Here is a 115343-nt window from a genome sequence, read left to right as displayed (position 1 = left end):
GCGCCTTCATCGAGGCCGAGGTCGTCCCCGTCTACGACGAGTGGTTTGCGGCGGGCCAGGCGCCTCGCGACTTCTACTACAAGCTCGGTGAGCTGGGCGTCTTCGGCATCAGCGTGCCCGAGGAGTTCGGCGGCGCGGGCATGGACACCCACAAGTTCGAGGCCGTCCTCTACGAGGAGACCGCCCGCGCGGGCGTCCAGTTCGGCGGTTCCGGCGTGCACGTGCTGCTCGCCCTGCCCTACCTCAAGATGCTGGCCACCGACGAGCAGAAGAAGCGCTACCTGCCGAAGTTCGTCACCGGCGAGGAGATGTGGGCCATCGCGATGACCGAGCCGGGCACCGGCTCCGACCTCGCGGGCATGAAGACCACCGCCAAGCTGAGCGAGGACGGCACGCACTACGTCCTCAACGGCGCCAAGACCTTCATCACCGGCGGCGTCCACGCCGACAAGGTGATCGTCTGCGCCCGCACCGCCGCCCCGACGGCCGAGGACCGCCGCCACGGCATATCCCTGTTCGCCGTCGACACCAAGTCCGAGGGCTACTCCGTCGGCCGCAAGCTCGACAAGCTCGGCCTGAAGACCTCCGACACCGCCGAGCTGGCGTTCGTCGACGTCAAGGTCCCCGTCGAGGACCTGCTCGGCGAGGAGAACAAGGGCTTCTACTACCTCGGCCACAACCTCGCCTCCGAGCGCTGGGGCATCGCCTTCGGCGCCTACGCGCAGGCCAAGGCCGCCGTCCGGTTCGCCAAGCAGTACGTGCAGGAGCGCACCGTCTTCGGCAAGCCGGTCGCCCACTTCCAGAACACCAAGTTCGAGCTGGCCGCCTGCCAGGCCGAGGTGGACGCCGCCGAGGCCGTCGCCGACCGCGCCACCGAGGCCCTGGACGCCGGCGAGCTCACCCCCGCCGAGGCCGCCAGCGCCAAGCTGTTCTGCACCGAGGTCGCCCACCGCGTCATCGACCGCTGCCTCCAGCTGCACGGCGGCTACGGCTACATGAACGAGTACCCGATCGCCCGCCTGTACGCGGACAACCGCGTCAACCGCATCTACGGCGGCACCAGCGAGATCATGAAGACGATCATCGCCAAGGACATGGGGCTGTAAGGCCCCGGAAATCCCTGCCGTATACAACTGACCTCATGAGTCAGGCACTACAGGATCTCCTCGATCTGCTCGACCTCGAGCAGATCGAGGAGAACATCTTCCGCGGCCACTCCCGCAGCGCCGTCGTCCCCCGCGTCTTCGGCGGACAGGTCGCGGCACAGGCGCTGGTCGCCGCCGGGCGGACCGTCCCCGAGGACCGGCCCGCCCACTCCCTGCACGCGTACTTCCTGCGCCCCGGCGACCCCGGCGCCCCGATCGTCTACACCGTCGACCGGATCCGCGACGGCCGCTCCTTCACCACCCGGCGGGTGGTCGCGGTCCAGCACGGAAAGCCGATCTTCCACCTCTCGGCGTCCTTCCAGACGTACGAGGAGGGCCTGGACCACCAGGACCCGATGCCGCCGTCGCCCGACCCGGCCACGCTGCCCACGTCGCAGGAACGCCTGCGCGGCTACGCCCACCTCGCGCCCGAGGTCGTGGAGCGTTTCCTTCAGGCCCGTGCCGCCGTCGACCTGCGCTACGTCGACGAGCCGCCCTACGGCCGCTTCGGCGAGCCCCGCGAACCCCACTCCCAGGTGTGGTTCCGCACCAACGGCAAGCTCGCGGACGACCCCCTGCTGCACGTCGTCCTCGCCACGTACGTCTCCGACATGACGCTCCTCGACTCCGTCCTCCTCGCCCACGGCCGCGGCGGCTGGGCCGTCGGCGACGTCGTCGGCGCGTCCCTGGACCACGCGATGTGGTTCCACCGCCCGTTCCGCGCCGACGAGTGGCTGCTGTACGACCAGCAGTCCCCCTCGGCCCACGGCGGCCGGGGCCTCGGCCAGGCCCGCATCTACACCCAGGACGGCCGCCTCGCGGTCTCGGTCATCCAGGAGGGCGTGGTCCGCGTCCCGCGCCCCTGAGCCGGCTCCGGATGTTCTCCGCGCGCACCCGAGGCGCGGAAGGGGCGCCCCGCACGTGTCCCGCGCACGGGCCGGACGGCTGTCCGCGTCCCGGCGGACCGTTTCACGCGGTCGGTATCCGTGCTGGTCAGCGCCTGTTCCAGCGTCCCAGCGTCCCATGATGGGCGTTCGGTGTGGCGGGTGGGACGGATCACGGCACAAGCTGCGGTCATCCCCAGCGACCCGCTGGACGATCCACCTCGTCACACCACGGAGACCGTCATGCGTTCACGCCTCGCCACCCGCTCCGCCCGCCTCGCCCTGGCCGCCGTCGCCGCGCTCGCCCTCGGCGGCGCCGCCACCGCCACGGCCACCGCCGACAGCTCCACCACCCAGCCCTGCGCGACCAGCGACCTGAGCTTCAAGGTCACGTCCAAGACGCAGGCGGGCGGTTACTACCTGATCACCGCCAAGGCCAAGCCCGGCATCGTCTGCCACCTGGAGGGCGTGTCCCCCTCCGCCTCCTTCGGCTCCTCCCCCGACACCGAGGTCTCGCCCGCCGAGCAGAGCGTCAGCGACGACGTCGTCCTCGGCGGCTCCACCGCCGCCTACGCCGGCATCAACCCCAAGACCACTAACGACAACAACGGTGTGCAGTTCGACCGGCTCCACCTCTCGGTCGCCGGCGACGAGGAGAACTCCGTCACGCTCCGCCTCCCCGACACCGCCACGGTCGACCGGCCCATCGCCACCAACTGGCACGCCGACCCCGCCGACGCCGTCCCGTTCACCGGCTGACCCGGCGTCCACCGACTGCCCGCGTCGGCCGGGGGTGTTCCCCCGCCCCCGGCCGACGCGGGCGTTCTCACTGCGCCAGGCCGGCCTCCGCCAGCAGGTACGCCGTCATCGGGTCGTAGTGGCGGGGGCTGACCACGTGGTCGTCGAGGGGGACCGTGACCTGGACGGTGCCCTCCGCCTCGGCGAGGAACAGCGCCGGGTCGTTGCAGTCGGCGTAGCCGACGCTGTCCACGCCGTACTGCCCCGCGGCACCCGCCCAGCCGTGATCGGCGACGACCAGGTCCGGCAGCGGGCGGCCCTCGCGCTCCAGGGCGGTCAGGATGGCCTTCATCGGCTCACCGGAGTGGGTGTGCCACAGCGTCGCGCCGTGCTCCAGCATCGCCACGTCCGCGAACTGCATCACGTAGCCCTCGTCCGTGGTCAGTCCGTCCGGGATGACCACGATCTCGCAGCCGGCGGCCCGCAGCGCGGCGGCCGTCGCCCGGTGCACGTCCAGCAGCCCGCCCGGGTGACCGGTCGCGAACAGCACCCGCTGCTGCCCGTCCGCCGCCTTGCGCAGCCGCCCGGCCATGCGCTCCAGCCCGGCCACGGTCAGCTCCGGGTCGATGGTGTCCTGCCCGTACCGGTACTCGGGGTCGTCGTTGACGCCGACCCGCTCCGCCATCACCGCGAGCACGTCCTGCTCGTCGGTCCAGCGGTCGCCGAGCTCCAGACCGAGCCAGAAGTGGCGGTCACCGTTGGCCAGTTTGCGGTAGTGGGAGAGGTTGTTCTCGCGCGGCGTGGCGACATCGCCCGCGATGCGTGTGGCGACCAGGTGCTCGACGAGTTCGGCGCGGCTGGGTGTCCCGGGTATCGGCATGCCCCCCATTGTGGAGCAGCGCCCTGCGGGCGTCTCCGGCGTATCGCCTCCTGGGATGCGCGTCATGTACTCAGTCGACTCCGTACGGCTACTCAGGCCCTCACGTCCGCCGCAGCGCGAACCACAGTTCCATCCGTACGTCCGGGTCGTCCAGGTCCGCCTCCAGCAGCGCCGCGCACCGCGCGATCCGCTGCCGCACGGTGTTGCGGTGCACGGAGAGCGCCACCGCCGTACGGTCCCAACTGCCGTGCAGGGAGAGCCAGGTGCGCAGGGTGTCCGTGAGGGCGGGAGCGGCCGCTATCGGCGCGAGCAGCGACCGGGCGTGGGCGTCCGCGTCGTGCGGCGGGACGAGGTCGGTGAGGGCGGGGCGGTCGCCGTGCCGGAGCAGCGGGGCGCGGGTGGCGCGGGCCCGGGCCAGGGCGCGGGCGGCCTGGGTGTCGGCGTCCGGCCAGTCGGGCGGGGCGGCGGCCGCGCTGACGCCGAGGGTCCAGCCCGGCAGCGGCTCCACGGGCCGGCCGGCCGGCACCAGGATCCGTACGGCCTCGTCCGCCGGGTCCACCAGGGCCGAACCGAGTGCGGAGCCGAGTGCGGCGGCGGACACGGGGTCCGGTGCCGTCCGGCCGTCCGGCCGTGCGTGGACGACGTGCCACCGTTCTCCGCCGAGGAGCGGCGCCACGTCCTCGGGCGGACTGCCCAGCAGCAGCCGTACGAGGGCGGAGGAGTGGGCCGCACCGGTGCCGCTCCGCTGTTGGCCGGTGAGGAGGGTGAGCAGGGCGGCTGCGACGGAGGCGATGGTGTGGTCGCCGGGGGTGCGTCGCGGTGAGGCCACGCCGAGTACGTATCCGTGTCCGGGGGCGAGGGCGTAGGCGGCGAGGTGGGTGCCGTTGGCGGTGTCGCTGGCGGAGGCGGGGGTGGGGGCGGGTGCCATGTGCCGGCGTTCGCCGGGTGCCTCCCCCACTCTCGGCTGCGCTCGAACGGGGGGACCCCCATCGCCCACCCGTGCCGCCCCAGCGGCGCGACTGCCCGTGGCTGCGTCGGCGCGGCTGCCCGCAGTCACGTCGGTGCGGCTGTCCGCAGGTGCGTCGGCTGTGTGGGGGCGCACCACCTTGGCCAGGTCGGACAGGGACTGTCTTGTTTCGGGGGGTGGGGTGGTGCCCGAGGCGGCGAGTTCGGTGGTGTCCGGGGCGAACAGGACGGCCCAGCCCCCGATCCGCTGGGCCAGTTGGTGGAGCACCGGCCGCACCGGGTCCGGGCGGGCCGCCGCGGTGGCGAGGCTCTGCTGGGCCTCCGTGACCCGGCGCAGCTCCGCCAGGCGGGCCTGCGCCATCAACTGCCAGACCGCCCGCGCCACCCCCGAGAACGTGGTCCGCGGCGGCACCTCCAGCAACGGCAGCCCGTGCATCTCGCAGGCCTCCACCAGCGCCCCCGGCACCGCGTCGTGGACCGGCGCCAGACCGAAACCGAGCGCCGCCCCGCCCGCCGCCACGATCCTGGAGACGTAGGCGTCGAAGTACCCCGCGCCCGCCCCCTCCGGGATGTGCACCCCCGCCGACAGCAGCAGCTCCCCGCCCAGCAGATACGGGTACGGGTCCGCCATCTCCGAGGCGTGCGCCCAGTGCACGACGGTGCCGGGGTCGTCGGGCCCCGCGATCCGGCGCAGACCGAGGTCCGCGCGGGCCAGCAGGGCCTCCAGGGGCACGGGCGGCGTGGGCGGGACGATGAGGTCCGGCATGGTGGACGTTTCCTCCATCCCGTTCGGCGGATATGGAGGAAACGTACACTTCGCAGTCGCCTTTCGGCCACCTAGGGTCGAGGTGACCGGCAGTGCGCGAAGAAGGACCCGCACGGCAGTCGGCCATCCGGGTCCCCGCCGCCCAGTAGAGTCGTCAGGGCGGGCAGTGCATACGCGACAAAGCGCAGGAAAGAAGGCAGTACTCCATGAGCAGCAACGAGACGCCCCGCGGCCCCGTCGACTCGTCCCGCATCCCGCGGTACGCCGGTCCCGCGACCTTCGCCCGGCTGCCCCGTCTCGACGAGGTCGGCCGCGCCGACGTCGCCGTGGTGGGCGTGCCGTTCGACTCGGGCGTCTCCTACCGGCCGGGCGCCCGCTTCGGCGGCAACGCCATCCGTGAGGCCTCCCGGCTGCTGCGCCCCTACAACCCCGCGCAGGACGCCTCCCCCTTCGCCCTCGCCCAGGTCGCGGACGGCGGTGACATCGCCGTGAACCCCTTCAACATCAACGAGGCCGTGGAGACGGTCGAGGCCGCCGCCGACGACCTCCTCGGCACCGGCGCCCGCCTGATGACCCTGGGCGGCGACCACACCATCGCCCTGCCGCTGCTCCGCTCCGTCGCCAGGAAGCACGGCCCCGTGGCCCTGCTCCACTTCGACGCCCACCTCGACACCTGGGACACCTACTTCGGCGCCGAGTACACCCACGGCACCCCCTTCCGCCGCGCGGTCGAGGAGGGCATCCTCGACACCTCCGCCCTCTCCCACGTCGGTATCCGCGGCCCGCTCTACGGCAAGCAGGACCTCACCGACGACGAGAAGATGGGCTTCGGCATCGTCACCTCCGCGGACGTCTACCGCCGGGGCGCCGACGAGGTGGCCGACCAGCTGCGCCAGCGCATCGGCGACCGCCCGTTGTACATCTCCATCGACATCGACTGCCTCGACCCGGCCCACGCCCCCGGCACCGGCACCCCCGAGGCCGGCGGCATGACCTCCCGCGAGCTCCTCGAGATCCTGCGCGGGCTGGCGTCCTGCAACCTGGTCTCGGCCGACGTCGTCGAGGTGGCCCCCGCGTACGATCACGCCGAGATCACCTCGGTGGCCGCGTCCCACACGGCGTACGAGCTGACCACGATCATGTCCCGCCAGATTGCAGAGGCCCGCGCGCAGTGACCCACGACCACGACCTGGTGCTCCGCCCGACCGCCGCCCAGACGGAGGCCGCGCTGAATCCTCCTCCCGGCCGCAACGGCGGGGACCTGGTCGTGGAGACCCTGGCCGGGCTCGGCGCGACCACCGTCTTCGGCCTGCCCGGCCAGCACGCCCTCGGCGTGTTCGACGCCCTGCGCCGCTCCGACCTGCGCTACATCGGCCTGCGCGTGGAGAACAACGCCGGTTTCGCGGCGGACGCCTACGGCCGGATCACCGGTGAGGCGGCCCCGCTGCTGCTGTCCACGGGCCCGGGCGCCCTCACCTCCCTGGCCGCGCTCCAGGAGGCGGCGGCGGCCTCGGCGCCGGTGCTGGCGATCTGCAGTCAGGTCCCGACGGCCGGCCTGGGCGGTGGCCGCCACGGCTACCTGCACGAACTCCCCGACCAGTCGGCCTCGTTCCGCGGCGTGGTCAAGTCCGTCCACACGGCCCGTACGCAGTCCCAGATCCCGTCCGCGATCGCGGAGGCCTGGAAGTCGGCGCTGACCGTCCCGCACGGCCCCGTGTGGGTGGAGATCCCGCAGGACGTACTGCTCGCGGAGACGGACCTGCCCGTGGTGACGGCGGTGGACGCCACCCCCGACGAGCTGCCCCCGCGCCCCGAGCTGACCGCCCTCGCCGCCCACTTGCTGGCGAACGCCGCCCGTCCCGCGATCATCGCCGGCGGGGGAGTGGTCCGCTCGGACGCCTCCGGCAAGCTGAAGCAGCTCGCCGAACGGCTCCGGGCGCCCGTGGTCACGACCCCCGGCGGCAAGGGCGCCTTCCCCTGGACGCACCCGTTGTCGCTGCAGTCCTGGCTGGAGGACCGCCACACCACCGACTTCCTGGAGGACGCGGACGTCCTGCTGGTCGTCGGCTCCGGTCTCGGCGAACTCTCCTCGAACTACCACACGTTCGAGCCGCGCGGCCGGGTCGTCCAGATCGAGGCGGACCTCGGCAAACTGGAGTCCAACCACCCGGGCCTCGGCATCCACGCCGACGCCCGCCTCGCCCTCCAGGCGCTCCTGGAGACGGTGGAACCGCGCGAGGACGCGACCGCGCCCGAGCGTGTACGGGGAGTGCTGGAACGTGTCCGTGAACGCCTCGCGTCCCAGGAAATCGCCCTGGAACAGCGGGTGCTGACGGCGGTCCGTCGCGCCCTGCCCACGAATTCGCCGTCCTTCTGGGACATGACGATCCTGGCCTACTGGGCCTGGTCCGCGTTCGACGCCATGGGCCCCAACCGCCTGCACTCCGCGCAGGGCGCCGGCGGTCTCGGCTACGGCTTCCCGGCCGCCCTCGGCGCGGCGGTCGCCGACCCCACCCGCCCGGTGCTGGCGGTCTCGGGGGACGGTGGCGCCCTGTACTCCGTCGCCGAGTTGGCCACGGCCCGCCAGTACGACCTCGACGTCACCTGGCTGATCGTCGACGACGGCGGCTACGGCATCCTGCGCGAGTACATGACCGACGCCTTCGGCGAACCCACGGCGACGGAACTCATCCGCCCCGACTACGTGGCCCTGGCGGAGTCCTTCGGTGTCCCCGGCCTGCTGACCAGCCCCGAAACCCTGGAACAGGACCTCGCGAAGGCCCTGGCGACACCGGGTCCGGCGGTGGTCGTACTCCCCGCCGTGCTGCGGATGTTCGCCCCGACCCACCTGAAGTGACCCTCACCCGGAGTGACCGGTGAGGTCCCGCCCCGGGTTCGGACGTGCGTCGAGTTCCTGCGTCCACCACGGGCACAGGGCCACGTGGTCGCCCTCTTGCACGCTGGTGGCGCCCGTCGGCCGCCCCTTCCGCACCGGCCGGTCGCCAAGGGTCCGGCACCCGGTCGTTGCGACGGCGCCTCCACGAGGAGGGTTCCTGTGTCCGCGCCCGCTCCTCGTGAGAGGCTGACCGGTATGGAGGACCGGTTCGAGACCCCGGGACTGCGGGCGTTCCTGGAATCACTGACCGAGGGGCAGGTCCTCTCCGGCACCGTCGCCGCGATCGAACGGTTCGGTGTGTTCGTGGCGCTGGACGAGGGCCCCGACCATCCGGTCTTCCCCGGCGTAGGGTTCATCACGGTCCCCGAACTGTCCTGGCGGAGCCTCGATTCGGTCGCGGAGGCCGTCGAGACCGGTCAGCGTGTCTCCTGCGTGTTCCTTCAGTTCGACACGTGGAACATGGAGGCCAGGCTGTCCCTGCGGGGCATGCGGCCGGACCCCTTCCAGGCGTTCGCCGACCGCAACCCGACGGGCCGGGTCCTCCGGGGAAGGGTCACTCGGCTGGTGCCGTTCGGTGTCTTCGTCGAGGTCGCCGACGGCATCGAGGGGCTGGTCCGTCCGCGGGACCTTCCCGGGTCGCCCGGGGACGCCGCGTCGGACACGGTCCGGGTCGGCGACGAGCTCACGGTCGTCGTCACCGGGACCGACCGGCAGAGGCGCACGCTGACCCTCACGTGCGGTCGCCCGCCGTCCGTCACCGACGGGTGGCCCACGGGTTGAGCACCGGCACCGGATCGTTCGAGGGCCCGGGAGTCCGTACGGTCCCGGGACCGGGAGCATCGACGGCTCCGACCTCGCGTGGGCGCTGTCGGAGCTGACGGCGCTCCCGGGGCGGGTCCGGTGGTCAGCAGCCGCCCGGGCTGACCCCGTCGATGCGTCCGCCGAAGTCGCCGAGGTAGCGGGAGCGCCAGTCGCCGTCGAAGACGTCCCGCTTCTCGGCCGGCTGCCAGTTCACGAGGCAGGCCCGGGCACCGGCGACGAACGAGCCGACGTGGTCGTGGAAGCGGGACGGCGTGTCGCGGTAGCCGCTGCGCGTGTGCCACTCCCAGTAGTCGCCGTCGAAGCCCTCGTTGCTCCAGAAGCACACCGCCCCGTCGGGACAGGACGGGGGCTCGTCCGAGGCGGCGGACGCCGTGTGGGCGGGCAGCAGGAGGGCGGTCAGGGCGAGGGCGGCGGCGAGGGACCAGGAACGAGTCTTCACGGCACTCTCCAGTAAGGCGTCGTCGAAGCGTGGGATCGCCCCGGTGTCCGTGCCGGGGTGATCCCATGTTCACGGTGGCGCAGGGTCGATCGACCCCGCGCCACCGTCCACATCACCTGATGGGGCGAACCGGAGGCTCCGCGGAGGCGCTTCCCACCGAGGGGCGGGCGCCACACGTGCGGGGTGCACGAGGTGCGGTGTTCTGTGGAGTGGTGCGTCGTTGCACGGGTGCTGTAGATGCGGGTGCTGTAGATGCGGGGGCTGGTGTTTTGCGGGGGTGATGCGCTGTTGCGTGGGTGCCCCAGGTGTGGGGTGTGCGGGGTGCGGTGTTCTGCGGAGTGGTGCGTCGTTGCGCGGGTGCTGTACGCGCGTGTGTACGGGCTCGGGGGCCGGCGTCCCGCGTCGCGTCATCGGGCCGGTTCTCCTGGGGGCGTCGGGGGAGGGGCTCGTCCACGGCCGTGCCGCGCGACTTCGCCGGCCCCGACCGGTCGGCCGCCGGCAGCCCGGGACAAGCGCCCGAGCCCCTGCCCTCCTGACTGCCGGCAGGCCGTACCGGGCTTCACCGCGGGTGGGCAGCCCAGGGGGCGAGCAGGTCGCGGAGCAGTTCGCCGAAGGCGTTGTCGAGTGTGTCCTCCCGGGCCCGGTCCCCGACTGCTTCGGGGCAGAGGGCGGCGGGCCGGGCGATCCACAGGATCTTCCAGGGCCGGGAGCCGAGTTCGGGATCGCCCCAGACACCACCGTGCGAGTAAAGGGGATGCAGCACGTCGCTGATGCGCTCGGTCGCGGTCTGCATCAGCGGTCCCTCGGCCGCCGTGTACGCCGTCGAGAAGGCTTCGGGGGAGGTACGCGCGACGGCGGCCGTGGTCGGGTGACGGCGAACGACCCGTACGACCTCCGTCAGATGCGCGGTGATTCCCGGGACGGTGCCGTCACTGGGGGAGGTGCGATCCGCCGTGTCGAAGGCCTGCGCCAGCTCCGTCCGCAACGCACGCAGGTGCAGGGCCGAGGCGGACTTCCAGTTGGCGTAGAGGAAATTGCGCGTGATTCCACAGGTGCGGGCGACGGCGGTGAGGGACACGTCCAGGCCGTCGGTGCGCATGAGGGTGCGCACGGTTCTGATCACGTGCCCTGTGCTGTGGGGGTTGTGGTCGTAGGCGAATCGGGAGCTCATGGAGGACACCTTGGAGAAAAGCGTGAGCACAGGGCAGGTCAACGCCAGTTGGCCACTCAAATGAGCGACGAGAATACGGCGGGGGCCCAAGTGTTCACGTTTTTCGGATGGGTGGGTCAGTTCCTGAGCGCGGCGATGAACGACATCCACCCGGTCACGGAGAAAACCACCGCCGGCCCGTCCATCACCTTCGAGTCCCGAACCGCCACACCGGATGAGTGGTCATCGGCCACTTCCAGGCAACTGCCTGCTTCGTTTCCGCTGTACGACGACTTGCGCCAACCGCTGAGCATGGTGGCGTCGGCTATGGTCCGGTCAGTCATCGTGTCCGTAGTCCTTCGCTGTGGTCTTCATGACGGCGAGCGACTCGCGTAGCGGGAGTGCGTCGCTCAGTGCGAGATGGTAAGCGCCCTGCAGCTGTTCGACGACGGCCGGAGCGTCATGAATCTTGGCCACCCGCACACCCTCCGAGTAAGCCACCGGGGGTTGGTCCTCGAACCACATCAGGCTCAACATGCCCTGCATGACGGGATAGGCGCCCGTTGCGCGAGGCATCACATGAACGCGGATCCGACCTCGCTCGACCATTCGTACAAGGTGCATGAGCTGCTCTGCCATGACATCGGGGCTGCCCACCAGGCGATGCAGCAGACCTTCGTCCAACAAGGCCCAAAAGGCGGGCGTCGTGGGATTGTCGAGGATCTTCGCCCGCTCAAGGCGTGTGACAAGGCGCTTGTCACGCTCCTCGTCACCCAGGGGAGGGAACGTCGTGCCAAGGACGGCTCGCGCGTATCTCTCTGTCTGTAGGACCCCTGGTACGAACGTCACCGCGGACTCCCGGATCATCACCGCCTGCTGTTCGAGCAGTCGCGCGGCCTCGAAGTAGTCGGCGACTGCGGCGTGCTGTTCCGGCAGGAAGCTGCTCAGGACGTTTCCCGTGTTCAGCGCCGCGTCCAGGCGGCGCGCGTCCTCCTTCGACGGCACCCGGCGACCCGCCTCGATGTGGGCGATGTGCGAACGCGTCATGATCACCGTGTCGGCCAACTGCTGCTGGGTCAGACCCGCGGACTCGCGCTGCTCCTTGAGCCAATCCCCGTAGACGCTGCTCATGGCGTCAACCTCCTTGTGACGAAGGCCTTGTCACCGGTTCCCCTCTGGCGAGCCTAGCCGCACTCGTCTCACTCTGTGAGTGGATGACTACACAAGGCGATACCCCGTGGCCGTCGGGCCGGTCCCGGGGCGTGCTCATCAACGAGTCCGAGGAGTCGACGACATGAACGACCGTCTCACCCGTCTTGCCGGCCCCCTGCTGCGGCTTCTGCTGCCCGGCAAGGGCAGGCACCGCATCGCCTCCGCGCCCGTCCCGCGGCGGATCGCGCCGGGCGTCGAGGTGCGGGCCGCCGGAAGGGCCGGTCCTCGACACCTCCGCGGCGAGGACAACGCCCTCGTCCGCCCTTACGTCCTCGCCCACGAGGACCGGGAAGAGGCGCGGCGACAGTGGACCCGGCGCCGCGCGCTGTGGCTCGCCGTACACGGCGTGGACATCGGGCCGCGGACGACCGGCGCCGGGCCGCGGACGACCGACGCCGGACCACGGACGGTCGGTGCCGGGGCGCGGGCGACCGACGCCGGACCACGGACGGTCGGTGCCGGGCCGCGGGCGATCCACGGCGTGGCGGTGACGGCATGACGTACCAGGACCCCGAACCGCGCCTCCTGCCCTGGACGGGGTCGGACGGAAAGCCCTGTTATCTCGTCACCGACGGAACCGGGTACCTCTCGCGCCACGCCGACGCCGTCGAGCGGACGCAACTCGCCATGGCCGACGAGCTGCTCGGTCACGCGGCGGACCTGCTGGCCGACCGCCGCGTGACCGCGGACCAGCTCCGGTTCCTGCTCGCGCGCATGTGCGAGTCGCTCACCGACGTGCGTCGGATCGCCGGGAGCCGGGGCGCCCGCCTGGCGGCTACCAGATCGACTCGACCCACTCCGGGTGGTCGATGAACGGGTTGCGGTTGTGCTGGTACGAGGCGTAGATGACCTCGTTGCGGCGCTCCTCGAACGCGCTCGGCGGGTCCTCCTGGTGCCACTGCTTCAGGACCGAGAGGCGGCCGTGGTACGGATTGCTGCCGTTGGTGACGGAGTCGTTGGGCTCCAGGTCGGGCCAGCCGTCGGTGCCCTCGTAGCGGACGGCCATGTAGAGGATCATGCGGGCCACGTCGCCCTTGACCGCGTCGCGCGGCTCGAAGGAGTTGGAGTCGGTCAGGCTGCCGCCGCTGTTGGTGAACGAGCTGCCGCCGTTGTCGAAGTCCTTGTTGCCGCGGATGGAGTTGACCTGGACGTCCTCGGGGCGCAGGTGGTGCAGGTCGGTGCCGGGACCGGTGGAGGTGCCGAAGTCGCCGTGGGACTTGGCCCACACGTGCTCGCGGTTCCAGTCGCCCGTGTCGCCGCCGTTGAGGGACTTGCTGCGGGAGAGGCCCGAGTACAGCAGGACCACGTTGCTGCTGTTGTTCGGGTCCTGGTCGGTGACCTTCAGCGCCTCCCAGACGGCCGAGTACGAGATCTTCGTCTGGTCGCTGATGATCGTGTGCAGGGAGTCCTTCAGTGCCGTGCCGGACTTGCCGATCGCGGCGGCGTAGTACGTGTCGTCGTACGCGGTGGTCGCGGCGCCGGCGGCCGGTGCGGTCAGGGCGGGGACGGTGAGCCCGACCAGGACGGCCGAGGTGGCCAGGGCGAGGCTCTTCCAGCGGCGGCGTATGTGTGTCACGGGCATGGGGGACGTCCGTTCTACGCGAGTTGATTGAGCGGCCGAACGGAAGGGTGACATGGACATGTATGCGCGGGGGTGAAGAAGAGGTGTCGGTCGTGTGTCGGTAAGCGGTGACCGGCCGTCACCCGGCCGTCCTACGGTGGCGGCATGCGCCTGAGAACCCTCCTCGCCACCACCACCGCCGCTCTCGCCGCCGCGACCTGCCTGACCGCCGCCGGACCCGCCGACGCCCAGCAGCACGGGACGCGCCACGCCTGCTCCACGTCCGTCTCCATCGACCGCTTCTCCGACGCGCTCGACAAGACGACGCACGACGGCACCTACGTCGGCAACCTCTCCGCCCTCGCCACGGACCGGCACCGCACGGTCGCCGCCCTCTCCGACCGGTCCGCCCTGTTCCGGCTGGACGCGCGGACCCTGCGGCCCGAGGACGTGATGCCGCTCGCCGACGAGAACGGGGCCGCGCTCGACTCCGAGGGACTGGTCGTCGACCGGGACGGCACGTATCTCGTCTCCTCCGAGACCGAGCCCACCGTGCGCCGCTACTCCCGGGACGGGAAGATCCTCGACCGGCTGCCGGTGCCCGAGGAGCTCGGCACCCGCGCCCGTGCCAACGGCAGCTTCGAGGGCCTGACCCTCCTCCCCGGCGGCCGCACGCTGGTCGCGTCGATGGAGTACGCCCTCACCGGCGACCCCGACGACCAGGTCCGCCTCCAGACCTGGCGGCGCACCGCCCACGGTGGCTTCCGGCCCGGTGCCCAGTACACGTACACGACCGACCGGGGGCTCGGGGTCACCGAGGTCACCGCCACCCCCGACGGACGGCTGCTCGTCCTGGAGCGCGGCTTCACCTCCGGCGTCGGCAACACCGTCCGGCTCTACCTGGCCGACCGGCACGGCAGCACGTACGACAAGACCCTGCTCGCCGACCTCGCCGACTGTCCCTCCCTCGGCGCCACCGCCAGGCAGCCCCAGCCCAACCCGCTCCTCGACAACATCGAGGGCATGGTGGTCACGGGCCGCGACCACGGCCGGCTGAAGGTGCTCCTGGTCAGCGACGACAACCAGAACGCGAGCCAGACCACCCGCCTCTACGCTCTGCGCGTACGCCTCTGAATGTTGCGGAGGGATGAAATCCGCCGCTGACCGCGTTGGTGCCTTCCGGCAGATCAGGACGATCGGAGGGCACCCGCGTGACACCGCAACGGGGATGGGCACGGCGACTGGCCGGATACGCGTGGCGGCATCCGGGGGACGTGGTCCTCGCGCTGGGCTCCTCCCTCGGCGGCATGGCCGTGATGGCGCTGGTCCCGCTGATCACCAAGGTGATCATCGACGACGTGATCGGCGACAGGACCAGGTCCATGACCACCTGGGCCGGTCTGCTCGTCGGGGCCGCGCTCGCCGTCTACGTCCTCACCTACGTCCGCCGCTACTACGGCGGCCGGCTCGCCCTGGACGTCCAGCACGACCTGCGCACCGAGATGTACGGGACGATCACCCGGCTCGACGGCAGACGCCAGGACGAGCTGTCCACCGGGCAGGTCGTCGGACGCGCCACCAGCGACCTCCAGCTGATCCAGAGCCTGCTCTTCATGCTGCCGATGACCATCGGCAACCTCCTGCTGTTCCTGATCTCCCTGGTGATCATGGCGTGGCTGTCGCTGCCGCTCACCGCCGTCGCCCTCGCCGTCGCCCCCGCCCTGTGGTGGATCGCCAAGCGCAGCCGCACCCGGCTGCACCCCTCCACCTGGTACGCGCAGGCGCAGGCGGGAGCCGTGGCCGGAGTGGTCGACGGCGCGGTCAGCGGCGTACGCGTGGTGAAGGGCTTCGGGCAGGAGGAGCAGGAGACCGGCAAGCTGCGCGAGGTCGGACGGCGGCTGTTCGCGGGGCGGCTGCGCACCATCAAACTGAACTCCCGGTACACCCCGGCCCTCCAGGCCGTCCCCGCCCTCGGCCAGGTGGCGATGCTGGCGCTCGGCGGCTGGCTCGCGGTGCGCGGGCACATCACGCTGGGCACCTTCGTCGCCTTCTCCACCTACCTCGCCCAGCTCGTCGGGCCGGTCCGGATGCTCGCGATGGTCCTCACCGTCGGCCAGCAGGCCCGCGCCGGCACCGAACGCGTCCTGGAGCTGATCGACACCGAGCCGTCCCTGACCGACGGCACCAAGGAGCTGCCCGCCGACGCGCCCGCGACCGTCGAGTTCGACGGCGTCTCCTTCGGCTACGACCCCGGCCGGCCGGTCCTGGACGGCCTCTCCTTCGAGATCCGGCCCGGGGAGACCCTCGCCGTCGTCGGCGCCTCCGGCTCCGGCAAGTCCACCGTCTCCCTGCTCCTGCCGCGCTTCTACGACGTCACGCACGGCGCCGTCCTCGTCGGCGGCCACGACGTGCGCGAGCTGACCACCGAGTCCCTGCGGGCCGCGATCGGACTGGTCCCGGAGGATTCGTTCCTCTTCTCCGACACCGTGCGCGCCAACATCGCGTACGGCCGCCCGGACGCCACCGACGAGCAGATCACCGCCGCCGCCCGCGCGGCCCAGGCGGACCGGTTCATCGACGAGCTGCCCGACGGCTACGACACCACCGTCGGCGAGCACGGCCTGACCCTCTCCGGCGGCCAGCGCCAGCGCGTCGCCCTCGCCCGCGCGATCCTCACCGACCCGCGCCTGCTGGTTCTGGACGACGCGACCTCCGCCGTGGACGCCCGCGTCGAGCACGAGATCCACGAGGCGCTGAAGGGGGTCATGGAGGGCCGGACGACCCTGCTGATCGCCCACCGCCGCTCCACCCTCAACCTCGCCGACCGCATCGCCGTCCTCGACGGCGGCCGGCTCGCCGACATCGGCACCCACGACGAGCTCCAGCGGCGCTCCGCCCTCTACCGCAGGCTGCTCACCGACCCCGACGAGCTCGGCGCCGTCTCCCCGGGCCACACCCCGCCCGCCGGACCGCGGGAGGAGGACACCTCGGTCCGCGCGGAGCTGGACGCCGAGTTCGACGCCGAGCGCGGGGTCACCCCACGGCTGTGGACCGGCGACCGCGAGCCCAAGGACACCGCCCTGGCCGGCGCCCCGGCCACCCCGGAACTCCTCGCCCAGGTCGAGGCGCTGCCCCCGGCCGACGACGTCCCCGACGTCGACGAGGCCCAGGCCGTCCGGCCGGAGGACTCCTACGGCCTGCGCCGTCTCCTGCGCGGCTTCCGCACCCCCCTCCTCATCAGCCTCGGCCTGGTCGCCGTGGACGCCGGCATGGGCCTGCTGCTGCCGGTGCTGATCCGGCACGGCATCGACCAGGGCGTCACGCAGACCGCCCTCGGCGCGGTCTGGGCGGCCTCCCTGCTCGCCCTGCTCACCGTGGCCGTCCAGTGGGCGGCGCAGATCGGTGAGATCCGGATGACCGGACGCACCGGCGAACGCGTCCTGTACGCGCTGCGGCTGAAGATCTTCGCCCAGCTCCAGCGGCTCGGCCTCGACTACTACGAGCGCGAGCTGACCGGCCGGATCATGACCCGGATGACGACGGACGTCGACGCGCTGTCCACGTTCCTGCAGACGGGCCTGGTCACGGCGTTCGTCTCGGTGGTCACCTTCTTCGGCATCATGGTCGCCCTGCTGGTCCTCGACGTCGGGCTCGCCCTGGTCGTCTTCGCGACCCTGCCCCCGCTGGTCGTCGGCACGTACTTCTTCCGCCGGGCCAGCGTGAAGGCGTACGAGCTGGCGCGGGAGCGGGTGTCGGTGGTCAACGCCGATCTGCAGGAGTCGGTGGCGGGGCTGCGGATCGTGCAGGCGTTCCGCCGCGAGCGTGACGGCGGGCGCCGGTTCGCCGAACGCAGCGCCGACTACCGCGAGGCGCGGATCCGGGGCCAGTGGCTGATCTCGGTGTACTTCCCGTTCGTGCAGCTGCTGTCCTCGGTCGCAGCCGTGGCGGTGCTGGTCGTGGGCGGGGGCCGGGTCGACGACGGGACGCTGGCGATCGGCTCGCTGGTGGCGTACCTGCTCTACATCGACCTGTTCTTCGCGCCCGTGCAGCAGCTCTCCCAGGTCTTCGACGGCTACCAGCAGGCGTCCGTCTCACTGGGCCGCATCCAGGAACTGCTGCGCGAGCCGGCCTCCACGGACGCCGCCGAGAAGCCGCTCGACGTGCCGTCACTGCGCGGGGAGATCGCCTTCGAGGGCGTGCACTTCGCGTACGGGGACGGAGAGGAGGCGCTCGACGGCATCGACCTCACCATCCCCGCCGGGCAGACCGTCGCCTTCGTCGGCGAGACCGGCGCCGGGAAGTCCACGCTGGTCAAGCTGGTCGCCCGGTTCTACGACCCGACGGACGGGCGGGTCACCGTCGACGGCACGGACCTGAGGGACCTGGACCTCACCGCGTACCGGCACCGGCTCGGGGTCGTACCGCAGGAGGCATACCTCTTCCCCGGCACCGTCCGCGACGCCATCGCCTACGGCCGCCCGGACGCCACCGACGCCGAGGTGGAGGCGGCGGCCCGCGCGGTCGGCGCGCACGAGACGATCGCCACGCTGGACGGCGGTTACCTCCACGAGGTCGCCGAGCGGGGCCGCAACCTGTCCGCCGGGCAGCGCCAGCTGATCGCGCTGGCGCGTGCCGAACTGGTCGACCCGGACGTGCTGCTGCTCGACGAGGCGACGGCCGCGCTCGACCTGGCCACCGAGGCGCAGGTCAACCAGGCCACCGACCGGCTCGCGGGACGCCGTACGACGCTCGTCGTCGCCCACCGCCTCACCACCGCCGCCCGCGCCGACCGGGTGGTCGTGATGGACCACGGCCGGGTCGTGGAGGACGGCACGCACGAGGAACTGCTCCGGCTCGGCGGCGCGTACGCCCGGCTGTGGCGGACGTTCGTGGGGGAGGACGTGCCGGCGCCGGCGTGAACGGCGGCCCCGACGGCCCCGTGTGCAACCATCCGGCGTACGTCATGCGTCCGTACACGCGTACGCCGACTGGCGCGGCAGGTGCGGTACGGGGAGGACGACTGTGGGCAGTGGAGCGATACGTCGGCGACTCGCGCCGGTCCTTGCGGTGCTGACCGTCTCGGGGCTGCTCGTCGTCGCCGCGCCGGCCGACGCGCACGCCGCCGCGTACTGCGCCGGGCGCAAGGTGCGCACGCTGCCGTTCTCCACCGGCTCGGTGGCCGTCTACAAGCGGGGCGGCTACGTCTGCGCCGTCACCCTCGCCAAGAACCCCGGCACCAGACGGAAGATGTCGGTGAGCGTGCGGGCGCGCGGAGGCCGCCCGGTCGTCGACGAGGGCAGGTTCAAGCACCACGCCGGACCGGTGACCGTGCACGCCGGCCGCCGCTGCGTGTGGGTGAAGGGCAGGGTCGGCGGCGGGTCCGTCAGCTCCGGCTGGATCCTGTGCTGACCGGCGCCCGACCGAGGGTTAACCCTATGTCCCCTGGTGCTGCGGGGAGTTGGTCCAGTAGCTTCCGGCGCACATCTGTCTCACAGGGGAGTGCGCATGCGCAAGGCGCTCAGATGGCTGCTGGCGCTCACGGTGCTCATAGGCACCATGAGTACGGCCGGGGCGGCCACCGCCGCCGAGCCGGAGGCCACCGGCACCACTGACATCAAGGAGAGACTGCTCTCCGTACCGGGCATGAGCCTGATCGAGGAGAAGCCGTACACCGGGTACCGCTTCTTCGTCCTCGACTACACCCAGCCGGTCGACCACCGCAGGCCCGCCGAGGGCACGTTCCAGCAGCGGATCACCGTGCTGCACAAGGACACCGCGCGGCCGACCGTCTTCTACACCAGCGGCTACAGCGTCTCCACGACGCCCCGCCGCGCCGAGCCGACCCAGATCGTGGACGGCAACCAGGTCTCCCTGGAGTACCGCTTCTTCACCCCGTCCCGGCCCGAACCGGCCGACTGGTCGAAGCTGGACATCTGGCAGGCCGCCAGCGACCAGCACCGCGTCTTCACGGCGCTGAAGAAGATCTACTCGGAGAACTGGATCTCCACCGGCGGCTCCAAGGGCGGCATGACCGCCACCTACTACGAGCGCTTCTACCCGCGTGACATGGACGGCGTGGTCGCCTACGTCGCCCCCAACGACGTGGTGAACAAGGAGGACTCGGCCTACGACCGCTTCTTCGCGGGCGTCGGCACGAAGGAGTGCCGCGACCGGCTGAACGCGGTGCAGCGCGAGGCGCTGGTGCGCCGGGAGCCGCTGGAGAAGAGGTACGAGGCGTACGCCGCCGAGAACGGCTACACCTTCGACACCATCGGCAGCCTGGACCGGGCGTACGAGGCCGTCGTCCTCGACTACGTGTGGGGCTTCTGGCAGTACAGCACCCTCGCCGACTGCGGGGACATCCCGGCGGACGCGAAGAACGCCACCGACGACGAGATCTGGACCTCGATCGACACGATCTCCGGGTTCTCGTTCTACACGGACCAGGGCCTGAGCCCGTACACGCCGTACTACTACCAGGCCGGCACGCAGCTGGGCGCGCCGACCATCCGCTTCCCGCACATCGAGAAGAAGTACATCCGCTACGGCTACCAGCCGCCGCGCAACTTCGTGCCCCGCTCGATCGACATGGAGTTCGAGCCGCGGGCCATGCGGGACGTCGACTCCTGGGTCCGCCACCACGCGCGGCACATGCTGTTCGTGTACGGCGAGAACGACCCGTGGGGCGCCGAGCCGTTCCGGGTCGGGCACGGCGCGCGTGACGCGTACGTGTTCACCGCGCCCGGCATGAACCACGGCGCGAACGTGGCCGGACTCGTCGCCGAGGAGAAGGCGCTGGCCACGGCCCGCATCCTCGACTGGGCGGACGTCGCGCCGGACGCGGTCCAGGAGAACCCGGCGGCGGCGAAGCCGCTGGCGAAGTTCGACGCCGAGCTCGACAAGCGGGACGTCGAACGGCAGCGGACGCTGCGGCCGTAGGGCCCGCGCGGGACTACACCGGGCGGGCGCAGCCCACCGGGGTGGTCCCGCCGAGCCGGACGTAGAGGGCCGTGGACTCCGGGCACTTCGACCGGGTGTCCACGGCCTTCGTCACCTCGAACTCCGGTCTCCGCTCGCCGCTGCCGTCACACGCCGTCTCGCGGACCTTGCCGTCGCCCAGGTCGTAGACGCAGTCGCCGACGATGGTGCGCGGCCCGCCCCCGCCGCCGGGGTCCCCGGGGTGCGGCGGCTGGAGGTGGCGCATACAGGCGTAACCGCGCGGCACCGAGCCGTCGCCGTCCTCGTCGGAGGAGGGGCGCTGCTCGCTGATGTGCAGCACGAAGTCGGTGGTGGCCGGGCAGCGCGGCCCGTCGCGCACGGTCCCGTCGTGGCGGGCGACGACCCGGGCCGCCGCCCGTTCGCTCCCGCAGGACACCTCGGTGAAGCTGGTCCGGCCGAAGGAGCTGCATTCGTCGACCGCGAGGAACACCGCCCCGTAGCCGGACGGCAGGACCGCCGTCGGCGTCGCCGTGTGCCGCCCGCCCGGCCGGCCGTCCTCCCCGGCGCCGCCGTCCGGCGCGCCCCGGCAGCCGGCGAGCAGTACCGCGGCCGCCGCCGCGAGCGCGGCGCGCGTCCCCCACCCATGTCCCACGTGCATCGTCATCCCCCCGGACACCCCCGTCCAGCGTGACCCGGTCCGCCGGGTCACGCCAGACATACGGGGTGGTTTGCGCACCTTGGGTGTGGTGCGTCGGGTGTGTGACGTACGGGCGCTACGTCCGACGGGGGAGGGGCGGTGCCCGTGTGCGGCGGCTAGTAGGTCAGCCCGTGCCCGACGGGGTACAGCACCGTCGCCGGGTCGTCCGCCCGCTGCACCGGCACCGGCAGCGTCCCGCGCGGGTCCACCGCGCCCGCGATCACCCGTGCGGCCGCCCGCAGTTCGACGTCGGTCCAGGAGTACGTCGCCAGACACGCCGCCACGCCGGGCAGGTGGGCCACGTCGTAGGGGTTGCGGATCGCGACCGCGACCACCGGCCTCCCGGTCGCCAGCAACTGCTCGACCAGCGTCCTCTGGCTGCTGGCCGGGCCGACGTTGTACGTCCCGACGATCACCGCGTCCGCGTCCCGGGCCGCCGCGACCGCCTTGGCGACGGTGGCGGCGGACGGTGCCGTGCCGGTGGACAGGGCGGTGGCCGTGAAGCCCAGCCCGGTCAGGGCGTCCGCGAGCACCCCGGTCGGCGGCCCCGTCGTACCGGACGGGGAGGCGGGATCGGCGCCCACCACCAGCAGTTTTGGCTGCCGGCGCCGGGACAGCGGCAGCAGGCCGCCCTCGTTGACCAGCAGGGTGGTGGTGCGCTCGGCGATCCGGTCGGCGGCGGCCAGGTGGGCGCGGGTGCCGACGGTGCGGTCGACCCCGGCGTGCGAGACGTACGGGTCCTCGAACAGGCCCAGCCTCGCCTTCAGTCGCAGCACCCGCAGGATCGACTCGTCGAGCCGGGACTCGGTCAGCTCCCCGTTGCGCACGGCGTTCAGGACCGCGTTCCAGGCGACGTCCAGGGAGGGCGGGTTGAGCAGCTGGTCCACGCCCGCCTTCAGCGCCAGCACCGGCACCCGGTCGTCGCCGTACTTCGTGCGGACGCCCTCCATGCCGAGGGAGTCGGTCACCACGACCCCGTCGTAGCCCAGCTCCTCGCGCAGGATGCCGGTGAGGATGGGGCGGGAGAGGGTGGCCGGGTCCTCGGCGGCGTCGAGCGCCGGGACGACGATGTGCGCGGTCATGACGGAGTCGATGCCCGCGCCGATCGCGGCCCGGAACGGCGGCGCGTCCAGCCGCTCCCACTCCTCGCGGGTGTGGTGGATGTACGGCAGCTCGGCGTGGCTGTCGGTGATCGTGTCACCGTGTCCGGGGAAGTGCTTGGCCGTCGAGGCGACGCGGGACGACTCGTAGCCCTCGACCTCCGCCGCGACGAGCTCCGCGACGGCCCGCGGGTCGGCGCCGAAGGAGCGGACGCCGATGACGGGGTTGGCCGGGTCGACGTTGACGTCGGCCACCGGGGAGTAGTTCTGGCGGATGCCCAGGGCGCGCAGTTCGCGGCCCGCGATCCGGCCGAGGGCGCGGGCGTCGGAACGGGAGCCGCCCGCGCCGATGGCCATCGCACCGGGGAGCAGGGTGGCGGGCTCGCCCACGCGGGCCACGATGCCGTGCTCCTGGTCGGTGGAGATGAGCACGGGCAGCCCGCGCTCCAGGCCGAGGGACGCCTCCTGGATGCCGTTGGACAGGTCGGCGATCTGGTGTGGGGAGCGGGTGTTGTGCGCCCAGGCGAAGTAGATGATCCCGCCGACCCGGTACCTGGCGAGCAGTTCGGCGGCCGTGCGGACGCCGATCTCCTCGAGGTTGGCGTCGATGTCGGCCTGGTCCGGGTCGGTGGCGGAGTGGCCGTAGACCCGCATCACGAACAGCTGGCCGACCTTCTCCTGAAGCGTCATGCGGGAGATGAGGGCGCGCAGCCTCTTGTCGTCGTGCGCGGACGGGCCGGCGGCCGCGTGGACGGTGCCGCCGGCCGCGAGGGCGGTGGTGACGCCCGCCGTCGCGGCGAGGACGGCGCGTCTGGACGGACGTGCGGTGCTTCCCGTGCTTCCGGTGCTGCTGTCGGGCACGTGCGCTCCTTTGGAAGGTGATCCGCGGGGACCGGGGATCCGCTTGAAGGAAACTGCCGGGAGGTCACCAATATCCGGGAAGTTTCTGCCAGTCAAGGGCGTGCGCGGCAACCGGGAGGGGCCGTCACCGGCGCAACGGGAGGGGGCGCGCCGATGACGGCGTACTGCCGGCCGCGGCACGGCGGAGAGGGTTGGTCAGCTATCGCAGCCAGCAGCGAGGGCCGACACCGCACCACGGAGACTCGTCCGGCAGCCTGCACATGGGACGGACGGAGGCGGGGACGGGTTCCCCGCCCGGGGCGTGTCCCCCGAAGTCGGGACCGGGGGGGCCGGACGGGGTCAACGGGGCGAGTGGGGCGAGTGGGGCGCGTGTGCCGACACCTCGGGCCAGTGCGCGCCCAGCGCGCGGACGGTCTCCGCGATCGCCGGACGGCGGGCCGCCCCGGTGCGCCACAGCGCGTACAGCCGCCGTACGGGCACGGGGTCGAGCGGCACCTCCACCACCCCGGCGGGCAGCGGGCCGCGCCCCAGCCGGGGGATCAGCGCGATGCCGAGCCCGGCGGCGACCAGGGCGACCAGGGTCGGGTTCTCGTCGGCCTGGTGGACGATCTCCGGCTCGTGCCCGGCCGTGCGCAGGGTGCGCACCAGCCACTCGTGGCAGACCCGCCCCGGCGGCTGGCAGATCCACCGCTCACCGCCCAGCTCCTCCCGCCGCACCGCCGTGCGCCCCGCGAACCGATGCCCCTCGGGCACCAGCAGATCGCACGGGTCGTCCCCGATGACCGCTTGCTCCACGCCCGCCGGAGCGGGCAGCGGCGCGATGTCCCAGTCGTGCGCGACGACGAGGTCGACCGCGCCCTTGGCGACCAGGTCCACCGAGAGATGGGGGTCGATCTCGGTGAGCCGGGTGTCGAGCGCGGGGTGCCGGCGCGCCAGGTCGGCCAGCACGGGCGGCATCAGCCCGCGGGCCGCCGACGCGAACGCGGCGACGGTCAGCCGCCCGGCCGGCACCCCGCGCCGCTCCTCCAGCTCGGTCTCCGCCCGCTCCACGATGGCGATCAGCTCCCGGGCGGCGCGCACCAGTTGGTGCGCCTCGTCGGTCAGCCGCACACCCCGGCCCTCCCGCTCCAGCAGCACGGTCCGCGTCTCCCGCTCCAGCTTGGCGATCTGCTGGGAGACGGCGGACGAGGTGTATCCGAGCGCCACGGCGGCGGCGCCGACGGTGCCGTGGACGGAGACGGCGTGCAGGGCGCGCAGCCGCTGGAGGTCGAGCATGACGGCGGCTCCCGATCGGTTAGCGATGCTTCATCCAACCATGCGGGAATCATCGCTGGTGCTGAAGTGTGGCGGGCGGGGTGGCGCCGGCCCCGGTGACCCCGCGGCGGCGGCCGTGGCGGTGCCGGCGGTGAAACCCGTTCGACGGACGGAGGCGCGTGCGGAAGACTCCCCGGTCGGCCGATGAGGGGAGCACACATGGGTTTCGTCCTGGAAGGACCGGTCCTCAAGGGCACGTCGGTGCGCCTGGAACCGCTGGAGCACCGGCACGCCGCCGACCTGGCCCTGGCGGCGGAGGAGGACCGGGACACGTACGCGTACACGTGGGTGCCCGGGGCCGACGAGGTCGGCGCGTACATCGACGCGCAGCTCGCCCGCGCGGCGACCGGCCGGCTCGCCCCCTACGCGCAGATCTCCCTCGCCACGGGACGCGCGGTGGGCGCCACGGCGTACTGGGAACCCCGCTCCTGGCTGGGCGAGGACCGGCTCGACGCGATCGAGGTCGGCTTCACCTGGCTGGCCCGCTCCGCCCAGGGCACGGGCGTCAACGCCGAGTCCAAACTCCTGCTGTTCGGGCACGCCTTCGAGGAGTGGGGCGTGGCCCGCGTCGACCTGAAGACCGACGCCCGCAACACCCGCTCCCGCACCGCGATCGAACGCACCGGCGCCCGCTTCGAGGGCGTCCTGCGCAACTGGTCCCGCTCCTGGGCACCGGGCGAGGAGGGCCGCCTGCGCGACTCGGCGATCTACTCGATCACGGCGGAGGAGTGGCCGGAGGTCCGCCGCCGACTGGAACAGAGGGTGGCGGCCCGGACGCCGGGAAGCGAAGCCCCTTAGAGGCGCGGGGCTGTGACATGTGCGGCTCCGCCGCGTGGGCGCGGACAACCACGACGCACCCGCACCCGCCGCACAAGGCCTCCGCCCCGAGCTCTCGCGCGCTCCCGGAGGGGTCAGGGCGCAGGGGACCCCTCACGCAACTCCGGCGTACTCACGCCGACGTACAGCACCGCGACCACGCACAGCAGCCCGCCCGTCACCAGCGCCGCCGCCCCGGACGTCGCGCCGGCCACCAGCCCCGCGCGCATGTTGCCGAGGTGCGGGCCGGCCTGTCCGACGATCTGCTCGGCGGCCGTGACCCGGCCCAGCAGGGCGTCGGGCGTACGGGTCTGCACGATCGTGGTGCGGGAGAGCACCGACAGGGCGTCGGCCCCACCGGCCACGACCAGCAGCCCCAGACCGACCCAGGGGCTGCTCATGACACCGAACGAGGCCAGCGCGGCCCCCCACACGCCGGCCCCGAACAGCATCACGAGGCCGGGACGGCCCAGGTGGGTCACCGCCCCGGACAGCGCGGACGCCAGCACGCCGCCGATCGCGATCGCCGACAGGAACAGGCCCAGCGTGTGCGGATCACCGCCGAACCGTTCGTCGTTGATCAGCGGGAACAGGCTGGCCGGCATCGACAGGACGGTGGCGGCGAGGTCGGTGACGAGCGCGCCGCGCACCACCCGGTGGCCGGCCAGGAAGCGCAGCCCGTCCAGCACCCCGTGCAGTCCGGCGCGGGACGGCTCGCCCTCGGGCGGCAGCGCGGGCAGACCGAACGCGCCGTAGAAGGACAGGAGGAAGCTCAGCGCGTCGAGCAGATAGCAGACGCCGATGCCGAACCAGCCGAGCAGCAGGCCCCCGAGCGCGGGGCCGAGGAGCATCATCGCCTGACCGGTGACCTGGTAGAGCGCCAGTCCGGAGGCCACTTGGTCCTTGGGCAGCAGCCGGGGGACGAACACACCGGCCGCCGGACCGCCGACCGCCGCGCAGGCGGACTGGGCGGCGACCAGGACGAGCACACCGGCCACCGGCACGTTCCCGGTGAACCCCTGGACCGCCAGCAGCAGTGAACACAGCGCCTGGCCCACCGTCGCCGCCAGGAAGATCCGGCGCCGGTCGCCCCGGTCGACCCAGGCCCCGGCGAACAGACCGAAGCAGACCAGCGGCACCGCCTGGACGAGACCCACCGCGCCGCTCCAGGCCGCGCTGTGCGTCATCTCCCAGACCTGGTACATGACGGTGACCATGGTCATGAAGCCGCCGAGCGTGGACACCGTCCGCCCGATCAGCAGGCGCCGGAAGACCGGCGAGGTGCGCAGGGGACGCACGTCGATGAACGTGCGCGACAGGCTCATGAGGGCATGGCGGAAGAACGGCGGGCGTACTGAGGCACGGCGGGGACACTAACCGGACGCCGGCCGCCCCGGCCAGTGGATTTCCGTGCGGTCAGGCCGACTCGTTCAGCAGCCGGATCAGGTGCTCCCGGCCCGGAGTGAGCAGGCCGGGCAGCGGGGCGGCGTCGGCGTACCAGCGCTTCTCGTACTCCCAGCAGAGCCAGCCGTCCCAGCCGTGACGGGAGAGGACCTCCACGCAGTCCGCCAGCGGGAGGACACCCGCGCCTAGCGGCAACGGCGTCGTGTCGTCGGCGGAGGCGATGTCCTTGACCTGGACGTAGCCGAGGTGCGGGGAGAGGGCCGCGTAGCTCTCGGTGGGCTGTTCGCCGCCGAGCCAGGTGTGCATCACGTCCCACAGCGCGCCCACCTGACGGTGGCCGACGAGGCCGAGGACCCTGATCGCGTCGGCGCCGGTGCGATGCGAGTCGTGGGTCTCCAGCAGGATGCGCACGCCCAGGTCGGCGGCGTACTCGGCGGCCGTGCCCAGCCGGCGGGCGGCCGTCGCGTCCGCCTCCTCGGGGCGCTGTCCGGTGCCGCCGCCGGGGAAGACCCGGACGAAGGGGGCGCCGAGGTCCCGGGCCAGGTCGAGGAGGGCGCGGATCTCGGTGAGGACGGGTTCGTCCTCACCGGGCGCGGCGACCCGGGCGTACCCGGCGAGGCCCAGGATCTCGACGCCGGCCGCCTCGAACCCGGCGGCCACGTCGGCGCGTTGTGCGGGAGTGAGACCCGGGTGGACGGGTTCCTCGGGATGGGCGCGCAGTTCGACGCCGTGGTAGCCGTGCGCGGTCGCGAGGGCCCGCACCTCCGTGAGGGGCAGACCGGGGACGCCGAGGGTGGAGAACGCCAGCTTCATGGAAACGGACCCTACCCGCGACCCCGGGTGTCACTCCCTCTCGTCACTCCGGTGTCGCGGCCCGCGGCCGGCGGACACGGACCTGCGCGTCCGCCTCGGCGGCGTTGACGGGAACCGGTTCGCACGGCCGCTCCGCGCCGTCGGCACCCTCCGGACTCCGCCACCGGCACTCCCTCAGGGGCGCGGGGAACCACGCGGAAACCACCGGCCACCCGCACCGGCGGTGCGGACCCCGGGCCCCGGTCCGATCACCCCCGCGGCACCGCGGTGGACCCCCGCACCATCAACTCCCCCCGGACCCCCGCGATGCCTCCCGGCGGCGGCTCCTCCCGCCCCATCGCGATCCGCCCCGCGCGGGCCCCCGCCTCCGCCAGCGGCAACCGCACCGTCGTCAGCGCCGGCACCGCGTCGATGCTGAACGGCAGGTCGTCGAACCCGGCCACCGACACGTCGTCCGGGATCCGCAGCCCCGAGTCCCGCAGCGCCGCGCACGCCCCCAGCGCGACGGAGTCGTTCGCGGCGACGACGGCGGTCAACGACGGGTCACGGCGCAGGAGTTCCAGCGTCGCCTCGTACCCCGACCGCCGGTCGTACCGGCCGTGGACCGTCCAGCGCGGGTCCTCATCGAGGCCGTGCGCGGCCAGCGCGTCCCGGTGCCCCTCGAGCCGGTGACGGGTGGTGGTGCGTTCCTGGGGACCCGCGATGTACCCCAGCCGCCGGTGCCCCAGCCCGATGAGGTGCTCGGTGAGTTCCCGCCCGCCGCCCCGGTTGTCGAAGGTCAGCGCGATCGCCCCGGTCTCCGGCGCCGGCGGCCGGCCGCACAGCACCACCCGGGTACCGGCGTCCGCCAGTTTCCGCAGCTTCGCGTCCATGGCCGCCTTGTGCGGCGCGTCCTCGATCGCGCCGCCGGTCAGCACCACCGCCGCCGCCCGCTGCCGCTGGAGCAGCGTGAGATAGGTCAGCTCGCGTTCGGGTGAGCCGCCCGTGTTGCACACGACCGCGAGTCTCTCCCCGCCCGCGCGCCCGCCCGGACCGCCGATCTCCGCCTGGATCGCGCTCGCCATGATCCCGAAGAACGGGTCGGCGATGTCGTTCACCAGGATGCCCACCAGGTCGGAGGTGGCGGCGGCCAGGGCGCTCGCGGGGCCGTTGAGGACGTAGTCCAGCTCGTCCACGGCCTTCAGCACCCGTTCCCGGGTGGTCGCGGCCACGGGATAGTTCCCGTTGAGCACGCGCGACACCGTCGCGGGGGAGACCTGTGCGCGAGCCGCCACGTCCGCCAGGGTCACCGTCATGTCTCGTCCTCCGCCTCGCGCGTTCGCCGTACGCCGTCGTACACACCCACACCCACACCCACACCCACACCCGCCCCCGTGGTTCCGAGCAGACCCTACGGCCATCCGCCCGGCTGTTCGCCCCCTCGAACAACTCCGGTTCGCCGTGGTCTTGTCCACACCACTGTTCAGAGGCTAGCTTCTACGTACATAGAAAGCGCTTGCTGTCACGCTCACCAGTGGGGCGTACGCGGCGCGCGAACCGCGTACGAAGGGAATGACGTGACACGCAAGACGGTGCGTATCGCCATGAACGGTGTGACCGGGCGCATGGGCTACCGCCAGCACCTCGTCCGCTCCATCCTGGCCCTGCGCGAGCAGGGCGGCCTCGACCTCGGTGACGGCACCGTGCTGTGGCCGGAGCCGATCCTGGTCGGCCGCCGCGAGCACGCGCTGAAGGCGCTGGCCGAGCGGCACGGACTCGAGCACGTCTCGACGGACGTGGACGCGGTCCTCGCCGACGAGAGCGTCGACATCTACTTCGACGCCCAGGTGACCTCGGCCCGCGAGGAGGCGATCAAGAAGGCGATCGCCGCGGGCAAGCACGTCTACACCGAGAAGCCCACCGCCACCGGCCTCGACGGCGCCCTGGAACTCGCCCGCCTGGCGAACGCGGCCGGCGTCAAGCACGGCGTCGTCCAGGACAAGCTCTTCCTGCCCGGCCTGCTCAAGCTGAAGCGCCTCATCGACGGCGGCTTCTTCGGCCGGATCCTCTCCGTGCGCGGCGAGTTCGGCTACTGGGTCTTCGAGGGCGACTGGCAGGAGGCCCAGCGCCCGTCCTGGAACTACCGCTCCGAGGACGGCGGCGGCATCGTCGTCGACATGTTCCCGCACTGGGAGTACGTGCTGCACGAGCTGTTCGGCCGCGTGAGGTCCGTCCAGGCGCTCACCGCCACCCACATCCCGCAGCGCTGGGACGAGAACGGCAAGCCCTACGACGCCACCGCCGACGACGCCGCCTACGGCGTCTTCGAGCTCGAGGGCGGCGCCATCGCCCAGATCAACTCCTCCTGGGCGGTCCGCGTCAACCGCGACGAACTGGTCGAGTTCCAGGTCGACGGCACCGAGGGCTCCGCCGTCGCCGGACTGCGCAACTGCCGCGTCCAGCACCGCTCCGCCACCCCCAAGCCGGTCTGGAACCCGGACATCCCCGCCACCGAGGTCTTCCGCGACCAGTGGCAGGAGGTCCCGGACAACGGCGAGTTCGACAACGGCTTCAAGGCCCAGTGGGAGCTCTTCCTCAAGCACGTCTACGCCGGCGCCCCCTACCACTGGGACCTGCTGGCCGGCGCCCGCGGCGTCCAGCTCGCCGAGCTGGGCCTGAAGTCCTCGGCCGAGGGCCGCCGCCTCGACGTGCCGGAGATCGCGCTGTGACCCTCCACCTGCCCGACGCGAACGGCACCCTGCGCGCCTACGAGCCCCGCACGGAGCCCCTCGCCGTCACTCCTGGAAGCGCTTTCACCTCCCGTACGGTCTTCTCGGCCGCGCACGTCGTCGCCGACCCGTACGCGGACGTGTCACCCGACTCGTCCGCCGCCGTCGACTGGGACGCCACCCTCGCCTTCCGCCGCCACCTGTGGTCGCACGGCCTGGGCGTCGCCGAGGCCATGGACACCGCCCAGCGCGGCATGGGCCTGGACTGGGCGGGCGCGGCCGAGCTGATCCGCCGCTCCGCCGCCGAGGCGAAGGCCGTCGGCGGCCGCATCGCCTGCGGCGTCGGCACCGACCAGCTCACCGCCGCCGCCACCCTCGCCGAGGTCCGGACGGCCTACGAGGAACAGCTCGCGGTCGTCGAGGAGTCCGGCGCGCAGGCCATCCTGATGGCGTCCCGCGCGCTGGCCGCGACGGCGCAGGGCCCGGACGACTACCTGGAGGTCTACGGCCACCTGCTCCGCCAGGCAGCCGAGCCCGTCGTCCTGCACTGGCTGGGCCCGATGTTCGACCCGGCCCTGGAGGGCTACTGGGGCTCCTCCGACCTCGACGCGGCCACCGACACCTTCCTGGAGGTCATCGCCGCCCACCCCGACAAGGTCGACGGCATCAAGGTCTCCCTCCTCGACGCACAGCGCGAGGTCGACCTGCGCCGCCGCCTCCCGCAGGGCGTGCGCTGCTACACCGGCGACGACTTCAACTACCCCGAGCTGATCGCCGGCGACGAGCAGGGCTTCAGCCACGCCCTGCTCGGCATCTTCGACCCGCTCGGCCCGCTCGCGGCGGAAGCGGTCCGCGTCCTCGACACCGGGAACACGGAGGGCTTCCGCGCCCTCCTCGACCCCACCGTCGCGCTCTCCCGCCACCTCTTCCAGACGCCCACCCGCTTCTACAAGACGGGCGTGGTCTTCCTGGCCTGGCTGGCGGGCCACCAGAGCCACTTCACGATGGTCGGCGGCCTGCAGTCGGCCCGCTCCCTGCCGCACTTCGCCCGCGCCTACGAACTCGCCGACGGTCTCGGCCTGTTCCCCGACCCCAAGCTCGCCGAGGAACGGATGAGGACCCTGCTGAACCTGTACGGAGTGACCCCGTGACCGCCGACCTCACCCGCTTCAGCATCAACCAGATGACGGTCCGGCAGCTGTCGCTGCCGGACCTCGTCGACGCCTGCCGGGAGCTGGGCGTACCGGGCGTGGGCCTGTGGCGCGAACCCGTCCAGGCGTACGGCGTGGAGGCGGCCGCGAAACTGGTCCGCGACGCGGGCCTGGCGGTGACGACGCTGTGCCGGGGCGGCTTCCTCACCGCGACCGACCCCGGCGAGCGGGCGGCGGCCCTGGCCGACAACCGCCGTGCCGTCGACGAGGCGGCCACGCTCGGCACCGACACCCTGGTCCTGGTCTCGGGCGGCCTGCCGGCCGGGTCCAAGGACCTGCGCGGCGCCCGCGAGCGCATCGCGGACGCGCTCGCCGAACTCGGCCCCTACGCCGAGGAGCACGGGGTGAGACTGGCCATCGAGCCGCTGCACCCCATGTTTGCCTCCGACCGGTGCGTGGTCTCCACCCTCACCCAGGCCCTGGACATCGCGGAGCGCTTCCCCGCCCACCAGGTCGGCGTCACCGTCGACACGTACCACATCTGGTGGGACGACCAGGCCCCCGCGCAGATCGCCCGCGCGGGCGCCCAGGGCCGCATCCACACCTTCCAGCTCGCCGACTGGACCACCCCGCTGCCCGAGGGCGTCCTCAACGGCCGCGGCCAGATCGGCGACGGCGCGGTCGACATGCGCGAGTGGAAGGGCTACGTGGAGGCGGCCGGCTACACCGGCCCCATCGAGGTCGAACTGTTCAACGACGCGCTCTGGTCCCGCGACGGCCGCGAGGTCCTCGCCGAGACGGCGGCACGGTTCGCGGAGCACGCGGGATGAGGTCCGCCGCGCGCTGAGGCGCGGGGGACGGGAGAAACTCTGGGGAGAGGTCTTCCCGTGCCCTGTCGTCCCGCGCGGGGCGCAAGCCGTGCGGTGCCGGACCGGACGCCGACGTTCGCCGGCACCGCACGCTGCTTCCCCCCGGCTCCCCCGTGCGTGCACAGCCCCCACTGCGCACAGGCACCAGAATGCGTCCGCGGGACGCTTGGATCCTTGACCGTCCGTGCAGGGATCTTGTCGATTCCGGCAGGACGGGACACCGGCCCTACGGGCTCGCGTGGTGGTGGCGGTGGTCCGTCGGAGTCATGCCGTACGCGCGGCGGAAGACGCGGCTGAAGGTGGCCGCGTCGGTGAAGCCCCACCGCGCGGCGATCGCGTGGACGGAGCGGCCCCGCAGCCGGGGGTCGGCCAGGTCACGGCGGCACCGCTCCAGACGGCGGTGGCGGATCCAGGCCGCCGGGGCCTCGCCCTCCGCCGCGAACAGCTGGTGCAGGTGCCGTACCGAGATGCCGTGGGCCGCCGCGACGGTCGCCGGGGACAGCGACGGATCGCCCAGGTTCTGGTCGATGAAGTCCCGGATCCGGGTGCGCAGGGCGCGCCGGCGGGACTCCGGCGGCAGCGCGTCCTCGGAGTCCGCGCAGCGGCCGAGCACGGAGGCGAGGAGGTCGGTGGTCACCGAGGCCAGCGTCGGCGCGTCCGCCTCGGTGAACTCGTCGGCCCGCCGGGCGACGTCGGCCAGCCAGCGGTACAGCGCGGCGCCCATGCCGTGGTCCACCGTGAGCGGCACCGCCAGCAGGCGGCGCATCGCGCGCGGCGGCAGCGGGAGCCGGGCCCGGGGCATGCTGACGACCACCGTCGTGGACCGCTGCGACGTCCTGTTGATGCGGACGTCGTACGGAAGGCTGGTGTCGGCCACGACGAGCTGCCCCGCCCCGAACACCCCCTCGGTGCCGTCCTGCACCAGCATGCCGTCGCCGGAGAGATGGCAGTTGATCTGCAGGAACTCGGGGTCGAAACGCCGGATGACCCGCGGTGTGCGCACGGTGTCCAGGTGCGGCAGGCTCAGCTCGGCGATCTGTAAGTCCCCCAGAGGCAGCACCCGCATCGTGGCCTCGAAGTCGTCGCTGCGCCCACTGCGCATCAGGGTGGGCACGTGCGTCCGCGTGGCGACGTCCTGCCACAGATCCCACCGCTCGGCGGGCGGCACCGCCCCGGTCCGGAACTCCTGCACCAGCATCGCCACACGCTCCCCAACGCGTACCGGACGACCGCATCCTGCCCAGGAGGACATCGTAGGGAACCGGGACCGGAAAAATTCCGGAGAGACCGTGCAACCGCCCCCCACCCCGTGGTCGCACGGGGGCAGGACTTCTGGGAGGGGCCCGGGGGGATTCGAGGGGTTCTGACGGGGGAGTGACGAGGGGGCCCGGTCGACGGACCGGGCCCCCTCGAAGTGCGTACGGACCCCGCACCGTTTGCCTCAAAGGGTGTTGCAGGAGTCTTGTCGTCCGCCTGTCCTCTCTTCCACCTCCGCTACGTCCGGTCCAACGCCGCGAAGACGGCCAGGCACAGGGTGAGGCTCGCGGCGAACGCGATGCCGCAGCGGGACAGGGCCGTCGGCACCGAGGCTCCCTCCCAGCGGGCGAGGGCGAAGGCGATCGCCGCAGCGACGACGGAGAAGAGGACGGCCACCGCCAGCGCGAGGAGCAGGAACGCCGGGAAGGTGTGTTTCATGAAGGCACCGCCTGGGTCATGTGGTGTCGATGATGAATTACGACGATCCCCGGGCGGAACCGCAGGTGGAACGGTTGGATGTTTCTCCGGTGACAACAGGGGGTTGTCCGGCAAACAAACCATGGGGAGAGTGAGTGGCCGGCGAGAGGAAGCGGGCGGGGCGGCCGTGGGGACCGGCCCGGGGCTCGTGCGTCGAGATCAACCAGCTGGTCGCGGTGGTGCGCTCCTGGCTCGACGAATCAGGGATTTCTGTAAGGGAGCTGCACGCGCGGCTCACCCCCGAGCACTTCGTTGCCGGGGCCGTGCCCGAGTTACGCCGGTTGCGTGACCGGCTGTCCGGTAAGTCGCTGGAGTGGGATCTCGTCGAGGCTGTGGCCGACGTGTGTTTTCCCCACGAACAGGCCGACCTCTCTCGCAGACGTATCGGGGAGGCGAAGAAGCTGTGGGACCGGGCAGGTGCGAACCCCACGGTGATTCCGGAGGCGCAGGAGCTGGTGCCTGCCCGGGAGTTGCTGGAGGCCAAGGACCGCACCATCGAGGTCCTCGAGGAAATGCAACGAGCCCGGCAAGCCTACGAGGCCGGTGAGCATGGGCGGCAACAGGCCTTGTCAATGGCCACGTTGTTGTTCGTCATGCTCGGACAGGCCCAGGCGAAGGTCGCCGAACTGAAGCGTCGACTCGACGCGCTGGAATCATTGACGATCGAACTCCCAGAAGGCCAAGGAGTGGTGGAACTCCTCTCGCGGGCACAACGGCAGGAGACGGAACTGCGCGAGCAGTTGGTTCGTGCCGAGCGGGAGCGGGGCATCGCCCAGCAGGTCGCCGACCACGCGGCACGCCGTATTCACGAACTGGAGTTCGAGCTTGCCGAGTTGCGGCTCCGCATGGGGGAGGACGGGAGCTCCCAGACGCAGGAGTCGGCGCCACTGCTGTCCCGGCCCGATGTGCACGCGCTCGGCCCCGACGACGATGCGCTTGACGACGTGGACCGTGCGCTGGAGAAGGCGCGCGCCGTACTCGACGAGGAGCACGAGGCCGTTCAGCAGGCCGCCGACGAGGTGGGGTACTGGTCCTCCTCGGTTCCCTCGGCCTCGGTTCCCTCGGCTTCTCCGGCGGAAGTCGGCGTCTCCGTGCCCGGGCAGGTTGGACAAAACCTGGGGAGTCAACCCTTCGGGTTGTCCGGAACAACCCCGAACAACCCACCCGCCGGCCAGGAGGCATCCCTCCCCGCGCTCGAGTCCTCACGGCCTACGGCCACCGACCCCCAGGGCGACATCTCCGAGGCGGCCCGCCGGATCACCCGGGGAAGGGACCCGGAGGACATTGTGATGCGGCTGTGCCGGGCCGTCGTGCCCACCGTCGCCGACGTGGCCATGGTCTATCTGCGGGACCCGATCCCGGTGGGCGACGAAGAACACGTGGGCCCGCTGGTGCTGCGGCGGCAGCAGGTGCACCCGCTCCACGCCGGAAGGGGGGCCGCGCTGTGCGAGGTACGTCCCGGTAGCGCGCTCTTCGAAGTACTGAACGGGGCACTGCCGGTCGCCACCGATTCGCCGGTCGGTGGCGCCGCGTTGCGGGAACTGCTCGGTGAGGGGCACGAGACATCCGGCGGAGGCCACACCGTCCTTGTGCCTCTGTACGGTCGCAGACGGATCATCGGTACGGCGGTCCTCCTGCGTCACCCGACCGAGCAGGTCTTCCAGGACGCCGATCTGTCGGTCGCCTCCGAGTTCGCCACCCGCAGCGCGCTCGCCATCGACAGGAGCTACAACCTGCAGACCGCGGTCCAGGGGCTCCATCTCGCCCGGAGCCTCGCGGACACCCTGCAGGTCGTCGCCGACGGAGTCGTGACCGGTCTCGGCTACGAGCTGGCGTGCGTCAACCTCGTCCGCCCGGACGGCGATCTCGTGGTCGCCTCTTTCGCGGGCAGCTCCGCCGCCGAGGCGCAGATCACCGGCCGGGCCGGCTCCCGCGAGTCCTGGGACCGCCGCCTCAGCATGGGCGAGCGCTGGGGCGACCTGGTCTTCATCCCGCACACCGAGGGCTGGATCCTCGACGGCGACGACGTCCCGCAGTGGTACACCGACGGGCCCGCGCCCCGATTCGAGGACGAGTGGCACCCCTCAGACCGCCTTTTCGCCCCGATGTATACCCGGAGCGCTTCCGGTGCCTCCTACGGTGAACTGCTCGGTGTGATCTCCGTGGACCGGCCCCTCACCCGGCGCCGTCCCAGGCCGGACGAGCGCCGGGATCTGGAGGAGTACGCCTTTCAGGCCGCCATCGCGATCAGCAACGCGCGGCTGCGTGCCAACATGCAGCGCGCCCTGGTCCGCCTGGAGCGCGACCAGCAGGCGCTGCGGGCCAGCGAGGAGAGCTTCCGGCAGGCCTTCGAGTACGCGCCCAACGGTATGGCCATCACCGAGATGGGCGGCGACGACCACGGCCGCATCCTGCGCACCAACGATGCGCTGTGCCGCATGCTGGGGCGCCCGGCCTCCGCGATGCGCCGCTACTCGTTCTCCGACCTCGTCCACCCCGAGGACATAGGCACCCTGCTGCGCACCTCCGCCGAGGGCGGCCGGGCCGAGTTGCGCCTGGGCCGCCGCGACGGGACGTACCTGTGGGTATCACTGCGCAACAGTGTGGTCGCGGAGGCCGACGACGGCCCCCGCTTCCTGCTTACTCACATCGAGGACATCGAGGAGAGCAAGCACCGTGAGCTCGCTCTCGCCCACCGTGCCTCGCACGACGCTCTTACCGGCCTGCTGAACTCCACCGAGCTGCACGCCCGTATCGACGCTCGGCTCTGCGCGCTCCAGGAACACGGGTCCGACGCCGCCGCGGAGGGGGACGACGATCTTTACCTCCGCCACACCGACCAGGCCGCGCCCTCCCACACCCACGTATGGGCCCCCGTGGGCGACGACAACACCCATGGCCTGGCGGTGGTGTTCTTCGCCCTCCGCGACTTCAAGGCGATCAACACCCGTTTCGGGCACGACGCGGGGGACGGCGTCCTCGTCGAGGTCGCCCGGCGGCTCAGTCAGGCCATACGCGACGGCGACACGATTGCCCGGTACGGCGGTGACGAATTCGTCCTTCTCGCACGCGACTTCAGCCCCACTGACGCGCACACCGCCGCAGTGCGGATGCAGTCCCGGATCCACCTGCCGATCTTCGTGGGCGACCAGGCCGTGCGCATGCACGCAGGTGTCGGTATCGCATGGGCCCAGTGCGGGACGGTCCCTGGTGACACCTTGCGGGCGGCCCGCAGGTTCGCGTCGTGAGTACAGGTTTCCAAGGACCGGTGCGCCGAACAGGAACGGCGTTGTACAGCGTGCCGGGCGTCGGAGTGGTGGCGAAACGAACCTTGACCAGACATAGGCGGTCAACGAAACAGGCGACGACGGACGGTGTGTCGAAGCGGGGATCGCTTGGTGGTACGGCCGGTGCGCAAATAGGCGCGGTGGACGGCACGGGTGTCGAGTGAATTTGGATGGGTGTACGGCTGTCGGTCGGCTGAGGCAGACGAAGGTGGCCGTCAACGCCTGGCCGGCCTGGCCCATGGTGTCGTCGGCGGGATACCCGGTGTAAGACCGGAGCACCTGCTCCAGTTCGCCGTAGCGACGGTCATGATCGATAGGGCTCAGAGGTATGGCGGGCCCTCTGCAAATAGACGGGGAAGGTCGCGTGGACGGTGAAACCGTGCGGGCGCGCGGGGGTCCCGTCAGAGGGTGATCCGGGCTGCGCGTACGTCGACGGGGTCGCGCCCCGCGAGCATCATGACCTGCGGTGGAACGCGTCCCACCGGCTCGCTACGAGTGGACCAGGACGCCCCGATGGCCAGGCGTGACCGCGTGGACCGGGTCAGCCGGCGATGGATGACGTGCTCGTTGGCATTTCCGATCTGTTGGGCGGCCCACTGGGCGATCTCGTGGTCAGAGCGGGTGCGCGAGCCGGATCCCTTCAGTCTTCCCAGAACGCCCAGAAGACGCCGATTTCCGTATCGGATACGGCGACGAGCCCACAGTCGGTGATGCAGACGGAAAGGCAGTCCCACTCCGTGTCGGGGTTCAGGAGGTCGGCGTCGGGGTTCCTGCGGGCGTCGGCCGCGTTCGTGAAGAAGCGGCTGCCGACGTCGAACCGTGACAAGATCGTCCGGGAACTCATGAGCAGCGTCTCCTTCCGCTGTTCGAAGTCGGGGATGTTGAAGGCCTGGTAGAGCTCGCCTTGCAGTGCGACCAGGAGCCGACCAGCAGATTCCATTCCGATTTCGTGCAGTGATTTCCCGGTCTCCTCGGGACTCCACGGAAGGAACGGTGAGTTCGTGCCGCTGCGGTTCTCGCCGACGCCGGGCGCGTAGTTGAGCGAAGCCCAGCGTCGTGGGTCGGAGGCCTTGAGGGCCATGACCGTGGTCACATCACGGCGCCAGTCGTCGTGGCACCTGGGGCCCACCTGAGCGAAGGTCCAGCCGCCACCGAACAGATCGAGCAGGGCCGCATTCCAGGAGTCGGCGTCGACGGCGGGTTCCTGCTCGGGCACAGCGCTCCTGTTCATGCGCGGGGGAGAGTGCCGCAGGGCATCATGCGCAGGTCCGGCCTCGTGCCGTGACCCGTCGGTACGTCGGGCAACCCCATGGCGAATCTCCCCGTCCCGCTCAATGGCATCGGGCGACCGCCGACATCCATCCGGCAGATGATCTTATGGAACGACCCATGGGGTACGGTTCGAGGCCCTCCGGGGACAGCCGGGAAAAATCTTCCGCGACCCGCGCAACCCTCCCCGCACCTTGTGGGTCGTACTCGGCGTCAGGACTTCTGGGAGGGGACCCGGGGGGGACTTTGAGGGGTTCTGACGGGGAGGGACGAGGGGGCCCGGTCGACGGACCGGGCCCCCTCGAAGTGCGTGCGCGAAGCGTGTACGCGTCCCGCACCGGGCGTTGCTAGAAGAACACCCCGCAGCGCAGCAGCACGTTCGCGTACGGCCGTGCCTCACCGGTGCGCACGACGAGCCGCGCGCCCGCGCTCAGTTCCTTGAGCCGCTCGTGCGGGACCAGACCGAGGCCGGGGAAGCGGTCCGCCAGCAGTCCGGCCGCCGCCGGATTGGCCTCCCGCACCTCGGACGCGGCCGTGGCGCCCTCGACGACCAGCTCCTCCAGCAGCCCCTCCAGCACCTCCGCGAACGACGGCACCCCCGCGCGGAACGCCAGGTCCACCACGCGCGGCCCGTCGGGGATCGGCATCCCGGCGTCGCACACCAGCACCCCATCGCCGTGCCCGAGCTCGGCCAGGGCGCCGGCGAGGTGCCGGTTCAGGATTCCGTGCTTCTTCACCGGGCCTCGCCTTCCGAACCCGTCCCGGACACGCCGTCCGACCTCCGGCCGGGGGCCCGGGAGGTGTCCCCCGGACCGGCACAGCACAGCGCCGCGACCTCCTCCGCCGTCGGGAAGGACACCTGCGCGCCCTCCTTGGTGACCGTCGCCGCCCCCACCCGGGCCGCGTACGCCGCCGCCCCGGCGAGCGGCTCGCCCGCGCCCAGCCGCCAGGCCAGCGCGGCGGTGAACGCGTCACCCGCCCCGGTGGTGTCCACGGCGCGCACCGCGACGGACGCGACGCGGTGGACGCCCTCCGCGGAGGCCACCAGCGCGCCCTCGCCGCCCAGCGTCACCACCACCGAACGCGGGCCCTTCGCCAGCAGCAGCCGCGCCCAGTGCTCAGGCCCGTCGCCCACCCCGGCGGCGTCGCCCAGGATCACCTTCGCCTCGTGCTCGTTGACGATCAGCGGGTCGCAGGCCGCCAGCACCTCCGCCGGAAGCGGCCGCGGCGGGGACGGGTTCAGCACGAACCGGCTGCCCGGCGCCAGACTCCGCACCACCTCCACCACCGTCTCCAGCGGGATCTCCAGCTGCGCGGAGACCACCCGGGAGGCGTGGAACAGGCTCCCGGCCGCCCGCACGTCCGCCGGCGTCAGCCGGCCGTTGGCGCCCGGGGAGACGACGATGCTGTTGTCCCCCGACGGGTCCACCGTGATCAGCGCGATCCCGGTGGGCGCCCCGCCCACCAGCACGCCCACCGTGTCCACCCCGGCCGCCCGCTGCGAGTCCAGCAGCAGCCGTCCGTGCCCGTCGTCGCCGACGCGCGCCAGCAGGGCCGTACGGGCGCCGAGCCGGGCGGCCGCGACCGCCTGGTTCGCGCCCTTGCCGCCCGGGTGGACGGCGAGGTCGGAGCCGAGCACCGTCTCCCCGGCGCCGGGCCGGCGCTCGACCCCGATCACCAGGTCAGCGTTGGCCGATCCGACGACCAGGAGGTCGTAGTCGTACATGTGTTGCTCCCCGCTCTCGACGTCAGCCCTCGAAGCCGGCCACGTTCTCCTGGGTGACGACCTTCACCGGCACCTTCACCATGTTCTCCACCTTCTTCTCCTCGGCGGCCCGCAACGCGTTCCGTACCGCGATCCTGCCGAGCTCCGACGGCTGCTGCGCGACGGACGCGTACAACGTGCCGGCCTCGACCGCCTTCAGCCCGTCCGGCGTGCCGTCGAAGCCGACGACCTGGACCGACTTCCCGGCCTTGGACCCGAGCGCCTTGATCGCGCCGAGCGCCATCTCGTCGTTCTCCGCGAAGACACCGTCGATGTCGGGGTGCGCCTGGAGCAGGTTCGTCATCACGTCCAGGCCCTTGGTGCGGTCGAAGTCCGCGGGCTGCTCGGCGACGACCTTGATGCCCGGGTAGTCCTTCAGGCCCTCGGCGAAGCCCGCGCCGCGCTCGCGGCTGGCGGAGGTGCCGGCCTGCCCCTGCAGGATGACGATGGTGCCCTTGCCGCCGAGCTTCTCGGCGAGCGCCTTCGCGCCCAGCGCACCACCCTCGACGTTGTCGGAGGCGACCAGCGCGGCCGTGTCCGCCTCGTTGACCCCGCGGTCCACGGCGACGACCGGGATGCCGGCCTTGTCGGCGCCGCGCACCGCGGGACCGGCCGCGTCGGAGTCCACCGGGTTGACGACGACCGCGGAGAGCGAGCCGCTGGTGAAGTTCTGCAGCTGGTTGGCCTGCTGGGAGGCGTCGTTCTGCGCGTCCGTGACCGTCAGGTCGACGCCCAGCTTCTTCGCCTCCTCCTCGGCCCCGGCGCGGATCTGCACGAAGAACGGGTTGTTGAGCGTCGACAGCGACAGGCCGATCCTCTGCGTCTTCCCGGCCTGGGACCCGTTGTGCAGCAGCGAGGTAGCGCCGACCACCGCGACGGCGACGACGGCCGCGATGACGTACGTCAGTGCCTGCCTGCCCCGGCTGCCGTTCCCGGACGCCCCGGCCGCCGGGACGGTCGCGCCCGCCTTGCGCCGCAGCGTGTCGAAGAGGACGGCCAGTGCGATGACCACACCGATGACGACCTGCTGCCAGAACGCGGACACGGACAGCAGGTTGAGCCCGTTGCGCAGCACCGCGAGGATCAGCGCGCCGATCAGCGTGCCGGACGCCTTGCCGGTGCCGCCCGCGAGGGAGGCGCCGCCGATGACGACGGCGGCGATCGCGTCCAGCTCGTAGCCCTGCGCGGCCTGCGGCTGCGCGGAGGACAGCCGGGAGGCGAGCACGATGCCCGCGGCGGCGGCGAACAGACCCGAGAACGCGTAGATGGCGAGCTTCTGCCGCTTCACCCGCAGGCCGGAGAGGCGCGCGGCCTCCTCGTTGCCGCCGATGGCGTACATGGAGCGGCCGATGTACGTCCGGCCGAGCACGAAGGCGGTCAGCAGCCCCATCACGATCATCACGAGCACCGGCACCGGCAGCCAGCCGCCCAGCGTGTCACCCAGGTGGGAGACCGAGTCCGGGAAGGCGATCGGCGAGCCCTGCGAGATGACGAGCGACAGACCGCGCCCCACCGACAGCATGGCCAGCGTCGCGATGAACGGCGGCAGCTTCCCGTACGAGATGAGGAAACCGTTCACCAGACCGCACGCGATGCCCGTCGCGACGGCGAGGAGGACGGCGAGGACGACCGGTATCCCGGCCTCGGTCGCGCTCCACGCCAGCACGGTGGCCGACAGCGCGGCGACCGAGCCGACCGACAGGTCGATGCCCGCCGAGACGATGACGAAGGTGACGCCGAAGGCGAGGATCGCGGTGACGGCGGCCTGGACGCCGACGTTGAGGAGGTTGTCGGCGGTCAGGAAGTCCCCGGACAGCGCCGACATGGCGATCACGAGGACGATCAGCGCGGTCAGCGCGCCGTTGTCGAGCAGCAGGCGGCGCAGGCCGGCCGTGGCGCCGCCCTGCGCGCCCGGCTTGCCCTTGAGCGTGTCAGTGGCCACGGGAGGCCTCCGTTCCGTTGGTGTGAGTGCTGACGGCGAGGGCCATCACGGCGTCCTGCGTGGCCTCGTCGGCGGGGAGTTCTCCCGCGACGCGCCCCTGTGCCATGACGACCACCCGGTCGCTCATGCCGAGCACCTCGGGCAGATCGCTGGAGATCATGAGCACGGCGGCACCCGCGGCCGTCAGTTCGTTGATGAGCTGGTAGATCTCGACCTTGGCGCCGACGTCGATGCCGCGCGTCGGCTCGTCGAGGATGAGCACCTTGGTGTTCGCCAGCAGCCACTTGCCGATGACGACCTTCTGCTGGTTGCCGCCGGAGAGCGTGCGCACGTGCTGGCCGAGCCCGGCCATCCGCACGCCGAGCTGCCCGGCGATCCGCTCAGCCGACTCGTGCTGCCCCTTGAGGTCGACGAGCCCCGCGCGGGAGACGGACCGGAGGGTGACCAGGCCGAGGTTCTCCTCGACGGAGGCGTCGAGCACCAGCCCCTGCCCCTTGCGGTCCTCGGGCACCAGCCCGATGCCGGCCGCCATGGCGGCGTTCACGTCGTGGCGGCGGAGCCGCACGCCGTCGACGTGCACGGCCCCGGCGTCGTACGGATCGGCCCCGAACACCGCCCGGACCACCTCCGTCCGCCCGGCCCCGACGAGCCCCGCGATGCCGACCACCTCACCGGCCCGCACCTCGAAGCTCACGTCGTGGAAGACGCCGTCCCGGGTGAGCCCCTCCACCTCGAGCAGCGCGTCACCGGCCTCGGCGCGCTCGCGCGGGTACTGCTGCTCGATCGACCGCCCGACCATGAGCCGGACGAGCTCGTCCTCGGGCGTGGTGGCGGGCACCTGTCCGACGCTCCTGCCGTCCCGGATGACGGTGACCCGGTCGCCGAGGGCGGCGATCTCCTCCAGGTGGTGGGTGATGAACACGATCCCGACGCCGTCCTCGCGCAGCCGCCGCACGATCGCGAACAGCTTCTCGACCTCCTCGGAGGTCAGCACGGCGGTCGGCTCGTCCATGATGAGCACGCGCGCGTCGAGGCTGAGCGCCTTGGCGATCTCGACCATCTGGAGGCGCGCGATACCGAGTTCACGCACGCGGGCACGGGGCGAGACGTCGACGCCGACCCGCTCGAGCAGCACCTCGGCGTCCGCGTCCATCTTCTTCCGGTCGATCATCCCGAACCGGCGCGGTTGCCGTCCGAGGAAGATGTTCTCGGCGACCGTCAGATCGGGAACCAGGTTGAACTCCTGGTAGATGGTGGCGATCCCGAGCCGCTCGGAGTCCTGCGCACCGTGGATGCGCACCTCCTCGCCGCCGACCGTGATCCGGCCGGTGTCGGGCGTGTAGGCGCCGGAGAGCATCTTGATCAGCGTGCTCTTGCCCGCGCCGTTCTCACCGAGGAGCACGTGCACCTCGCCCCGGCGCAGGTCGAAGTCGACGCTGTCGAGGGCGACCACGCCCGGGAAGGTCTTGCGGATGCCCTCGATGCGCAGCAACTCGTCCGGGTTGCTCACGGCGTACTCCTTCGTACGGGGGACGGGGACTGTGGGGGTGTGGACCGTGGGGACGGGGACTGTGGGGGTGCGGCCCGTGGGGACGGGGACTGTGGGGGTGCGGCCCGTGGGGGTGCCGGCTCACCGCACGAGCGGCGTACGACGAGCCGGGCGGGAAGGGTCACGGACTCGCCGGGCCCGCCCTCGATGCGGTCGACCAGCGCGCGCACGGCGGCCCGCCCCAGCGCGCCCGTGGGCTGGGCGATCGCGGTGACCGGCGGGTCGGTGTGCACGAACCAGCGGATGTCGTCGAACGCGGCCAGCGCGATGTCGTCGGGCACCCGCAGCCCCCGCGCGCGTACGGCGTCCAGCGCGCCGAGCGCCATCAGGTTGTCGGCGGCGAACACGACCTCGGGCGGCTCGGCCAGGTCGAGGAAGCCCTCGGTGACCCGGCGTCCGCTGTCGGCCTGGAAGTCGCCCTGGCCTATGTAGGCGTCGGGGAGCTCCAGCCCGTGCTCGCGCAGCGCCGCGCGGAAGGCGTCCACGCGTTCCCGGCCGGTGGTGGTCGCCGCCGGACCCGCGATGATCGCGAGCCTCCGGTGCCCGAGCCGGTGCAGGTGCGCCACGAGGTCCCGGACCGCAGCCCGCCCGTCCGACCTGACGACGGGCACGTCCACGCCGGGGATCCACCGGTCGACGAACACCATGGGCGTCCCCGTGCGGGCGGCGTCCAGCATGCGCGGCGAACCGCCGTCGGTGGGGGAGACGAGCAGCCCGTCGATGCGCCGGTCCAGCAGGGTGGTGACGTGGTGGTCCTGCAGCTCGGGCCGCTCGTCGGCGTTGCCGATGATCACGCTGTAGCCGAGTGCGCGGGCCTCCTCCTCGACGGAGCGGGCCAGCTCGGTGAAGTACGGGTTCATCACGTCGCTGATGACCAGCCCGAGGGTGCGGGTCTGGTCGGTGCGCAGCGACCGGGCGACGGCGTTCGGACGGTAGCCCAGCCGCTCGACGGCGGCCGTCACACGCCTGCGGGCGTCCTCGCTGACCGACGGATGGTCGTTCAGCACCCGCGACACCGTGGCGACGGACAGCCCCGCCTCGGCGGCGACGTCCTTGATGCTCGCCATCGCCGTTCCACCTCCTCGTGGAATCGATTACACGAGGGATTGGAATCGATTACACGGGATGGGGGCAAGGGGGGTGGGGGTGGCCGATATCCAATCGTGACCGGGAGGAGGGCGGGCCGGGGGCCGGGTGCCGCTGAGGGCGTCGGAGGTGCGGCCCGACGAACACACCTCCGACGCCCTGAATCCGCGACGGGCCTCAGCTCACCGAAGAGGATGCCGTCGGGGCGCCGTCCGCAGCGGCGGACGGCGTCGTACCCGCCAACCGCTGCTGCAGAAGCACATGGCTGAATTCATAGTGCGCCCCCGACTGCCGCAGCACCCCCCGCCGATGAGCCTCCGCGAGAAAGCCCATGAGCCGCCACGGTGCCCGCCCGGTCACCGCCAGCCAGATCCGGGCCGCGCCCAGCCGCCCCCACGCACTCAACGCGAGGGCGTTGGTACCCACCTGGACCCACACCTCGGTGTGCATGGTGCCCAGCGTGCTGCCACGTCCCGTCACCGAGATCAGCAGCAGACAGACGCCGCCCGCGAGGAACGCGGCGACGGCACTGCGCGTGAGCGTGGCGGCACGGTCCGCGTACAGGGTGCTGCGCGGGCCGGCGGCACGGATCGTGTCGGAGGGGGTGTTCAGGGCACGGTAGACGCCGGAGGCGCAGCCTCCGATGAGGCCGACGAGCAGGCCGAAGCCGGCGAAGGGGATCACGGCCTCCAGCACGACGGTCCCGGCGGACCGGTGCACGAGCCACACCTCGGCGTCGTGCGGCAGGGCCACGACCAGATTGTGGGCGTCGACGGGCTTTCCGTCCCAGAAGGTCACCCATTGCCCGTCCCGCTGCTGGAGACGCACGCGCCTCTCGGACGTGCCGATGACGCGGTCGTATGAGATGCGCGCGTCCTCGTACACGACGAACGGATCGGCGAGAGCGGTACGGCTCACCAGCACGATCGTCCGCGGTCTCGTCGAGCGGACGGAGCGGTTGCCGTCGGTCTCCTCCAGCCGCCAGCCCTGGATCACGGTGCCACCCGGCACCGGGTCCGCCGAGCGGACCTCGTACGCGGCGAAGGCACCGGCGATGACACCGACCACGGCCCCGGCGCAGACAGCGATGAGGGTGCAGGCGGCGAAGCCGCGCAACAGTCCGTCGCGGAAGGCGCGCAGGACGGTGGCGGGGCTGGTGTACGGTCCGGCGGCCCGTTCGCCGCGCAACGCTCCCGCCAGGAAGAACAGCAGGCCGGCCACGGCACAGGTGACGGCCGCGACCTCCGCCCCGAAGTAGCCGTGGACGGCGAGGCCGGCGAAGACGAGCACGCCGCCCAGGGCCCGCACCGTCCGTGGCCCGTCCGGGCTGCCCGCCCACGGCAGACCCAGCGGGAGCGGGCGCCGGGCGAGACCGCCGACGGCGAACATCATCGACAGGACCAGGCCGAAACAGCATCCGTTGAGGAACCAGGCGGGCCTCGGGGTGAGCACGGCGCCGAGCCGCGAGCTGGCCAGCGGCGGTACGAGCAGCCCCATGGCCACCGCGACGACCGAGGCGGCGGCGGTCATCGTCAGCGCCATGCGCGCCAACTGCCGTGGCCCCTGAGGTGCCGATGCGGTGGCGGGCAGGAGCCGGGTGAGGCCGAAGCACAGGCCCAGCAGGATGCCCGCGAAGTTGACCACGCCCGACAGCGCGGTGTCCCAGTTGGCGACCACGCCGCCGCCGTGGCGGGCGAGCGGGACCAGCAGCGTGGCGGTGGCGAGTACGGCCAGCAGCGCCGGGCCGAGCACGCGCGGCACCGGAGGCATCGCGGCGGGCAGCTCCCACCAGGCCAGCCGCCAGGCACCGGGGCCGTGGCACGGCAGTTCGCGGGCCAGCGTGCGCAGCCAGCGGTGCGCGGCCTCCGGGTGCCAGCGGCTCGTCCGGTCCGCGAAGGCCGCCGGGACGAAGGCGTCCAGCAGGTGCTTCTCGATGGTCCCCGCGTCGGGGAAGCGGATGACGTCGTTGAGTTCGGACGGGTCGCGCGAGGTGTCCCCGTACACCGTGCGGGCGAGCGCCACCATGAGCGGTGACCTCAGTACCGAGTGGAGCGGAGGGGTGGCGTGCGCGAGGACGTCCGTCCAGACCGTGGCGCTCCGGCGGCCGTCCGGGTGGACCCGGCCGTCGGGACGGGCCGTGTTCTCCAGGTAGTCGTGTGCCGTGGCGCGGTCCAGCGGTTGCAGCTCCACGACCTCGGCGGCTGTCAGTACGTCGCCGGTGTCGTGCACGGCGGTGGACCAGACGGCGGTACGGCAGGTGAGCAGGACGGGCAGGCTCTCGTCGAGCTCACTGTTCAGGCGCCGCAACGCCTCCGCGTGCGCCTGCGCGGGGATTTCGTCGAAGCCGTCGAGCACGGCCAGGACGAGACCGGCGTCCAGCAGCTCCCGGGCCAGCGTGCGCTCCCCCCGGACGGCGGCCAGCGGACGGTACTCCGTGGCCAGCCGCTCCGCCAGCCATGCGCGCAGGCCGATGGCGTCGGGGTCCCAGCCCGCCAGGGCGAAGAGCACCGGAACCGGACCGCCGGGACGGCGTTCGGCGAGTGCGTCGAGGACGAAGCGCACGGCGAGGACGCTCTTGCCCGCGCCCGGCTCGCCCAGCACGACCAGTCGGCCGGAGGGCAGTTCCCGGAACGTCTCGACGATCCGGTCGAGCCGCTGGTCGCCGTCGCGGGGTGCGGGCAGCGGCCGGAGGCGGCGGACGTTGTGGCGGTGGTCGGCGAGCGGCGGGCCGACACGGGTCCAGCGGACGTTCAGCGGCGCGGGGTCCTGGAGGCGGCGGCGCCCGGCCTCCGGATTCCACTGCTCCCGTACCGCCTCGGCGAGCTCGTCCGTGGCGCGCTGCCGCCGGTCGGGTCCGGGCGCGGTGTCCCCCGGCTCGCGCAGCAGGTCGGCCGCGAAGGCGCAGGCCGAGATCAACGCCGAGATCGCCGAGATCCACATCGACGTCCGGTCGGGCCCCGCGTCCCTGCCCGCCAGGACGACGGTCAACGCGATCAACGCCGCGGCGATCACCCCCAGCCCCACGCGCCGCTGTACCCGCGCGTCCCGCAACGCCGCCCACATCCGCCGACCCCCGTCGTACCCGCGTCTCGTTCTTCGGCCGTCGTCGGATGAACGAGCCGCGGGGCGGCGGCGTACCGGTGCGTCCGGCGGCACACGGGGGCGCGACGGGGGACACCGGCGCACGGACCGTCCACGGCCGAGAGCCCCCTCCGGGCCGCCTCCCGCCGGTGGTCGGCGCGCGGCCCGCCCCCGGTGTCAGTGGTCGCTGACAGTATGACGACCATGAGCCGGATCATCTCGTACAGCACCGCCGACAAGGCCGACGTCCTGGCCTTCCTGGGAGCCGCGGACAACCTGACGACCGATCAGGTGCGGCGTCTCGACATCATGCGCGAGAAGGCGCGGGAGAGCCAGCGGGAACTGGAGCGTCAGGGCATCGACCTGGGCCTGACCGTCCCCGACGCGCTGGAACACCTCGTGGCCGGTCACGCGAGCTCCGAAGCCGAGTACGCGGCAGGCGCCTACTACCGCGCGCTCCAGCACATCATCGACCGCAACGCCTCCGACCCCGCCGACCTCGGTGTCTACTCCAAGCCCTCCACCTTCTTCGGCCTGCTCGACGAAGAACTGCGCCGCCTGGGTGTGAGCGCCGATCTGCTGCTGCACGACCGTCTGTTCTCCGGGCCGCCCGAGGAGATCCCCTTCCCCATCCCGTTTCCCGTGGACGGGCCGCACATAGGCATGTTCCCGCTGGCCAGGGCCAAGCCGGCCGCCGACGCCTACCGCGCGGTGCTGGACCGGGTGGACGAGGACTTCCGGTACGACCTCCGGGAGCTGGCCGAGAAGCTCGAGTTCGAGCACACGGAATGGGAGTACTCGACGAAGAACCTCGACTGGTACACCCAGGACACGATCTTCTTCTCCATCACGGGCTGAGCGGCGGCGGCCGCCTTCCGGTCGAAAAGGGTGAGCATCCGGCGGGCGAATGCAACGTGTCCACTCCGATGAGCGGAACGTGGACACCGCGGACCGAGATGCTCCCGCTTCTCAGGAGAGTGTGAGCAACCTCCGGGCGGCCGAGCGGAGTTCCTCGTCCTTGTGGCCCAAGGCCCCCGCCCGAGCCACCCTCGCCTTCCCGCCGGAGGCCTTCGCCCCCTTCCTCGAAGACCTCGAGTCACAGCCGCGCCGTCAACCGTCCCTGCCGTACCTGCGGAACTCCGACGTCTCCACCGTCCACGGCCCGAACGGCACCGAGTCGCCGAAGATATACGGCTCCTTGCTGCTGTAGCGGCCCTTGCACGGCTCGGAGTGCACCTCGATCGTGCCGGTGCGCGGGTCGACGATCATGTAGTGCGGGATGCCCATGGCCGGATAGTCGGCCAACTTGTCGTCGTAGTCGTTGCCCGGGTTGGACGGCGAGACGATCTCGACAGCAGCCAGCACCTGCGTCGCGTCGACGGCCAGGCCCTCTTCGTCGAGGGTGGCCTCGGGGATCACGACGGCATCGGGTCGGCGCATGCGCCCGATGGCCGGGTGCTCGATCTCGGGTCCGTTCGCGCAGATGTGACCGGGGTGGGTGCGGGGCAGTTGCGCGTCCAACTGCTTGCAGATGCGGCGGACGGTCCCCTCGTGGCGCTTCGACGGGCACATCATCGCCAGTATCGGACCGGACGGTCCGATCTCGACGCTCCACGACCCCTCGAGCTGCTCCGAGTAGGCCCCGAGCTCTGCGGCGATGGCGCGCATCCTGGCGTAGTCCATGAGCCCAGAGTACTGAGGGGGCGACTCTCCGGCCGCCCTGTCAGTCCCCGCCGGTACCGTCGGATCATGTCCAACCAGTCCGCAGCCGCCGCCCCCGGTGAACGCCGGCTCGCCACCCTCGAAGGCGTGCTGGAGCGCATCACGTACGCCAACGAGGAGAACGGCTACACGGTCGCCCGCGTCGACACCGGCAGGGGCGCCGGTGACCTGCTGACCGTCGTCGGCGCGCTGCTCGGCGCGCAGGTGGGGGAGTCCCTGCGGATGGAGGGGCGCTGGGGGTCGCACCCCCAGTACGGGAAGCAGTTCCACGTCGAGAACTACACGACCGTGCTGCCGGCCACCGTCCAGGGCATCCGCCGCTACCTCGGCTCCGGCCTGGTCAAGGGCATCGGCCCGGTCTTCGCCGACCGCATCACACAGCACTTCGGCATCGACACCCTCACCATCATCGAGGAGGAGCCGAAGCGCCTCATCGAGGTCCCCGGTCTCGGTCCCAAGCGGACCAAGAAGATCGCCGACGCCTGGGAGGAGCAGAAGGCGATCAAGGAGGTCATGCTCTTCCTCCAGACCGTCGAGGTCTCCACCTCCATCGCCGTGCGCATCTACAAGAAGTACGGCGACGCCTCGATCTCCGTCGTGAAGAACCAGCCGTACCGGCTGGCCGCCGACGTCTGGGGCATCGGCTTCCTCACCGCCGACAAGATCGCCCAGTCCGTCGGCATCCCGCACGACAGCCCGGACCGGGTGAAGGCCGGCCTGCAGTACGCCCTGTCGCAGGCCACCGACCAGGGGCACTGCTACCTCCCCGAGGAGAAGCTGATCGCCGACGCGGTGAAGCTGCTCCAGGTGGACACCGGCCTCGTCATCGAGTGCCTGGCCGAGCTCGCCGCCGAGCCGGAGGAGGGCGAAGACCCCGGAGTCGTACGGGAGAAGGTCCCCGACCCGCAGGGCGGCGACCCCGTCACCGCCGTCTACCTGGTCCCCTTCCACCGTGCCGAGCTGGCCCTGTCCGCCCAGTTGCAGCGCCTGCTCCGCACCGACGAGGACCGGATGCCGGCCTTCCGGGACGTGGCCTGGGACAAGGCGCTCGGCTGGCTGAAGGGCCGTACCGGCACCGACCTCGCCCCCGAGCAGGAGGCGGCCGTCAAGCTGGCGCTGAGCGAGAAGGTCGCCGTCCTCACCGGCGGTCCCGGCTGCGGCAAGTCCTTCACCGTCCGGTCGATCGTGGAGCTGGCCCGCGCCAAGAAGGCCAAGGTGGTCCTCGCCGCCCCGACCGGCCGCGCCGCCAAGCGGCTCGCCGAGCTGACCGGGGCCGAGGCCTCCACCGTCCACCGCCTCCTCGAGCTCAAGCCCGGCGGTGACGCCGCCTACGACCGGGACCGCCCGCTCGACGCCGACCTGGTGGTGGTCGACGAGGCGTCCATGCTGGACCTCCTCCTCGCGAACAAGCTGGTCAAGGCGGTGCCCCCGGGCGCCCACCTGCTCTTCGTCGGCGACGTGGACCAGCTGCCCAGCGTCGGCGCGGGGGAGGTCCTGCGCGACCTCCTGGCCGACGACAGCCCCGTCCCCGCCGTGCGGCTCACCCGTGTCTTCCGTCAGGCCCAGCAGTCCGGCGTGGTGACCAACGCCCACCGGATCAACGCCGGGCAGCACCCCGTCACCGACGGCATGAAGGACTTCTTCCTCTTCGTCGAGGACGACACCGAGGAGGCGGGCCGGCTCACCGTGGACGTCGCGGCCCGGCGCATCCCGGCGAAGTTCGGGCTGGACCCGCGCCGGGACGTGCAGGTCCTCGCCCCCATGCACCGCGGCCCGGCCGGCGCGGGCACGCTCAACGGGCTGCTCCAGCAGGCCATCACCCCCGGCCGCCCCGACCTCGCCGAGAAGCGGTTCGGCGGCCGGGTCTTCCGCGTCGGCGACAAGGTCACCCAGATCCGCAACAATTACGAGAAGGGGGAGAACGGCGTCTTCAACGGCACCGTGGGCGTGGTCACCGCCCTCGACCCGGTCGACCAGCGCCTGACGGTGCTGACCGACGAGGACGAGGAGGTGCCGTACGACTTCGACGAGTTGGACGAGCTGGCGCACGCCTACGCCGTGACCATCCACCGTTCCCAGGGCAGCGAGTACCCGGCGGTCGTCATCCCGGTGACCACGGGCGCCTGGATGATGCTCCAGCGCAACCTGCTGTACACGGCGGTCACCCGGGCCAAGCGGCTGGTCGTCCTCGTCGGCTCCCGCAAGGCGATCGGGCAGGCGGTGCGCACGGTCTCGGCGGGCCGCCGGTGCACGGCGCTGGACTTCCGTCTCGCCGGTTCCCGCCTCTCGGCCTCCGCGTCAACCCTGTGAGCGGTCCGTCACCAAAAAATGATCGATCAAATGAGTCACGAAGGTCACAGAGCCCTTCCGGTCAGGGGACACAGGGGGCAGGATGGGCAAGTTGACGGCACTCAGTGCCGCCGATAGGCCCGATGGTCGACCCCGAGTGCACTCTCCTGCGCCGAGTGGGGGATGGTGGAGACAGTCAGGGCACCTCGAAGATGAGGCACTAGGTCGGTGAGGGAAGACGTGAGCGACAACTCTGTAGTACTGCGGTACGACGGCAGCGAGTACACCTACCCGGTGATCGACAGCACCGTCGGCGACAAGGGCTTCGACATCGGGAAGCTCCGCGCGCAGACCGGTCTGGTGACACTGGACAGCGGCTACGGCAACACCGCCGCCTATAAATCCGGGGTGACCTACCTGGACGGCGAGGCCGGCATCCTCCGGTACCGCGGCTACCCGATCGAGCAGCTGGCCGAGCGCTCCACCTTCCTGGAGGTCGCCTACCTGCTGATCAACGGCGAGCTGCCGACCGTCGACCAGCTGGCCGCGTTCAAGGGTGAGATCACGCAGCACACCCTGCTGCACGAGGACGTCAAGAACTTCTACAAGGGCTTCCCGCGCGACGCCCACCCGATGGCCATGCTGTCGTCGGTCGTCTCCGCGCTGTCGACGTTCTACCAGGACAGCCACAACCCGTTCGACGAGCAGCAGCGCAACCTCTCCACCATCCGCCTGCTGGCCAAGCTCCCGACGATCGCGGCGTACGCGTACAAGAAGTCGGTCGGCCACCCGTTCGTCTACCCGCGCAACGACCTCGGCTACGTCGAGAACTTCCTGCGCATGACGTTCTCGGTCCCGGCGCAGGAGTACGAGCTCGACCCGACGGTCGTCGCCGCCCTGGACAAGCTGCTGATCCTGCACGCGGACCACGAGCAGAACTGTTCGACCTCCACGGTCCGCCTGGTCGGCTCCTCGCAGGCGAACATGTTCGCCTCGATCTCCGCCGGCATCAACGCGCTGTGGGGCCCGCTGCACGGCGGCGCCAACCAGTCGGTGCTGGAGATGCTGGAGGGCATCCGCGACGCCGGCGGCGACGTCGACTCCTTCATCCGCAAGGTGAAGAACAAGGAGGACGGCGTCCGCCTGATGGGCTTCGGCCACCGGGTCTACAAGAACTTCGACCCCCGCGCCAAGATCATCAAGGCCGCCGCGCACGATGTGCTGTCCGCCCTCGGCAAGTCCGACGAGCTGCTGGACATCGCGCTGAAGCTGGAGGAGCACGCGCTCTCCGACGACTACTTCGTCTCGCGCAGCCTCTACCCGAACGTCGACTTCTACACCGGCCTGATCTACCGGGCCATGGGCTTCCCGACCGAGATGTTCACGGTCCTGTTCGCCCTCGGCCGCCTTCCGGGCTGGATCGCCCAGTGGCACGAGATGATCAAGGAGCCGGGTTCCCGCATCGGCCGCCCGCGCCAGATCTACACGGGCGTCGTCGAGCGCGACTTCGTCCCGGTCGAGGAGCGCTGACCGCCGCTTCGAGCCGCGACGCGCCGGGCCCCGTACACGCTGGTCGTGTGCGGGGCCCGTCCCGTACGGGCTTCGGGAACCCGCACGGGCTTCGGTGATACGGATACGGAAAAGGCGCCCCGGCCGACGGTCCCCCCACGGGCCGCCGAGCCGGGGCGCCTTCCCATGTCCCGGTGCGGATTCCCCCCACGGGATCCGGCCGGGCGTCTGTGAGGACAGCGCCTGAATCGCTGTGCGAGCGCGGACGGACCTGAACCCGCCGCACTCGTCGAGGTGCGGTCTGCCGGGACAGCGCACGTGTCGGGAGGGCCGCTCAAAGCTCCCCGCTGGTACGTGCCCCGGCAACGCAATCTCCGGAGAAAGTCCCCCAAGACATTCCCCAGATGTCAGACGGCGCCCCCCAAGACGCTGCCTGACATCGCCAACTTAGACCTTCGAACCCCTTCGATGGTTACGTTCAGATCACTGTGATCCGCGTCTCTTGCATATCCCTCAAGGGTGCGCAAGAGCCCGCAAACCGCTCACGGGACTCAAGCGTAAGGATGATGCGCGAGCCTTGTGAAGAGCTTATGTGAGGGTCGTACCGGACGACAGGGGTACACCCCAACTTGAGATCTCAATGAAACGCCCGCAGGCGCAGGCTGTTCGTCACCACGAAGACCGAGGAGAACGCCATCGCCGCACCGGCGATCATCGGGTTCAGCAGCCCGGCCGCGGCCAGCGGCAGCGCGGCCACGTTGTAGCCGAAGGCCCACACCAGATTGCCCTTGATCGTGCCGAGCGTCCTGCGGGACAGCCGTATCGCGTCCGCCGCCACCCGCAGGTCACCGCGGACCAGGGTCAGGTCGCCCGCCTCGATCGCCGCGTCCGTGCCGGTGCCCAGGGCGAGACCCAGATCGGCGACGGCCAGCGCGGCCGCGTCGTTGACGCCGTCGCCGACCATGGCGACGCTGCGCCCCTCGTCCTGCAGCCGCCGTACGACGTCGGCCTTGTCCTCGGGCAGCACCTCGGCGATCACCTCGTCGATGCCCACGCTCCGCGCCACCGCCTCGGCGACGGTCCGGTTGTCACCGGTCAGCAGCACCGGCGTGAGTCCCAGGGCGCGCAGCTCGCGCACCGCCTCGGCGCTGGTCTCCTTCACGGCGTCGGCGACCGCGAGGACACCGCGTGCCACCCCGTCCCAGCCGGCCACGACGGCCGTACGCCCGTCCCGCTCGGCCTCGTCCTTCGCCCGCGCCAGCTCCGGGGGCAGCTCGTCGAAGAGGCGTCCCACGGCCACCTCACGGCCCTCCACGCGCCCGCGCACGCCCCGGCCGGGGACGTTCTCGAAGTGCTCGACGCGAGGCAGCGCGCCGATGTGGTCCTCGGCGCCCGCGGCGACCGCCCGCGCGACGGGGTGCTCGGAGGCGTGCTCCAGGGCGCCCGCGAGCCGCAGCAGCAGCCGTTCGTCGGTGCCCTCGGCGACGTACACCTCCTGGAGGGTCATCCGTCCGGTGGTGACGGTGCCGGTCTTGTCCAGGACGACGGTGTCGACGCGGCGGGTGGACTCCAGGACCTCGGGGCCCTTGATGAGGATGCCGAGCTGGGCACCCCGCCCGGTGCCGACCATCAGCGCGGTCGGCGTGGCGAGCCCGAGGGCGCAGGGGCAGGCGATGATCAGTACGGCGACGGCGGCGGTGAACGCGGCGACGGTGTCGCCCGTGGCGCCCAGCCACATCCCGAAGGTGCCGACGGCGATCAGCAGCACCACCGGGACGAAGACCCCGGAGATCCGGTCGGCGAGGCGCTGGACCCGGGCCTTGCCGTTCTGCGCCTCCTCCACCAGCCGCGCCATCCGCGCGAGCCGTGTGTCGGCGCCGATCCGGGTCGCCTCGACGACGAGCCGTCCGCCCGCGTTGACCGTGGCGCCGGTGACGGTGTCGCCGACGGTGACGTCCACGGGGACGGACTCGCCGGTCAGCATGGACGCGTCCACGGCGGAGGAACCCTCGAGGACCGTGCCGTCGGTGGCGATCTTCTCCCCGGGCCGTACGACGAACCGGTCGCCCACGGCCAGCCGCTCCGCCGGGATCCGCACCTCCCGCCCGCCCACCCGTCTCCCACCACCGCCCTCAACCGAGAGCGCTTCGCGCTCGCCCTCCTCGTATCGCAGTACGGTCACGTCCTTGGCGCCCAGCTCCATCAGCGCCCGCAGGGCCGCTCCCGCGCGCCGCTTGGAGCGCGCCTCGAGGTAGCGGCCGAGCAGGATGAAGGCGGTGACTCCGGCGGCGACCTCCAGGTAGATCGTGGAGGCGCCGTCGGTGCGCGAGACGGTGAGCTCGAAGGGGTGCCGCATGCCGGGCATGCCCGCGTCGCCGAGGAACAGCGCCCACAGGGACCAGCCGAACGCGGCGAGCGTGCCGACGGAGACCAGCGTGTCCATGGTGGCCGCGCCGTGCCGGAGGTTGGTCCAGGCGGCCCGGTGGAAGGGGGCGGCGCCCCAGACCACGACGGGCGCGGCGAGGGTGAGCGAGAGCCACTGCCAGTTGTCGAACTGCAGGGGCGGGATCATCGCCAGGAGGACGACGGGGAGGGCGAGGAGCGCGGAGCCGGTGAGGCGCCGGCGCAGGGCGGCGAGTTCGGGGTCGGCCGTCTCCGGGGCGGAGGCCGTTCCGTCGCCCTCGTCCCGCGGGGGCGCGGGTTCCTCGGCGGTGTAGCCGGTCCGCACCACCGTGGTGATCAGGTCGGCGATCTCGGTGCCCGGCGGGTAGGTGATCCGGGCCTTCTCCGTCGCGTAGTTCACCGTGGCGGTGACGCCGTCCATGCGGTTGAGCTTCTTCTCGACGCGGGCCGCGCAGGAGGCGCAGGTCATCCCGCCGATGAGCAGCTCGACCTCCGAGAGGGCCGGCTGTCCGGCGGCCGCTGCCTCGGGGGCGGTGGTGCTGGTCATGTCCGTACTCCAGGGACGTCCGGGGCTCCGGGAACGTCCGGGGCTCCGGAGGCGCCCGGAGTCCCGGGGGCGGTGGCGTGCCGGGCCGCGGGGAACGGGTGGCCGCTGCGGCCCGGTTCACGCCGTGCGGAAGCTGGGCTCCGGGTCAGGCCTGGCCGGCCAGCTCGAAGCCGGCCTCGTCGACGGCGGCGCGGACGGCCTCCTCGTCGAGCGGGGCGGCGGAGACGACGGTCACCTCGCCGGAGGAGGCGACCGCCTGTACCGAGCTGACGCCGGCGATCTGGGAGATCTCGCCGGAGACGGCGCCCTCGCAGTGTCCGCAGCTCATCCCGCTCACCTTGTAGACGGTGGTGACGGAGCCCTGGGTGTCGGTCTGGGAGGTCATGTCGTTACTCCTCGTCGAGGCGTATGGGGGCGGTGTGGCCTTGGCCATGACTTCAGACTATACCCCTAGGGGGTATGAATCCAAGTCTGACGGCCGGGGCGGCGCCCGGCGGACCGAGGGCACCCGCGACGGATACCCGCGACGGACCGGGGACGCCCGCGATGGACCGAGGGCGCCCGCGACGGACACCCGCGACGGACCGGGGACGCCCGCGACAAGACGGGAGCCGGGGGATAGCGTTCCGCCGGAAGAGGCGATCTCCGAAGGGCGGGACCGGTCATGCGGGCGGTGGTGTTCGAGCGGTACGGGGAACCGGCCGAGGTGCGGGAGGTCGCGGACCCGGAGCCGGCGGAGCACGGGGTGGTGGTCCGTGTCGAGGCCACCGGCCTGTGCCGCAGCGACTGGCACGGCTGGCAGGGCCACGACCCGGACATCGCCCTGCCGCACGTCCCCGGCCACGAACTCGCCGGAACGGTCGAGGCCGTCGGCGCCCGGGTCGCCGGCTGGCGCGCCGGGGACCGGGTCACCGTCCCCTTCGTCTGCGCCTGCGGAACCTGCCCCGCCTGCGCGGCAGGCGACCAGCAGGTGTGCGAACGCCAGACCCAGCCCGGCTTCACCCACTGGGGCTCCTTCGCCCAGTACGTGGCGCTGGACCACGCCGACGTCAACCTCGTCGCCGTCCCCGACGGGATGTCCTTCGCGACGGCCGCCTCGCTCGGCTGCCGCTTCGCCACGGCCTACCGCGCGGTGGTGCAGCGGGGCCGGGTGGCGGCGGGGGAGTGGGTGGCCGTGCACGGCTGCGGCGGGGTGGGCCTGTCGGCGGTGATGATCGCCGCGGCGGCCGGCGCGCGCGTCGTCGCCGTCGACGTGTCCCCGGGGGCCCTCGACCTGGCACGGCGGTTCGGCGCGGCGGAGTGCGTGGACGCGGCGGCCGTACCGGACCCCGCCCGGGCGGTCCGCGACCTCACCGGCGGCGGCGCCCACCTCTCCCTGGACGCCCTCGGCGCACCCGCCACCTGCGCCGCCTCGGTCGACGGCCTGCGCCGCCGGGGCCGCCACGTCCAGGTCGGCCTGCTGCCCTCACCGACGGGCACCACGCCCGTCCCCATGGCCCAGGCCATCGCCCTCGAACTCGAACTCCTCGGCAGCCACGGCATGGCCGCGCACGCCTATCCCCCGATGCTGGAACTGGTCCGGGCCGGCGTGCTCCGCCCCGATCTGCTGGTGACCTCCACCATCGCCCTGGACGCCGCCCCGGCCGCCCTCGCGGCCATGGACGGGGCGGCGGGGGCGGGCGTGACCGTCATCGAGCCCTGGAGCTGACCGGGACCCCGCCCGGAAGGGCGGCGGGAGGTCAGCCGCCCCCGCGGCCCCGGTTGCCCGGGCGGGAGGCGACCCACGCCCGGATGGTGTCGGCGTACCAGTAGGGCTTGCCCGCCTCCACGTGGTCGGGCGGGGGCAGCAGCCCGTGCTTGCGGTAGGAGCGGACGGTGTCCGGCTGCACCTTGATGTGGGCCGCGATGTCCCTGTAGGACCACAGCGATCGGTCGGTCGTGTCGGTCATGGTGGTACCTCCCCGCGCGCACCGCGGCGACGGCCGGGGGCGGCCGTCAGGGGGAGCCGGGCGTGCGCTGGTGATCAGACATGCGTTGTGCCCGGTGAACGAGGCCCGCCGACGGCGGGGCAGGGGTTGTGCGCCGGGTGTGACGGAAGGCACGCGCACGTGTGACGCCCGTGACCGCACGGGAGTGTTTGTGACAGGGATGCCACACAGGCGCGCGCCGGTCCGTCGGCGGGGCGCGTTGACTTCCCCCGCGGACACGGGTCCGGGTGAACCCTCGACAAAGTCTCGTCCGAATGTCCGGACAAAACATTGACAGGGCTTCACGCCCGGGGCTAGAACCGGGGAGGACCACACGGACGTGGAGCCGTACGAAGGGGACGCGATGGCGTACGACGTGATCACCACGGGGCGGATCGGGGTGGACCTCCACCCGCTCCGGACGGACGTACCGCTGCCCCGGGGCACGTCCTTCGGCGGCGAGCTCCCCGGCGGCTCGGCGACCGGCGTCGCGGTCGCCGCCGCCCGCCCGGAGCGCTCCTCCGCGCTGCCCACCCCCGACGGGATCGACGCGGCGCTCGCCGCGGGAGCCGTCACATGACCGGCCCGTACGTCCCCCGGGGCGCCCCCACCGGCACCCCGGCACCGATCGCCTCCGGCGCGGGAGACCGCATCGCTTTGGCAGGAGCGAAGAGCGGGCGACGACTCCCCGCCCGCCGCGGCCCCGCGCCGGAGGTCCCGCCGAAGTGTCATGTGTCCACTCGGGGACCCGAACGGCCGACACTGTGTCGGGCCCGCCCGAGGCTTCGCGGCTGGTGGGATGTATCCGTGGCCGAAGCCGCGGCGCGTCCGCCCGCGGCCGGGCCGCACGAGCTGTACGAACGGCACGTCTCCACCCGTCGCCGCCATCTGTGAAGGAGTTCTCGGTCATGACGAAGATCGTCAACCACTGGATCGGCGGCAAGACCGCCGAAGGCGCCTCGGGTACCTACGGCCCGGTGACGGACCCGGCGACCGGCGAGGTCACCACGAAGGTCGCGTTCGCGTCCGTCGAGGAGGTCGACGCCGCGGTCGCCGCCGCCAAGGAGGCGTACCTGAGCTGGGGCCAGAGCTCCCTGGCCACCCGCACCACCATCCTCTTCAGGTTCCGCGCGCTGCTCGACGCCCACCGCGACGAGATCGCCGAACTGATCACCGCCGAGCACGGCAAGGTGCACTCCGACGCCCTCGGCGAGGTGGCGCGCGGCCTGGAGATCGTCGACCTGGCCTGCGGGATCAGCGTGCAGCTGAAGGGCGAGCTGTCCACCCAGGTCGCCAGCCGCGTCGACGTGTCGTCCATCCGCCAGCCGCTGGGCGTCGTCGCCGGCATCACGCCGTTCAACTTCCCGGCGATGGTGCCGATGTGGATGTTCCCCCTCGCCATCGCCTGCGGCAACACCTTCGTCCTGAAGCCGTCCGAGAAGGACCCGTCGGCCTCGATCCGCCTCGCCGAACTCCTCTCGGAGGCCGGCCTCCCCGACGGCGTGTTCAACGTCGTCCACGGCGACAAGCTGGCCGTCGACCGCCTCCTCGCCCACCCCGACGTCAAGGCGGTCTCCTTCGTCGGCTCCACCCCGATCGCCCGCTACATCCACACCACCGCCTCGGCGAACGGCAAGCGCGTCCAGGCCCTCGGCGGCGCCAAGAACCACATGCTGGTCCTCCCCGACGCCGACCTCGACGCGGCGGCCGACGCGGCCGTCTCCGCGGCCTACGGCTCGGCGGGCGAGCGCTGCATGGCGATCTCCGCGGTCGTCGCCGTCGGCGCGATCGGCGACACGCTGGTGGAGAAGATCCGCGAGCGCGCCGAGAAGATCAAGATCGGCCCCGGCAACGACCCCGCCTCCGAGATGGGCCCGCTGATCACCAAGGTCCACCGCGACAAGGTGGCGTCGTACGTCACCAACGCGGCGAGCGAGGGCGCCGAGGTCGTCCTGGACGGCACCGGCTACACCGTCGACGGCCACGAGAACGGCCACTGGATCGGCATCTCCCTCCTCGACAAGGTGCCGACCACGGCGAAGGCGTACCAGGACGAGATCTTCGGCCCCGTCCTGTGCGTCCTGCGCACGGAGACCTACGAAGAGGCCCTCGACCTCATCAACTCCTCCCCCTTCGGCAACGGCACCGCGATCTTCACCCGCGACGGCGGCGCCGCCCGCCGCTTCCAGCTCGAGGTCGAGGCCGGCATGGTCGGCGTGAACGTCCCGATCCCGGTCCCCGTCGGCTACCACTCCTTCGGCGGCTGGAAGGACTCCCTCTTCGGCGACCACCACATCTACGGCAACGACGGCACGCACTTCTACACCCGCGGCAAGGTCGTCACCACCCGCTGGCCCGACCCGGCGGACGCCCCCACCGGCGTCGACCTGGGCTTCCCCCGCAACCACTGAGGCGCCCGAACCCTCACCCCACCCGGCCGGGACCGTGCCCACCACCACGATCCCGGCCGACCGCCCGCAACCGCTCCGGGGAGACGGCCCACTCCCGGCCCCCGCCGACGGGCCGCAGAACGACCGCGAGCCTGCGGGCGACCATGGGTTTGACGCCGCGGTTCCACAGCAGGCGGCGGTACCTGTCGCAGTCGTGGCCCCGGCGAGCGTGACGGCGAGCGGGGGCGCGTGGTGGCCGGTGGTCAGGTGGCGGGAGGAGCGCTCCACGCGTTCCGGAGCGCCGGCTGCACGTCTTCCCCGAGCACGAGGTGTGTCGTCCTGCCCGGCAGGGTGGGGAGTTCGGCCCAGTGGGTCACGGTGTTGTCGTCGGCGAGACCGTAGGGCAGATGGACGTATCCGTCGGAGTCGACGAAGCAGTCCCTGTGTTCCGTCCCGTCCTCACTGAAGTGCCGATTCGTGAAGTACATCGGCCTCACCAGCCAGAATTCCTCCCCCAGCGCCGTCTCGGAATCAGCGCCGTCGGCTGGATACCGGCCCGTGACCGCCACCGCCACCGGTGCGCCGCTCCACGGCAGCCTCTCGCGTGCGTCGACCCAGGTCACCTGGGTGTTCAGATGCGTCATCCCCATCCTCGGTCAAGCGTTCGAGTCCCGTTTTCCGCCCATGTGCCCGCGCGTCGGAAAGGGCGTCGTACCGACTTCGGTCTTCGGTAGGTAGGACCGCCCGGTGCTCGCGCGGGTTGCGCGAGCCGGAACGAACTCGTCCGCCACCGCGGACCCACCACACGGGCCGATCTCTCCGTGGACGGCGCGCCCGCCCGCGTCGACCTGGGGTTCCCGTGCCACCACCGAGCGTCACCGGCCGCCCCCGGGGGTCGTCCGTCATGCGGGCGGCCCCATTTTTTTGCGGGCTCCCCCTGCGGTTACCGCAGGGACGCAAAGCCGCTTCATCAGCGCCCTGTTGTGTTCAGATGGTCATTGGCGAGGCTCGAAGGCGACGGATTCCGTAGGTGAAGACCCATTGACGTCACGGTTTCCGTCGGATTCCATTCTGCGAAACCGGGAGCGGACACACGACGTACGACCTGATCCGCCGGAGGCGATAGCGCTCCCGGCCCTCACTTCTTGTCGCACGAGTCGATCGGAACCGCCGCATGACCGACACGCTCCGCCCCGCCGAGACCGCCGTCGCCCCGGCGGCCCCGGACGACCCCCGGAAGCTCAAGCGCTCCATCGGGGTCGTCGGCGGCACGCTCCTCACCCTCTCGTGCGTGACACCCGCCTCGACGCTGTTCGTGGTCGTCCCCGACCTGTTCGGCTCCCTGGGCACCGCCACCGCCCTCACCATCGCCATCGGCTCGCTGCTCTGCGTCGCCGTGGCGTTCTGCTACTCGGAACTGGGCACCCTCGTCCCCAGCGCGGGCGGCGAGTACGCGATGGTCTCCACGCTCGCCGGACGGCTGGCGGGCTGGCTGGTCTTCGTGCTGTCCCTGCTGGTGGTGATGATCGTCCCGCCGGTGATCGCGATGGGCACGGCCGACTACCTCGAACCGGTCGTGCGCCTCGACCCGTCCCTGGCGGGCGCCGCCGTCATGCTGCTCGCCACCCTCGCCGGCCTGCTGGACCTGCGCGCCAACGCCTGGATCACCGGCGTCTTCCTGGTCCTGGAGGTCATCGCGGCGGCCGTGGTGGCGGTGCTGGGCTTCGCCCACAGCGAGCGCGGCCTCGGCAGCCTCGCCTCCATGGAGGTCGCCGGCGCCGACGGCCGCCCGGACGGCGTGACCGCCCTGCTGGTCGTCTCCGGCCTCGCCATCGCCCTGTTCATCACCCAGGGCTTCGCCTCGGCCGTCTACCTCTCCGAGGAACTGGAGAACCCGCGCCGCAACGTCGCCCGCACGGTGCTGGCCACCCTCGGCATCTCCGCCGTCATCATCCTGGTCCCGGTCGTCGCCATCACCCTCGGCGCCTCCGACCTCGCCGAGCTGACCGGCGGCGACATCTCCGCCATGGTCACCGCCTGGTCCAACTCCGCCGTCGGCGCCTTCGTCAGCCTCTGCGTGGCGCTCGCGATCGTCAACGCCGGCATCGTCATGGTCATCCAGAACTCGCGCGTCCTGTTCGCCTCCGCCCGCGACAAGGCCTGGCCCGAGCCGGTGAACGCCGCCTTCTCCCGGCTCGGCCGCTTCGGCTCCCCCTGGGTCGCCACCCTCGCGGTCGGCGTCCCCGGCGCGGCCCTGTGCTTCGTGAACCTGGACACCCTGTACGGGGTCACGGGCGTCTCCGTCACCGGCATGTACCTGCTCGTCGCCGTCGCCGCCCTGCTCTCCCGCCGCGGCGCCCACCGCCACGCCCGCGCCTGGCGCATGCCGCTGTGGCCCGCCGTACCGGCCCTCCTGATCGTGGTCCTGGGCTACGTCCTCACCCGGCAGGAGCCGGGCCACCTCCTGTGGACCGGCGGCATCATGGCGGCGGCCACCTCCTACTGGGTCCTCTACCTCCGCCCCCGTGCCACCACCCGCTGGCTGGTGACCCTGCCGGAGGACGCCCGGTCCTGAACCGCCGACGTACCGCGGACGCGGTAGGCGGCAGTGTCGCCGTACGCCCCCGGGAGGTGCCCGGGTTCGGTCTCCGGTCGACATCTCCCCGACAGGTTCGCCCCGTACGGTTGACGCATGGATCTTCGACTGCCCGGATCGCGGTGGCTGCGGTCACGGCGGCCGCGACGGGTCACCGCCGCCGCGGCCGCCGTCGTCGTGCTCGCCGGTGCCGGTACGTGGACCGCCGTCGCCTCCGACGACGCGCCCGCGGTCCGCCGCGCCGACCGGGTCATGAGCACGGACGACGGGGTGCGCATCGACACCTCGTACTTCACCGCGGGACCCGACGGCCGCCGCCCCGCCGTCCTGCTCGGGCACGGCTTCGGCGGCAGCAAGGACGACGTGCGGGAGCAGGCCGAGGACCTCGCGCGCGACGGGTACGCGGTCCTCACCTGGTCCGCGCGCGGCTTCGGCGGGTCGACCGGGAGGATCGGGCTGAACGACCCCGACGGCGAGGTCGCCGACGTCTCCCGGCTGATCGACTGGCTGGCGGACCGGCCCGAGGTCGAGCTCGACGAGGACGGCGACCCGCGGGTCGGGATGGCGGGCGGTTCGTACGGGGGTGCCATCGCGCTGCTCGGCGCCGGGTACGACGACCGGGTCGACGCCATCGCCCCGGCGATCACCTACTTCGACCTCGCCGACGCGCTCTTCCCGAACGGCGTCTTCAAGAAGCTGTGGGCCGGCGTCTTCGTCAACTCCGGCGGCGGATGCGAGAAGTTCGAGCCCGCGCTGTGCGCGATGTACGAACGGGTCGCCGAGTCCGGCGTCCCGGACGCCGAGGCGCGCGAGCTGCTCGAGGAGCGGTCACCGTCCGCGGTCGCCGACCGCATCGACGTGCCCACGCTGCTGGTGCAGGGGCAGACCGACTCCCTTTTCCCGCTCGGCCAGGCCGACGCCGCCGCGAAGGCGATCCGCGCCAACGGCGCCCCGGTCGACGTCGACTGGATCGCGGGCGGCCACGACGGCGGCGACCTGGAGAACGGCCGGGTGCAGGACCGTGTCCGGGCGTGGTTCGACCGGTACCTCAAGGACGACAAGGGCGCCGACACCGGCCCCGCCTTCCGCGTCACCCGCACCGGAGGCGTGGACTCCACCGACGGCCGGGCCGTGCTGAACGGCGCGAGCGCCGACACCTACCCGGGCCTGGTGAACGGCGGCCGCTCCTTCCCCCTCACCGGACGCGAGCAGAGCTTCGCCAACCCGGCCGGAGCCAACCCGCCCGCGATCTCCTCCCTGCCCGGCCTCGGCGGCTCCGGCGGCCTGGCCCAGCTGTCCTCGCTCGGCGTCGGCGTCTCCCTGGACTTCCCCGGCCAGTACGCCCGCTTCGAGTCCGCCCCGGTCGGCGACGACCTGCGGATCACCGGGTCGCCCACCGTCACCGTGCACGTCGAGTCGACCGGCGACGACGCCGTCCTGTTCGGCAAGGTGTACGACGTCGGCCCGGACGGACGGCAGCAGGTGCTGCCCTCGCAGCTCGTCACCCCGGTCCGCGTCGAGGGCGCCGGGTCCGGCAAGGACGTGACGCTCACCCTGCCCGCCGTCGACCACGAGGTGCAGAAGGGCCACCGCCTGCGTCTGGTCCTGTCCTCCACCGACCTCGGCTACGCTTCCCCGGCCGCCCCGGCGACGTACACCGTCTCCCTGAAGAGCGGCCTCACGGTGCCCACCGCCCCCGGTGTGACCACCGCCGCGGCCCCGCTGCCCGCATGGGTGGTGTGGCTGCCGGTCGCCGGCGCCCTGATCGCGCTCGCCCTGCTGCTCACCGGCCGCCGCCGCACCACCGCCCCGGCGCCCGACCCGGAACTGGCCGACGTGCCGCTCCAGATCACCGGCCTGAGCAAGCGGTACACCCGTTCCTCGGACCGGTACGCCGTGCGGGACCTGTCCTTCCGGGTGGAGAAGGGGCAGGTGCTCGGCCTGCTCGGGCCGAACGGCGCGGGCAAGACGACCACCCTGCGCATGCTGATGGGGCTCATCAAGCCCGACGGCGGCGAGATCCGCGTCTTCGGCCACGCCATCCGCCCCGGCGCCCCCGTGCTGTCGAGGGTCGGCGCCTTCGTCGAGGGCGCGGGCTTCCTGCCGCACCTGTCAGGGCGGGAGAACCTGGAGCTGTACTGGCAGGCCACAGGACGCCCGCCCGAGGACGCCCACCTGGAGGAGGCCCTGGAGATCGCGGGGCTCGGCGACGCGCTCGCCCGCGCGGTGCGCACCTACTCCCAGGGCATGCGCCAGCGCCTCGCCATCGCCCAGGCCATGCTCGGCCTTCCGGACCTGCTCATCCTCGACGAACCGACCAACGGACTCGACCCGCCGCAGATCCGCGAGATGCGCGAGGTGATGATCCGGTACGCGGCCGCCGGGCGCACGGTGATCGTCTCCAGCCATCTGCTGTCGGAGGTCGAGCAGTCCTGCACCCACCTCGTGGTGATGGACCGCGGGCAGCTCGTCCAGGCCGGCCCGGTGCACGAGATCGTCGGCTCCGGCGACACCCTGCTCGTCGGCACCGTCGCACCCGTGGACGAGCCGGTCGCCGAGAAGATCGCCGCGCTGCCGGGCGTCGCCTCCGCCGTCCGCACCGACGAGGGGCTGCTGGTCCGGCTGGACGCCGACGGCACCGCCCCGCGCCTGGTCGCCGAACTGGTCCGGCTGGAGGTGCCCGTGGCGTCGGTGGGCCCGCACCGCCGCCTCGAGGACGCCTTCCTCACCCTGATCGGAGGTTCCGCATGAGCACGCTCACCGAGCGGGCCGAGCCCGTCGAGCCCACCGGGCCCACCGGGCGCGCCGAGCCCGTGGAGGTCGCCGCCGGCTACCGTGCGGGCCGCACCCTGCCGCTGCGGGTGGAGCTGGTCCGCCAGCTCAAGCGCCGCCGCACCCTCGTGATGGGCGCGATCCTGGCCGCCCTGCCGTTCGTGCTGGTGGTCGCCTTCGCGATCGGCGGCACGCCGGACGGCGGCCCGGACGGCAACCGCGTCAACCTGATGGACACGGCCACCGCCTCCGGCGCCAACTTCGCCGCCGTGAACCTGTTCGTGTCCGCGGGCTTCCTGCTGGTCATCCCCGTCGCCCTGTTCTGCGGGGACACGGTCGCCTCGGAGGCCGGCTGGTCCTCCCTGCGCTATCTGCTCGCCGCGCCGGTGCCCCGGATGCGGCTGCTGTGGTCCAAGCTGATCGTCGGACTGGGGATGAGCCTGGCCGCGATGGTGCTGCTGCCGGTGGTGGCGCTCGCCGTCGGCACGGCCGCCTACGGCTGGGGTCCGCTGCAGATCCCCACCGGCGGCGCGCTCGACCCGGGTACGGCGGCGCAGCGGCTCGTGGTGGTAGTGGCGTACATCTTCGTGTCGCAGCTGGTCACCGCCGGGCTCGCGTTCTGGCTGTCGACCCGCACCGACGCCCCGCTGGGCGCGGTCGGCGGAGCGGTCGGCCTGACCATCGTCGGCAATGTCCTGGACGCCGTCACCGCCCTCGGCGACTGGCGTCACTTCCTGCCCGCGCACTGGCAGTTCGCCTGGGCGGACGCCGTCCAGCCGACCCCGGAGTGGTCCGGGATGATCCAGGGCGCGTCGGTGTCCGTGACGTACGCGCTGGTGCTGTTCGCGCTGGCGTTCCGCGGTTTCGTCCGCAAGGACGTGGTGTCCTGATCCCCGGACCGCGCGCCCGCCGACGCGGTCCAACCGGGTGAACCTGCGCAACCGATTCCGCCGAGTCGGGTTGATGAGGGAGTAGGCCATGCGGCAGCGGAGGGCCAGAACGCGTGGCCGCTCCCACTCTCAAGCAGGAAGACAACCACATTGCGACAGACCCTGAGCAGGGGAGTGTTCGTGGCGGCCGCCGCCGCCACGGGCATTCTGTCCCTGTACGGAACCCCCGCCCTCGCCGACTCGTACGCGGTGGGCGCTGCCGAGGACTCGCCCGGTGTGCTGTCCGGGAACAACGTGCAGGCACCGGTGCACGGGCCGGTGAACAAGTGCGGCAACTCCGTCAACGTGGGCGGAGCCTTCAACGAGGCGGCCGACAACACCTGCGTCAACGGTTCCAGCGCGTCCGGGGACGGCAAGCACGGTGACTCCGCCGGTGGCGCGTACGCGGTGGGCGGCACCAAGGGCTCGCCCGGTGTGCTGTCCGGGAACAACGTGCAGGCACCGGTCCAGGGGCCGGTGAACGTGTGCGGCAACTCCGTCGACGTGGTCGGAGCCGGCAACTGGACGGCCGACAACACCTGCGTCAACGGCTCCCACGGTCACGCGGAGGAGTCCACCGACAGCAAGAACGGGGACAGCACGAACGGGGAGAGCGCGTACGGCGACTCCTCGTACGGCGACCCCGGCGGCGCGTACGCGGTGGGCGGTGCCGAGTGGTCGCCCGGTGTGCTGTCCGGGAACAACGTCCAGACGTCGGTCGACGCGCCGGTGAACGTGTGCGGCAACTCCGTCGACGTCTACGGCCTGTTCAACAGCGCCTACGGGAACGACTGCGTCAACGACGGCGGTTACGGCGAGGACGAGCCCGGCAAGGAGGACGAGCCCGGCAAGGAGGACGAGCCCGGCAAGGGGGACGAGCCCGGCAAGGAGGACGAGCCCGGCAAGGAGACGCCGCCTCCGCCCACCAAGGTGAAGACGCCTCCCACGCGCGAGGCGGAGAAGCCCCCGGCCGAGGAGGAGCAGGTGCCCGGCAACCCGCCGCACCTGGCGGTGACCGGCACCGACGGCATGATCGCCGCCTCGGCCGCCGGTGCCGTCCTGATCACCGGCGGCGCGATGCTCTACCGCCGCAGCCGCCTGGCCTCCCGGAGCTAGCCCGGTCTTCGGCGTCCGGCGTCGAACGGTGCCTCGGGACGGAGAAGCCGGCCCCCGCCGCACGGGCCGAGGACCGAGCCGGGGGCGTCGGCTGCCGGGCCGCCCCCCACCGGCAGCCGCACTCGTACGGCGACGCGTCCCCCGGACCGGGATCGGTCCGGGGGACGCCACCGTCCGCACCGTCCGGCGGCGGCCGGCGACGGTCAGCCGCGCACCGGCGACGGCGCCCCGCTGCGACTGCCGGCCTCCGGGACGGAAACCGCGCCGCGCACCGGGGCCGCCCTCAGCCGCCGGCGCACTCCCTGGACCAGGGTCGACGCCGTGAACGTCGCGCCGTACACGAAGCGCATCGCCGGGCCGAAGCCGGACGCGGTCACCAGGCCCGCCAGGAACAGCCCGGGGTGCGACGACTCGAAGCTGCGGCCGAGCACCGGGGAACCGTCGGGCAGCGCCGCCAGTGACCCGCGCAGCTCGGCGGAGAGCAGGGAGAGCCGGTCGCGGTGCGCCTTGAACCCCGTGGCGGCGATGACGTGCTCGGTCTCCAGGGAACGCCGGGAGCCGTCACGGCCGGCCAGGTCCAGGCGCAGCCCGCCCGGCACCGCGGCGGCCGCGGTGACCTCCTGGCCCGGCAGCAGGTCCACCGCCCGCTCCACCCGGTCCCGCACCCACCACGCGCCCGCGGGGCCCAGCGCCGTGGCCGCGATCCGCGACCGGGACGCCTGCGGCAGCCGCCGGAACAGACCGGGACGCTCGGCGTAGAACCAGTTCCGCCAGCCGGGCCCGAGACCGCTGTGCGGTGAGCGGACCGACCGCCACCACGGACGCTCCCAGGGCGGCGGCACGTCGTTCCACCGCAGCCGCTCCGCCCGCGCCAGCACCCGTACCCGCGTGCCCTGTTCCGCGAGGAGCGCCGCCGTCTCCAGGGCCGCCTGGCCGCCGCCGATCACTGTGACGTCCTTGCCCTGGAAGTGGCCCAGGTCGCTGTGGTGGCTGCTGTGCGTCACCAGCGTCGGGTGCAGCCCGCGCAGGGCCGACGGCACCTCGATGAACGGCATCACCCCGATCGCCAGCGCCACCGTCCGCGCGTGCAGCGCCTGCCCGTCCTCGGTGACCGCCGTGAAACCGCCGGGACCGGACGACACCCGGGTGATCGTCCGCTCGTCCACCTCCGGCACGGCGTTCCGGGCGAACCACAGGCCGTACGACGCGAACGCCTCCACCGGGATCGGGTGCGCGTGACGCGCCGTCAGGCCCTGCTCGGCGCAGTACGCGTCCAGCTGCCAGCGCCCGCCCGGATCGGACAGGTTGGACGCCCACGGCTCCGACTTCAGGAACATGCCGCCGGGCATGTGGTCCCGCCAGGACGCCATGGGCCGGCCGAACACGCGCAGGTTCAGCCCGGCGGCCGCGGCGTGGGACGCGATCGACAGACCGTACGGACCGGCGCCCACCACCAGGAGGTCGTACATCATCAGCTGCTCGCTTTCTCGTTGTCGGTCAGGGAGGACGTGGCCGCCCGGGGGGCCGGGCGGGGCACCGGGGAAGCCGCCGGGACCAGCCGCTGTCGCAGCCGGCCGGACACATGGCGGGCCCACAGGGCCCACATCGCCCATCCGGGGGCGCGGTCGTCCCTGGCGTACCAGGCCAGTTCGCGTCCGCCGGGCGCCGTGCGCAGCGCGGCGAACGGCGCGTAGTTCTCCACCACGAACGACCGCCCGGCCACCGGATCCCCGGCCGGCAGCGGCCGTCCGGTCAGATCCAGGTGCAGGGCGCGTACGACGTCCAGTCCCGCGCTGTCCGCGAAGAGCCGGAACTGGGCGCCGGGGCGCGGGTTGAAGTCGAGGAGGTGGTAGCGGCCGGTCGTGCCGCAGCGGCGGAAGTCGAGGTCGAAGACGCCGCGGTAGCCGAGTGCGCCGGTGAGCCGTTCGGCGAGCTCCCGGACCTCGGGGTTGGGCGTCCAGTGGCCCACCGCGGTCAGCCCCGCGCCGCGCGGCCAGGACAGCTGCTTGCGGCCCGGCCCGCCGGCGCGCACGGTGCCCGCGCGGTCGGCGTAGCCGTGGAAGAACCAGTCCCGGTCCTCGCCCGGCGGCAGGTACTCCTGGAGCAGCAGCGGGCTGCCCGCCTCCGCGGTGCGCGCGCACAGCTCCCCGGCCTGCCGGGCGGAGTGCACCAGCTGGGTGCTGCGCAGTCCGCCGCCGGCCGGCAGCAGCCAGGGCCGGCTCCACTTCGCGACCAGCGGCAGTCCGAGCCGGTGGGCGTCGGCGGTGGCCCGCCGCGGGCTGTCCGGGACGAGCGTGAGCGGGTGCGGAACGTCCGCGGCGGCGCACACGGCGGCCAGTTCCGCCTTGTCGGCGACGCGTTCGGGCAGCGTGGCCGGCATCTCGGGCAGCAGGTAGGAGGGCGCGAGGTCGTCCCGCAGCCGGCCCGCGGCGATCGCGGTCGCGTCGTCCAGCGGGATCAGCACGGCCGGGCGTCCCACCCGGCCGGCCACCCGGCGCAGCACGGCGAGGACCTGCTGCGCGGACGCGCCCGGGGGCGGCGGGACGTGCATGTCGCGGACATAACGCGAGTGACGGACGGGACTTCCTGTGGAATCGGCGACGACATGCACCTCCGCTCCCGCCCTGCCGAGCGACCGCACGGCCCCCAGCGTTCCGTGGTGAAAGGGATTCCGGTCGGTCCGCAGCAGTACGGCGGGGACACGGTTGTCGAGCAGCGACACGAATACTCACTTTCTTCTGGTACCGGCTCACCCGAACGGGGGAGCCCGGCACTCGAAAGCCGCAGTGACATTGGCACCTTCGTATTTCTTGTGCCTGAATTCATATGACTGTCCGTCAAAAACAGTGATGTCGGGCAGAAGGCGGATGTGAGTGAGAAGAGGAGCAGCCAATGGCCCCACAGCACAGGCGGGTCCGGGCCCGCGGAATGGCCGTGGGCGCGGCGGCGGTCGTCGTGTCCGCCGCCCTGGCGGCAGGACCCGCGGCGGGGGCGGTGCGAACCGACGACCCCCGTCCGGCGGTGCCGGCCCCGGACGGGCCCGTGGCCACTCCCACGGCCCCCGCGGACCCGCAGGTCCCCACGGGTCCGCAGGTCCCCACGGGTCCGCAGGTCCCCGCGGACCCGCAGGCTTCCACCGCCCCTCAGGTCCCCGCAGTCCCTCAGGTCCCCGCGGACCCTCAGACCCCCGCGATCCCGGACGTCGGCTTCCCGCCGGTCCCCGCCGTCCCGGACGTCGGCCTCCCGTCGGTTCTCGCCCCGGTCCTGCCGGTGCCGCGCCCTCAGGTTCCGGCCTTCGGCGCCTTCCTCGCCTCCGACGCGCGCGGAGTGGCCCGCATGAAGCACCTCAGCCGCTGGCTGGGCGGTGCCGAGCTGCGCGTCGGCCACACCTACCTGCCCGGCAACCACTGGAGCGACATCGAGGGGGACATCGGCTTCCTCAAGTCGTGGGCGCGCTGGCGCAACGCCGACGACGACCGGATGCTCGTCCTCAACGTCCCCATGCAGGAGCGCAACGAGGAGGGGGTTCCCGACGACGAGGTCCGGCAGTTGCTGCGGCGGGGCGCGGCGGGGGAGTTCGACCACCACTTCCGTGCCCTCGCCGAGCGGCTGGTCGAGCTGAAGGTGCCGGACACGGTGCTGGTGCTCGGCTGGGAGATGAACGGCGTCACCTACACCCACCGCTGCGGTCCCGACCCGGAATCCTGGAAGAAGTACTGGAACCGGATCGTGAGAACCATGCGCGCGGTGCCGGGCCAGGAATTCCGCTTCGACTTCGCACCGAGCCGCGGCCGGGACGCCGTTCCCTGGCCGGAGTGCTACCCCGGGGACGACACGGTCGACATCGTCGGCATGGATTCCTACGACCAGCCCGCCGGGCACTCCTTCGACGAACAGGTGGAGGAACCGTACGGACTCCAGGCGCACGTGGATTTCGCGAGGGCCCACGGAAAACCCCTCTCCTATCCCGAATGGGGGCTTTTCCGCAACGGCGACAATCCCGAGTACATGCGGCGCATGCTCGCGTGGATCGACCGGCACAAGCCGCTCTACAACACGCTGACCGACTACTGCCCGCACGGCGTGTGGCAGTGCGACGACAACCCGGACTCGTCCCGCGTCTACAGGTCCGTGCTCCACGGACGCACGCACGAGGGGGAGCCGGACACCCCGGCACCCACTCCCGTACCGACCGTGCCCGGCACGCCGCTGCCGGAGAACTGCTCGCCGCTGGACCTGGGCCGGTGGGTGGAGTACTGGCTCGGCGGGAGACTCTGCCTCCGCTTCGACTGGTGGTCGCGCACCCGCTAGCGCGACCCCGGCCGCGTCACCGCTGCACATCGGCGGCGGTGGACGGGCCGGGCACCGAGGCGGCGGGGGCGGAGTCGTCGCTCCGGCCGGACCGCCCCGGCCGGGCGAGCAGCACCAGGCCGCCCAGCAGGCCGCCCGCGCTCGCCCCCACCAGCGCGGTCACCCCCGACGGCGCGGACGAGGGCTTGCCCGGCTTCACCGCGCGCGAGAACTGCACGAGCCGGACCTGGGTGCTGCCCTTGGTGTTCTCGGCGTGCCGGGTCAGCGCGCGCGAGACCGCGTTGGCCATGTCGACGGCCAGTTCGGGCTGCTCGGAGGTGGCCGTGACGGCGACCATCGGCGCGTCCGGCGACGTCGCCGTGCGCACGCTGTCCCGCAGCGTCCGCACCGGCACCCCGGCCCACACCTGCGCGTCGCCGAGCACCGCGACCTGGGTGGCGACCCGGCCGTACGCCTGCGCGAAGCCGCTGGCCGCGTCCGGGCCGGCCTTGCCGGTCGGTACGGCGACGACGTAACTGGTGGCCGTGTACGCCCGGGGCGTCAGCAGGCCGTACGCGCCGCCGAGCAGACCGCCGAGGAGCGTGCCCGCCACCAGTGCGGACCAGGCGGGCAGCTTTCTGACACGGTCCAGGGACGAACGGAGCCGACGGGTCGGGGTGTCGGTCATGACGGGCTTGCTCCCTCGAAGGTGCGGTGGGGGCTCACGGTGCGGCGGACGGCGACGAGCCGGTGACGGCCGCCGTGTACACGTCCATGAGGCGGGCTGTGCTGCGGGTGATGCTGTAGTGGTGCGCGGCCCGGCCGGCCGTGCGCGGTCCGGGGCCCGCCGTACGGACCTCGGCGATCGCGCGGGCGTACGCCCCGGGGCCGCCGCGCACCTGCCGGGCGTCGGCGCAGGCCTCGGGGGGCAGGTCCTCGATCGCCGGGCAGGAGGCGTAGAGCACGGGCAGGCCGGACGCCAGCGCCTCCACGGCGGCCAGACCGAAGGCCTCCTCCGCGGACGGGGAGGCGAACAGGTCCATCGCCGCCGTCAGCGAGGGCAGGTCGGGGCCGGGGGTGCCGTCGGGGACGACGGGACGCTCGCCGGTGAACAGGACCCGCCCCGCCACCCCGGCCTCGTGCGCGGTGCGGCGCAGCACGTGTTCCTCGGGGCCGCCGCCCACCAGCAGCAGCCAGTGGTCCTCCGGCAGCAGGGTGAGAGCGCGGACGAGGACGTCGAACCGCTTGCCCCGGGTGAGCCGGCCGACGCCGCCGACGACGAACGCGCCCCGAGGCAGGCCCAGGCGCCGGCGGGTGTGCTCCCGCCGCTCCGGGTCGAAGCGGAAACGGTCCAGGTCGATGCCGTTGGGGACGACCTCGATGCGGGGGGCGGGCACGCCCCAGCGCTTCAGCCGGTCGGCCACCGTCGGGGAGACGGCGACCGTCGCCGACCCGAGCCGCTCGCTCGCCAGGTACAGCGCGCGCACCCCGGCCGTCAGCCTGCGGCCCTCCATCTGGGTGTCGCCCAGGGAGTGCTCGGTCGCCACGACCGCGCGCACCCCGGCGACCCGGGCGGCGATCCTGCCGTAGACACAGGCCCGGTACAGATGCGTGTGCACCAGGTCGTAGCCGCCGGCCCGGATCACCCGGACCAGACGGGGGAGCGCGGCCAGGTCGCGGTTGCCGCCCATGCCCAGGTGCACGACGCGCACGCCGTCGGCGCCGAGCCCGTCGGCGACCGCGCCGGGATTGGTGAGCGTCACCACGTCGCACTCGACCGGCAGATGACGCAGCAGCAGCCGCAACTGCTGCTCGGCACCGCCGACACCGAGACCGGTGATGATGTGCAGCGCCCTCATCACACGCCCTCCACCGGACGCCGGCGCAGCCGGTGCAGCCGGAGCTTGAGGCGCAGGCGCAACGCCGTGTCGTTCTGCCCGACGTGCGCGCGCGGCAGGGCGTGCGGGCCGGTCAGCGGGCCGGGGTCGATGGCGCAGGCGTAGGTGTAGCCCGCTTTCCGCACGGCCTCGACGGCGCGCGCGTCGACCGTGCCGTACGGGTAGCAGAACCCGTCGACCGGGGCGCCGGTCAACTCGGCGAGCAGGGCGCGGCTCTCGGCGACCTCGGCGGTGAGCGTGGCGTCGTCCGCGCGGGTCAGGTCGACGTGGGTGAGGCCGTGCGAGCCGATCTCCACGCCCTCGTCGGCGGCGCGCCGGATGCCGTCCGCGGTCAGCAGCGGTTTGCGCGGGCCGAGCGGGTCCCAGGCGTTGTCGCCGCCGAGCCGGCCCGGCAGGACGAAGAGGGTGGCGCCGCAGCGGAAGCGGCGCAGCAGCGGCAGGGCGCCGGTGAGGAAGTCGGTGTAGCCGTCGTCGAAGGTGAGGCCGACCAGGCCCCGGCCCTCGCCCCGGGCGCGCGCGGCGAGGAGGTCGGCGACGGACACGCCGCGCAGCCCCCGCCGGCACAGCCAGGCCAGCTGCCGCCCGAGCCGCTCGGGGGTGACGGTGATGCGGTACGGATCGTCCGAGCAGTCACCCACCGAGTGGTACATCGCCACCCAGGGGACGGGGCCCGGACGGGGCGCGGAGGGAGTGCCGGCGGCGACGGAATCAACGGGAGCGGCCATGTGTGAGCCTTCGGGTGACGGTGCGTACGGAGCGCAGTGCGGATGCGGATGCGGATACGGAGCGCCGGGCGACCGGCACGGACAGGGCGAGCGGCACGAAGACGGCGGCCACGGCCGGACAGCCGGCCGCGAGGGCGGCCACCGGGGACTCGAAGCGGCTCGCGGCGAACGCCCCGGCGGCGACGGCGAGGACCGAGGCGAGCACGGGCCGGCTCAGTCGGCCCAGGACCTCGCGGACGCCGACCGTGACGCCGGCCGTGTCGCCGGGGCGGGGTGCGCGCAGGCCGGTCAGCAGCAGTACGGCCGTGGCGGTGATGCCGAGGGCGTTGGCGGCGGCGATCCCCGCCACCCCCCAGCGGCCCACGGTCGCGGCGCCGACCAGGGACGTGACGGCGATGCCGGCCGCCATCACGCCGAGGGGGTACCAGCTGGGGCGGCCCGCCGAGAAGTAGCAGCGGACGAGGGCGCCCACGAGGGTCTGGCCGAGCAGACCGAGGGCGTAGACGCGCATGACGTTCGCCGTGGCGGTGGTGTCGGCGGCGGTGAACGCGCCGCGCTGGAAGAGCAGTTCGATCATCTGCGGGGCGCAGGCGATCACCGCGCACATGCCGGCCAGCACCACACAGGACGCCAGCACCAGGTCCCGTTCCACCCGGGCGCGGGCCCGGCGGGTGTCGCCTTCGGCGAGCGCCCGCGCCACCACGGGGAAGGTGACGGTGCACACCATCAGCGACAGCGTCATCGGGATCTGGGCGACCTTCTGCGCGTAGTTGAGGTGCGAGATGGACCCGGCGGGCAGGGAGGACGCCAGGAACCGTTCGACGAGGACCTGCGACTGGCGGCACAGCGCGAACAGCAGCACGGCGGCGATCAGGGCGAGGCGCACCGGCCGCTCCCCGTCCGCCGGCCCGGTCGCGGCGGGCGCGGGTGCGGGCGAGGCCAGCCGGCGCCACAGGGACGGCAGTTGCACCGCCACCATCAGACAGCCGCCCACCGCGACCCCGGCGGCCGCCGCGCGCACCCCCCACGCGCCGCCGAACAGGAACATCGTTGCCACGATGCCGGTGTTGTACGCGACGTAGATTGCCGCCGGTGCGAAGAAACGGCGGTGCGCCCGCAGGGCGGCGCTGCAGTACCCGGCGAGCCCGAAGGCCAGCAGGCTGAGCGCGGTGAGCCGGGTGCAGTCGACGGCGAGGCGGGGATCGGACAGACCGGGCGCCAGGACGCGGACCAGGTACGGGGCCCCGGCGGCGACCAGCGCCGTCACCGCGGCGAAGGCGAGGCACAGCCGGGGCAGGGTGGCCCTGACCAGCTCGCGCACCGGGTCGCCGGGCGCGCCCCGGGCCCGGCGCGCCAGCGCCACGCTGAACGCCGGGATCAGTGCGATCGCCAGCCCGTCCTCGATCAGCAGCGTCGCGGCGATCTCCGGCACGGTCCACGCGACCAGGAAGGCGTCCGTGTCGCTCCCGGCACCGAACAACCGCGCCAGCGACTGGTCCCGCACCAGCCCGAGCACCGACCCGGCGATAGACAGCACCGCCGTCCCCAGCGCGGCCCGGGCGAGGAACCTCCGGGACACCGCGCCCGACTCACCACCGTCACCACCCGGCCCGACGGCACCCGCCGCGCCCTCGAGCCCGTCGGGCGCGGGGCCGCAGGACCCCGAGCCGCCGGGCACGGGATCACCGGCCGTCGTGCGGGTGCCGGCCGTCGTACGGATGCCGGCCGGGGGCCCGGTGGGCCCGGCTTCCGCGGGCCGGGGCCCGTCCGCCGCGGGGGCGTCCGCCGCGGGCCGGCCGGAGGCGGGGCCGCCGGTCTTGAGCCCGCCGGTCCGGGGCTCACCCGCTTCGGGACCGCCGGTCCTGAGCCCGCCGGGTTCGGATCCGGCGGGCTCGGAACCGGGAGTCCGTGAAGGCAGCATCGTCATCGGGTCGCGGCCTCCTCGATGCGGGCGGGCGCCCCGTCCTGCGGAGCGGCGTCCGCCCGGTCGTCGCGGGACAGCGCCCACCACGCCGTCAGGCCCAGCGCCATGCCGGTCAGGACGGTCGAGGGGCCGCCGATGTCGCCGTAGACGAAGTCGGTGAGCAGCCAGAGCAGGAGGCCGACGGCGACGAGCGCGCAGTCGAGGCCGGGGCCGCGGCGGCGGGCCCGCGGCAGGCGCCGCAGCGCGCACACCAGCAGCGCCAGCCAGCTCCCGGCGAGCGCCAGCAGCCCGATCAGGCCCTGCTCGCTCAGCACCAGCAGGTACATGCTGTGCGGCGACAGCAGCGCCTGCCGGTGGTACTCCTCGCCGGCGCCCGCGATGTCGCTGCCCGAGGACAGCGCCAGGGTGGCGTGCCCGTCGCGGTACTCGGGGAAGCCCTTCAGACCCACACCGGTCAGCGGGTGCTCGCGCCACATGCCGGTGGCCGCCGCCCACAGCGTGTACCGGTCGACGACGGACTGGTCGGGCGTGTCGGCGACCTCCGTGATGCTGTCGATCCGCTCCTGCAGCATCGCCGTACCGACCCCGAAGCCGCCCGTCAGGACGACGCCCGCCGCGACCACGGCCGCCGCCACCTTCACCGCGCGCCGCAGCCCCGCCAGCGCCAGCTGCACCGCGCACGCCAGCGCGGTCGCGATCCAGGCGCCCCGGCTGAAGGACAGCGCCAGCGGCAGCACCAGGACCAGGGCGCACCCGGCGGCGGCCGTCCGCTGCCACACCGGGGCCCGCCCCAGCGCGATCCCCGCCGCGCACACCACGCCCAGCGACACCGCCGTCGCCATGCCCATCACGTCCTGCGCCCCGAAGGTGCCGACCGCGCGGACGGTCTCACCCTGGTACGAGGCACCGGTCCCGGTGACGTACTGGTGCACCCCGACGGTCCCCTGCCACAGGGCGAGCCCCACGAACGACCAGGCCAGCGCCCGGAAGTCGGCCCGGCCGCGGAGCAGCACCAGGACGACGGCCGGGACGAGCACGAAGACCTGCAGATAGCGGCCCAGGCCGTCGAACGCCGCCTGGGGCGAGACCGCCCCCATGGCGGCGAGCGCCAGCCCCGCGACGGGCAGTCCCAGCACCACGGCCGCGCGGGGCGACAGCGGGCGCCGCCGTTCCCGCAGCAGCCGGATCACGCAGTACCCGGCCACCAGCGCGGACACCACGTCGGCGGGCCCCGCGCCGTCCCCCGCCGACGGCAGGCCCGCCAGGGCGACCACCGCCACCAGCGGCAGGACCGGCGCCAGGGCGGCAGCGGCTCGGCGCGGCGGGACGAGGACGTGGCTCACGTGGCGTCAGCTCCCCGTCGGACGGACCAGCGTGGCCGCGGTGCGCAGCAGGATGCAGATGTCCCGCCACAGCGACCAGTCGTCGATGTAGGCGTTGTCGAACCGGCACCGGTCCTCGATCGAGGTGTCGCCGCGCAGCCCGTGGATCTGCGCCAGGCCGGTGATACCGGTACGCATCCGGTGCCGGGCCGCGTAACCGGGATACGTCTGGCTGAACTGCGCGACGAAGTAGGGCCGTTCGGGTCGGGGTCCGACCAGGCTCATGTCGCCGCGGAGCACGTTCCACAGCTGGAGCAGCTCATCCAGCGAGGTGCGCCGCAGCATGCGGCAGAACCAGCGCATCTCGTGCTCGTTGGCCACGCTCCACCGGGTCGCCGACTCGTGTTCGTCGACCGGGCGGTGGGTGCGGAACTTCAGCAGCGTGAACGGCTCCCCGTTGCGGCCGATGCGCTCCTGCCGGAACACCACACCCGGCCCGTCGGCCAGCCGCAGCGTCACGGCGCACACCAGCAGCAGCGGGCCGGCCAGCAGCAGCAGCGTCCCCGAGACCAGGATGTCGAGCATCCGCTTGCCGAGGCCGCCGCCGCGCGGCGGGGCGAAGTCCAGCCGGCGGCAGGAGAACCCGGCCAGCCGCTCCCGCGCCGGGTACGGCGCCGGGTCGGCGTCGACCTCCCAGACCGCGCAGCCCGACTCGGCCAGCGCCCGCAGCAGCGGCCCCTGTTCGGTCCGTACCGAGGGATGGACGGCGAGCACCGCCCGCACCCCGTTCTGGATGACCGCCCGCTCGACCTCCTCGTCCGTGCGCAGCACCGGCACGCCCTCGGCGCCGTCCGGCTGTTCGGCGACGATCCCCACCGGCCGCACCCCGCAGCGCGGGTGGCGCAGCACGGCGGTGGCCACGCGCTGCGCGGTCCCGGCCGGCCCGACGACGAGCGCGGCGTGCGGGCGGCGCAGCAGCGCGGCCCGCCGCCGTCCGTGCACGGCCGCGCGCAGCGCACAGGCCGCCGCCGCCTGCACGGCCAGCCCGGTCAGCACGGTGCCGGCGGACAGCGCGTGCTCCGGCCGGTACGCGGCCCACAGCGCCGCGCCGGCCGTCCAGACCACCGCGACACGGCCGCACACGGCGGGCAGTTCCTCCAGCAGTCCCGGCACCAGCGGCCGGGTGTCACGCGGGCGCAGCAGCAGCGACACCGCGATCAGCAGGGCGACGAGCAGCGGATGGTGCCGGGCCCCGGGCAGCACCAGCGCGGCGGGCAGGACGGCGGCACCGTCCGCGACGAGCAGCGGCAGCGGTGAGGCCGTCCGGGGCGGCGGGGCGGGCAGGCGGGGGCCGGTGTCGGTGCCGCGCGGCGGCATGACGGAGACGGGCGAGGAGAATCCGTGGTCCCGCGGCGGCACGCCGGGGGAGGGCACGGTGTGTTCGGCAGTCACGAGTGGAGGCACTCCCTGTGCTCGGAGGGATCGACACGAGATGTCGTCCGGTCGGCCTCGGCGCCCCCGGCCGCCCGGCACGGGCGTGTCCTCGCCGTGGCGGGCCGGGTGCCGAGCAGGTCGTGGTAGACGTCGGCGACCGCCCGCGCGGTGTGCCGCACGTCGTGGAGGGACAGCACGTGCCGGCGGCCCCGGTCGCCCAGGGACGCGCGCAGCGCCGGGTCGAGCAGCAGCTCGCCGACCGCCCTCGCCAGGGCCCGGGGATCCTCCGGCGGCACCACGCACGGAGCGGCCAAGGAGGGCGGCAGGCTCTCGCGGGCGCCGTCGACGTCCGTGACGACCACGGGCCGCCCGCAGGCCATCGCCTCCAGCGGGGCCAGCGCCATGCCCTCCCAGCGGGACGGCAGGACGACGAGGTCGGCGGCCTGGTACCAGGGGGAGGCGTCCGCGACGGCCCCCGCGAACAGCACCGAGCCGGGGGCGGCCGTGCGCAGCCGGTCACGGTCCGGCCCGTCGCCGACCAGTACGAGACGGGCGTCGGGCACCTGGCGCAGCACGGCGTTCCAGGCCCGCAGCAGGACGTCCTGCCCCTTCTGCCGGCACAGCCGGCCCACGCACACGACGAGCGGCGCCCGCGCGCCCGGTCCGGCCAGCGGCGCGAGCCCGGCCCGTACGGGGCCGGCGGGCGCCGGGCGGAAACGGTCGGGGTCGATGCCGTTGGGCACGACGACCCAGCGGCCGGCGATCCCGGCGCGCACGCCGGTGGCGCGTTCCGCCTCGCTCACGCACACCACCCGCGCGGCCCAGCGGGCCGCCCACCGCTCCCAGCGCAGCGCGAGGGCCGCCGTGCTCCCGCCCACCGCCTCGAACGACCAGGCGTGCGGCTGGAACACCGTGGGGATGCGCCCGCGCACCACGAGCCGTCCGGCGAGCCCGGCCTTCGCGCTGTGCGCGTGCACCAGCTCGGGGCGCACCTCGTCGATCAGCCGGGCCAGCTGCCGCACCTCCCGTGCCAGCGAGGCGCCCGGCGAGCGCGTCGCCTCCCAGTGCCGTACGTGCGCGCCGAGCGACCGCAGCCGGTCGGAGAACGCGCCGGCGGGGCAGATCGCGGTGACGTCCAGGCCGTCCGCGAGCTGGGCTCGCACCAGGTCCGTCACGACACGCGCCACTCCGCCGTCCACCGGCTGGGTGAGGTGCAGGACCCGCGGCCGGCGGCCGCCGGCCGCGGGGTCGGCGGGGTGGGCGAGCTCCGCGGGATCTGCAGGGTCCGCGGGGGCTGGGGGGTTCGCGAGGTCCGCGGGGTCCGCGGGATTCCCGGGGTTCGCGGGGTTCACGGGCAGGGTTTCCGTGTTCCCGAAGGCGCTCGGCGCGGACGCGTTCACCGCCGGGCGTCGACGGCGGCGAAGAGCACGCCCGCCCATGCCGCGTCCCGCTGGGACATGAGCCGGAAGGCCACCCGGTCACCGGCGCGCGGCAGGCCCCCTTCGAGGTCGAACACGTCGGAGTCGTAGCCGAGGGTGTTGGCGTACGCCGGTACCCGCTCGGGAGACGCTTCGCGGGGATCGGCGATGGTGGAGTTCAGGACGTCGTCGAAGGGGTTGGCCCGGTCGGCGAACGCGGTGGGGACGGGCCCGCCGGAGGTGAGGACGAGCGAGTCGCCGGCGGTGCCGCGGTCGCCGTTGTACGCCACCAGTCCCGCCCGGCCCCCGGCGCCCGCCGGGAACGGCAGGCCGCTCAGCGGCATCTCGACCCCCGAGCGGCCGCCCAGCGGGGCGAACCCGTCCCAGAGCGCGAGGTGCCGCAGTGGTTCCTCCGGGTTCTCGTACGCCACCACCAGCGTCCAGCCGCCCCAGGTCCCGGCCGCCGATCTGCCCATGGCCACGTTGACCTGCGCCACCGTGTACAGCCCCGGCGCGCTGTCCCGCACCAGTTCCGTCACGTCCGCCGAGGCCTGGAAGGCGTCCGCGCCGTCCGCCACCCGGTGCCCCACCACCGTGTCGGCGAGCAACTCCTTGTACTCCCCGCCGGGTTCGGCGATCAGCACCCGCCCGTTGTCCTGCCAGGGCTTCTGCTCACCGGCGAGCAGGTTGCCGCCCCAGTACAGGCGGGCGTACGTCACCCGGGAGCCGGCGGGCAGACGGAGCTCCGCGCGGGAGGAGTTGTACGTGTTCGGGTCGCTGTCGACGTCGATGTAGAACATGTCGAAGTCGCCGTTCACCCCCCGCCCGCCGGCCTGCACGTTCCGGCACGAGGACGCCTGGGCACGGCAGGTGGCGGAGGAGTTGGCGGCCCGCACGATGCCGCCGTGCTGGACCGCGCGGTACCGCTGGGAGAAGGCGAGGCCGTCGGCCTCCGGGGAGGGCGCGACCGGCGCGGCGGCCGCGGAGCCGCAGGGTGCCCACATCACTGCGAGGGAGAAGACGCCCACTGCCGCATGGCGGAGCATCTGGCCCAGGGATTGACGCATGACCGTCGGAGCCTTTCGGAACAGGGGTGGCCGGTGGCAGGCAGCAGGACGAGTGCGCTGCGTCCGCCCGGAGGAATGCGCGGGGAGGTTCATCACTCTAGACACCAAACGGACAAATCAGCTGAATATCAGTGAATGTCGACATGTGTGTTGAAACCGTGAAGCCGGGCCTCGTCGTGCCGCTGCTGTGGTACGGCCGTTCCGCCGCCCCACGGAACGGGAACCGGGCCCACCCGGCAGGGCGGGCAACGGGGTGAATGAGGAACCGCGAACGGCGCATGACCGGTTGTGGGTGGGCGCGGGCGCTCCCGCCGGGGGCGCGGGATCCGGCGTTCACCGGGGGAGGGGGAACGCGCATGCGCGCTCCGCCCGCACGGCGTATCGCACTCGGCGCGTGCCGCGCCGCTTTCCCGATCGCGGCAGGGATCGGCCGAAGGTGTGCTGCCGGTCGGCGGGCCGGGGTGTGGCCGAGGGTTTTCCTGTCGGTGCTTCGGTGCTTCGGTGCTTCGGTCGCGGGACGCGGTCGGTCACCTATGTGGACCCGTGGAATTCCCCGTCCCGGGGTTCCGGTATCCGTAAGGGGCCGGCCCGCACTTTCCCCCGAGTGGGTGGTGCAAGGTCACCAGGGGCGGCCATTGCTCCGAGTGGGGGGAGTTGGCCGCTTCACCCTTTTTTCGGCTCCGGAGTGGGGCCAATGAATTCCGGGCCCGATGTGATCGCGAATCTGCCGGACAGGTGAATGGCGGATGCCGGCTCCGAGAGGGACGGATGGCTTCCGGGCGAATTCCGCCCGCCGCCCGAACCGGCGTGGCGCTGACCCGCTCGCAGACGGGAGCGACTTGATGCCCCGCCCGTCATGAGGATTCCATCGCGATGGCTCGAGCCGTTTCGGCGGCACCCGCGGACCGGCCGGACACGCAAAGAAGCCCCCAGGGTGATGGGGGCTTCTCCTTGCTTATGGTGCCGCTCCGGCCTTGCCGGAGCGGCACGGTGCCTTCTCGGCTCGCCCAGCTAAACGCTGTTCTCGGCGGGCTGCGAAGGTCAGTGCTTCTTGCCCTTGTCGTCCTCGTAGAGGGGGAGGAGAACGGCCGACTGAGCGCTGTCCTCGTCCTCGACGTGCAGCGACGTCTCCTGCTCGACGCTCTTCGAGCAGTCGATGTTGTTGTTGGCGGACGAGAGGATCGGGATGTCGATGATCTCGGTCACCTTGCAGCTCTCGGAGATGGTGTCGCCGTCGTTCGCGGCCTGAGCGACTCCGGCTCCGGCACCGACAATGGCCATGGCGGTGGCGGCGGTGGTGATGAGGGCCTTGCTGAGCTTCACTTCTTCTCCTCGTGGAGGGATGTTTTTCTCTTCATCTTTCCGGGACTGGCAGAGCGGAAAGTCTCTGTGACTGGGATTTGTAGCACACTCTTTCCCAGTTCTAACGCCGGCTCCGCAGATATCCGCTAATTTACATCTTTTAGCCGAGTGCTCTGCGATGCCCTCCGACGTTACCAACCAGTGAACGAGGGGGCTCACTGGAAGGTTTTGCTCCATCCGGGTCAGTTCTGGTGGTCGTCCTCGACCGTCACGTACTCCTTTTGCTCGACGTTGTAATTGGTCGAGCAGTCGATGTTGTTGTTGGCGGACGACAGGATCGGGATGTCGATGACCTCCAGAACCGTGCAGGAGAAAATCTTGTTGTCGTTCTGGAACTTGGGCCCGTCCTCGGCGTGGGCGCTCCCTCCTCCCGCCATCAAGAGGGCGGCAGCCGACAGAGAGAGAACGGCTACTTCTTTCCGGCGCAAGATGGACCTCCGCTGTTGGCTCGTACATCCGATACGAGCGGACGATGTGGTGCCGGGCTTCTTTGGAGGCCCGGCACGAGTATCAGCATCGAGGTAACGACGGCGAACCGCATGAGTCATGCCGCTGAAAGAGTGATCCAATGAATCCATTGGCGTTATGGAGCGCTATCCGTGTCAACTCTCCCGCTTCTCCGGCCGCCCGTTCCGCGTCCCCCTTGCGGGCGGGTGCTGCGTTTCGACTCCCTTGCGCGGCCTGACTCGACGAGCCGGCCCCGTACAGGAGAACGGCCTTCGAGGCCGCCGGTGGTCGTCCGGCCGGACGACCACCGGCGGCCGGCAACCGGGGTGCTGTGCGACGGAGTTCCGCTCGAACGCGCCGGTCGGGGACGGAGAGCCGGCGCCGTCCTCGCCGGGCCGTCGATCGGGACCGGAGCCGTCGCCCGCCGTGTCGCCGGGGCGCCGCCCGCCGTCGAGGAGGAGGTGGTCCCGGTCGTGGACGTGACCGTCCTCCAAAGCCCGGAGGCGTTCTCCCACGGAGGGAGCCGCCCTTTCGTGTATACGGTTCCTGCTCCTGGCGCGGCGGTGACCGCAAAAGGCGACCAGCGGTTATTACTACGGACAACCGCACGGACGAAGGAGTGGACCATGGTCGTCAACACCGGTGGGACACCGGTGGACATCACGGACGGAACACCGGAAGCGGCCCGGCCCGGCCCGGTGGGCGGAACCCGGCGGGAGGTGGTGCGCGGTCTGCGTGCCTGTGCCCTCACCGTCACCCTGGCGCCGCTGCTCGCCGCCTCCCGGTCCCCGTACCTCCGGCCTGCGCGTGAGGACGGCGTTCCGGACGGCGCCGCCTTCGACCGTATCCACCGAGGCCGCCGTATCCGAGGGACGTGGTTCCCCGCACGCGATGCGGCCGAGGACGGCCGGTGGCACGTCACCGTCGACGACCGGCCCCTCCATCTGATGCGCCGAGCCGACGGCACCTGGCTGAGCGAGGTCGACCACTACTGCTCGTACCGGACACCGCTCGAGGCCGCCCGCGCGGCCGTCGACGCCCTTCCCCCCGGCCAGGGGCTGCGCGCGGGCTCGGACGACGGCACGGCACACTCGCCCGGAGGAGGCCGTCATGGCGTACGTGCGTAAGGACGCCGGCACACTCACGGCCGACGAGAAGCGCCGGTTCGTCAACGCGCTGCTCGAGATCAAACGGCGGGGCGAGTACGACGAGTTCGTACGGATACACATCGCCCACTATTCGTCCGACGGTGAGCGCGGACTGCGCATCGCGCACATGGCGCCCTCCTTCCTGCCCTGGCACCGCCGGTTCCTGCTCGACCTGGAGAGCGCCCTGCGCCGGGTCGACTCCTCGGTGACCCTTCCGTACTGGGACTGGACCCGCGACCGCACGACCACCTCCACCCCGTGGACGGCGGATCTCCTCGGCGGCAACGGGCGCCGCTCCGACCACCGGGTGATGACCGGACCGTTCGCCCACCACGAGGGCAACTGGGACATCAAGGTGAGGGTCACCGAAGGGGAGTTCCTCACCAGGGACCTCGGCCGCAGGAGCGCCTCGATCGAACTGCCCACCAAGAGCGACCTGGAGTGGGCGCTGAAGGAACCCGACTACGACGTGACGCCCTGGGACTCGACGGTCACCCGGGGTCTCCGCAACCGGCTGGAGGGCTGGGGCACCGGCCGGGGCAGCGCCTCGTGGCGCAATCACAACCGGGTGCACCGCTGGGTCGGTGGTGTGATGCTCACCAGTGCTTCCGTCAACGATCCCGTCTTCTGGCTGCACCACGCGTTCGTCGACCTGCAGTGGCACCAATGGCAACGCCGGCACCGCGGGGCCCGCTATCTGCCCGCGACTCCGCCGGGTTCCGGCGACGCGCAGCACGGCCGGGTCGTGGCGCGTCAGGAACGGCTGCCGCCGTGGGACGTGACACCGGCCGAGCTGGAGGACGTCGGCCGGATCTACCGGTACGCGTGAGGGGAGCCGGCGGCATGGCTGAGCCGCCGGCTCGTCACCGGCGGCGACCGCGCACGCGGCTCTCGGACGGCAGCGGCCTCAACCGGCCGCGTACCCCAGGGACTCCACGGCGTTGCAGTACGGCAGGCCGTCGATCGGACGGTCGGTGAAGAACCGGCCGATCAGGTCCGAGGACTCCTCCCGGCGTTCGACGGTGACCAGGTGGTCCGTCTCCTTGAGGGTGGTGAACCGCGCCGAGGGCATCACCGCGGCGAGCTCCCGGCCCATCTGCGGGGTGCACAGGGTGTCGTACTCTCCGTTGAACACCAGGGAGGGCACGTCGGGGACGGGCAGGGGTTCGTAGCAACCGTGCGTCAGCAGCCTCGTGTTGTGCTCGACCACCTTCTCCAGCTCGTCCGGCGTCTGGTTCAGGAACTGCCGGTGGAGCAGACGGGTCACGGCCGCGTGCCGGCGCACCCGTCCGGCGCCCGGGTTCGACATGAACATCCGCACCAGTCCCTCGGCGGCCTCTTCGATCTCGCCGCGTTCGAGGGCACGGGTCAGACGGGGGACGGCGTGGGTGTAGAGCTCGGGAAAGCGCTTGGCCGCGGCGCAGAACACGATGCGGGTGACGAACTCGGGGTGGAGTTGCGCGAAACGCAGCCCGATGACTTCGCCGAAGCAGCCGCCGAAGAGATTCACGCGCGGCATTCCGATCTCGACCAGCATGTGCCTGACCGCGGCGGCGAGAAAGTCGATGCCGTACCGGGCGGGCAGAAAGTCCGCGGTGCCGTAACCGGGAAGATCCACGGTGACCAGAGTGGCGAGCGGCGACAGGTACTTCTCGTGCCCCTGCCACGAGTACCTGTTCTGGGACGAGCCTCCGAGCAGCACCAGCGGCGCGGTCAGCGGCGCGGGCTGGTGGACGATGCGGCACTCGTACGCGAAGCCCTCGAAGACGAGCTCCCGTTCCTCCACCTGCCCCGACGCCGGGGGAACGGGCCCGGGGCGCCCGACGGTGGGCGGGTTCTGGGCGGTGATGACGGCAGTGCGCATGAGCGGCTCCGGAGAACGGCAGGAAGAGGGGAAAACGGAAAGACATCGAACCATTCCGTAACTACCAAGAACCACACAGTACTGGCGCAGTTGCCCAATGCCGGGTTATTCCGGCGGAGTCGTTTACCGGCCGGAAAGGTCCGTAAGCCCTTACAGGTGGCGAAGATGCCCTCCCGGGGGTGTCAACCCAGGTATTCCTCTTGCCCGTTGAGCTATTCAGCGGGTGGTTGGGGCGCAGCTGTTCTCGAAGGTGATCCAGAAGGCGTTCAGGGGCTTTCCTGGGCATGGTCCATCGCTTGCGGCCCCTGTCGATGGGGTTCAGGATCATCGGCCTCGTGCATGCGCACTTCGGGGTCGTGGCCTCGTGGGGGAGGTGCGGTGGCGCTTCCGGAACGGAGAGGGCTGCCGAGGGTGCGCGAATGGCCGATGCCGAAGCGGTGATCGAGAGGAACCGGCTGCGAACTGAACGGTGCCGACGCCACCTGATCGGAGTAATGCCGTCTCGAATGGAACTTCGCTCACCGCTTGGTGATAGTTGGATCGGATAACTTGCAGATATAACTGCTCGCAGCGGAAAGGGATTCCGTGGGGCTGGGCTGTTGGCCGGTCGTGCAGGCCTGTGCCAGCGCACCCGTGTGAGGAAAATCCGAGAGGAAAGAAGCATATGAAGTTCAAGAGTGCCCTCGTCTGCGCGTTCGCCGCTCTGGCCGTCGCTGGTGGTGCCGTCGGGACCGCGCAGGCGGCCGACGGCGACCCGTCGAATCGCGGCAGCAACGAGCAGGACCAAAGCTGCGAGGTCAGCGAGGACATCGACCAGACGAATTTTTCATCCTCCGACAACAACATCGACTGCTCCAAGCACATCGGTGAGGAGACCGACCTGGTGCGCGTGGCGGACGGTGCACTCTTCCCCCGCCCGTACGAACACCGCTGACCGCGTGTCCCGTCCTCGTACACGCTGAGGACCTGCCGGGAACCGGCCTGTGGGTTCTGAGACCTGGACCCTCGGGTCAGCGCGTTGCCCGCCTGCATGTTGTGCTCCGGAAATCCCTGAACCCCGACCTCGCGTAATGGTCCGCCGACGGAATCGGCGGACCATTACGTGTGCCATGTCGGATGAGGCAGAGGATTCGGCGTCGGCCGGTGATGACAAGCCGGGCTGCCATGGCGAACAGGCGGAACCGCAGGGGGCGGGGCCTTTGCGGCCGGGTCTCCCGGCCAGGGCGAGCGTCGGCATCCAGGTCGGCGGGCCAAGGGCGATCCGCACGGTCTCCAGCCGGACCTTGCTCCGGGCGCTGAGCTGTTCTCGGCCTCCGCTCGAGCAGAGCAGGGGGTGCGGGCGGCTTGGGTGAAGCCGGTGAAGCGGGCGGTGCCGCACCACGGCTCGCGCCGAGCCGCCAGGTCTCGAGGGCGGCCATGGTCTGTTCGCCCAGGGCGCGGCTGACTTCCCGTCGGCCCGTGGAGGGCTTCTCCCGCCGGTCACGGCAGGGCACCCGGACCGCGCCTCCGGCGCCTTTCGTTCGGCCGGCCCCACCGTCGTGACCGACCGCTGATGGCTGCCGCCGTCCGCTGTCGTCGCCGTCGGCGCGTACCGTCGTGAACGGGATTCGTCGGCTCGGGGGACGGGCAGGGGGCCCACTCCTCGGACGGACGGGCGGGCGGGCGGTCGTCCGGGAACCCCTGACGGCCTCTTCTCGCTGGCCGCGCCTGTGCGCGGACCGCCCACGGACCTGACGGTCGAACACCCGGCGGAGCCACTTCTCGCCGCTCCCGTGGGTCGGAACCACCCGGCGGAGCCGGTCGTGGAGGCTGACGCCGGCCCCGACCGACAAAAAGCCCTCCCCATGGGGAGGGCGGAGACTGGCGCCCCCGGCAGGACTCGAACCTGCGGCCAAGCGCTTAGAAGGCGCCTGCTCTATCCACTGAGCTACGGGGGCCGGTGTGGTGGCCTGTCGTCGTGGTGCCCGGGTCCGGGCCTGTCCGTGACGTTGCCGGAGACAAGGATAGGGCTCCCGCATCCTTGCCCCCTGTTGCCTCGCCTCCGTGCCTCGATGTGGAGGTTCGGTGAAGCGGTCCTGATAATCGCAGGCAGGTACGAATCGTGCACCGCTTTTGGTCTCTCGCGCACCGGGTGTTGTGCACTCGTTATGCCTGGAGGGCGCACGCGTCGCGGTCGTCCCTTCCGTCCCTTGTGTCCTGTCGGCGCGCAGGCATACTCATATGCTTCAGAATTCCCCCAAAATTGGGCATTCTTCGCATGTGGTGACCTTGGACGTACGGCCCCAGCTGCTCGACGCGCTCTCCGCCCTGCGCGACCGTGTCGCCGCCGCCCGCTTCCCGCTGCCCCTGGCGGGGGCCGCACGCGCGCGTGCCAACCGTGACGAGCTGCTCGCGCAGCTCGACGACTATCTGGTGCCCCGGCTGAGAGATCCCGAAGCGCCCCTGCTGGCCGTCGTCGGAGGATCCACCGGAGCCGGGAAGTCCACCCTGGTGAACTCCCTGGTGGGCCACCGGGTCAGCGAGGCGGGCGTGCTGCGGCCCACGACCCGGACACCGGTGCTCGTCTGCCATCCGGAGGACCACCACTGGTTCAGCGGGATGAGGGTGCTGCCCGACCTCACGCGCGTGTGGGTGCCCCACCACCGGGACCCCGCGGACGACCTGCTCCTCCCCGGGGAGAACCCCGCGCGGGTGCTGCGCGTGGAGACCGCCGACACCCTGCCGCCCGGCCTCGCCCTCCTGGACGCGCCCGACATCGACAGCCTCGTCTCCGACAACCGGGTCCTCGCCGCCGAACTCATCAACGCCGCGGACATCTGGATCATGGTGACCACCGCCGCCCGCTACGCCGACGCCGTGCCCTGGCACATGCTGCGCACCGCCAAGGAGTACGACGTCACCCTGGTGACCGTCCTGGACCGCGTACCCCACCAGGTCGTCTCCGAGGTGTCACGGCAGTACGGCGCCCTGCTCACCAAGGCCGGACTCGGCCACGTACCGCGCTTCACCGTGCCCGAGCTGCCCGAGTCGGCCTGGGGCGGCGGCCTGCTGCCCGCCACCGCCGTGGCCTCGCTGCGGACCTGGCTGGTCCACCAGGCACTGGATCCCGCGGCCCGGCAGCAGGTGATGGCCCGCACCGCGTACGGCGTCCTCGGCTCCCTCGACACCCGCATGCCCGAACTGGCGGGTGCCGCCGCCGCGCAGTACGCGGCCGCGCTGCGGCTCACCGCCGCCATCGACGGGGCGTACGACAGCGAGCACGCGCGCGTGCGGGGCCGGCTGCAGGCCGGGGCCGTACTCGCCGGCGACGCGCTCAGACGATGGCGCGCCTTCCCCCTGGACTGCACCCCGGGCGAACTCCTCGACGCCCTGGTGGAGAGCCTGAGCGCGCTGCTGCTGTGCGCCGTCGCCGCCGCCGACGAACGCGTCGACGAGGCCTGGCGGCGCGAACCCGCGGCGGACGCCCCCGAGCTCGCCGGCCGCGACACCGTGCCCGAGAGCGCCGAGCACCGCATCGGACTGGCCGTACGGCGCTGGCGGCGCGAGCTCGAGGAGTACGCCGAGGACGAGGTGCGGGTGCTGGACCGCAGTACCGCGCCCGACCCCGAGACGGTCGCCGCGCTGGTCGCCACGGCCCTGCTGGGCGGTCGCCGGGCCCGGACCGCCGGGGAGGGGATCGCCGAGCGGATCGGCGCGCACGGCGCGCTGCGGCTGCGCGACCGGGGCGGACGGCTGCTCATCGAGCACGTGGACCGCGTCATGCACACCGAACGCGAACGCCGGCTCGCCCCGCTCGACGCGCTCGAGGTGCACGCGGAGCCCCAGGCCGAACTCATCGCCGCGTTGTCCGTACTGCAGAAGGAGAGGTGACCGGTGACCGCCGTCACTGGCCAGGACCACACCGAACACCCCGAGCACCCCGACCGCGAGGCCGGAGGGGCACCCCGTACGGACACCGCGAGCCCTTGGGACGACGGGCTGATCGCGCGCCGGGCGAACGGGGTCGCCGGCGAGGAGCAGGGCGGGGTGGCGGCAGCCCGCACACCCGCGCCGCAGACCGTGGTTCCGCTCGCGTACGACCCTTGGCTGCGGTCGCGGCTCGAAGCGCTGCGCGAGCTGGTGGGGCTCTCCCGCGCCCGGCTCGACAACCGGACCCTCGCGCAGGCGGGCCGGGTCCTCGAGGAGTCCACCGCGCGGCGCCGGCTCTCCGGACAGCACACCGTCGTGGCCATCGCGGGCGCCACCGGCAGCGGCAAGTCACAGCTGTTCAACGCGCTGGCCGGAGTGCCCGTCTCGGAGACCGGCGTACGGCGGCCGACCACCGCCGCACCCATCGCGTGCAGCTGGAGCGACGGCGCGGCGGGCCTCATCGAACGCCTCGGGATCCCGCCCAGGCTCAGGCGGCGCCCCCTCCAGGCGACCGCGGACGCCGACGAGCGGCTGCGCGGGCTGGTCCTGGTCGACCTGCCCGACCACGACTCGGCGGCGGTCCAGCACCGGGAGCAGGTGGACCGTGTCCTGGGGCTGGTCGACGCGGTCATCTGGGTCGTCGACCCCGAGAAGTACGCCGACGCCATGCTGCACGAGCGCTATCTGCGGCCCATGGCGGCCCACGCGGAGGTCATGTTCGTCGTCCTCAACCAGACCGACCGGCTGCCCGGGGAGGCCGCCGAGCAGGTCCTGGACGATCTGCGGCGGCTGCTCGACGAGGACGGCATCGTGCTGGGGGAGTACGGCGAACCCGGCACGACCGTGCTGGCGCTGTCCGCGCTCACCGGGGACGGGGTCGGCGAACTGCGGGAATCGCTCGCCCGGTTCGTGGCCGAACGCGGGGCCCCGGCCCGGCGGATCTCCGCGGACGTGGACATCGCGGCGGCCCGGCTGTGGCCGGTGTACGCCACCCGCCGGCGCACCGGGCTGAGCGAGGAGGCGCGCGAGGAGTTCGCCGACCGGCTCGCGGACGCCGTGGGGGCCACCGCCACGGGCGAGGCGGCCGAACGCGCGTGGCTGCGCAACGCCAACCGCGCGTGCGGCACGCCCTGGCTCCGGCTGTGGCGCTGGTGCCAGGAGCGGGGCGAGCCGTCCACCGGCCGGGTCGCCCTGCGCGGCCAGCCCGACGCGGAGGCGACGGCCCGGCAGCGCGTGGAGCAGGCGGTGCGCACGGTGGCCGACCGCGCCTGCGCCGGACTGCCGGCGCCGTGGGCGCTGGCTGTGCGGGAGGCGGCCGTACGCGGCTCCCAGGGCCTGCCGGAGGCGCTGGACGAGCTGGCCGTACGCGCGGGACTGCCGCCGGGAAGGCCGCCGCGGCCCGGGTGGTGGCCGCTGGCCGTGTTCGCCCAGGTGTCGATGACGGTCCTTCAGTTCGTCGGCGGGCTGTGGCTGCTGGCACAGATCGTCGGGGTCGTGGCGCCGAACCTGGGGGTGCCGGTGCTGCTGATGGTGATCGGCATCGTCGGCGGCCCGCTCGTCGAGTGGAGCTGCCGCATGGCGGCCCGGGGGCCCGCCCGGCGGTACGGGCAGGAGGCGGAGAGACGGCTGCGGGAGGCGGCCGCGGGGTGCGGCCGGGCCCGCGTCCTGGACCCGGTGGCGGCGGAGCTGCTGCGGTACCGGGAGGTGCGGGAGCAGTACGGACGGGTCGTGGGGGCGGGGGCCAGCCGCGCCTGACGGCGGCGGGGCAGGACGGGTCCGGAGCGGAGCGCCTCGTTCGGGTGACGGGGATGTCCACAGACCGGAGGTGGTCCACAGCGCTCGGCGGGCCCGGCCCGACGGAGGCAGTCTGGCCGCACGGCGATCGCGGGACGGTCCGTGGTCGCCCTGCCGGACGGCAGCCGTACGGGACGGGCCCGTACGCGTACCAGCCCGGTGCCGGTGTCGCCGTGCGCGGCCGGCGGATCCGGGCGAGGGAGGGAAACACGATGAACGAGACGATGGTGTGCGTGGTGGGCAACGTGGCGACGCAGCCGGTGTACCGGGAGATGGCGTCCGGACCCGCGGCGAGGTTCCGGATCGCGGTCACGTCCCGGTACTGGGACCGGGAGAAGAGCGCCTGGGCGGACGGGCACACCAACTTCTTCACGGTGTGGGCGAACCGGCAGCTGGCCACCAACGCGGCGGCGTCGCTGTCGGTGGGCGAACCGGTGATCGTGCAGGGCCGGCTGAAGGTGCGTACGGAGACGCGCGAGGGACAGCAGGGGTGGATGTCGGCGGACATCGACGCGGTGTCGATCGGCCACGACCTCGCCCGGGGCACGGCCGCCTTCCGGCGCGCGCAGCGACCGGAGCAGGCCTCCGCGCCGGAGCGTCCCGAGCCCGACTGGGAAAGCGGAGCGGAGAATTCGGCGATCACGGACGGAAACGCACGCCAACGTCAGCCGGAACCCGCAGCGGTGACATGAGGTCAGTGATCCGGCCTCGGTGCCGGTGCTGACCGAACTGAGGCTCATCGACGGATGCGTACCAAATCGTCCCGGGTGGATTTGTCGATAAGACCTGCCCGCGGCGGCTTCCGCGATAACGATTCCGAGTCGGATCACTCCTCCGACGCGATCACCGGCAAGCGCGCATCGCCGTCTCCTTAGGATGCCGGGCATGGCTCCCGGGACTCTCGGGGCCGGTGATTCTGCTGGTGGGACCGCCACCCCCCACGTCAACGGGTCCCACCCGGGAAGGATTTCGGTGTTTGCTTCGTTCTCCGCGGGACCCGCGCGCGGACGCGGGTCGGCCCGCCTCGCCGCAGGGACGCTGGTGTCCGGACTCGTCGCCACAGCCGTACTGGCCGGTGCCGGGACGGCGGCCGCCGACGAGGAGACGGCACCGGATCACAGCGGGGCGGCCGCGACCATAAGCGGACTCAAGACCTACGGCGCCGCCGTGATACGCGGCGCCGCCGGGGACCAGCAGGTGTCGGCGGGACTGTTCGAGATGTCCGTCGAGGGCGGCGGCATGCTGCAGACGTACTGCGTCGACATCCGGACGCCCACGCAGAAGGACGCCAAGTACCACGAGACCGCCTGGAGCGGGACCTCGCTGGGCACCAACGGGGACGCCGGCCGGATCCGCTGGATCCTGCAGAACTCCTACCCGCAGGTCAACGACCTCGCGGCGCTGGCGAAGAAGGCCGGCGTACGCGGCCGGCTCACCGAGCAGGACGCGGCGGCCGGCACACAGGTGGCCATCTGGCGGTACTCCGACGACGTCTCCGTGGACGCCGCCGACCCCCAGGCCGAGCAGCTCGCCGACTACCTGCAGAAGAACGCCCGTGACGAGGGGGAGCCCAAGGCGTCGCTGGCTCTGGACCCGCCCGCGGTCTCCGGCCGCCCGGGTGAACCGATCGGTCCGGTCACGGTGCGCACGGACGCGCGCAGCGTGACCGTCTCCCCGCCGGCGGACGCCGCCACGAGCGGGGTGCGGATCGTGGACGGGAACGGCGAGCCCGTCACCACCGCGGCCGACGGCAGCCAGATCTTCTTCGAGGTGCCCGAGGACGCGGCGGCGGGCACCGCGGAGCTCACCGCGCAGGCATCGACCACGGTGCCCGTCGGCCGTGCCTTCGTCTCCGAGAGCCGGAGCCAGACGCAGATCCTCGCCGGTTCCAGCGAGTCGACCGTCTCGGCGACGGCGAGCGCCACCTGGGCGCTCAAGGGCGCGATACCCGCGCTGTCCGCCCGCGAGAACTGCGCCAAGGGCGGTGTGGACGTCACCGTCGCCAACCAGGACGACGAGCCGTTCACCTTCCAAGTGGCGGGTGCGGAGCACACCGTCGCGGGCGGGGAGTCCCGGACGGTGACGGTTCCGCTGAGCGAGGACCGGCCGTACGACTTCACGGTCGAGGGTCCCGGCGGCTTCGAGCAGCGGTTCACCGGCATGCTCGACTGCCTCACCCGGGCCGCCGAGATCGGCACCACCACCCACACCCTCACCGGTCCGAGCCCCACTCCCGTCGCCGGCACTCCCACCGACACCAACCTCGCCGAGACCGGTTCCTCCAGCGCCACCCCGTGGATCGCCGGCACCGCCATCGCCCTGGTCGTCCTCGGCGGCGCGGGCCTGGTCGTCACCCGCCGCGGGAACACCTCCTCCGGGGGCTGAGCCCCGGTGCCCGGTGCGCCGGCGTCCGGCGGCATGAGCGGAACGGGGGCCGGAGTCCGCGCGGCTGCCGCCGTGGCCGTTTCGGGACTGCTGCTGGCGGGGTTGCCCGCGCTGTACTTCCTGACCGTTCACGGCTGCGGCGAGGAGGAGGACCGGCTGGCCGAGGTGATGTCCGTCGAGACGGTACTGGACGCGGCTCCGGAAGGGGCGGGCCGGAAGGACCGCTACCGGGAGTGCGACGACGACGACCGCTTCGTCGTCGTGGGGGCGCGGTACCGGTACGACGGCTCCTCGGAGGACGCCCTGCGGCACTACGGGGAGGCGGCCCGCGCCGACGGCTGGCGACCGCGGACCGCGCCCGGTTGCTTCACCAAGCCGATGGGAGGCACGACCGCTTACCTTGTCGTGGAAGGCCCGGACGACGGCTTCCTCCACGTGGAGATCGTCGCGGACCACGCGCGGTCGCAGTGGTGCTGAACACCGACGCCGGCGAACACCGCCCCCGGGCCGGCCGACCGGGACCACACGGAAAAGCACCCGCCCTCCACGGCCCGGCACGCTGCACGGAGACCAGGGGCACGACCACCGGCACCCGAGGCGGCGGCCGTCCTTCCCGCGGCATCCGGCACCGCCGGGCCGCAGAGCGGACCGTGTCCTGGCTGCCCGGCTGTCGACGCCTCCACCGCCGTCACCGCGACCCCTCAGAGGCCATGAGGGCTCGCCGACGCAGGACTGCGCCGGCGCAGGCCAGGACGACGGCAAGACCTGCCGGCAGACAGACGAACACGTTGATCGACGTGGAGATGTGCTCCACCGTCGCACCGTCGGAGTAGACGCAGGCGCTGCGCAGAGGCCAGTACGCCTGCTCAACGCTTGCCAACTCCGCACCGGAGGCGTTCTGGCCTTCGCACAACTCGGGAAACGGCCCTCCCGCGGTGACGGAGAACCAGCCGCAGCAGTACACGGCTGCCGCCGAAGAGCCGAAGACCAGAACGAGAACCGCGCAGAGTCTGGGCAGGGGCAGGGGCGGGTCGTTCAGCAGCAGAACAACGGTCACGATGCCCGCCACCGCAGTGGCCAGAGCGACGAGCAGCAGCATGCCCATCAAGAACAGCGGCACTGTGTCTCCTTGTCTCCTTCTCGCAGGGAGGAGGCGCGAGGGGTGAGGAACCGGTCGGTCCCGCAGCCGGGGCGGCCGTATCCGGACGTCCGCGGCAGTCGTCAGCAGGGGGACGGTTCCGGCGAGGGCCGCACCGCCGGACTCCTGGGGCGGTGCTCATTCCGGCGCGACGGTATCGAGCCACCCGGCGAGCGCGTGAAAGTCGGCGTCCTCCAGGCCCTTGGCCGGATCGACCCGATGAAGCAGTGACGGCGCGGGGTGGCCGGCGGCGACCCAGAGGCGGTCCATGGCGCCGATCTCGTCGTCGACCCAGACGAACGGCCGGCCGTCGGCCCACTCGACCAGGGGGCGGGTCTTCCAGTGCAGACCCCGCGGGCCTTCCTCCGCGCCGGCGTCCGGCCACTCCACCACGGGCAGCCTCGGCAGCCCGATGCGCGGGGGCGACGACCTCGTTCGCCTCCTCCAGCCACGTCGTCGCCCACACGAGACGGCAGCCCAGAGCCATGAGGCGCGCCCCGATGCCGGGGTCGAGCCGGGTCAGCAGCGGGTTCCCTCGATCGGCGGGCGCCCAGGCGGCGACGGCAGCGGCCCGCGGGTGACCGGACGGCGACCCGAACGGGATCAGGGGCCCGTCGACGTCGAGGAAGAGGAGGGGGCGCTCCGCCGCGCTGGTCACGGCGGCACGATAGCCCGAGAACGACCGGTGGCGGTCGGCGGCGACCGGCAGTGGCGGTCGGGGCTCCGGTGCCGTCCGGGAAACACCAGGTCGGAGCGCCCGGACCGGACGCGTTTCCGCGCAGGGGTGGCGGTACGGCAAGATGGGGTGTATCTGCCCACTGCCTGATTTCAAGCTGCCGGACGGTTTCTCTTGGCTGAGTACATCTACACCATGCGCAAGGCGCGCAAAGCGCACGGCGACAAGGTGATCCTCGACGACGTCACCCTGAGCTTCCTGCCGGGGGCGAAGATCGGTGTCGTCGGGCCGAACGGCGCCGGTAAGTCGACGGTTCTGAAGATCATGGCGGGGCTGGAGCAGCCGTCGAACGGTGACGCCTTCCTCACTCCCGGTTACACCGTGGGCATCCTGCTCCAGGAGCCCCCGCTGAACGAGGACAAGACCGTCCTGGAGAACGTCCAGGAGGGCGTCGCCGAGGTCAAGGGCAAGCTCGACCGGTTCAACGAGATCGCCGAGCAGATGGCGACCGAGTACACCGACGAGCTCATGGACGAGATGGGCAAGCTGCAGGAGCAGCTCGACCACGCCAACGCCTGGGACCTCGACGCCCAGCTGGAGCAGGCCATGGACGCCCTGGGCTGCCCGCCCGGCGACTGGCCGGTCGCCAACCTCTCCGGTGGCGAGAAGCGCCGCGTGGCGCTGTGCAAGCTGCTCCTCGAGGCGCCCGACCTGCTGCTGCTCGACGAGCCCACCAACCACCTCGACGCCGAGTCGGTGAACTGGCTGGAGCAGCACCTCGCCAAGTACGAGGGCACCGTCGTGGCCGTCACCCACGACCGGTACTTCCTGGACAACGTCGCCGGGTGGATCTGCGAGGTCGACCGCGGCCGGCTGCACGGCTACGAGGGCAACTACTCCAAGTACCTGGAGACCAAGGCCACCCGCCTCAAGGTCGAGGGCCAGAAGGACGCCAAGCGCGCCAAGCGGCTCAAGGAAGAGCTGGAGTGGGTGCGGTCCAACGCCAAGGGCCGCCAGGCCAAGTCCAAGGCGCGTCTGGCCCGCTACGAGGAGATGGCCGCCGAGGCCGACAAGATGCGGAAGCTGGACTTCGAGGAGATCCAGATCCCGCCGGGCCCGCGCCTGGGCAGCGTGGTCGTCGAGGTCAACAACCTCACCAAGGGCTTCGGCGAGAAGCTCCTCATCGACGACCTGTCGTTCACGCTGCCGCGCAACGGCATCGTCGGCATCATCGGACCGAACGGCGCGGGCAAGACCACGCTGTTCAAGATGATCCAGGGCATCGAGGAGCCCGACTCCGGTTCCATCAAGGTCGGCGAGACCGTCAAGATCTCCTACGTCGACCAGAGCCGCGAGAACATCGACCCGAAGAAGACGCTGTGGGCCGTCGTCTCCGACGAGCTCGACTACATCAACGTCGGCCAGGTCGAGATGCCGTCGCGGGCGTACGTCTCCGCGTTCGGGTTCAAGGGACCGGACCAGCAGAAGCCGGCCGGCGTGCTCTCCGGCGGTGAGCGCAACCGCCTGAACCTCGCGCTCACCCTCAAGCAGGGCGGCAACCTGCTGCTCCTCGACGAGCCGACCAACGACCTCGACGTCGAGACGCTCTCCAGCCTGGAGAACGCCCTGCTCGAGTTCCCCGGGTGCGCCGTGGTCGTCTCCCACGACCGGTGGTTCCTGGACCGGGTCGCCACGCACATCCTCGCCTACGAGGGCGAGTCCAAGTGGTTCTGGTTCGAGGGCAACTTCGAGTCGTACGAGAAGAACAAGGTCGAGCGGCTCGGGCCGGACGCCGCGCGCCCGCACCGTGCCACCTACAAGAAGCTGACCCGGGGCTGATCTCTTGCGGCACATCTACCGCTGCCCGCTGCGCTGGGCGGACATGGACGCGTACGGCCACGTCAACAACGTGGTGTTCCTCCGCTACCTGGAGGAGGCCCGTATCGACTTCCTGTTCCGCCCGGAGAAGGACTTCAAGCAGGGGTCCGTGGTGGCGCGCCACGAGATCGACTACAAGCGGCAGCTCGTCCACCGGCACCACCCGGTCGACATCGAGCTGTGGGTCACCGAGATCAGGGCGGCGTCCTTCACCCTCACCTACGAGGTGAAGGACGACGACCTCGTCTACGTCCGCGCGTCGACGGTGATCGTGCCGTTCGACTTCGAGGCGCAGCGTCCGCGCCGTCTCACCGCGGAGGAGCGCGAGTTCCTCCAGGAGTACACGGACGACACCGCCGGCGAAGAGGAGGAGGCCGTCGCCGCATGACGGCGCTCCACCTCGCCGACGAGGGGGAGGCCGCGGACCTCGCGGCCTTCCTCTCCCGGCTGCTGCACTACGACCGTTCCGCCGCGGTACGGCTGCAGGCGGCCGGCACGGCGCTCGCCGTCTTCGGCCGGCCGCCCTCCTTCGAGGTGCTCGCCGTCCGCGCCGTACGGCTGGCGAAGCCGTACGAGAACGGGCTGGACGTCACCCTGGACGTGACCGTGTCCGCCGGTGAGCTGCTGGAGTCGGTGGACGAGTCCGCCGCCACGGCCGCCGTGCCGGGCGCGGTGACCGGGCCGCCGTGGGCCGGGGTGCTGCCGCCGCGCGGCGGCTGGCGGGCCGAGCCCGGGCTGCCGGCGCCGCAGGAGCTGCGCGGGCTCGTCGCCGCGTCGGTCGCGGAGTTCCGCTCCCGTACGGAGGAGCTGGCGCCCGAGCGGCGCACGCGGGCGGAGCTCGACCGGATCGGGCGGGAGATCTGGTCCCGCACGGTCGCGGAGACCGGGCTTCCGGTGCGGGCGGTGCACGCCGCCCAGTCGCTGGGGTTCCTGCGGGGCGGCGAACAGGGACTGTTCTCCTCGGGGTCCTGGCTCCGGCTGCGCACGCCCTACGGGTCGGTCGCCGTGCGCCGGGCGGGCCTCGGGGCGCTGGGCCTCAGCGTGCGCTGAGGCCGGCCCGCGCTATTCCGGGTTGTCGTCCGGGCGGACGGCGATGTGGTCGGCCTCCAGTTCCAGCGCGACGCGGTCACGCATGTCCAGCGCCTTCGTGTACTCGGCGGGCAGCTGGAGGCGGCCGGCGCGGTCGAGCATGGCGTACTCGCGGGCGACGACGGTCTCGTGGCCGGTGGCCGCGTCGACCTCGCTGCGGCGCAGCACCTCGGTGGAGGTGCGGCCGTCGCGGATGGCGACCGTGCGGCGGACCTCGCCCGCCACCGCCTGGTCGTGGGTGACGATCACGACGGTCGTGCCGAGCCGTTCGTTCGCGGTGCGGAACGCGGCGAAGATCTGCTCCGCGGTGTGGGAGTCCAGTTCACCGGTGGGTTCGTCGGCGAGGAGCACGGAAGGGCCGCCCGCGAGGGCCACGGCGATGGCGACGCGCTGCTGCTGGCCGCCGGACATCTCGTGCGGGCGGCGGTCCCGGCAGTCCGCCACCTCCAGCAGCTCCAGCAGCTCCAGCGCGCGTTCGGCGCGGGCGCGGCGCGCGGACCGGGAGCGGCCCCGGCGGCCGGCGAGCTGCATCGGCAGGGCGACGTTCTGCGCCGAGGTCAGATAGGGCAGCAGATTGCGGGAGGTCTGCTGCCAGACGAAGCCGACGACCTCACGGCGGTAGGCGAGCCGGTCCTTCGCGGTCATCGTGAGCAGATCACGGCCGGCGACGCGGGCCGCGCCGGCCGTGGGGGTGTCCAGGCCGGCCAGGATGTTCATCAGGGTCGACTTGCCGCTGCCGGACGCGCCCACGAGCGCCATCAGCTCGCCCTCCCGCACCAGGAGGTCCAGCCCCTGGAGCGCCTGCACCTCCACCCCGTCCGCGGTGAAGACGCGGACCAGGCGGTCGCAGGTGATGAGCGCGTCATGGCCGTAGGCCGGGCGGCCGCGGTCGGCGGCGACGCGGCCGGCCAGCTCGGCGAGCGTGGGTTCCGGGGTCATCGGGGGCCTCCTGCGGGGAGAAGTCGGTGCGGGACGGGGCGGGGCGGCGGGGGAGAGGTCATCGGGCGTCCCCCGCCCTCAGCTCCCGCACCGCGCCCCTGCGGCCCGTCCACCACGCCTGTGCCGCCGCGACGCCGACGGCCAGGGCCACCACCGTCAGGGCCGGCACCAGCAGGGACACCGGGTCGGTGCGCAGCGTCGCCCGTCCCGCCGGGGACGAGGAGGCGGAGACGGCGACGGTCGTCAGGTCGATGCCGGGCGACAGCAGCCGGACGGCGGCCCACGCCGTGACCGTGCCGCCGGCCGCCGCGAGCAGCGCCTGCGGCAGGGACTCAAGCACCAGCAGGCGGCGGCCCTGGGCGCGGGTGAGGCCCAGGGTGCGCAGCCGGGCCAGCAGCGCGGCGCGTTCGGGCGCGGCCCGCAGCAGGGTCAGCAGCAGGGCGAGCACGGCGTACCCGGCGCCCGCCGCCACCGCCGCGGTGTAGACCCGCTCGGCACCGGACTGCAGGGGGGAGTCGACGTACTTCGCGAACTGTTCCGCGCGCAGCCGGACCTGCGCGGCGCCGCCCGCCGCCTCGCGCAGCGCACCCGCGTCCGGCCGGTCGCCGGTCACCAGCAGCGCGGTCGGACGGGCGGGGCCGTCGGGCAGCCCGGAGCGGTCCACGACCAGGAAGTCCAGCCCGGCCAGCGCCGGGGTCCGCTCACGCACCCCCACGATCCGCACGGTGACGTCACTGCCGTCGTCCAGGCGCACCCGGAACCGTCCGGTGCCGTGGCGGCCGGCGACCTCGGGGGAGGCCAGGGCGGGCAGGGGCCCGGCACCGGACGCCTTCAGCACGTCCGGGTCGAAGGCGCCGATGCCCGTGTGCCGGCTGAGGGCCGCGTAACCGGCCGGGTCGACACCGGCCACCGGCAGGGTCGGGCCGCCGCCCGGGGGCCGGCCGTCGTAGGAGACGCTCACGGCGGTGACGTCCCGCACACCGGGTGCGCGCCGGACCCGGTCGGCGAGACCGGACGGCAGCGCCCGCAGCCCCTCGACGCGGGCGTCGGCGCCGACGGCGAGGACGGCCGCGCGGTCCCGGGCGTCGGCCACACCGGTGAGGACGGAACCGCCGAAGGCGGCCGTGGTCAGCGCCGTCAGCAGGGCGAGCAGGGGCAGCACCGCGGACCCGGACGCACGGCCCGCGCGGGCCAGCGCCAGCGGGCCCACCACGCCCCGCAGCCGCCCGGCGGGGCGGGCCAGCCCGCGCAGCGGCAGCGGGTACAGACGGACCAGCACCAGCGCGGCGACCATCCCCACCAGCACCGGGGCCAGCGCCACCAGCCCGTCCCCGGACGCCCCCTCGCCGTCCGGCGCACCGCGCGTGCGCAGCGCGACGACCGCGCCCGCCGCCAGGGTGAGCAGCGTGAGTTCGGCGACCGTGCGGCGCCGTGACGGGCGGGCCGAGACGAGGTCGTCGCGGGCGGCGTGCACCCGCACCGCGCGGTGCGCGGCGACGGCCCGCAGCGGCAGCGCCGCACAGGCGAGCAGGGCGACGGCGCCGGCGGCGGCCACGGCGTACGACGGCCGGCCCCCGTCGACCGCGAGCCGGGCGGCGGCCAGGCCCAGGGCGGCCGCCGGTACGGCGACCACCGCCGTCTCCGCCAGCAGCCGGCCGGCCAGACCGGGCAGGGAGGCGCCGCGGGCGCGCAGCAGGGCCAGCTCGGCGTGGCGCCGGCCGGCGGCGAGACCGCCCGCCATGAGCAGGACGACGGCCGCGACCGTGCCGGTGCCGAAGGCGGCGACGGCGACCAGGGGGCCGATGGCGGAACGCAGCCCGGTGTACCCGGCGAACACCTCGTCGAGAGAGGTCTCCGAGTGCACGGCCGGCGAGGCGGCGGCACGGGCCCGCTGCAGCAGCGGGCCCGCCTCCAGGGAGGCGACGGCCGACGTCAGCCGCGGCAGGTCGTGGCCGTGCAGGGCGGACACCTCGGGGGCCAGCGTCCAGTACCGCTCGGGGAGCCCGCCCGTGCCCGGCAGCACCGGCGCCGCCTCCGGGGGCAGCAGCAGCGCGCCGGCCCAGAACACGCTGCGCTGCGGGTCGCCGGGGACGGTCAGCAGGCTCGGGCCGCGCAGCACGGGGGTGGTCGACCAGTACGCCTGACGCGGCGCGCGCGGTTCGACGACGCCGGTGACCCGTACCGCGAGCGGGGCGCGCTCCACACCGGGAACGTGGACGACCGAACCCACCTCGATGTTCAGCTTCCGGGCCGTCTCGGTGGTGACCGCGGCCTCCACCGCCGGCGTCGCCGCGGTGACGTCGTCCGGGGCCGTCGGCAGCCGGCCCTCCCGCAGCCGCGCGTGGCCGGCGAGTCCGCTCGGGGCGACGAGGTGGAACTCCGGGGCGATCCCGTCGGGCCGGGACAGGTACGGGTCCGAGGCCGCCAGCCGCCGGGTGGTGCGCACCCCGTGGGACGACTGCCCGGGGTCGAACGGGAGGGAGCGGCCGGACAGGGCGAGGATTTCGGCGTAGGAGCCGCGCACGGCGTCCGGCCGCAGCTGCGCCTCCCACTCCTTCCGCGACGTGAAGGCGCTGTCCTGGGAGGCGTACAGCTGGACGGTGGTGCGGCCGGGCCCGGCCGCCTCCACCGACCGGCGCAGCCCCGCGTCGCCGTACCGGTCGACCGCGAGCGGCAGCGCGGCGGCCAGGAACGCGGTCACCGCCACCAGCAGCGCGAGCGCCGCCGCCGCACCGGGAGCCGACCGCAGCCGGGTACGCACCCAGGGCGCGGCCGGCCGCGCCCGTCCCGGAGTCCGCACGGTCACGTCAGCCGCCTCCCCGTTCCCGCAGCGACGTCACCGGGTCCGCCCTGCGCAGGGCCAGTACGGCCGTGATCAGCAGGGGTGCCGCGGCCACGGCGGCCAGGAGGGCGGCCACCCGGGCGGGCGGCAGCTCCACCAGGACCCCGGGGACCGGGCGGGTGGCCTCCGCGGTCAGCATGACCAGGGGGATCACCGCCCGGGCCAGCACCGCGCCGAGCAGGACGCCCACCGTCAGCGCCAGACCGACCAGCACCCCCTGCTCGACGAGGACCACCCGGGCCAGCCGCCGCCGGGAGGCGCCGAGCGCGCGCAGCACCGCGAACTCGGCGGACCGCTCCCGCAGCGACCCCGCCGCGCTCACCGCGAACCCGACCGCCGTCAGCGCCGCCGCCGCGAGGGCCGCCGCCCCGAACACCGTGCCCGGTCCGGCGCCGAACGGGTCGTCGCGCAGCTCCGCGGCGATCTCGTCCCGCACCACCACCCGGGACGGATCGACGTCGGGCCGGTCGCGCAGCGCCCCCGCCACCCGCGCCGAGGCGCCCGGCGCGGTCGCCAGCCACCACTCGTTCGGCAGCACGCCCTCCCCCTGGCGCGCCTGGACCATCCGGTTGACGGACCGCAGGTCGACGAGGAGGGCCCCGCCGTCGTCCTTCCCGCCGGACGGTGCGGACGGCAGCTCCCGCACCGCCCGCACGAGCCGCAGCGGCACGGTGGACCCGCCGATCCGCACGTCCACCCGCTGCCCCGGACGCGCGCCCGTGGAGGCGAGGTAGCGGTCCGTCGCCACGGCGGTGACCTCGGACGACGGCGGCTGCGGCACCTGGAGGTCGACCGTGAGCGGCGAGGGCCGCCAGGCCAGGTCCGCCGGGAGGTGACCGGTGCCGTAGACGACGGTCGTCGGGTCGCCGGGGACCACGCGGGGCGGGGCCGGGCCGGTGTCCCCGCCGGGGGAGGCCGCCGCGCCACCGGCACGCACGGACACCTTCCACGCGGCCGGTGGTGACAGTTCCCGGTCCCGGCCGCCGGTGTCCGTGGCGGTCAGCGCCGCCAGGGTGAGGCGGTGCCGCTCGGCCTTCCCGACGGGCTGGGTCAGCTCCAGCCGGAGCCCGGTCAGCGTCAGCGCGCCCGGCGGCGCCTCGGCGGCCGCCCCGAGGTCGAGGGCGAGGTCGTGGAGGTGCCCGTCGGCGCGCAGCCCGCCGAGGCCGAGCGTGTGCGGGGTGCCGTAGGAGTCCTCCACGGTGGCGGTGACGTCGACCGGGGTCCGCGCGTCCGCGCCCCGCAGTGCCGCCGTCAGCGTCAGCCGCGCGGTGCCCGCCGGCACGCGGACGCCCGCCGCGGCGCCCTCCGGCGACAGCCCGGACACCAGCGCGCGCGACGGCACCGGTGCCAGGTCGGAGCGGATCAGCAGCGTGTCCGCCGCGTGCGCGGTGTCCAGCGCCAGCACGGTCGCCGTCCGTCCGCCGGACAGCGGCACGGTCGTACGGAAGGCGGGGGCGGCCTCGCGTACGCCGGACACGGCCGCGTACGCCTGACCGCGGCCGAACGCCTCCTTCCCGGCGGTCAGGACCCGCACCGGCGCACCGGCCCGGAAGTCCGCCTGGTCGTCCTGCGAGCGCTCCCACGAGGAACCCCGGCCGATCGCCAGCATGCCCAGCGCCACGGCGAGCACCAGCAGCAGCACCGGCCCGGCCCCGCGCGTCGGGCGGCGGCTGAGCTGCCAGCCCGCCAGCGCCCCCGGCAGCCCGCGGCCGCGGGCCGCCCGGCGTTCGGCCAGCCGCGCCACCGGCGGCAGCAGCCGCAGCGTCAGCACCGTCCCGGCGAGCAGCGCCAGCGCCGGGGCGGCCACGAGCAGCGGATCGACGCCGAGGTCCTCGCCGACGGCACCGGAGGGCCGGCGGCTCAGCCGCCAGTACGCCACACCGGCCACCACCAGCAGGCCCACGTCCGCGCCCGCGCGCACCACGCCCGGCAGCGGCTCGGCACGGCCGGCGGTGAAGGAGGAGACGAGCGCCGGGACCGTGACGGCCAGCGCACAGCCCAGCGCCACGCCCGCCGCCACCAGCCACACCGCGCCGCGTCCGGCGACCGCGCCGACGGAGGCGTCCAGGTGCAGCCCGATCCGGGCCGGCGCGCCCTGCCCGGCCAGGAGCCGGGTGAGCGGTCCCGCGAGCAGCGGGGCGCAGGCCGCCGCGGGCCCGGCCAGCAGCAGCGCCTCCAGGGCGGCGAGCCGGGCCACCTGGGCGCGGGAGGCGCCGCGGGCCCGCAACAGCCGGGTCTCACCCGCGCGTTCGGCGCTCAGCAGCCGGGCCACCAGCAGCAGGGCGCACGCGGCGAGGAGGGCGAGCTGGACCGCGATGACCAGCAGCGTGGAGCGGGAGACGAGCAGGGAGCGCTCGACGCGGTCCAGCGCGGCGGGCAGCTCGCTGGTGGCGGTCGCCGTGCCGTCCAGCGCCTCGGCCTCGGGCAGGGTGGCGACGCCCCGGCGCACCGCCTCGCGCAGCGCGTCGATCCGCCCGGTCGTCATCGCCGAGAAGCCGGCCGACGCCAGCCAGCCCGAGGGGCCCGTGCTGACCTCGCCTCCGGTGAACACCGCGGGGTCGGCGAGCAGGGGGCCGTACGTCGTGAAGTGCCCCTGGACGATCCCGCGGCCGTTCAGGTCGTCCAGCTGCCAGTAGGGCGCGGTGGTGTCCACGGGCCGGTACAGGCCGGTGATCCGGACCGTCACCGGCGGTCCGTCGAGCCGGTCGCCCAGGGTGAGGCGGGCGCCGGGCTCCAGGGCGAGGACACGGGCGGCGGTCTCGGGGAGGGCGGCCTCGGTCTCGGTGCCGGTGCTCTCCGCGGGCATCCGGCCTTCGGTGACGCGCACCTGGGTGCGGTCCAGCGCGGCGAAGTGCGTGAGGTCGGGTTCGTCCGCCTCCGCGCGTTCGTCCGGGGGGCGGAGGGAGCCGGGCAGGGCGTACGGACCGGAGCGGGTGAGGGTGCGCAGCGTCACCGGCAGTCCGTCGAAGGCCTTCCGGGCGCCTTCGCGCACGGCGGTGTCGGCGGCGGTGCGGCGGTCCGGCGGGACGGCCTCCGCCTCGACGGTGAGCGTGGTGTCGGCGGCGTCGCGGGGGGCCGCCAGGGCGTGGCGCAGGGAGGCGTCGCCGACGGCGGTGGAGTAGGCGGTGAGGGTGGCGAGGACGGCCGTGGTCAGGAGGACGGTGAGGAGGGCGGCCGCGAGGAGGGGTCCGTGCGCGTGTGCGCGGGCGAGCACGAATCTCGCCGAGCCCCCTGCGGATGGCACCGCAACCCCCCCCGTGGTTGTCCGGACCTCCGGGCGATGTTGTCAGAGGGGGTGTGCCGGGGGTAACCGTTCGGGAGGTGGACTTGACCGGATTGTGATCGGAATGCGGGGACGGGTGACCGGAATGTGATCGGGGTGGGGAGGGGGTTTCTTCGCCCCTGCCGCCCCTTCCCGTCCCGTCCCGAACCCGGGGCTCCGCCCCAGGCCCCGCTCCTCAAACGCCGGAGGGGCTGTTCACGCGGGGGCCGTCTGTCAGTCCGGGGAGTTGATCATCGATGCCGCCGCGTACGTCATGTACTTCCACAGGGTCTGTTCGTGTTCCTCGGACAGGCCCAGTTCGTCGACGGCGTCGCGCATGTGCTTCAGCCAGGCGTCGTGTGCCGCCCGGTCGACCTTGAACGGGACGTGGCGCATCCGCAGGCGCGGGTGGCCGCGGTTCTCGCTGTAGGTGGTCGGACCGCCCCAGTACTGCATGAGGAACAGCGCCAGCCGCTCCTCGGCCGGGCCCAGGTCCTCCTCGGGATACATGGGCTTCAGCAGCGGGTCCTCGGCCACTCCCTGGTAGAAACGGTGGACGAGCCGGCGGAAGGTCTCCTCCCCGCCGACCTGCTCGTAGAAGGTCTGCTCCTGAAGCGTGCCGCGCCGAATCTCTGTCACGTCGTCCATGGTCTCAGACGCGACGGCATAGGACTCGAGGCCTAGGTCCTGTTCTGAGCCGGGATCACGGGAGGGCCGGCGGGCTGCGTGACCAGAGGATGGACCCGCGCAGGGGGAGCCCGGCGGCGTCGGCGCACGGCCCGGCGCTGGCCCCGCCAGGGATCCTCCATGTCCGCGGACCCCTCTCCTACGGGGTCGTTCTGCCCCTTTGCCGCAGCCCCTTCTCCTCCGCCACGGCCTTCCCCGGATCCTCGAGGAGTCCCGGGTCGACCACCATGCCCGCCGCATGGTGATGCGCGCGGACAACCGTCGAGTCCCCACTGGCCAGGCTGAGATCGACATCGTCGCGGGCCGCCGCCTCGGCGATCATCGCGTCCATGAGGGTCTGGAAGACCGCGTCACGCGCCCACATCCGGGGCGGCCGGGCGGGAGGCCGGGCCTACTGGAGCATGCCCCAGATGAGTTCGCTGTCGGCGTCGGTCACACCGGTCGTGGTGACGCCGGACGACGTGCCGGGGAAGCGCAGCGAGCCGTTGATGGCGCCGACGTAGAGGTCGGCCTTGCCGTCGCGGTTGGTGTCGCGGAGGCGGACCGGATCGCCGAAGCAGTCGTTCCACGCGACGTCGCCGGGGACGCCGGCGGTGTTGCGGGCGAGCCACTTGGAGTTGGTGCCGGTGATGCCGCTCGCGCTGCCGCGCAGGACGTGGACGCCGCCCTCGGTCGTCTCCTGGCTGATCTTCTCTCCGTAGGCGCCGATCGCGAGGTCCTTGTAGCCGTCGCCGTTGATGTCGGCGGCCGAGACGGAGGAGCCGAACAGGTCGCCGGACTCCGGGGTGCCGGCGACGTTGGTGGTGGCCTGCGTGATACGGGCGGTGGTGGCGGGGCCGGTGGAGGAGCCGTACCAGATGGACACCCGGCCCTGGTAGTTGTTGTACATCTGGTTGCCCGCCGCGAGGTCCCCGTAGCCGTCCTTGTCGAAGTCGGCGATCACCGCCTCGCCGGGGTCGCCGTAGTTCGTGACGAGGCGCAGGGTCTTGCCCGCGCTGAGCGTGGAGCCGCCCTTGATGAACCACGCGTCCGTGCCGAAGTTGTCGGGCTCGTCGGTGATGCCGATGACCACCAGATCGGTCTTGGAGTCCCCGTTCATGTTGCCCGAGACCAGGGACCTGGGCGCGAATTTCGTCGTCTTGCCGTGGCTGGTGACCGAGCCTGCCACACCGGTGCGCGTGATGCTGCGGTAGACGTAGACCTTGCTCCCGCTGATCGCGGCCAGGTCCTTCTTGCCGTCCCCGTTGAAGTCCCCGGCGGCGAGGTCGCGGCCGAAGCGGGCGTTCGACACCTTGGCGCCGGCGTTGGGGATCGCGGTGCCACCCGAGAGGCCGGTCGCGCTTCCCCACAGGATGACGACGCCGCCCTCGTCCGTGCGTCCGTTGACGTCCTCGCGCGACACCGACACGGCGAGGTCCCCGTATCCGTCGGCGTTGAAGTCGGCGGGCACCCGGACGTCGCCGAACTGGTCCTCCGTCTCGTCGGCGCCGGGGACACCGGGGCTGTCCTGGGTGATCAACTGGGTCCGGGTGCCGGGTCCGGAGGCGGTGCCGAAGGTGATCCGGACGCCGCCGCCCTTGCTGTACTGCTCGTAGGTGTAGCCGGCGTAGTCGCGGTAGCCGTCGCCGTTGAAGTCGTCCGCGTACTTGGCCGCCGCCGCGCCGGCGGGAGGTGCCGTGAGGACGGGGGCGAGGGACGCCACGAGGAGTGCCGCGCAGGCTGCGGGGCGGATGCGCATGAAGTGTCTCCTGATGATTCTGTGCGACCGCTCCTGTGCCGATTGATTTCTCAGGGACCACAGAGACAGGAGCGGTTGATGATCAGGAGACAGCCGGACGGGGGAAAAGGTTGCAGGCGGACAGCTACGCAGGTCAGGGATCGGTCCGAACGCCCTCAGCGGCAGGTGCGGCTCGATCGACTCCACTCGGCATCGGTCGGATCACCACGAGTCACGCGACCGGTCCACCGCGGCCGGCACCCTCCTGGAGCGGGAATGACCGATCCCGTGATCTCCACTCAGAACACTCCCTGGGACCGGCCTACCGTGGAGGGGTGAGTGGACAGGACCGTGAGATGCGGGCCGCGCTCGTGCGGGAGATCGGTGCGAGCGGGGCGTTCGACGCCGACCCGGTGTGGCGGGAGGCGTTCGCCGCCGTGCCGCGCCACCTGTTCGTGCCGTCCTACTACGTGGGCGTCGTCGGCGGCTACGAACGCCGGTGGGGCGAGAACCCCGACCCGGAGGCGCGCGAGCGGTGGCTGCGCGGTGCGTACGAGGACACCCCGCTGGCGATCCGGCTGCGCGACGGCGAGCTGCTCTCCTCCAGCAGCCAGCCCTCCCTCATGGCGCTGATGCTGGCCGGTCTGGAGATCCGGGAGGGGCAGAGCGTGCTGGAGATCGGCACCGGCAGCGGGTACAACGCCGCCCTGCTCGCCCACCGGCTCGGCGACGACGACCTGGTCACCACGGTCGACCTCGACCCGGACCTCACCGAGTCGGCCCGCCGGCACCTCGACGCCGCCGGGCACCACCCGGCCGTCGTCACCGGCGACGGGGCGCGCGGAGTGCCCGCACGCGCTCCCTTCGACCGGATCATCGCGACCTGCGCCCTGCCGTCCGTCCCGCGCGCCTGGCTCGCCCAGTGCCGCCCGGGCGGTCGGATCCTCGCCCCGTTCGCCACCGGCCTGGTCGCGCTCACCGTGCGCGACGCCGGGCACGCCGAGGGGCGCTTCCTGCACACGCCCGCCTACTTCGTCCCGCTGCGCGGCGCGAGCCGGTCGTGGCAGGAGCAGCCCGACCTGGAGGGGCTGCCGGCCGAGGCCCGGGGGAGCGATCTGTTCCGGTTCCTGCCGGCGCTGACCGCCGGCGCCCTCGAGCCGGGGGAGGCGTACGGCCTCTGGGAGCGCGAGGGGAGGCCGCAGCGCGAACGCTACGGCCTCACCGTCGACGTCGACGAGGGCGACCGCGCCTGGCTGGACGACCCCCAAGGGCCGTACGTCTGGCCGGTGCCCGCCGCGTAGGACTGTCGTTCAGCCCCGGCGGATGGTGATCGTCGTCCAGGCGCCCACGTGGACCCGGTCGCCGTCCTGGAGCGGGACCGGGACGAACGGCTGGATCGGCTCGTCCGAGCCGTTGACCGTCGTGCCGTTCGTCGAGTTCTGGTCGACGACCGCCCATGTGCCGTCCGGCTGCTGCACCAGCACCGCGTGCTGGTGGGAGACGCCCGGGTCCTCCGGCGGGGTGGACAGATCGATGTCGGGGGTGTCGCCGGTGGAGTGGCGACGGCGCCCGATGGTGATCTGGTTGCCGGTGAGCGTGCGCTGCTGCTCGGGCGAGTACGCGGGCAGGTTCAGGCCCGCGGCCTCGGGGCCGGAGCGCTGCATCATCGCCATGAAGTACTCGCGGTCCGGACCGATGGTCGCGGTCCAGGTCGCCGGGCCCTGCGGCTGCCGGGGCTGCTGCGGGAAGCCCCCGGGCCCGGGCGGCGCCTGGGTCGCACCGGGCTGCGGGTAGCCGTAACCGCCGCGCTGACCGGGGCCGTTCGGACCGCCGGGACCAGGGCCGGGGCCGCCGGGACCACCGGGGCCACCGGGGCCGCCGGTCGGTGGGGAGATCACCCAGTCGTTGTCACCGCCGCCGAAGGGCGGCCCGCCCGGCTGGGGGCGGCCGGTCTCCTGCGGGAATCCGGGCGGGGCCGGAGGCCCGGGCTGGAACGCCTGCGGAGCACCGGGCCCGTTGGGTCCACCGGGCCTGTTGGGTCCACCGGGGCCGTTGGGTCCACCGGGGCCACCCGGACCGCCGAAGCCTCCGGGACCGCCGGGCCCGTTGGGTCCACCGGGGCCGTTGGGTCCACCGGGACCACCCGGACCGCCGAAGCCTCCGGGACCGCCAGGCCCATTCGGACCGCCAGGCCCGCCGGGACCGTTCGGGCCACCAGGACCACCGAAGCCCCCGGGACCGTTAGGTCCACCGGGGCCGCCGAAGCGGCCGGGCCCGCCAGGCCCACCAGGCCCACCAGGTCCTCCAGGTCCTCCGGGCCCGTTCGGGCCACCAGGCCCGTCGGGACCACCGGAACCGTTGGGCCCCCCGGGCCCACCGAAGCCGCCCGGGCCGGGCGGACCCGGCGGGATCGGCTCGGCGGGACGGTTCACCTGCGAGGGACGCGAGCCCTGGTAGTCGAACGAGTCACCGCCGCCGTACGACGGTCCGCCGGGCGGCTGCTGGAAGGGCCCGCCCGGACCCGGACCCGGCCCGGGGGCCGGCGGACGCGGGGCGGCCGGGGTGTACGAGGTCGCCGTGTTCGTCAGGAAGTTCCACCGGCATTCCTCGCAGAACGGCGCCGCGCCCTCACGCGGCGTACGGCACTGCGGGCACAGCTCCGGCGAGCCGCCACCGGGGCCACCGAAACCACCGGGGCCGCCAGGACCGCCGGCGGGGCCGCCGGGCGGCGGGAATCCGTAGCCACCGCCGGGTGCGGGCGGCGGGGGAGGAGGTGGGGGCACGGCACCCGCCATGCGGTGACCGCACACCTCGCACCAGTCGTCGGAACCCGACTGGTGTCCGTTCGGGCAGGTCGGCATGTCGGCGCTTCCCCCTCTCCTTGTCCGGCCGGTTCCGGCCGGTTTCTCCAACCCCGGGGGGTCGGGCTCGACTACTTACGGATCACTTCTTTACACGAACAGTCTTCGTCGACCGAGTCTCGAGCGTCATCTCGTCGGCCTCCTCGACCTTCGCCTTCAGTCGCACAGTACCTGTCGCGGCATCGACCACGTCCACCACCTTCGAAAGCAGTTTCGCAGTATCCGCGTTGCCGGACGCGCTCGCGAGCTGCACGGCCCTGCCCAGTTTGGCCGTCGCTCCGTCGATATCCCCCTCTTTGCGCAGATCCAGACCCTGTTGGATGACTTCCGCCAGTTCCGCCTGCCCGGTGTAGTGGGCGACCTGGGGGTTGATCGCCGTCGAGGCGGCCATGTCGTCCGTCCACACGGCCCGGACCAGACCCTGCGCCCCGAGGCTGCGCACGCTGCCGTCGGACGGCTGCGGAATCACCAGCGACAGCCGGGCCGCCAGCATCTCCTGCCCGATGCCCGCGGGCGGCACCTCGACGCAGACGTGGTAGTCGCGGGATTCGTCGCCCCAGGAACCCAGCGGGTAGTCGCCCGCGCGCGGACCCGCCTCCGTACGGCGGCCGGTCAGCTCCTCGACCGTCGGCGCGACCTGCTTGACGAACCTCACCGTCGCGCCGACCGGGGTCCACAGCCGCAGCGAGACGTCCGCGACCTCCTTGCCCATCGCCGTCTCCATCATCCGCGTGAAGTCGGCGGCGAGACCGGCCGGGTCGGCGACGATGTCGGCGGTGCCGAGGAGGGCGGAGGCGATGGCTGTGACTTCTTTCACTTCCCAGTCGGTGCCCACCCCGCGGGCGTCACAGGTGAACCGTCCGGCGCAGGCGTCCAGGGCCGCCTTCAGGTCCTGCGGCGACTCGTGCTCGTTGCGGCCGTCGGTGAGCAGGATGCCGTGCCGGATCGCCACGTCCGCCGGCGCCAGCAGCCGGTCGGCCAGCCGCAGCCAGGTGCCGATCGCCGTGCCGCCGCCCGCGCTCAGTTTCCGCAGCGCCTGCTTGGCCTGCTCACGGGTGCCCGTGTCGGCGACCGCCAGGGCGCCGCCGCCCGGATACACCTCCTTGGCCACGTGCGTGCCGCCGACCACCGCGAAGTTCACGCCGTCGCGCAGGGCGTCGATCGCGGCGGCCGTCGCGTCGCGGGCGTTGCGCATCTTGGCCGGCGGGTAGTCCATCGAACCCGAGCAGTCGACCATGAGGACCACGGCCGCCGACGGTCCCTCACCGGGCGGGTAGAGGTGGGGGGCCGCCACCGCGCTGCCGATGGTGCCGCCACCGGTCGCGGTCACCGTGACGATGGCGTTGACCTCGCGGCCGCCCTCCGGCAGGTACTCGTTCTGGTACACGTCCACCGAGAACTGCGGCACGTTCGATTTCGAGAAATTGGCCATGCCCGTTTCGCTCCCCCTTGGCTGCCCCGACGGCGCGGGGCGACGACGGCTGACGGACCGGTCCCCTCCGGTCCGTTGAGGCTTCCCCGTGCGAGGCGTCCCGCAAGCGGCCTCAGGCCGATCCTGCCCCCTGCGGGACGGCCGGGAACGGCACGAGGGCCACTGTTACGTTGTCGTGGCCCCCGCCGTCGAGGGCGTGGCCGACCAGCACCCGGGCGGCGTGCAGCGGCCGTACGGCCGCGTCCGCGGGCACGGCCCCGGCCATCTCGTCGGCCGACTCCGCGTAGTTCCACAGGCCGTCCGTGCAGACCACGACCACACCGGGCCGGTCCGGCTTGAACGAGGCGGTGTGCGGCTCCAGTTCGTACGCGTCGGCGCCGAGCCAGCCGGTGATCGCGTGCGCGCGCTGGTCGGCGTACGCCTCGGCCTCGCCCATCAGGCCCGCGGCGACCATCTGCGCGGCCCACGAGTCGTCCTCGGTGAGCCGGGCCGCCGGGGCGGAGCGGTCGACCGGCACCCAGTAGACGCGGCTGTCGCCGACCCAGCCGACGACCAGCAGACCGGCCGTCACCACGGCGCCGACGATGGTGCACGCCGGGGCGTTCTGGTGCGGGGCGTGCTCACGGGCCCCCGCGGGCTCGTCGGCCAGCGCGTTGACCGCGTCGGCGGCGGCGACGATCGCGTCGTGCATCGCCGTCTGCGGGTGCGTGCCGCGCGGCAGGGCCGCGAGCAGGGACTCGTTCGCCGCGCGGGAGGCGGCGAGTGACGCCTCGTCGGGGCGGGTGGCGGAGGAGACGCCGTCGCAGACGATCGCCACGGAGGCGGGGGAGCCGTCGGGCAGCGCCGTGGTGCTCACGGCGAAGGCGTCCTCGTTGCGGTGGTGGCGCAGGCCGCGGTCGCTGACCGCGCCGATCGGTCCGCTTTCCTGTTCCATGTGGTCCCGTTCGCGCGGCTGGGCGTGACCGCAGTTCTCGCAGTAGCCGTCGTCGTCGACCCGGCCCGCACGGCAGGCCACGCACACCGCGGCACCACCGGCGGCCGGAGCCTGCTCGGCCGCCGTCCCCCGCTCGGCCGCCGCCCCCTGCTCGGCCGCCACCCGCGGGTCCGGCGCCTGGAGCGGGTACTCGTCGGGCTGCGCGGCCGACCGGCCGGCGGCAGCCCGCTCCTCCGACTGCGCACGCCGGTCGAAGCGCACCCCGGACGACGGCACGGGGGGGTCCGCGGGCGGGGGCGGCGGTACGGCACCCGTCGACGCCGGTGACGCGGGGGCGCCTTCGACGCGCGACGGGGGTACGGGCGTCACCTGCGCCGGGGGCGGCGCCACGGGGGTGCCCTGGCCCGGAGGCGGCGGCACGGGCGTGTCCGGGGCGGTGGGCGGCGGCACTTGGGCGCCGGGCACCGGGGGCGGCGCCACGGGGGTGCCCTGGCCCGGAGGCGGCGGCACGGGCGTGTCCGGGACGGTGGACGGCGGCACTTGGGCGCCGGGCACCGGGGGCGGCGCCACGGGGGTGCCCTGGCCCGGAGGCGGCGGCACGGGCGTGTCCGGGACGGTGGACGGCGGCACTTGGGCGCCGGGCACCGGGGGCGGCGCCACGGGGGTGCCCTGGCCTGGAGGCGGCGGCACGGGCGTGTCCGGGACGGTGGACGGCGGCAGCTGGGCGCCGGGCACCGGGGGCGGCGCCACGGGGGTGCCCTGGCCTGGAGGCGGCGGCACGGGCGTGTCCGGGACGGTGGACGGCGGCAGCTGGGCG

88 protein-coding genes, 1 tRNA gene and 5 pseudogenes (1 of these 94 only partly in view) are annotated in these 115343 nt (G+C 72.9%); 40 read left to right on the top strand and 54 right to left on the bottom strand.

What is annotated here, in order from left to right:
• From AB0A94_RS07580 to AB0A94_RS07570, 3 genes are all read left to right on the top strand, one after another.
• On the top strand, positions 1 to 1106 hold the 3' portion of the coding sequence (locus AB0A94_RS07580) for an acyl-CoA dehydrogenase family protein (RefSeq protein ID WP_361740281.1). Its footprint begins 52 nt before the window's first position; 1106 of the gene's 1158 nt are visible here — the last part of the coding sequence; its start codon lies off the left edge, out of view; the stop codon is at positions 1104 to 1106.
• 35 nt (positions 1107 to 1141) lie between these two features.
• Entirely contained in the window at positions 1142 to 2011 is an 870-nt protein-coding gene (gene tesB, locus AB0A94_RS07575) for an acyl-CoA thioesterase II (RefSeq protein WP_361740278.1), read from the top strand.
• 261 nt (positions 2012 to 2272) lie between these two features.
• A complete protein-coding gene (locus tag AB0A94_RS07570) occupies positions 2273 to 2788 on the top strand; it encodes a DUF4232 domain-containing protein (RefSeq protein ID WP_361740275.1) in 516 nt (171 codons plus the stop codon).
• 67 nt (positions 2789 to 2855) lie between these two features.
• Here AB0A94_RS07570 and AB0A94_RS07565 read toward each other — a convergent pair whose 3' ends face one another.
• Together AB0A94_RS07565 and AB0A94_RS07560 are read right to left on the bottom strand one after the other, a co-directional pair.
• The gene (locus tag AB0A94_RS07565) at positions 2856 to 3647 is read right to left on the bottom strand and encodes a phosphatase (protein WP_217127665.1); all 792 of its coding nucleotides are present in this window, start codon (positions 3645 to 3647) and stop codon (positions 2856 to 2858) included.
• 100 nt (positions 3648 to 3747) lie between these two features.
• Positions 3748 to 5379 carry a helix-turn-helix domain-containing protein gene (locus tag AB0A94_RS07560; RefSeq protein ID WP_361740272.1) on the bottom strand — a complete coding sequence of 544 codons (1632 nt, stop codon included), beginning with the start codon at positions 5377 to 5379 and terminating at the stop codon, positions 3748 to 3750.
• Positions 5380 to 5585: 206 nt separating this feature from the next.
• Between AB0A94_RS07560 and speB the strand changes: the two genes are divergently transcribed.
• From speB to AB0A94_RS07545, 3 genes are all read left to right on the top strand, one after another.
• On the top strand, positions 5586 to 6554 hold the full coding sequence (gene speB / locus AB0A94_RS07555; protein ID WP_361740270.1) for an agmatinase: 969 nt from the start codon (positions 5586 to 5588) through the stop codon (positions 6552 to 6554).
• On the top strand, positions 6551 to 8236 hold the full coding sequence (locus AB0A94_RS07550) for a thiamine pyrophosphate-binding protein (protein WP_361740267.1): 1686 nt from the start codon (positions 6551 to 6553) through the stop codon (positions 8234 to 8236). The genes speB and AB0A94_RS07550 overlap by 4 nt, the downstream gene beginning before the upstream one ends.
• A gap of 234 nt (positions 8237 to 8470) precedes the next feature.
• Positions 8471 to 9055 (top strand): S1 RNA-binding domain-containing protein, encoded by a 585-nt coding sequence (locus tag AB0A94_RS07545; protein ID WP_361740264.1) that lies wholly within the window; start codon positions 8471 to 8473, stop codon positions 9053 to 9055.
• A gap of 124 nt (positions 9056 to 9179) precedes the next feature.
• Here the strand turns inward: AB0A94_RS07545 and AB0A94_RS07540 are convergent, their stop codons facing one another.
• The 4 genes from AB0A94_RS07540 to AB0A94_RS07525 all read right to left on the bottom strand — a co-directional run bounded on the left by AB0A94_RS07540 (position 9180) and on the right by AB0A94_RS07525 (position 11817).
• Positions 9180 to 9536: a peptidase inhibitor family I36 protein gene (locus tag AB0A94_RS07540; protein ID WP_361740261.1), complete on the bottom strand. Its 357-nt coding sequence runs from the start codon at positions 9534 to 9536 to the stop codon at positions 9180 to 9182.
• 559 nt (positions 9537 to 10095) lie between these two features.
• Positions 10096 to 10707, bottom strand: a complete 612-nt coding sequence (locus tag AB0A94_RS07535; protein WP_361740258.1) for a hypothetical protein — start codon at positions 10705 to 10707, stop codon at positions 10096 to 10098.
• A 116-nt stretch (positions 10708 to 10823) separates the two neighbouring features.
• A complete protein-coding gene (locus AB0A94_RS07530; protein ID WP_361740255.1) occupies positions 10824 to 11030 on the bottom strand; it encodes a DUF397 domain-containing protein in 207 nt (68 codons plus the stop codon).
• Positions 11023 to 11817: a helix-turn-helix transcriptional regulator gene (locus AB0A94_RS07525; RefSeq protein ID WP_361740253.1), complete on the bottom strand. Its 795-nt coding sequence runs from the start codon at positions 11815 to 11817 to the stop codon at positions 11023 to 11025. Before AB0A94_RS07525 ends, AB0A94_RS07530 begins: the two co-directional genes overlap by 8 nt.
• 163 nt (positions 11818 to 11980) lie before the next feature.
• On the opposite strand from AB0A94_RS07525, the gene AB0A94_RS07520 reads away from it, so the two are divergent.
• Together AB0A94_RS07520 and AB0A94_RS07515 are read left to right on the top strand one after the other, a co-directional pair.
• A complete protein-coding gene (locus tag AB0A94_RS07520) occupies positions 11981 to 12397 on the top strand; it encodes a hypothetical protein (protein ID WP_361740250.1) in 417 nt (138 codons plus the stop codon).
• Positions 12394 to 12711 (top strand): hypothetical protein, encoded by a 318-nt coding sequence (locus AB0A94_RS07515; RefSeq protein ID WP_361740247.1) that lies wholly within the window; start codon positions 12394 to 12396, stop codon positions 12709 to 12711. Before AB0A94_RS07520 ends, AB0A94_RS07515 begins: the two co-directional genes overlap by 4 nt.
• On the opposite strand, the gene AB0A94_RS07510 is transcribed toward AB0A94_RS07515, so the two are convergent.
• Complete coding sequence (locus AB0A94_RS07510; RefSeq protein ID WP_361740244.1) at positions 12674 to 13480, bottom strand: endonuclease; 807 nt, start codon at positions 13478 to 13480, stop codon at positions 12674 to 12676. The two genes, AB0A94_RS07515 and AB0A94_RS07510, sit on opposite strands and share 38 nt — an antisense overlap.
• A 144-nt stretch (positions 13481 to 13624) precedes the next feature.
• Here AB0A94_RS07510 and AB0A94_RS07505 point away from each other — a divergent pair, with 144 nt between their 5' ends.
• The 4 genes from AB0A94_RS07505 (at position 13625) to AB0A94_RS07490 (ending at position 20398) form a co-directional block, all read left to right on the top strand.
• A complete protein-coding gene (locus tag AB0A94_RS07505) occupies positions 13625 to 14593 on the top strand; it encodes an esterase-like activity of phytase family protein (RefSeq protein WP_361740242.1) in 969 nt (322 codons plus the stop codon).
• A gap of 77 nt (positions 14594 to 14670) precedes the next feature.
• A complete protein-coding gene (locus AB0A94_RS07500) occupies positions 14671 to 18378 on the top strand; it encodes an ABC transporter ATP-binding protein (protein ID WP_361740239.1) in 3708 nt (1235 codons plus the stop codon).
• Positions 18379 to 18481: 103 nt separating this feature from the next.
• A complete protein-coding gene (locus AB0A94_RS07495; RefSeq protein ID WP_361740236.1) occupies positions 18482 to 18868 on the top strand; it encodes a hypothetical protein in 387 nt (128 codons plus the stop codon).
• 96 nt (positions 18869 to 18964) lie between these two features.
• Positions 18965 to 20398 carry a S28 family serine protease gene (locus tag AB0A94_RS07490; RefSeq protein ID WP_361740233.1) on the top strand — a complete coding sequence of 478 codons (1434 nt, stop codon included), beginning with the start codon at positions 18965 to 18967 and terminating at the stop codon, positions 20396 to 20398.
• A 13-nt stretch (positions 20399 to 20411) separates the two neighbouring features.
• Here AB0A94_RS07490 and AB0A94_RS07485 read toward each other — a convergent pair whose 3' ends face one another.
• From AB0A94_RS07485 to AB0A94_RS07475, 3 genes are all read right to left on the bottom strand, one after another.
• Entirely contained in the window at positions 20412 to 21056 is a 645-nt protein-coding gene (locus AB0A94_RS07485; RefSeq protein ID WP_361740615.1) for a hypothetical protein, read from the bottom strand.
• 155 nt (positions 21057 to 21211) lie between these two features.
• A complete protein-coding gene (locus AB0A94_RS07480) occupies positions 21212 to 23056 on the bottom strand; it encodes a glycoside hydrolase family 3 protein (RefSeq protein ID WP_361740230.1) in 1845 nt (614 codons plus the stop codon).
• 339 nt (positions 23057 to 23395) lie between these two features.
• Positions 23396 to 24331 carry a LysR family transcriptional regulator gene (locus tag AB0A94_RS07475; protein ID WP_361740227.1) on the bottom strand — a complete coding sequence of 312 codons (936 nt, stop codon included), beginning with the start codon at positions 24329 to 24331 and terminating at the stop codon, positions 23396 to 23398.
• A gap of 198 nt (positions 24332 to 24529) precedes the next feature.
• On the opposite strand from AB0A94_RS07475, the gene AB0A94_RS07470 reads away from it, so the two are divergent.
• The gene (locus AB0A94_RS07470) at positions 24530 to 25168 is read left to right on the top strand and encodes a GNAT family protein (protein ID WP_361740224.1); all 639 of its coding nucleotides are present in this window, start codon (positions 24530 to 24532) and stop codon (positions 25166 to 25168) included.
• 113 nt (positions 25169 to 25281) lie between these two features.
• Here AB0A94_RS07470 and AB0A94_RS07465 read toward each other — a convergent pair whose 3' ends face one another.
• From AB0A94_RS07465 to AB0A94_RS07455, 3 genes are all read right to left on the bottom strand, one after another.
• Positions 25282 to 26511 carry an MFS transporter gene (locus AB0A94_RS07465; RefSeq protein ID WP_361740221.1) on the bottom strand — a complete coding sequence of 410 codons (1230 nt, stop codon included), beginning with the start codon at positions 26509 to 26511 and terminating at the stop codon, positions 25282 to 25284.
• Positions 26512 to 26602: 91 nt separating this feature from the next.
• Positions 26603 to 27403, bottom strand: coding sequence for a sugar phosphate isomerase/epimerase family protein (locus AB0A94_RS07460; RefSeq protein WP_361740219.1), 801 nt, complete (start codon positions 27401 to 27403; stop codon positions 26603 to 26605).
• Positions 27404 to 27651: 248 nt separating this feature from the next.
• On the bottom strand, positions 27652 to 28698 hold the full coding sequence (locus tag AB0A94_RS07455; protein ID WP_361740216.1) for a LacI family DNA-binding transcriptional regulator: 1047 nt from the start codon (positions 28696 to 28698) through the stop codon (positions 27652 to 27654).
• A gap of 261 nt (positions 28699 to 28959) precedes the next feature.
• Between AB0A94_RS07455 and AB0A94_RS07450 the strand changes: the two genes are divergently transcribed.
• From AB0A94_RS07450 to AB0A94_RS07440, 3 genes are read left to right on the top strand one after another with little or no spacing between them, the layout of a single operon-like run.
• Positions 28960 to 30111, top strand: a complete 1152-nt coding sequence (locus tag AB0A94_RS07450) for a Gfo/Idh/MocA family oxidoreductase (protein ID WP_361740213.1) — start codon at positions 28960 to 28962, stop codon at positions 30109 to 30111.
• Positions 30108 to 31262 carry a dihydrodipicolinate synthase family protein gene (locus tag AB0A94_RS07445; protein ID WP_361740211.1) on the top strand — a complete coding sequence of 385 codons (1155 nt, stop codon included), beginning with the start codon at positions 30108 to 30110 and terminating at the stop codon, positions 31260 to 31262. The genes AB0A94_RS07450 and AB0A94_RS07445 overlap by 4 nt, the downstream gene beginning before the upstream one ends.
• 32 nt (positions 31263 to 31294) lie before the next feature.
• Positions 31295 to 32092 carry a sugar phosphate isomerase/epimerase family protein gene (locus AB0A94_RS07440; RefSeq protein ID WP_361740612.1) on the top strand — a complete coding sequence of 266 codons (798 nt, stop codon included), beginning with the start codon at positions 31295 to 31297 and terminating at the stop codon, positions 32090 to 32092.
• Positions 32093 to 32357: 265 nt separating this feature from the next.
• Here the strand turns inward: AB0A94_RS07440 and AB0A94_RS07435 are convergent, their stop codons facing one another.
• Both AB0A94_RS07435 and AB0A94_RS07430 read right to left on the bottom strand, forming a co-directional pair.
• Positions 32358 to 33329, bottom strand: a complete 972-nt coding sequence (locus AB0A94_RS07435; protein ID WP_361740208.1) for a helix-turn-helix domain-containing protein — start codon at positions 33327 to 33329, stop codon at positions 32358 to 32360.
• 296 nt (positions 33330 to 33625) lie between these two features.
• Positions 33626 to 33826 (bottom strand): hypothetical protein, encoded by a 201-nt coding sequence (locus AB0A94_RS07430; RefSeq protein WP_361740205.1) that lies wholly within the window; start codon positions 33824 to 33826, stop codon positions 33626 to 33628.
• Positions 33827 to 35619: 1793 nt separating this feature from the next.
• On the opposite strand from AB0A94_RS07430, the pseudogene AB0A94_RS07425 reads away from it, so the two are divergent.
• Positions 35620 to 37113 (top strand): annotated as a pseudogene (locus tag AB0A94_RS07425) (diguanylate cyclase); the annotation flags it as partial.
• 343 nt (positions 37114 to 37456) lie between these two features.
• Here the strand turns inward: AB0A94_RS07425 and AB0A94_RS07420 are convergent.
• The 8 genes and pseudogenes from AB0A94_RS07420 to AB0A94_RS07385 form a co-directional block, all read right to left on the bottom strand.
• Positions 37457 to 37796 (bottom strand): annotated as a pseudogene (locus tag AB0A94_RS07420) (hypothetical protein).
• Positions 37793 to 38368 carry a hypothetical protein gene (locus tag AB0A94_RS07415; RefSeq protein ID WP_361740203.1) on the bottom strand — a complete coding sequence of 192 codons (576 nt, stop codon included), beginning with the start codon at positions 38366 to 38368 and terminating at the stop codon, positions 37793 to 37795. Before AB0A94_RS07415 ends, AB0A94_RS07420 begins: the two are co-directional and overlap by 4 nt.
• Before the next feature lie 400 nt (positions 38369 to 38768).
• Positions 38769 to 39158 carry a D-ribose pyranase gene (gene rbsD, locus AB0A94_RS07410; RefSeq protein ID WP_361740200.1) on the bottom strand — a complete coding sequence of 130 codons (390 nt, stop codon included), beginning with the start codon at positions 39156 to 39158 and terminating at the stop codon, positions 38769 to 38771.
• Entirely contained in the window at positions 39155 to 40147 is a 993-nt protein-coding gene (locus tag AB0A94_RS07405; RefSeq protein ID WP_361740197.1) for a ribokinase, read from the bottom strand. Before AB0A94_RS07405 ends, rbsD begins: the two co-directional genes overlap by 4 nt.
• Positions 40148 to 40169: 22 nt before the next feature.
• Positions 40170 to 42128 (bottom strand): substrate-binding domain-containing protein, encoded by a 1959-nt coding sequence (locus AB0A94_RS07400; RefSeq protein ID WP_361740194.1) that lies wholly within the window; start codon positions 42126 to 42128, stop codon positions 40170 to 40172.
• Positions 42118 to 43638: a sugar ABC transporter ATP-binding protein gene (locus AB0A94_RS07395; protein ID WP_361740191.1), complete on the bottom strand. Its 1521-nt coding sequence runs from the start codon at positions 43636 to 43638 to the stop codon at positions 42118 to 42120. Before AB0A94_RS07395 ends, AB0A94_RS07400 begins: the two co-directional genes overlap by 11 nt.
• The gene (locus AB0A94_RS07390) at positions 43635 to 44744 is read right to left on the bottom strand and encodes a LacI family DNA-binding transcriptional regulator (protein WP_361740188.1); all 1110 of its coding nucleotides are present in this window, start codon (positions 44742 to 44744) and stop codon (positions 43635 to 43637) included. The genes AB0A94_RS07395 and AB0A94_RS07390 overlap by 4 nt, the downstream gene beginning before the upstream one ends.
• A gap of 196 nt (positions 44745 to 44940) precedes the next feature.
• The gene (locus tag AB0A94_RS07385) at positions 44941 to 47787 is read right to left on the bottom strand and encodes an NACHT domain-containing protein (protein ID WP_361740185.1); all 2847 of its coding nucleotides are present in this window, start codon (positions 47785 to 47787) and stop codon (positions 44941 to 44943) included.
• A gap of 261 nt (positions 47788 to 48048) precedes the next feature.
• On the opposite strand from AB0A94_RS07385, the gene AB0A94_RS07380 reads away from it, so the two are divergent.
• Positions 48049 to 48702, top strand: coding sequence for a hypothetical protein (locus AB0A94_RS07380; RefSeq protein WP_361740182.1), 654 nt, complete (start codon positions 48049 to 48051; stop codon positions 48700 to 48702).
• Between the two features lie 252 nt (positions 48703 to 48954).
• Here AB0A94_RS07380 and AB0A94_RS07375 read toward each other — a convergent pair whose 3' ends face one another.
• Entirely contained in the window at positions 48955 to 49527 is a 573-nt protein-coding gene (locus tag AB0A94_RS07375; RefSeq protein ID WP_361740179.1) for a Uma2 family endonuclease, read from the bottom strand.
• Positions 49528 to 49593: 66 nt separating this feature from the next.
• Between AB0A94_RS07375 and AB0A94_RS07370 the strand changes: the two genes are divergently transcribed.
• On the top strand, positions 49594 to 51876 hold the full coding sequence (locus tag AB0A94_RS07370; protein ID WP_361740176.1) for an ATP-dependent RecD-like DNA helicase: 2283 nt from the start codon (positions 49594 to 49596) through the stop codon (positions 51874 to 51876).
• Between the two features lie 219 nt (positions 51877 to 52095).
• On the top strand, positions 52096 to 53385 hold the full coding sequence (locus tag AB0A94_RS07365) for a citrate synthase (protein ID WP_361740173.1): 1290 nt from the start codon (positions 52096 to 52098) through the stop codon (positions 53383 to 53385).
• Positions 53386 to 54001: 616 nt separating this feature from the next.
• Here AB0A94_RS07365 and AB0A94_RS07360 read toward each other — a convergent pair.
• Positions 54002 to 56314, bottom strand: coding sequence for a heavy metal translocating P-type ATPase (locus tag AB0A94_RS07360; protein WP_361740171.1), 2313 nt, complete (start codon positions 56312 to 56314; stop codon positions 54002 to 54004).
• Positions 56315 to 56459: 145 nt separating this feature from the next.
• Positions 56460 to 56699: a heavy-metal-associated domain-containing protein gene (locus AB0A94_RS07355; RefSeq protein ID WP_217127703.1), complete on the bottom strand. Its 240-nt coding sequence runs from the start codon at positions 56697 to 56699 to the stop codon at positions 56460 to 56462.
• 279 nt (positions 56700 to 56978) lie between these two features.
• On the opposite strand from AB0A94_RS07355, the gene AB0A94_RS07350 reads away from it, so the two are divergent.
• Entirely contained in the window at positions 56979 to 58022 is a 1044-nt protein-coding gene (locus tag AB0A94_RS07350; protein WP_361740167.1) for a zinc-dependent alcohol dehydrogenase family protein, read from the top strand.
• A 31-nt stretch (positions 58023 to 58053) separates the two neighbouring features.
• On the opposite strand, the gene AB0A94_RS07345 is transcribed toward AB0A94_RS07350, so the two are convergent.
• Entirely contained in the window at positions 58054 to 58263 is a 210-nt protein-coding gene (locus AB0A94_RS07345; protein WP_361740164.1) for a MerR family transcriptional regulator, read from the bottom strand.
• Positions 58264 to 58645: 382 nt separating this feature from the next.
• Between AB0A94_RS07345 and AB0A94_RS07340 the strand changes: the two are divergent.
• Together AB0A94_RS07340 and mmsA are read left to right on the top strand one after the other, a co-directional pair.
• Positions 58646 to 58816: pseudogene (locus tag AB0A94_RS07340) on the top strand (5-dehydro-2-deoxygluconokinase); the annotation flags it as partial.
• A gap of 373 nt (positions 58817 to 59189) precedes the next feature.
• A complete protein-coding gene (gene mmsA / locus AB0A94_RS07335; protein ID WP_361740161.1) occupies positions 59190 to 60692 on the top strand; it encodes a CoA-acylating methylmalonate-semialdehyde dehydrogenase in 1503 nt (500 codons plus the stop codon).
• A gap of 130 nt (positions 60693 to 60822) precedes the next feature.
• On the opposite strand, the pseudogene AB0A94_RS07330 reads toward mmsA, so the two are convergent.
• Both AB0A94_RS07330 and AB0A94_RS07325 read right to left on the bottom strand, forming a co-directional pair.
• Positions 60823 to 60930, bottom strand: a pseudogene (locus AB0A94_RS07330) (IS5/IS1182 family transposase); the annotation flags it as partial.
• Between the two features lie 4 nt (positions 60931 to 60934).
• A complete protein-coding gene (locus AB0A94_RS07325; RefSeq protein WP_361740158.1) occupies positions 60935 to 61315 on the bottom strand; it encodes an AQJ64_40280 family protein in 381 nt (126 codons plus the stop codon).
• Positions 61316 to 61845: 530 nt separating this feature from the next.
• Between AB0A94_RS07325 and AB0A94_RS07320 the strand changes: the two genes are divergently transcribed.
• The 4 genes from AB0A94_RS07320 to AB0A94_RS07305 all read left to right on the top strand — a co-directional run bounded on the left by AB0A94_RS07320 (position 61846) and on the right by AB0A94_RS07305 (position 68084).
• A complete protein-coding gene (locus AB0A94_RS07320) occupies positions 61846 to 63246 on the top strand; it encodes an APC family permease (protein WP_361740155.1) in 1401 nt (466 codons plus the stop codon).
• Between the two features lie 117 nt (positions 63247 to 63363).
• A complete protein-coding gene (locus AB0A94_RS07315; protein WP_361740152.1) occupies positions 63364 to 66018 on the top strand; it encodes an alpha/beta fold hydrolase in 2655 nt (884 codons plus the stop codon).
• Positions 66015 to 66929, top strand: a complete 915-nt coding sequence (locus tag AB0A94_RS07310; RefSeq protein WP_361740149.1) for an ABC transporter permease — start codon at positions 66015 to 66017, stop codon at positions 66927 to 66929. The genes AB0A94_RS07315 and AB0A94_RS07310 overlap by 4 nt, the downstream gene beginning before the upstream one ends.
• 150 nt (positions 66930 to 67079) lie before the next feature.
• Entirely contained in the window at positions 67080 to 68084 is a 1005-nt protein-coding gene (locus AB0A94_RS07305) for a chaplin (protein WP_361740146.1), read from the top strand.
• 203 nt (positions 68085 to 68287) lie between these two features.
• On the opposite strand, the gene AB0A94_RS07300 is transcribed toward AB0A94_RS07305, so the two are convergent.
• On the bottom strand, positions 68288 to 69553 hold the full coding sequence (locus AB0A94_RS07300; protein ID WP_361740609.1) for an NAD(P)-binding domain-containing protein: 1266 nt from the start codon (positions 69551 to 69553) through the stop codon (positions 68288 to 68290).
• Between the two features lie 2 nt (positions 69554 to 69555).
• Positions 69556 to 70806: an ATP-grasp domain-containing protein gene (locus tag AB0A94_RS07295; protein ID WP_361740143.1), complete on the bottom strand. Its 1251-nt coding sequence runs from the start codon at positions 70804 to 70806 to the stop codon at positions 69556 to 69558.
• A 170-nt stretch (positions 70807 to 70976) separates the two neighbouring features.
• Between AB0A94_RS07295 and AB0A94_RS07290 the strand changes: the two genes are divergently transcribed.
• Positions 70977 to 72395, top strand: coding sequence for a glycosyl hydrolase (locus AB0A94_RS07290; RefSeq protein ID WP_361740140.1), 1419 nt, complete (start codon positions 70977 to 70979; stop codon positions 72393 to 72395).
• Between the two features lie 16 nt (positions 72396 to 72411).
• Here AB0A94_RS07290 and AB0A94_RS07285 read toward each other — a convergent pair whose 3' ends face one another.
• The 10 genes from AB0A94_RS07285 to AB0A94_RS07240 all read right to left on the bottom strand — a co-directional run bounded on the left by AB0A94_RS07285 (position 72412) and on the right by AB0A94_RS07240 (position 83901).
• Positions 72412 to 73062 carry a lipopolysaccharide biosynthesis protein gene (locus AB0A94_RS07285; protein WP_361740137.1) on the bottom strand — a complete coding sequence of 217 codons (651 nt, stop codon included), beginning with the start codon at positions 73060 to 73062 and terminating at the stop codon, positions 72412 to 72414.
• Positions 73063 to 73096: 34 nt separating this feature from the next.
• On the bottom strand, positions 73097 to 74233 hold the full coding sequence (locus AB0A94_RS07280; protein WP_361740134.1) for a glycosyltransferase: 1137 nt from the start codon (positions 74231 to 74233) through the stop codon (positions 73097 to 73099).
• The gene (locus AB0A94_RS07275) at positions 74233 to 74997 is read right to left on the bottom strand and encodes a polysaccharide deacetylase family protein (RefSeq protein ID WP_361740131.1); all 765 of its coding nucleotides are present in this window, start codon (positions 74995 to 74997) and stop codon (positions 74233 to 74235) included. The genes AB0A94_RS07280 and AB0A94_RS07275 overlap by 1 nt, the downstream gene beginning before the upstream one ends.
• Entirely contained in the window at positions 74981 to 76924 is a 1944-nt protein-coding gene (locus AB0A94_RS07270) for a lipid II flippase MurJ (protein WP_361740128.1), read from the bottom strand. The genes AB0A94_RS07275 and AB0A94_RS07270 overlap by 17 nt, the downstream gene beginning before the upstream one ends.
• Positions 76921 to 78264, bottom strand: a complete 1344-nt coding sequence (locus AB0A94_RS07265; RefSeq protein ID WP_361740125.1) for an O-antigen ligase family protein — start codon at positions 78262 to 78264, stop codon at positions 76921 to 76923. Before AB0A94_RS07265 ends, AB0A94_RS07270 begins: the two co-directional genes overlap by 4 nt.
• A 6-nt stretch (positions 78265 to 78270) precedes the next feature.
• Positions 78271 to 79695: an exopolysaccharide biosynthesis polyprenyl glycosylphosphotransferase gene (locus AB0A94_RS07260; RefSeq protein ID WP_361740122.1), complete on the bottom strand. Its 1425-nt coding sequence runs from the start codon at positions 79693 to 79695 to the stop codon at positions 78271 to 78273.
• Positions 79692 to 80894, bottom strand: a complete 1203-nt coding sequence (locus AB0A94_RS07255) for a glycosyltransferase (protein ID WP_361740606.1) — start codon at positions 80892 to 80894, stop codon at positions 79692 to 79694. The genes AB0A94_RS07260 and AB0A94_RS07255 overlap by 4 nt, the downstream gene beginning before the upstream one ends.
• Positions 80895 to 81073: 179 nt before the next feature.
• On the bottom strand, positions 81074 to 82162 hold the full coding sequence (locus AB0A94_RS07250) for a DUF3344 domain-containing protein (protein WP_361740119.1): 1089 nt from the start codon (positions 82160 to 82162) through the stop codon (positions 81074 to 81076).
• A 1041-nt stretch (positions 82163 to 83203) separates the two neighbouring features.
• A complete protein-coding gene (locus tag AB0A94_RS07245) occupies positions 83204 to 83485 on the bottom strand; it encodes a hypothetical protein (RefSeq protein WP_361740116.1) in 282 nt (93 codons plus the stop codon).
• 221 nt (positions 83486 to 83706) lie between these two features.
• The gene (locus tag AB0A94_RS07240; RefSeq protein ID WP_361740113.1) at positions 83707 to 83901 is read right to left on the bottom strand and encodes a hypothetical protein; all 195 of its coding nucleotides are present in this window, start codon (positions 83899 to 83901) and stop codon (positions 83707 to 83709) included.
• 696 nt (positions 83902 to 84597) lie between these two features.
• Here AB0A94_RS07240 and AB0A94_RS07235 point away from each other — a divergent pair.
• Positions 84598 to 85098 carry a tyrosinase family oxidase copper chaperone gene (locus AB0A94_RS07235; protein WP_361740111.1) on the top strand — a complete coding sequence of 167 codons (501 nt, stop codon included), beginning with the start codon at positions 84598 to 84600 and terminating at the stop codon, positions 85096 to 85098.
• The gene (locus AB0A94_RS07230) at positions 85082 to 85948 is read left to right on the top strand and encodes a tyrosinase family protein (protein WP_361740108.1); all 867 of its coding nucleotides are present in this window, start codon (positions 85082 to 85084) and stop codon (positions 85946 to 85948) included. Before AB0A94_RS07235 ends, AB0A94_RS07230 begins: the two co-directional genes overlap by 17 nt.
• A gap of 78 nt (positions 85949 to 86026) precedes the next feature.
• Here AB0A94_RS07230 and AB0A94_RS07225 read toward each other — a convergent pair whose 3' ends face one another.
• A complete protein-coding gene (locus AB0A94_RS07225) occupies positions 86027 to 86983 on the bottom strand; it encodes an alpha/beta hydrolase (RefSeq protein ID WP_361740105.1) in 957 nt (318 codons plus the stop codon).
• A gap of 664 nt (positions 86984 to 87647) precedes the next feature.
• On the opposite strand from AB0A94_RS07225, the gene AB0A94_RS07220 reads away from it, so the two are divergent.
• Complete coding sequence (locus tag AB0A94_RS07220; protein WP_361740102.1) at positions 87648 to 87917, top strand: hypothetical protein; 270 nt, start codon at positions 87648 to 87650, stop codon at positions 87915 to 87917.
• Positions 87918 to 88844: 927 nt separating this feature from the next.
• Here AB0A94_RS07220 and AB0A94_RS07215 read toward each other — a convergent pair.
• A tRNA-Arg gene (locus AB0A94_RS07215) sits at positions 88845 to 88920 on the bottom strand.
• Between the two features lie 322 nt (positions 88921 to 89242).
• Between AB0A94_RS07215 and AB0A94_RS07210 the strand changes: the two genes are divergently transcribed.
• The 5 genes from AB0A94_RS07210 (at position 89243) to AB0A94_RS07190 (ending at position 95548) form a co-directional block, all read left to right on the top strand.
• On the top strand, positions 89243 to 90853 hold the full coding sequence (locus AB0A94_RS07210) for a dynamin family protein (RefSeq protein ID WP_361740099.1): 1611 nt from the start codon (positions 89243 to 89245) through the stop codon (positions 90851 to 90853).
• Positions 90854 to 90856: 3 nt separating this feature from the next.
• The gene (locus AB0A94_RS07205) at positions 90857 to 92647 is read left to right on the top strand and encodes a YfjP family GTPase (protein ID WP_361740096.1); all 1791 of its coding nucleotides are present in this window, start codon (positions 90857 to 90859) and stop codon (positions 92645 to 92647) included.
• A gap of 251 nt (positions 92648 to 92898) precedes the next feature.
• Positions 92899 to 93378, top strand: a complete 480-nt coding sequence (locus AB0A94_RS07200; protein ID WP_361740093.1) for a single-stranded DNA-binding protein — start codon at positions 92899 to 92901, stop codon at positions 93376 to 93378.
• Between the two features lie 280 nt (positions 93379 to 93658).
• Positions 93659 to 95071 carry a Cys-Gln thioester bond-forming surface protein gene (locus tag AB0A94_RS07195; RefSeq protein ID WP_361740090.1) on the top strand — a complete coding sequence of 471 codons (1413 nt, stop codon included), beginning with the start codon at positions 93659 to 93661 and terminating at the stop codon, positions 95069 to 95071.
• Between the two features lie 72 nt (positions 95072 to 95143).
• The gene (locus tag AB0A94_RS07190) at positions 95144 to 95548 is read left to right on the top strand and encodes a hypothetical protein (RefSeq protein ID WP_361740087.1); all 405 of its coding nucleotides are present in this window, start codon (positions 95144 to 95146) and stop codon (positions 95546 to 95548) included.
• 211 nt (positions 95549 to 95759) lie between these two features.
• Here AB0A94_RS07190 and AB0A94_RS07185 read toward each other — a convergent pair whose 3' ends face one another.
• Both AB0A94_RS07185 and AB0A94_RS07180 read right to left on the bottom strand, forming a co-directional pair.
• The gene (locus AB0A94_RS07185) at positions 95760 to 96191 is read right to left on the bottom strand and encodes a hypothetical protein (protein WP_361740085.1); all 432 of its coding nucleotides are present in this window, start codon (positions 96189 to 96191) and stop codon (positions 95760 to 95762) included.
• A gap of 156 nt (positions 96192 to 96347) precedes the next feature.
• Positions 96348 to 96867: pseudogene (locus AB0A94_RS07180) on the bottom strand (HAD domain-containing protein).
• A 192-nt stretch (positions 96868 to 97059) separates the two neighbouring features.
• Here AB0A94_RS07180 and ettA point away from each other — a divergent pair.
• The 3 genes from ettA to AB0A94_RS07165 are packed head-to-tail and all read left to right on the top strand — an operon-like array spanning position 97060 to position 99813.
• Positions 97060 to 98724, top strand: a complete 1665-nt coding sequence (gene ettA, locus AB0A94_RS07175; RefSeq protein WP_361740082.1) for an energy-dependent translational throttle protein EttA — start codon at positions 97060 to 97062, stop codon at positions 98722 to 98724.
• A gap of 4 nt (positions 98725 to 98728) precedes the next feature.
• Complete coding sequence (locus AB0A94_RS07170; RefSeq protein WP_344563346.1) at positions 98729 to 99151, top strand: thioesterase family protein; 423 nt, start codon at positions 98729 to 98731, stop codon at positions 99149 to 99151.
• A complete protein-coding gene (locus AB0A94_RS07165) occupies positions 99148 to 99813 on the top strand; it encodes a hypothetical protein (protein WP_361740079.1) in 666 nt (221 codons plus the stop codon). The genes AB0A94_RS07170 and AB0A94_RS07165 overlap by 4 nt, the downstream gene beginning before the upstream one ends.
• A 12-nt stretch (positions 99814 to 99825) precedes the next feature.
• Here the strand turns inward: AB0A94_RS07165 and AB0A94_RS07160 are convergent, their stop codons facing one another.
• The 6 genes from AB0A94_RS07160 to AB0A94_RS07135 form a co-directional block, all read right to left on the bottom strand.
• Positions 99826 to 100791 carry an ABC transporter ATP-binding protein gene (locus tag AB0A94_RS07160; protein ID WP_361740076.1) on the bottom strand — a complete coding sequence of 322 codons (966 nt, stop codon included), beginning with the start codon at positions 100789 to 100791 and terminating at the stop codon, positions 99826 to 99828.
• 58 nt (positions 100792 to 100849) lie between these two features.
• Positions 100850 to 103591 (bottom strand): FtsX-like permease family protein, encoded by a 2742-nt coding sequence (locus tag AB0A94_RS07155; protein WP_361740603.1) that lies wholly within the window; start codon positions 103589 to 103591, stop codon positions 100850 to 100852.
• A 7-nt stretch (positions 103592 to 103598) separates the two neighbouring features.
• Positions 103599 to 106847, bottom strand: coding sequence for an ABC transporter permease (locus AB0A94_RS07150; RefSeq protein ID WP_361740073.1), 3249 nt, complete (start codon positions 106845 to 106847; stop codon positions 103599 to 103601).
• A gap of 282 nt (positions 106848 to 107129) precedes the next feature.
• Positions 107130 to 107543 (bottom strand): globin, encoded by a 414-nt coding sequence (locus AB0A94_RS07145; protein ID WP_361740070.1) that lies wholly within the window; start codon positions 107541 to 107543, stop codon positions 107130 to 107132.
• A 178-nt stretch (positions 107544 to 107721) separates the two neighbouring features.
• The gene (locus AB0A94_RS07140; RefSeq protein ID WP_361740067.1) at positions 107722 to 107913 is read right to left on the bottom strand and encodes a hypothetical protein; all 192 of its coding nucleotides are present in this window, start codon (positions 107911 to 107913) and stop codon (positions 107722 to 107724) included.
• Between the two features lie 60 nt (positions 107914 to 107973).
• On the bottom strand, positions 107974 to 109320 hold the full coding sequence (locus AB0A94_RS07135) for an FG-GAP and VCBS repeat-containing protein (protein WP_361740065.1): 1347 nt from the start codon (positions 109318 to 109320) through the stop codon (positions 107974 to 107976).
• A gap of 335 nt (positions 109321 to 109655) precedes the next feature.
• Between AB0A94_RS07135 and AB0A94_RS07130 the strand changes: the two genes are divergently transcribed.
• Positions 109656 to 110600: a methyltransferase domain-containing protein gene (locus AB0A94_RS07130; RefSeq protein WP_361740600.1), complete on the top strand. Its 945-nt coding sequence runs from the start codon at positions 109656 to 109658 to the stop codon at positions 110598 to 110600.
• 9 nt (positions 110601 to 110609) lie between these two features.
• Here the strand turns inward: AB0A94_RS07130 and AB0A94_RS07125 are convergent, their stop codons facing one another.
• The 3 genes from AB0A94_RS07125 to AB0A94_RS07115 form a co-directional block, all read right to left on the bottom strand.
• Complete coding sequence (locus AB0A94_RS07125; RefSeq protein ID WP_361740062.1) at positions 110610 to 112160, bottom strand: FHA domain-containing protein; 1551 nt, start codon at positions 112158 to 112160, stop codon at positions 110610 to 110612.
• 82 nt (positions 112161 to 112242) lie between these two features.
• Positions 112243 to 113592 (bottom strand): VWA domain-containing protein, encoded by a 1350-nt coding sequence (locus tag AB0A94_RS07120; RefSeq protein ID WP_361740059.1) that lies wholly within the window; start codon positions 113590 to 113592, stop codon positions 112243 to 112245.
• Positions 113593 to 113704: 112 nt separating this feature from the next.
• On the bottom strand, positions 113705 to 114991 hold the full coding sequence (locus AB0A94_RS07115; protein WP_361740597.1) for a PP2C family serine/threonine-protein phosphatase: 1287 nt from the start codon (positions 114989 to 114991) through the stop codon (positions 113705 to 113707).
• Between the last annotated feature and the right edge of the window lie 352 nt (positions 114992 to 115343).

This window comes from Streptomyces sp. NPDC044984 (assembly GCF_040646935.1).
Taxonomy (GTDB): Bacteria; Actinomycetota; Actinomycetes; order Streptomycetales; family Streptomycetaceae; genus Streptomyces.
This window is presented reverse-complemented; position numbering and strand designations above follow the sequence as displayed.

What these genes read in the sequence shown, in the direction of transcription:
- tesB (WP_361740278.1), top strand. Translation starts at nt 1,142, where the DNA reads ATGAGTCAGGCACTACAGGATCTCCTCGATCTGCTCGACCTCGAGCAG.
- AB0A94_RS07570 (WP_361740275.1), top strand. Translation starts at nt 2,273, where the DNA reads ATGCGTTCACGCCTCGCCACCCGCTCCGCCCGCCTCGCCCTGGCCGCC.
- AB0A94_RS07565 (WP_217127665.1), bottom strand. Translation starts at nt 3,647, where the DNA reads ATGCCGATACCCGGGACACCCAGCCGCGCCGAACTCGTCGAGCACCTG.
- AB0A94_RS07560 (WP_361740272.1), bottom strand. Translation starts at nt 5,379, where the DNA reads ATGCCGGACCTCATCGTCCCGCCCACGCCGCCCGTGCCCCTGGAGGCC.
- speB (WP_361740270.1), top strand. Translation starts at nt 5,586, where the DNA reads ATGAGCAGCAACGAGACGCCCCGCGGCCCCGTCGACTCGTCCCGCATC.
- AB0A94_RS07545 (WP_361740264.1), top strand. Translation starts at nt 8,471, where the DNA reads ATGGAGGACCGGTTCGAGACCCCGGGACTGCGGGCGTTCCTGGAATCA.
- AB0A94_RS07535 (WP_361740258.1), bottom strand. Translation starts at nt 10,707, where the DNA reads ATGAGCTCCCGATTCGCCTACGACCACAACCCCCACAGCACAGGGCAC.
- AB0A94_RS07530 (WP_361740255.1), bottom strand. Translation starts at nt 11,030, where the DNA reads ATGACTGACCGGACCATAGCCGACGCCACCATGCTCAGCGGTTGGCGC.
- AB0A94_RS07525 (WP_361740253.1), bottom strand. Translation starts at nt 11,817, where the DNA reads ATGAGCAGCGTCTACGGGGATTGGCTCAAGGAGCAGCGCGAGTCCGCG.
- AB0A94_RS07520 (WP_361740250.1), top strand. Translation starts at nt 11,981, where the DNA reads ATGAACGACCGTCTCACCCGTCTTGCCGGCCCCCTGCTGCGGCTTCTG.
- AB0A94_RS07515 (WP_361740247.1), top strand. Translation starts at nt 12,394, where the DNA reads ATGACGTACCAGGACCCCGAACCGCGCCTCCTGCCCTGGACGGGGTCG.
- AB0A94_RS07510 (WP_361740244.1), bottom strand. Translation starts at nt 13,480, where the DNA reads ATGCCCGTGACACACATACGCCGCCGCTGGAAGAGCCTCGCCCTGGCC.
- AB0A94_RS07505 (WP_361740242.1), top strand. Translation starts at nt 13,625, where the DNA reads ATGCGCCTGAGAACCCTCCTCGCCACCACCACCGCCGCTCTCGCCGCC.
- AB0A94_RS07490 (WP_361740233.1), top strand. Translation starts at nt 18,965, where the DNA reads ATGCGCAAGGCGCTCAGATGGCTGCTGGCGCTCACGGTGCTCATAGGC.
- AB0A94_RS07485 (WP_361740615.1), bottom strand. Translation starts at nt 21,056, where the DNA reads ATGCACGTGGGACATGGGTGGGGGACGCGCGCCGCGCTCGCGGCGGCG.
- AB0A94_RS07475 (WP_361740227.1), bottom strand. Translation starts at nt 24,331, where the DNA reads ATGCTCGACCTCCAGCGGCTGCGCGCCCTGCACGCCGTCTCCGTCCAC.
- AB0A94_RS07470 (WP_361740224.1), top strand. Translation starts at nt 24,530, where the DNA reads ATGGGTTTCGTCCTGGAAGGACCGGTCCTCAAGGGCACGTCGGTGCGC.
- AB0A94_RS07465 (WP_361740221.1), bottom strand. Translation starts at nt 26,511, where the DNA reads ATGAGCCTGTCGCGCACGTTCATCGACGTGCGTCCCCTGCGCACCTCG.
- AB0A94_RS07460 (WP_361740219.1), bottom strand. Translation starts at nt 27,403, where the DNA reads ATGAAGCTGGCGTTCTCCACCCTCGGCGTCCCCGGTCTGCCCCTCACG.
- AB0A94_RS07455 (WP_361740216.1), bottom strand. Translation starts at nt 28,698, where the DNA reads ATGACGGTGACCCTGGCGGACGTGGCGGCTCGCGCACAGGTCTCCCCC.
- AB0A94_RS07440 (WP_361740612.1), top strand. Translation starts at nt 31,295, where the DNA reads ATGACGGTCCGGCAGCTGTCGCTGCCGGACCTCGTCGACGCCTGCCGG.
- AB0A94_RS07435 (WP_361740208.1), bottom strand. Translation starts at nt 33,329, where the DNA reads ATGCTGGTGCAGGAGTTCCGGACCGGGGCGGTGCCGCCCGCCGAGCGG.
- AB0A94_RS07430 (WP_361740205.1), bottom strand. Translation starts at nt 33,826, where the DNA reads ATGAAACACACCTTCCCGGCGTTCCTGCTCCTCGCGCTGGCGGTGGCC.
- AB0A94_RS07405 (WP_361740197.1), bottom strand. Translation starts at nt 40,147, where the DNA reads ATGTACGACTACGACCTCCTGGTCGTCGGATCGGCCAACGCTGACCTG.
- AB0A94_RS07390 (WP_361740188.1), bottom strand. Translation starts at nt 44,744, where the DNA reads ATGGCGAGCATCAAGGACGTCGCCGCCGAGGCGGGGCTGTCCGTCGCC.
- AB0A94_RS07380 (WP_361740182.1), top strand. Translation starts at nt 48,049, where the DNA reads ATGAGCCGGATCATCTCGTACAGCACCGCCGACAAGGCCGACGTCCTG.
- AB0A94_RS07375 (WP_361740179.1), bottom strand. Translation starts at nt 49,527, where the DNA reads ATGGACTACGCCAGGATGCGCGCCATCGCCGCAGAGCTCGGGGCCTAC.
- AB0A94_RS07370 (WP_361740176.1), top strand. Translation starts at nt 49,594, where the DNA reads ATGTCCAACCAGTCCGCAGCCGCCGCCCCCGGTGAACGCCGGCTCGCC.
- AB0A94_RS07360 (WP_361740171.1), bottom strand. Translation starts at nt 56,314, where the DNA reads ATGACCAGCACCACCGCCCCCGAGGCAGCGGCCGCCGGACAGCCGGCC.
- AB0A94_RS07355 (WP_217127703.1), bottom strand. Translation starts at nt 56,699, where the DNA reads ATGACCTCCCAGACCGACACCCAGGGCTCCGTCACCACCGTCTACAAG.
- AB0A94_RS07350 (WP_361740167.1), top strand. Translation starts at nt 56,979, where the DNA reads ATGCGGGCGGTGGTGTTCGAGCGGTACGGGGAACCGGCCGAGGTGCGG.
- AB0A94_RS07345 (WP_361740164.1), bottom strand. Translation starts at nt 58,263, where the DNA reads ATGACCGACACGACCGACCGATCGCTGTGGTCCTACAGGGACATCGCG.
- mmsA (WP_361740161.1), top strand. Translation starts at nt 59,190, where the DNA reads ATGACGAAGATCGTCAACCACTGGATCGGCGGCAAGACCGCCGAAGGC.
- AB0A94_RS07325 (WP_361740158.1), bottom strand. Translation starts at nt 61,315, where the DNA reads ATGACGCATCTGAACACCCAGGTGACCTGGGTCGACGCACGCGAGAGG.
- AB0A94_RS07320 (WP_361740155.1), top strand. Translation starts at nt 61,846, where the DNA reads ATGACCGACACGCTCCGCCCCGCCGAGACCGCCGTCGCCCCGGCGGCC.
- AB0A94_RS07315 (WP_361740152.1), top strand. Translation starts at nt 63,364, where the DNA reads ATGGATCTTCGACTGCCCGGATCGCGGTGGCTGCGGTCACGGCGGCCG.
- AB0A94_RS07310 (WP_361740149.1), top strand. Translation starts at nt 66,015, where the DNA reads ATGAGCACGCTCACCGAGCGGGCCGAGCCCGTCGAGCCCACCGGGCCC.
- AB0A94_RS07300 (WP_361740609.1), bottom strand. Translation starts at nt 69,553, where the DNA reads ATGTACGACCTCCTGGTGGTGGGCGCCGGTCCGTACGGTCTGTCGATC.
- AB0A94_RS07290 (WP_361740140.1), top strand. Translation starts at nt 70,977, where the DNA reads ATGGCCCCACAGCACAGGCGGGTCCGGGCCCGCGGAATGGCCGTGGGC.
- AB0A94_RS07285 (WP_361740137.1), bottom strand. Translation starts at nt 73,062, where the DNA reads ATGACCGACACCCCGACCCGTCGGCTCCGTTCGTCCCTGGACCGTGTC.
- AB0A94_RS07280 (WP_361740134.1), bottom strand. Translation starts at nt 74,233, where the DNA reads ATGAGGGCGCTGCACATCATCACCGGTCTCGGTGTCGGCGGTGCCGAG.
- AB0A94_RS07275 (WP_361740131.1), bottom strand. Translation starts at nt 74,997, where the DNA reads ATGGCCGCTCCCGTTGATTCCGTCGCCGCCGGCACTCCCTCCGCGCCC.
- AB0A94_RS07270 (WP_361740128.1), bottom strand. Translation starts at nt 76,924, where the DNA reads ATGACGATGCTGCCTTCACGGACTCCCGGTTCCGAGCCCGCCGGATCC.
- AB0A94_RS07250 (WP_361740119.1), bottom strand. Translation starts at nt 82,162, where the DNA reads ATGCGTCAATCCCTGGGCCAGATGCTCCGCCATGCGGCAGTGGGCGTC.
- AB0A94_RS07240 (WP_361740113.1), bottom strand. Translation starts at nt 83,901, where the DNA reads ATGGCGGGAGGAGGGAGCGCCCACGCCGAGGACGGGCCCAAGTTCCAG.
- AB0A94_RS07235 (WP_361740111.1), top strand. Translation starts at nt 84,598, where the DNA reads ATGGTCGTCAACACCGGTGGGACACCGGTGGACATCACGGACGGAACA.
- AB0A94_RS07230 (WP_361740108.1), top strand. Translation starts at nt 85,082, where the DNA reads ATGGCGTACGTGCGTAAGGACGCCGGCACACTCACGGCCGACGAGAAG.
- AB0A94_RS07225 (WP_361740105.1), bottom strand. Translation starts at nt 86,983, where the DNA reads ATGCGCACTGCCGTCATCACCGCCCAGAACCCGCCCACCGTCGGGCGC.
- AB0A94_RS07220 (WP_361740102.1), top strand. Translation starts at nt 87,648, where the DNA reads ATGAAGTTCAAGAGTGCCCTCGTCTGCGCGTTCGCCGCTCTGGCCGTC.
- AB0A94_RS07200 (WP_361740093.1), top strand. Translation starts at nt 92,899, where the DNA reads ATGAACGAGACGATGGTGTGCGTGGTGGGCAACGTGGCGACGCAGCCG.
- AB0A94_RS07165 (WP_361740079.1), top strand. Translation starts at nt 99,148, where the DNA reads ATGACGGCGCTCCACCTCGCCGACGAGGGGGAGGCCGCGGACCTCGCG.
- AB0A94_RS07160 (WP_361740076.1), bottom strand. Translation starts at nt 100,791, where the DNA reads ATGACCCCGGAACCCACGCTCGCCGAGCTGGCCGGCCGCGTCGCCGCC.
- AB0A94_RS07145 (WP_361740070.1), bottom strand. Translation starts at nt 107,543, where the DNA reads ATGGACGACGTGACAGAGATTCGGCGCGGCACGCTTCAGGAGCAGACC.
- AB0A94_RS07140 (WP_361740067.1), bottom strand. Translation starts at nt 107,913, where the DNA reads ATGGACGCGATGATCGCCGAGGCGGCGGCCCGCGACGATGTCGATCTC.
- AB0A94_RS07135 (WP_361740065.1), bottom strand. Translation starts at nt 109,320, where the DNA reads ATGCGCATCCGCCCCGCAGCCTGCGCGGCACTCCTCGTGGCGTCCCTC.
- AB0A94_RS07130 (WP_361740600.1), top strand. Translation starts at nt 109,656, where the DNA reads ATGCGGGCCGCGCTCGTGCGGGAGATCGGTGCGAGCGGGGCGTTCGAC.
- AB0A94_RS07125 (WP_361740062.1), bottom strand. Translation starts at nt 112,160, where the DNA reads ATGCCGACCTGCCCGAACGGACACCAGTCGGGTTCCGACGACTGGTGC.
- AB0A94_RS07120 (WP_361740059.1), bottom strand. Translation starts at nt 113,592, where the DNA reads ATGGCCAATTTCTCGAAATCGAACGTGCCGCAGTTCTCGGTGGACGTG.